This window comes from Pseudoalteromonas sp. Of11M-6, assembly GCF_022347905.1.
Taxonomy (GTDB): Bacteria; Pseudomonadota; Gammaproteobacteria; order Enterobacterales; family Alteromonadaceae; genus Pseudoalteromonas.
The window spans coordinates 1-115,343 of record NZ_JAKRFW010000001.1 but is presented as its reverse complement, the minus strand read 5'-3'; the positions used below and the strand labels follow the sequence as shown (position 1 = coordinate 115,343).

The window sequence follows — 115,343 nt, the reverse complement described above, 5'->3', positions numbered from 1 at the left end:
CGTCACCGTTATATTTAAAATAGGGATTGCCCACCAATTTAGTCCTTTCTTGCATGGGGAGTCTGCTCAGTGCCACCCAAGTTATTTTTATGTGTAATCTTTGTTAATTTGTAATTGTAATCAATAAAAATGTTTCTGCAAGAGGAAATTTAATTAGTAAGATCTGAAAGTGGCGCTCAGAAATACACTTATACTTTTCACTTTATTTTCATCATTTTAATAGAAAAGTTGGTTCGACAAGATTTTTTAGCGAGGCTTTTGTTACTGTAGTGTGAAATGAAACAAGGGTAACAACTGACTGAGGGTGATATGGATTATCTACGTCAATATAACGACTTAAATATTCTCTATGAAGCACTTAAAAAATCGAGTCGCGGAGAGGTTGAGATAGCTGAGACGACCACTAAGTGGTTTTCTCTTGTAGAGAGTACCTTATTTGAGCTTCAGGAGCTGGCGTATATGGAAAAGGCGTATATGCAAAAGTCGCGAACCATGAATAATCTCATCGAACTGGTGTATGCCAGTGTTCCTGCCACTGAGTAGGGTAAATAAAAGAAATAAAATTGTATGTTTTGCAGTGGTAAGAGTGCCAATCTAGCTCAATTAAGTATTGGCACTCTTTTTTAGTGATTTATATGACTTTTAGAGCTCAAATGGCGCGACGCCTTTGGCTTCCATCATATAACCTGTTTGCGCGATGTCGCCCTTCCAAGTAGAAACCTTAATCGTGCCACTGACTGTGATTGCATCATATAGGCTTTCAATCGGAACACCGCCTTTGATTTTGACATGAACGATTTGATTTGGCGGCGGAGGCGGCACGTGGATGCAAGCGCCAAAGTAGGGAACCAACAAAAATTCGGTGATCACTTCACTGTCACCTTCAAGTGGTACAACAAAGCCGGGTAAGCTGACTAGTTGGCCGTCTAACTCTTTGACGACTGGGGCGTCTAAGTCAGGTTGCACCCAATTTTGCTCGGCGCCATCATGGCTTGCTGCGTCTTGATTGCTGATCTGGACATGCCCTTTTGGAATTAAATCTTCCCAGAATATCTCTTTAGGTGGTGCCGCATTTGCAATACCACTGAATACCATCGCAGTGATGAATGCAATGAAGTAAAAAACGTGAGTTCGTGCGGTTAACTGCATCTTGATCCTCTTAGGTTTTAATTTGCATGCCATCGGCAAGCGAGTAAAAATAAGCACGGGCGGCAGGAATGGCGCCGATCAAAGTACCTGCACCTATAATAACGCTTAGTAGCGTGAGTTCATAGGTTGAGAGCGCTGAGATACTTAGGACTACACCAAATTGACTTTGTAGGCCGGATTGGGCAGCAATGAGCAAGGTATAAAAAAGTGCTACACCGAAAGCACATCCTAACACGGTAATAAAAATTGCTTCGCTAATGAGAAGTGTAAAAATATGCCAAGGCCGCGCACCAACGGAGCGTAGGATAGCAAGTTCTCGACGCCTTTGATTCAACGTGGCGAGCAATGAGGTCAACATGCCAAGTAAGCTTATCAACACCACAGCAAGGGTGATAAGCAGCAGGATTTTTTCGACAATATCTAGCATTTCCCACAATTCTCTCAATGTCACCCCCGGCATAATTGCCAGTAAAGGCTCACCTTTATATTGATTAATATTTCTGCGCACTTGTAGGGTATAAAGTGGTGACTCAAAACCAAGTAAAAATGCAGTGATTTGCTTTGTCGAGCCAATTAAATCACCGGGCTTAGAGTCGAGGTTGTGTAGTAAAGCGCTATTGTTTTTACTGTCATGCTCATGCTCATGCTCATGCTCATGCTCATGCTCATGCTCATGCTCGTGGTGCGTTGCATCCTGCTTTCGTGCAACCATTCGAGATGGCTTGCTGTGGCCTGAGCTATGCATGCTCTCGATGGCACTTAATGGCACATGTAGCGTTTTATCTACCGGCGTTCCCGTGGCTGCCAAAATGCCAGAAATAACCAGCGGATTGTCATCATGATGATGGAAACTGGTATTGCCCATGCCATGAGAAATGACGATTTTTTGTCCCAGTTGATAACCCAGCTTTTTTGCGACCATAGCCCCAAGCACCACTTCTTGGCCATTGTGAAATGGTCGACCAGCAGTAAAGGTGAGGTGTTGTTTTTTAGCGTATTGATAATGACTGAAGTAACTTGCATCAGTGCCCAGCACAGCAAAGCCTTTGTGGCTATCGCCTAAACTAATGGGAATGCTCCAAGCAACACCGCGTTGTGCCTTGATGTACTCGTAACTTTGCCATTGTACGGCGTTATTGGCATGACCAATTCTAAATACGCTTGAAAGCAAAAGCTGAATATCACCAGTACGTGCGCCGACAATCAAGTCAGTGCCAGAAATAGTGTTCGCAAAGCTGGATTTTGCGTCTTGACGTACACGCTCAACCGACAGCAGTAACATGACACTAATTGCAATGGTCACTAGAGTTAGGGCAACGCTGGCTTTTCGGTTTAGCGTACTTTTCCACGCAAGTTTGATTAGCATAGCGGTGCTCCTTGTTGTAAATCAGGTAAGCTTATTTGCCTATCAAATAACGGCGCTAAGCTTTTGTCGTGACTGACAAAGAGAATAGATGCACTGTAAACTGCGGCTTGGCTAAAGAGTAATTTAATAAATCCATCACGGCTGTCGGCATCGAGGGCTGAGGTTGGCTCATCGGCAATAATTATTTCGGGCCTGCCAATAAATGCGCGAGCGGCGGCTACGCGCTGCTGTTGGCCAATACTTAACTCCGCGACACTGCGCTGCTGAGTGTGCTCGTCTATACCAAGATCAGAGAGCAGAAGTTTGGCTTCCTGCTCAAGCGATTTATTCTGTGAGGAGATGTTTTGCCTGCGCTTTTTGGAAAATTCACAGCCAAGGGTAACGTTTTCAATAGGCGACAAATAGGGCAACAAATTAAAGTTCTGAAAAATAGTACCTATATGGTCGGCTCTAAACTTATCTCGTTGGCCACGGCTCAGTGCGCTCGCGTTTGTACCTGCAATTTCAATTTCTCCCTGCTGGCAATCCAAGGTGCCGGCAATCAATCCAAGCAAAGTCGATTTACCGCTGCCGCTTGGACCATGTAAAAACACGTGTTCACCTCGGGCGATATGTAGCTTAGGTATGGTTAGCACCGGGGTGCTCGACTTAGGCCATGTAAACTGTAATTGAGATATCGTAAGCATAACGCCTCAACGCTGGCAAATAATGTTGTGATGGTATAACAATAATGACTAAAGCAAAACTAAGTTAAGCTCAACAACAAGCGTGTAAGTTAAATTGTGATTTTTGTTCAGCTCGACTATTATAGCGACCCTAACCCCCTCATTATTTTGTGCCCTTTAGCAAGGCGCATCCTGTCATTGGAGTAACAATGAGTAGCTACAAAGTTTTAGACGTTAATGACGATCTTCCAATTCGCACTAAAGGTGCGGTTCACAGTGGTAAAGTACGTTCAGTTTATTGGTTAACCGACGCCGACAGTGCACGTTTAATTGAAGAAAAAGGCTATCAAGTCCCGGTTGGTACAGAGCTGGCAATTATGGTCATTTCAGACCGTATTTCAGCGTTTGATTGTATTTGGCAAGGTGAAAATGGTCTTAACGGTGTACCGGGTAAGGGCATTGCGCTTAACAGCGTTGCTTCCCATTGGTTTTCACTTTTTGATAAAGCTGGCCTTGCAGGTAATCACATTGTTGATATTCCACATCCTTATGTTTGGATTGTGCGCAAAGCCAGTACGGTAAGAGTTGAAGCGATTGCGCGTCAATATATTACCGGCAGTATGTGGCGCGATTACGCAAAGGGCGTAAGGGAGTTTTGTGGCTTGCAATTACCAGCAGGTTTAGAGGCCAATCAAAAACTAGATGATGTCTTAATCACACCATCAACCAAAGGGATCATCAAAGGTTTAGCAGACGTACCAGAAGTGGATGACGTAAACATCTCTCGTAAAAACATTGAAGATAACCTTGCAGCGTTCAACTTTAAATCTGCGGCAGATGTGGATAAGTACGAGCAGTTGCTAACCGAGGGCTTTACTCTGATCAGTAAAGAGCTTGAGAAGCTTGATCAGATCTTTGTTGATACTAAATTTGAGTTTGGTTACGTTGAAGATAAAGACGGCCAAGAGCGCCTAATTTACATTGATGAAGTCGGTACGCCTGACTCGTCACGTATTTGGGATGGCCCTGCTTATCGCGATGGTAAGATCGTTGAAAACTCAAAAGAAGGTTTCCGCCAGCTATTGATAAACAACGTACCAGATAGCGATGTGCTGCTGAATAAAGATCGCATGCCTGAGCGAGAAGCGCTTGCTCGCGATTATCTTTTGCCAGAAGCTGTGATGATGTCGGTAAGCGAAACTTACGTTGGGATCGCAAGTAAAATCGTTGGCCGTGAACTAACGATCCCTGCGGATCCTCGCCAAGAAGTTATTGATATTCTTGATAAGCAGTACGGTTTAATAGATTAATTATTTTTCAATTGCCCTGATAGACAAGTTTATTAGGGCAATTTCCTCAATCCACTTGCTTTTCATTGCAAGGTCTCTTTTACTTAACCTAATTGTTGCAAAAAATAGAGTCAGATATGCGAACGTCTGTTCTACTCCTACTAAGTTTTTGTTTTTTATTCCTTTTAGATTCAAGCTGCGCAAACGCTGGGCAATTAACAGTGCTAGATGGCAGCGGCAAGCCCTTGCAGCATGCCGTTGTTGAATTGACGGACGAGCCTGTTGAGTCAGCAGCAAAAGCAGTGGCGGTTATGGATCAAATCAATAAACAGTTTGTTCCTTTCATCCTCACTATTCAAAAAGGACAATTGGTTAATTTTCCCAATAGCGATGATATCCGTCATCACGTTTATTCGTTTTCTGCGGTAAAACCTTTTGAGCTAAAGCTATACGCTGGCACGCCAAATCAACCGCTTAAGTTTGAAAACGCTGGTGTAGTGGTGTTAGGTTGTAACATTCACGACTCTATGGTGGGCTATATTTACATTGCAGATGACAAGCAAGTATTGGTATCTGATGCGAATGGACTGGTAACTTTGCCGAATTCTACGAAACAAGTAACGGTATGGCATCCTTATCAAGATAATGACATAGATAGTCGGCAAACCGTGCAAATAGTGAACACTATGGAGCCGATGTCCGTAACAATAAAAACAACTTATCCAGCGCCGCGTAATACCTTTGGCGAGCGCTTTGGACAACATGAATGAATAACAGCTTTAAAAATAAAATAATTAGTCTCTGTATTTTGCTGATCCTTGTCACGGCGGGGATGAGCTTGGCAAGTTTTTGGTGGTCCACAAGTAAATTCAATGAAGCGCAAGTGCAAAGAAAAATTCAAGTGGCACAAAATGTTTATCAACAGTATTTAAAAGCGCGAGAGCAGCTATTGGTTACCGCGGCGACTGTACTGACCGCCGACTTTGGCTTTAAACAGGCAGTCGCGACGAGAGATGCACAAACCATCAGTAGTGTGTTGCTTAATCACTCCCGCCGTATTGATGCCGACTTAATGCTGCTGCTGGATGTGAAAGGCGACCTGATCTCCGCTAACAGGGAAGGACTCGACTTCCCGAGCGACACCAGAACTTGGATGCAAGCGTTGCAAAGCCACACCGACCACTCAGCTTTTGTGGTGCTTAGTGAGCAGTTGTATCAAGTGATTATTTTGCCTGTGCGCGCACCTAGGACGATTGCATACTCAATTATTGGCTTTGAGGTTGGATCTGCTGTGGCGTTAGAGCTCAAAGAGCTGACAGGAATGGAAACGAGCTTTGTTGGTGCCGCTGATAACCTAAAAGCAAGTTCGCTGACTACTCTTGCACTTGGTGGTGATTTATTTACTTTCCTAGCGGCGCAAAAAACGACACGTTGGCTTAGCCAGTATCCGGTATATGAAAGTGCAGAGGTGAGCTTACCTTCTCTTGAGAGTAACCCGGTGAGTTTGGTACTCAGTGCGGATTTAACTACTCAGTATCAAGAATTCGATAAAATGGTGTTGACCATTATTTTACTCTCCCTCGGTACTATCCTTATTGGTTTTATCACCAGTGGTATTGTTGCCAAGAATCTTACGACACCGCTTAGTAAGCTTACTGAGTTGGCAAAACGCTTTGCTAAAGGGGATTACTCAGCCAAACTGGAAGAGGCTCGACCGACCCAAGAAATTTGCCAGCTTGTTGACGCTTTTAATGATATGGGCGAAGACATTCAAGAGCGTGAAGAGCAGATCCGCTTTCAAGCCAGTCATGACCATTTAACGGGATTTTTTAATCGTAATGCGGCTTTGGATAAACTACATAGTATGCTCAGCAGTGGTGCAGAGTATTACTTTATTGCCATAGACATAAAGGGATTACGCCATATCAATGACAAGCTCGGCCCTCGGGTAGGAGATGATTGTATTAAAGCCGTGGCGAAACGGATAGCGGAGATCAATACAGCAGAAGGCGGATTGAATGTTAGGCTTGGTGGTGATGAGTTTTTAGTTGCACATCCAGCGAGTGCGTGTGCCGATCCGCAAAGTGCTGTGCTCGGTATTGTTGAATGCGCTGAGATGCTAAATCAAGGTCTGAGCAAGCCCTACACTGTGCAGGGGTTAGATATTTCGCTTCACTTTAGTATCGGCGTAGTGCATTACCCCAAACAAGCGCATACTCCCGAGGATGTTGTTCGCCGGGCTTTGATAGCAGTTGATACTGCAGCGCACGATGGTCATGATGTTTACTACTACCAATCTGGTGAAGATGAAGCCCACCTAGAGCGCCTGCAAATTATTGATGAACTAAAACACGCTATTGCCAACGACGATGGTCAGCTTTTTATGACCTACCAACCAAAGCTAAATATGAAAACCAATCGTATTGATAAGGTTGAGTCTCTTATTCGTTGGCAACGTAAAAATGGCGAATGGGTGTCGCCCGAACTATTTATCGATCTTGCCGAGCAATCAGGTTTGATTGTTGAGTTAACTCAGTGGGTAGTAAAGACTGTGGTGTCTCAAGTTGCTAATTGGGTACGCCAAGGTGAACGCATCAAGGCGGCTATTAATGTATCGGCACAAGACATTGCAGATAAAAATTTCTTGTCTCATCTTAAGACGCTACTAGACACATATAACGTCAAACCTGAGTTGATCACCATAGAGCTTACTGAGCGAGACATGATTGAGAATGAGGAAAAAGGCATTGCGGTTCTCCAAGCGCTCAAACAGCTTGGCGTGCAGGTCTCTCTTGATGATTATGGTGTGGGTCAAACCTCCCTTGGTCGATTAAAAATGTTACCTATTGATGAGTTGAAACTCGACAAGGTATTTATTTTAAAGCTCGCACAATCGGAAAAAGACCAGTTTATTGTGCGCTCCACTATCACGCTTGGTCACCAACTTGGTTTTAGCGTGGTCGCGGAAGGGGTTGAAGACAAAGCATCGCTTGAGCTACTTGAGTCAATGCAGTGTGATTATGCACAAGGTTACTATCTAAGTAAGCCGCTTAAAGCCGCAGACTTTGACCTGTGGCTGGGGAGATATAATGAAGTGGGCTAATGTTTTTGCCGCATGCTTAATAGTATGCGGACCAACTTACGCCGCAACAGGAAAGTTACTAGCGACTCCCGGGGTGTCACAGGTTGAGGGAAGTGCCGGTGGCGGTATTGTGCCATGGGCGCAGCTTGCCGGATATGCTTCGGAAGATGAATGGTCGGCGAGCGGGTTTTGTAGCCGAGCTAGCCTAAAAGACTACCAGCTCGATGTGTGTGGCGTTCAAGCCAACTTATTCAATCGCGTAGAGTTAAGTTTCGCTCGACAAAACTTCGATGTGGATGCGCTTAATCTTGATATTGAGCAAGATATTGTCGGTGCTAAGGTGCGGCTATATGGCGATATCGTCTACAGTAAATATCCACAATTGAGCTTTGGTATTCAGCATAAGTCCTTGGATGATGCAACGGTTGCCAATTTACTTGGCGCTGAAGAAGACTCAGGAACGGATTATTACTTAGCTGCAAGCAAACTGCATTTGGGTGCTGTAGGCGGTTATAACTGGTTCTGGAATATTACGATGAGACATTCTCGGGCTAATCAACTTGGCATTCTGGGTTATGGTGGGGCTAACGACAGTGCGCCTTGGCAACTAGAAGCCAGCAGCGCAGTATTTTTATCTAGGCATTGGGCTGTCGGTGCAGAATACCGCCAAAAATCCAATAACCTTGGACTTGGTGAATCAGATTGGAAAGATGTATTTGTCGCTTGGATCCCGAATAAGTCAGTAAGTGTTACGGCGGCATGGCTAGACCTTGGAAAAATCGCAGGGCAACCTTCTCAAACGGGTTGGTATCTATCTGTTACGGGGTACTTTTAAATGAAATGGCTATCACTAACGGCAATCTTGCTTTTCCTCGTGGCGTGTAGTGCTTCAACTCCACAAACCTCCCTATATGAGCAAATAGGGGGTAACGCCGGCGCAGAAAAGCTAGTAGACGCGTTTATTAAACAGATTGGCAATGATGACGTTATTTTACCGTATTTTAGAGAGTCCAATGTTAGGCACTTTCGTGAAGGGTTTATCACTCATCTGTGCGATACCTTAGATGGCCCTTGTGATTATGAAGGTGATAGCATGGTGCAGATCCACACCGGCATGGCTATTAGTGAGTCTGACTTTAATCGAGTGGTTGATCTCTTGATCAACGCAATGAATGAGGTTGGGATTGCTCACTCTGTACAAAATCAAGTTTTGGCCCGTCTAGCACCGATGCGAAGTGAAGTGATCAAGCTGTAGGCTCGATAGCAAAAAGCTTGCAGAGAGGTTTGTTTGTATTTTGTTAGTAAACTTGTCCTTGCAGATAAATTGTGTTGTTTATTGGAGTTATTGTTCTTAATCCAAAAGAGTAAAGTATAAGCTGAATTTTGATGCTTAATTCTGTAATCTAATAGCCAAATTGTCGTAAAGTTCGTCACGGTTTTAGCAACAAATAAATGCCATAGTAGGTTACAGCTCAAATCGTGCTGATTAGAAAGAGAGCCAAGTTGAAAAAAGTTATCACATTTGGAACCTTTGATGTATTCCATGTTGGTCATGTCAATATTTTAGAGCGAGCGAAAGCACTGGGTGATTATCTCATTGTGGGGATCTCGTCGGATGAACTTAACTTTTCGAAAAAAGGTAGAAATCCAATATACTCAATAGCAGAACGCCTAAAAATCATTAGTTCATTGCGATTTGTAGATGAGGTGTTTGTGGAGGAATCTCTGGAGCTAAAAGCGCAATATATCAAAGACTTTGATGCGGATGTTCTGGTGATGGGTGATGATTGGAAAGACAAGTTCGATATATATAAAGATATCTGTGATGTGGTTTATTTAGAGCGCACCCCATCAATTTCAACAACAGAAATAATAGAGGTCGTGCGCAGACCCGAAGGAAAGTAATAGCATGAAGCATGTGGTCGATAGGGAATGGCTCTTTGCAAACCTTGGCAAAGTGAAAGTATTGGATGCTGGCATTGTAAAACCGGGTCAGTCAGGCCCTTATAACGCCCCTGCAATCATTCAAGGCGCGCTGCGTTTTGATATTAGTGGTGCGCTAGCTAATCCCTATGCTACATCACCCAATATGTGCTGCAGTCCAGCTCAATTTCAAGCAGAAATGCGACAGCTTGGTATCAACCAACATGATGTGTTAGTCGCTTACGATGATAAGGGCATGTTTAGCGCTGCCAGAGCTTGGTATATGCTCAAAATGATGGGTCATAAACAAGTGTATGTACTGGATGGCGGATTACCTGCTTGGTGTGAAAAACAATACCCTTTGAGTCAAGCATACGCGCAAGTCCAACAAGCAGGAAACTTTGTCGCTGCATATGACGAAACAGCATTTGTCGATAAAGCGGCTGTGCTTAGTAATATTGATGCTGAACTGAGTGATCTATTTGATGCTAGAGGTGCAAAGCGCTTTACTGGTGAAGAGCAAGAACCTCGTGTAGATATGCGCAGCGGTCATGTACCTAAAAGTAAAAACCTACCATATACGAGTTTGCTAAATGCTGATGGCTGTTTTAAACCACTCATCGAGCTTGAAGTGCTGTATAGCGACTTATCAAAGGACAAAACTAAGCCTCTGATATTCTCTTGTGGCTCAGGTGTTACAGCTTGTATTTTAGCGCTGGTGGCTGACGAGCTAGGTTATGAACATTTGACGGTATATGACGGCTCGTGGAGTGAATGGGGCGCTGATCCCGATGTGCCCGTTGAGACGAGTTATACCACTATTTAATGTGAAAAAGGTGCCAATGGCACCTTTTTCATTTGCGAAGCGAGCTATTTTCTCGCTTCAAAATAGATCACTTATGATAAGCAAGGCACGCTTCAACTTCGTGCTTTGAACCTAAGATAACACCAACGCGTTGATGTATTTCTTCAGGTTGAATATCCAAAATGCGTTCACGCCCAGTGTGGGCAATACCGCCTGCTTGTTCGATAAGCATCGCCATTGGATTGGCTTCGTAAAGTAGGCGAAGTTTAAATGGCTTGTTTGGATCTTTGCGATCTTCTGGATAAGTGAATAGTCCGCCACGGCATAATACGCGGTGAACATCGCCAACCATTGCCGCTATCCAGCGCATATTGAAGTTTTTACCACGCGGTCCGGTTTCACCTTCAAGTAAATCGGCAATGTAGTTTTGCATTGCTGGGGTCCAGTGGCGTTGGTTTGAAGCGTTGATGGCAAACTCTTTGGTGTCTTCAGGAATGGCAGCAAAGTCTTGCGTGAGTAGGAAGCTACCGTGTGTTTTGTCTAGGGTAAACAAGCGAGTTCCCTTGCCGGTTGATAGCGCTAACATGGTTGATGGGCCATATAACACATAGCCCGCTGCTACTTGTTTATGACCTGGCTGCATAAAGATTGCAGGATCGCTAGGATCTGAACCTTCAGGGGCTTCCATAATAGAGAAAATAGTACCAACTAGTGAGTTAATGTCGGTATTGGATGAACCATCCAACGGATCGAAAGCGACAATATAGTTCGCTTTTGGATTGCCGGCGACGGTGTAATCTTCTTCTTCAGAAGCGATGGCTTTGACATAGCCAGATTCAAGCAAAATATCTTTCAATAGCTGGTTTGAAAGTACATCGAGCTTCTTTTGCGTTTCACCTTGAATGTTCTCATCTAAGGTTGAACCTAATACACCTGAAAGTGCACCTTGGCCAACACGGAACGATATTTCTTTACATGCCGCGAGAATGGTTCTGATTAGAGAAACCAACTCACGAGAACAACCATCTTCAATTAACACCGGAGGGAGTCTACGCATTTTTTAAATCCTGATCACCTTGTGTTTATGGCAATAAATAGTGTGAGAGGTGCCATAAACAGCGCTGTAATTCGTCTTGAAAGACTGTAAATTGTATACGATTTCATATACAACTGGGGTTAAGCCTCAAAACCATAAATAACAAAGAGCAGCCATGAGAAAAATAACGTGCTTCACTCAAACTGTATCCGCTTTGCTACTGTGTATGATAACCCAAGCACACGCAGCAATTAAGTCTATTGATGAATTTACTGCCAGTTTTAATCATCATCCCGGTTTTTACGCCTTCTATAGCGATGATTCGAGCGGCAAACTGTACTTAGACATCGACAAACTAGACGCCCCTTTCTTGTTACAGCATAGTTTACCTTATGGTGTAGGTTCGAATGATATCGGTTTAGACCGCGGGCAGTTAGGTGGTACGCACTTAGTTCAGTTTGAACGTTTTGGTGATAAGGTCATGCTGCGTGCTATCAACACGTATTATCGCGCAAGTGCGAATAATATGGCCGAAAAGCAAAGCGTTAAAGAGGCTTTTGCTTCAAGCATTCTACACGGGTTCAACGTGGTCGCAGAAGATAAAGACAGTGTTTTGGTTGACTACACGCCTTATCTACTCAGCGATGTGCATGGTGTTTCTCTCACGTTGGCAAATCGTAATCAAGGTAGTTTTAGCTTAGATTCAAGCCGCAGTGCTGTGTTTATGTCGCGTTCAAAGGCATTTGTTAAAAACACAGAACTTGAAGCCGTATTGACTTTCAAAGGGACAAAGCCAGGTGAATATGTACGTCAGGTGAGTGCAGATCCTTATGCGCTTACAGTACATCAGCACCACTCTTTAATTGAGCTGCCTGACGATAACTACCAGCCACGTGCGTTTCATCCGCAATCGGGTTATTGGAGTATCGAGCATAAGGATTACTCAGCACCGCTTGGACAGTCAATGTTTGTGCGTTATATCCCACGCCACCGTTTACAGAAAAAAGACCCAACTGCACAAGTCTCGGAGGCCGTAGAGCCAATTGTTTACTATCTTGATCCTGGCGTACCTGAGCCGGTCAAAACAGCATTACTTGATGGTGCTAAATGGTGGGATCAAGCATTTGAAGCTGCTGGCTACAAAAATGCGTTTCAAGTCAAAGTACTTCCTGATAATGCCGATCCTATGGATATTCGCTATAACGTGATCCAGTGGGTTCATCGTGCTACTCGTGGGTGGTCATACGGCGCGTCGGTGATTGACCCACGTACCGGTGAAATTTTAAAAGGGCACGTGACGCTAGGCTCGCTGCGTGTCCGTCAAGATATTCTTATCGCCGAAGCACTTTCTGCACCATTTGTTGAGGGTAATGAGGTGACTGAGCGACTTCATGCTATGGCGCTAGACCGTATTCGTCAGTTGAGTGCACATGAAATTGGCCACACGTTGGGCATTGCACACAACTTCTCAGCGTCGGTAAAGGATCGCGCGTCAGTCATGGACTATCCTCATCCGCTGGTGGGATTTGAAAATGGCCAACTTGATATTACCAAGGGCTACGCAAAAGGCATGGGCGTGTGGGATACACAAGTGATTAAATATGGTTATAGTGATTTCGCTGGCGCTGATGAAGCCACTGAGCTTGCAGCTATTCTTGCTGAAAATAAGGCGCAAGGGCTTGAGTTTATCTCTGATTCAGACGCCAGAGCACAAGGCGGAGCGCACCCAACGGCACACCTTTGGGATAATGGGGCAGATCCTGCTGCCGAATTACTGCGTGTGTTGGATGTTCGCAAGCAGGCGTTGAATAGCTTTGGTATTCACAGCATTCAAAAAGGAGTTGCTCTGTCGCAGCTAGAGGAGAAACTGGTACCACTGTATCTTTTCCATCGTTATCAAGTTGAAGCTGCAGTAAAATTGATTGGCGGCGTGGATTACGACTATGAAGTTCGCGGTGACGAGGTAATAAAAGGGGCGAAAGTTGTGGCTAAAGAGGCGCAGCAAAATGCGGCCAATGCGCTTTTGAGTACGCTGTCGCCTGCGGCGTTGACTATTCCTGACTCTATTTTGGCGTTAATACCTCCTAAGGCTTACGGTGAGTACAAAACTCGCGAAAGTATTAAAGGGAGAACTGGGCTAACCCTAGATGCGATGGCATTACCAGAAGTCGCCGTACAGCATAGCCTTAACTTGCTGCTTAACCCACAGCGATTAAATCGTCTTGCACAGCAGCACGCACGTGATCCCCAATATTTTGGTACACAGGCACTTTTAGATGCTTTATATCAGCAGGTATTTGCCCAGTCAGGCAGCAAAGGTATGGCTCAAAAGCTACAGCAACGAGTGCAATACCTAAGTGCAACTCAGCTTGTAAAACTGAGTCACAACGATAAAGTCGCACCTGAAGTTCAGGCGCAATTAAAGTTTTATTTAGCAAAAGTTGCGAAAGACTTTAATCAGTCGTCGGTATTTAGCGATGTTGCTTTTGAGCAAGCGTTTAAACATATGCTCGCACAGCAAATCAATCGCTACCTAGATTCAGGAGAGTGGCCTGAAAGCTTTAAAGCGCTTGAAATGCCACCAGGCTCACCGATCTAAACGATCTTGGATTTAAAGAAGGGGTTGGCTACTTTAAGCTTACCTTTACCACTCTATAATAATGGCAAATTAACGCATAAGCGTTCGTTTGCCATGTTAAAAAATAATAAAAATCTTCAGCTACATTTGAACTTATACTAGTTTCTTTCTTAATTTGAAGGAGCAAGTTTGACGCAGCTGGTTTTAAGATTTTATTATTTAAAACAATTGAGTAGAAAGTTTTTCTTATCTGTATGGATGTCGTTACCTTGGTGCTAGCAGGATGCGGTAGCTGTGCTATTGACAAGACTTTCTCGCTTCAAAATAGAGAGCTTAATTAAGCAAGTTGGTATTAAAAACGTACAAAAATCCGTTGATACCTAGTTCCTATTTTGATAACTTTAATTAATGCTATTGAGTCATGTCTTATGAATAATCCACTGCACATTGTATTTTGTAGCAATGGTGACATTATCTTTAGTATTCAATCTAATAAAAATATCAGAATAATTAATTACTAATTCAACAGGAATATTGAAAATGAAACTACATCTAACTAAAAAAAGCATCAAAAACCTATCTCGTGATAATAAAACACTGCCAGTTAAGGCAACTCCGGCAATTGGTGGTGGTTTCGTCACACACAACTGCAACTTGAATTCAATCGACTGTGACAGACCTACGACTTATACATTATCGATTGAAATCTGTAACACTGATAGACCAGAGATGTAATCTCATATTCTTATCTAAAATATAGATAAATTAAAAAGTCACCTAGCTTGAACCGACCCCCAATAGTTGGAGACCAACATTGGGGGTTAATTCAGATGTTAGGTTTTTTTATGTCTTTTTGTAGCACTTTGGAGCATTGCTTTACCCCCCCCCAAAAAACCTAATTAAACGTCCCTATATCATCCAAATACTGTGGATGTGTAGCCCATAGCCGCCTATTTCTAAGAATCCCCATTAGCCCTTCAGCAGATGTGTAATGACAAATAAGGTTTTATTTTTTTGCATTATTTTTCTCAATTTAAATCATAAACTGCAAATTGGTAGCAGACATCCAGATTCCCAGCACCTAACTCCTAGCGCCTAACCCCTTTATCGGCCACTTTTTTGATTCCCTCTAATATGGCTTCTGTTGTCCACTCTACCTCATTAAATGGGATGTCAGGTTGATAAAAATCACCATTGCCACGGGCTCTATTTACATAGACTTTATTAGGAATAATGACCTTGCTCAAGCCTGATGGGGTATCAGCCAACCTTACATCCATATAGGTTGAATCTGAGCTACTTGGGGCGCCAAATAACACTGTATTTGAAAACAACTTAAAAGTATCGACAGCACCCAGACAGGCGCTGCCACATTGCCCCGGCACGATCACTATCGCTTTATTTTTAAAGTCACTTTCAGCTAGCTGCTTTAAAGCATTGTTTGCTTGTGGCTTATGCTCTACATAAAATGGCTTTCCAGCCTCTAAAGATGCACGCATACCTACAGACACTGCTTTCACCATTTCATGCATCTCAGGCTGGTCGCGTAATACAGTTATTAACGACTCTACATACTGAGTATTATCTTTTGATGCTCGCCACCACACCTGTGATTTTTCGTCATGTTTATCTTTTCGATAATTAACGATTTGCTGCCCCCATAATTGCTCGGCGATTTTCAAACTCCAATACGTTGAACCACCTTGATTATGACGAAGGTCTAATACCACAGCTGTAGCTGTGAGAAGTTGTTCGCGTTGCCTAGCTAAGTCAGCAAATAGTTGTTGGTAATTTGATTTTTCTGTTTCGTTAGGTGCAAAGGTGGGCATTGCTATCCAGGCTATATCTTCAACAGGCCAATGTAAACCGACCTCCAACTTATCGCCATTGTAAGCATTTACTAGGTGTTGACTAACGCTATCTGGTCGTTCTACCCACTGTAACTGTAGACTGTAAGCCACGCCATTCGATTGCATAAAGTCGCATGTTTTTAATGGTGGTAAAAATGGATTACCGTCGTCGATTAATAATCGCCACCCTTGATTCCACCAATGACCAGGCTGCTCAACTTGACCATGAAACTTAAACAACGTGTTACGCATCAAAGGCTTAATAGGCGTATCATTACAGCGTATGACCTTGTCGCCCTTAGTCACTTTATCATGCTCGCTGTAATACACTTTTAAACCATCACCACGCCAAACCACCGAGAACCCCGGCCAGCGCCTAGGTTGCTTCACCGCCTTTGGTAAAACCGCCACAGCGCCAGCATGACCATCTTGTAAAACAGTATTAAAACGGGCAATTGTGGCCTCATAGCCAGGGGCATCTTTGATCTTTTCAGCAAGCACTAACGCTTGTTGTTTTGCGTTTTCAAGTAACTGCGCAAAGCCAGGATTGTGGCTATCCAATATACCGGGGTGATTAGTAGCAGATTGCTGATAGGCGTAATGGATATCTTGTTTTGCTACGGCTTGCCATTGCAAAGCTGTGCTTGGCAGGTTGTCTATTGAATCGTTGTCATTTCCAAGCGCATGAGAATTCGTTGCAAGCACAGAAAGGCAACTAGCTAAAGTACCAAGGGAGATGTTAATCGTTTTTTTCATATAAATTCTTTTAATTATTATAATCTGACTCGTGAACCTGAGGTTTGAATAAGGTATTAATGGTCCGAATCTCAGGTTATTTAATAGACCAGTAAACCAAACAAATCGGTAAAATGTAACCTGTTTTTATGTGATTAGGTTTTAATGCAGCACAAACATTCGAGAAGTAGTGATTTCTTTCACAATGACAAGTGAGATATGACAGGATAAATCTCGACCTAAAAAATCATCAAAACTGAAGGCTGGTTGCTCAGCTTAGTAACTCCTTACTACTGCAAAAAAATCACTCGGCAACATGTCGCGTTCACCATCGTGTTCTGCGGCTATGTCTCCAACTTTACCATGCAAACATACCTCAAGACGTAGCTTGTGGTGTACCTAAATTCTTAACGTCGCGGCTGTCATGAGGTCTGATCTAAGCTCGATAATGTGGTTACATAGGAAATTTACGCGACACTTTTAGGGCTGAAGTGATAGATATTAAGGGGGCATTAGCAACCATTGACTACACTTTATGCGATTAACCGCTGACGAAAGAATAAATATTACCGATCTATTCACTGAGCAGGTAGAGGGTGTAGCGCAGATGAAAAATGAAATTTATCGTTCATTTCATGGTGTTTATACCTGTTTGAGAACATTTACCAATAACTTCGGTCTTACTATTATATTGATGTAAATGTAGCCAAATGTCACACTGCGTAAAAGGGTGTGATCTTGCTTTACTTCACATAATGAAGGAGTAAGGTGATGGTAGAGTTTGAAGGAGATCCAAAGATGAAAACACAAATTGCAATACTTGCTTTATTTATGACTCCCTTGTTTGTCAATGCAGGTGAAGTCGCTGTGACTTGGAAGGACTTTAAAGAGTATCGCGATGTTAGGCCAGGTAATGAAACGCGAGGTTCGTTTCATCAACGGGTTGAGAAGCAACTACAGAAACACCTAGAAGAATTAGCGACTAACTTACCCGAGGGTTACAAGCTTGCGATTACTTTTGATGATATAGATCTTGCAGGTGATGTTCATTATGGTACTACTGATATTCGGGTGATTAAACCAATCCATTTCCCCCGTTTTGAAATTAGTTATAAGTTAACTGATAAGTCTGGTAAAACCATCGCAGAGGAAAATGGCGTGACGTTAAAAGATATGTCATTCATGGATAGAATAAAAAGGGGAATGGACGAATCCTTTTATTACGAAAAGCGTCTTTTAACTGACTGGTTTGAAGATGACTTAATGAAGAAAGCTAGTTGAGTTGATCAACAGCTATGGCGATCTTGATGAGAGCGCCGAGACTGGGTGTTCTCATCTTCTTTTAGCTGAATATTAGTAAGTTAGATGAGTCGCTACTACTCGTACTCTATTGTAGTAATTTTTAGTTTTATACCTCAAAATATTTTGCCTACCTCAAATACATGTTACTGTTTCTTGGAGTTGTGAATAGTTCTAATCGTAACTCACTACTTATTTCGTACTTAGGTTGGATGCTTTTATAAGCACCTAAGCTGAACTAAGGTCATAACAATCCAATTGTTACGGTTTTATTATTTTGTTGTGATTTTGTTGACTTTTTTATTTCAGAATGTATATTCTGTTTTTTGAGGAGCCTATGGGAAGAACGCGAGAGTTTAATGTCGATAAAGCATTGGAACAAGCGACAATCCTGTTTTGGAAGCAAGGATATAGGAATACTTCCATGGAACAGTTAGTCACTTGTACTGGTGTCAGTCGGTACGGGTTTTACCAAGAATTTGGTAATAAAAAGGAATTGTTTCAACGCTGTTTGCAGGAGTATTCACTGCGTAAAATTGGGCCTGGGCTTAAGCGTTTAAGTGCAAGCGATGGCAGCTTGGCAGACTTAACTGCATTTTTTAACTTGTATAGTCAAAACATTGCAGAGCATGGTGCTAATGGCTGCTTGATTTGTAATACGGCCACAGAAGTGGGTGAATCCGACTCTGATATGAATTCAGCGGTGCAACAGGTCTACAGTGCGCTGAGTGCGCAGTTTCGAGATTTCATTGAAAAAGCGCAAGCGCAAGGTGAGATTCGCAAAGAGATTGATGCAAACAGCTTGAGCTTTTGTTTACTTGGCGTGCTTCAAGGTGTAGCCGTGATGGCAAAAGGAGATTTCCATCGTGAAACTCTGAGACATTACTTAACTACGATTTTTGACATGATGGCGCAGAAGTAACGAAAGATAATACGTCGTGATAAAGATTTGAATTGAGTGATCAGTAAAGATTACCCAAAGCGTTTGCTTAATTGCTAGAAGTGATCGTGAAGAAAAGCTTTTAGCTATTTTTTTATTTTATATCAGAATGATTGTTCTGTTATTTAAGGAGAGACAATGGGATCATCGCTAGAAGGAGTTGCTAAGCGACTCGGTGAGTTTGTCACTAGATATAAATACTTGTGTTTACTCTTCAGTATCATGTCTTGTATTGCAATTGGTATTGGGGCAAAAGGGTTAACATTTTCTAATGATTATCGGGCATTTTTTAGTGCTTCAAACCCCGAACTACTGGCTTTTGAAGCTTTTCAGGATAAGTACACCAAGAACGATAATATTCTTATTGTTGTACATCAAAAGGCGGGTAACGGTTTATCCAAACAGCACGCAATGGTGGTTGAACAGCTGACAGAGGCTGCGTGGCAAACACCCTATGCTAGTCGAGTCGACTCTGTGACTAACTTTCAGCATAGTTACGCGGAGGGAGATGAGCTGATAGTTGCGGACTTGATGAAAAACGTCCAGTCATTAAGTGAAGAAGACATTTTACAAAAAGCGGAAATTGCACAACAAGAGCCCTTATTAAAACAGCGCTTGATCGCAAATAATGGTAAGACGACAGGTATCAATATTACCGTTCAGTACCCAGGTGAATCACTGACTGAAGTACCGACAGCGGTAAAATATGTTCGCGAAATAGTTGCAAAAGCACAGCAAGAGAATCCTGATTTAGTGTTTGCGCTTTCTGGAATTTCGATGCTAAACAATGCGTTTAGTGAGTCAGGGCAGCAAGATGCCGAAACCCTTACGCCTATCATGTATTTGGTTTTGATCATTGTAATGTACTGTGGATTACGCAGTTTTCCAGGAACTATTGCAGCTGTATCTGTGGTGATTTTCTCAAGTGTTGTGGCTATGGGGGTCAGTGGCTACGCTGGTATTCAATTAACTCCTATTTCGATAACCGCACCAACTATTATTCTAACGCTAGCGATAGCTGACAGCATACACGTTTTGTTGTCTTACTATGCTGCAAGAAAAGCAGGACACGAAAAAAATCACGCGATAGTGGAAAGTTTACGAATTAACTTCGTTCCCGTATCTATAACTAGCTTGACTACAATTGTAGGCTTTTTAACTCTTAACATGTCGGATGCCCCTCCATTTGCAGATTTGGGCAACATTACAGCATTTGGTATTGCTGCTGCTTGGGTATTATCTCTAATTTTACTACCCAGCCTGATCGCCATTTTGCCAGACAAAAAGAGCTATGCAACTCGTACAAGCATGTTATCTCATTACCTAGGTCGTTTTGGTGGTGCTGTAGCGCAGAAGTATCGAGCTATTTTGCTATTTACTGTTGTTGCGATTGCGGCTAGTGCCTACGTGGTCCCCAATATTGATCTCAATGATGAGTTTGTGAAGTACTTCGATCATCGAGTGGAGTTTCGCCGTGATACCGATTTTACCATGGAAAACCTTACTGGTATTTATGTGGTTGAGTTTGATGTTGAAAGTGGCAAAGTAGGCGGGATCAGTGAACCTGAATATCTTACCAATCTGAATCAATTTACACAGTGGCTGAGAATGCAACCAGAGGTGGTTCATGTCTATAGTTACACGGATATTGTTAAGCGTCTCAACAAAAATATGCATCAAGATGATACCGGTATGTATCGTTTACCTGCAGATAGAGAGTTAGCAGCGCAGTATCTTCTGCTTTATGAAATGTCCTTGCCATTTGGGTTAGACCTGACGGACAGGATCAGTATGGATAAATCGGCAACTCGAGTAAGCTTGACTCTAGATAACCTCTCAACTGGCCAGATCCAATCTTTTATCGCTCGCACTGAGGCTTGGTTAGTCGACCATACACCAGATGCTATGCATGCTAAAGCAACCGGTGCGACCGTAATGTTCTCACATATTTTCCAGCGTAACGCAGAAAGCATGCTCAGCGGTAATTTAATTGCCGTTATCGTGATCACCTTGATTATGGTGATGACGCTGAGAAGTATTAAATATGGGATCGCAAGTATTCTACCCAACACAATTCCGATGCTATTCACTTTTGGTATTTGGGCTATATTGGTCGGTCAAGTTGGTGTGGCGGCGGCTACGGTAACTTCAACTTCTTTAGGGATCATTGTTGATAATACCGTGCATTTCCTATCCAAGTATTTACGGGCGAGGCGAGAGCAGGGATTGGACCCCGCAGGTGCGGTGAAGTATGCCTTTGAAACCGTCGGTGAAGCTATTTTACTGACCACATTTATTCTGGCTGGCGGTTTCGCAGTGTTGGCCTATTCAACCTTTATGATCAATGCGCAGATGGGGCTGCTAACTGCACTTGCCATTGTCATGGCACTCATCGTGGACTTTTTATTCTTACCCGCGCTGCTTATGTTACTGGCTAAAAGATCAAAGCAAGCGAGCAAAGCGCCTATTCAAGAAGGAACGAAAAATGAAATCTACAACGTCTAAGTTTTTATCACATTTAGCAATCGGATTGCTGGTTATACCTTTTGCCAGCAACGCAACGCAAGACAATCTAGGCTACAACATAGCAGCTAAAGCAGATCGTTCAGATCGAGGTTTTGAAGTCAGTGCGGTTGATTTAAAAATGCGTTTGATAGACAAGAAAGGCCAAGAAACCGAACGTTTATTGACCATGAAAACCATGGAAGTGGCAGACGAAGACAAAGGTGACAAAAGCCTTATCATTTTTAACTCTCCTGCAGATGTAAAAGAAACCAAGCTGCTTTCACATGCGCAAATTATAGATGCTGATGATCAGTGGTTATATCTCCCAGCGCTTAAGCGTGTTAAACGGATCTCTTCTGCAAACAAATCGGGACCATTTGTTGGCAGCGAGTTTGCGTTTGAAGATTTTACGGCTCAAGAACTCAATAAGTATAGCTATGAATATGTAGCGGAAGAGGCGTGTGGCGAGCTGACATGTGCGGTGATAGATCGGTTTCCAAAATATGAAAACTCGGGATATACCAAACAACGTGCATTAATAGATACCAAGGATTATCAAGTTAGAAAAATAGACTTCTACGATAGAAAAGGCAGTCATTTAAAAACATTGAGCCTAGATAACTACAAGTTATATCAACAGGCGTACTGGCGTCCGCTTACCATGACAATGGAAAATCACCAGTCGGGCAAAAAGACGATATTAGAGTTTTCAGACTACCAATTTGATATTTCCTTGAGTGCTCGCGACTTTATTAAATCGTCGTTGAAATAGGGGGTGGTATGCGACTCAAGGCGATGCTTGCTGTTGTGCTATCTTGCATTCCGTATGCGAAAGCTGAGATGGAATGGCAAAGTAGTACCAGCATTGACCTTAGCACTCGGCAGTATAATGGCTCTCCGATGAGAGCCTCACAACTTGACCGAGAGTTCGATGCTAAATTGATGTGGGAGCTGGATTTTGAAAACCCAAAGACAGGCTTAAGCGGAGGGCTTAAACCTGTATTGAGTGCAGCGAAAAATGAGGGGGTAAGGGCATTCGACATTCAAGAAGCATATATCACTCGTTCTTTCTCTCAAGGGCAGTTGAATGTTGGTGTAAATACTGTTTTTTGGGGAGTTGCAGAGTCTCGTCATTTGGTTGATATCGTCAATCAAAAGCAGCCGACACGAAATTTAGATAACGAGGCTAAGCTTGGAGAATTACTACTCCATTATCAGCATTTTACTGATAATGGTCATTGGTTTGCCATGTCTTTACCTTATTTTCGTGAGCGTGATTTCGGCCTTCCTGATGACCGCTTGTCGTTGCCACTAGCTGTGACCGATGAGCAATTTGTAGGCCGAGATGCTAATTATAGAGGTAGCTACTTATTAGGTTATCGCGGTGTACTTGGTGATTGGGATGTCGGAACCTACTACTTCGACGGCATCGACAGGGAGCCCGTTATACGCCCTAATGATAATCAAGAGTTCGATGCCATTTATCGGCGCCTTCAACAAACAGCATTGGACTTACAGTGGACGTCTGAGTACCTGCTTGGGAAGGTTGAAGCGGTACATCGCCATCACCAAATGGGAGGGAAAAGCTGGGCTTATGTAGTCGGTGCTGAATACTACTTTTACGGCATCGCCAATTCCAACAAAGATCTCAGTTTACTCATGGAGTTACATAGAGATACCGAAGAACAGGTGAATCTAAATCGTCTCTATCAAGATGCGACATTTATTGGCATGCGACTCGCGTGGAATGATGTTGATGATACGAGCATGATTACTGGGGTCTTAATCGATAACGATACTGGGGCTCACACCATTAAAACCGAATTTTCGACTAGGCTCTCCAGTCACTTGAGTCTAGCGCTTGAAGCAAACTTGTTTTTAGAGCAAACCCAGCGTGATGCGACCTACGGGTTTAAAGATGATGATTTTATAGAACTTAGGCTGACTTACTACCTTTAAGGAGAAATTATGGTAAGCCAATACGCAGATGTATTGATTATTGGTGGTTCAATGGCGGGGGCTTGCTTGGCAAGACAACTAAAATTGGCTCATCCAGATATGAAAATTACGGTTATAGAGAGAAAGCAGGCGTTTAATAGTTGGGTTGGAGAGTCGACACTGGAGTCTTTTTGGGACTACATGGCAAACGATTTAAAGCTTGGTTTTTATCTTGAAACAAACCACCTATACAAACATGGGCTGCGTTTTTACTTTGATAGTGATAACCGCGATTTAAGTGTGGAAGAACTGAGTGAGCTTGGGCGTAGTTGGTATCATGGCATCCCTGCGCATCAAATTGACCGCGAAAAGTTTGATAACGATATGGTGCAGTTCAATCGTGAACTAGGTGTCGATGTTGTAATGGGCACTACAGTTAATGAAATTAGTCTCGATGCGCAACAAGGACACACTGTAGTTACCAGCAGTGGTAGCAGTTATACTTGTCGTTATTTAGTTGATGCATCTGGCTTTAATTCACCGTTGGGTAAACAGCTTGGATTAATTGAATCACAAAATGATCGCCACCCTGTGAGTTCATACTGGGGAAGGTTTAAGCATATTGAGCTGATTGATCACCTTGGAAGTGATGAGTGGCGTGCTCGATCGAACTTTACGAGTAGAGCACTGGCTACCAATCACTTTATGTATAAAGGATATTGGATTTGGTTAATTCCATTGAATCAAGACACCTTTAGCATAGGGATTACTGCTAAAAATAATGAAGTGAATTTAAATATTCGTTCAGCTGAAGAATTTGAGCAGTTTTTACGCTCTCATCAAGCACTCAATGAAATTCTAGGACAGCACGCTGAATTATTAGATTACACCTCGATGAAGCGACTATCTAGAAAGGCAAAGCAATCCTTTTCTACAGAACGCTGGTTCTTAACTGGAATGTCATCAGCCTTTTTAGATCCCTTGTTATCACCAGGTTCTGCTTACCTAACCGATGCTAACCGCATGATTGGCGAGCTTATTGAGGCGGATATCGCCGAAGATGCAGAAGTGTTTGCTGGTAAAACAAAGGCATTCAATGCGTACCTTCTTTCTTGGTATGAGAGTTTTATGTTGCACATTACAGGTAACTACCATGGTAGTTATGAAGTACATAAAACGCATTTTGAAGCATTACTAATGCATTGGTTTGGTTTTATTTTACCGTCCTCTATGTCTCGTCGTTATGGTTATTGCCCAAGCCAGCATGGAATGAGTCAAGACGAAGTTAATCAAAAAGCTATCGCGATGATAGAAAATGCTGCGATTGCACGAATTCACGTATTAAAAGATGAGTTTATTCAATTAATCAAAGGGTATGAATACCGCTACAATCGTGGACACTTTTTCGATATTGAACTCACGCGACAACGTATGAAACACGCACATACAAGAGGTGCAATGTTAGACGATGCGGCGATTGCAGAATTAGATCATGCACTTTTGGAAGTCACCTATCAGGGGTTTTTACGTAGCTTATGTGAAATTCAAAAGGTCGACTTTGACGAAGAAAAAATGCCGATGGTAGTTCAAGCTGCTATCGAAGATAAATTATCACTTACCCATGCTATGCAGCTTTTTCACATATAATAATTAGGCAAAGAAAATGGAAAATTTAGCTATTAAACACCGCATCCAGGATTGTCAAATACAGTCGTTAGCAGAAGATATTATTTCACTAATTTTTGAGCAACGCCGTTTGTTACCTATAGAAGATAACGCACCATTCACTGAGCAGATCGCGGGGCATGTGGAGAAAGTTGAGCAATTCATCGCAAATAACGAACCTATTAATATGGTATTGCCAGCTTTCCCTGCAAAGTCACCAAATAGAACGAAAACACTGGGTTTCTTGCCTGATAAAGGGGAGTTTTATGCATTTGAACGCTTAGTCAATCTCTGTAAACAGATTGAATCTATTTATGAACCAGGTGCAAAAGTAACAATTTGTTCTGATGGTCGTGTTTTTGCCGATATCATTCATGTCACGGATTCACATGTCAGTCAGTACGTAAATACACTACGCCAATACGCGGCTCGTCATTACCCTAACTATTTTGAATTCTTTAATTTAGAAGATGTATTTGACAAAGTTGATGACTTTACTGTACTTCGTGAAGAGCTGATGATCCGCTACGGAGAGAGCTTGTCAGACTTACGTCAACGAGTGAAAAATGAAAAAGAAGCGTCCACGATGTATAAAGGCATCACGCGCTTTATGTTGGAGGATTTCTCTGGCATTGAAAAGTTTTCGGATTATAGCCGCACAGCGTTGCAAAAAGTTGCTAAAACAGCTGCCTACCGAGTGATCCAAAGGAGTAATGCATGGAGTCGATTGTTGAAAGATCACTTACCTGAAGCGTTACGCCTATCAATTCACCCTCAATACTTAGTGTCTGAAAAAATTGGTATTTCTTTAGTTTCACAAACTGATGTCTGGACAACGCCATGGCATTCAGTATTGGTGAAAGATAATACAAGTTATCAACTCATGCCGCGTGAACAAGCTGAGAAGTTAGGTTGTGTATTGGTGTTCAACGAAGGCCGTGCAAGCCATTTTGAGCGTATTCATCGAGGAGCGGAGTGATGGATACAGTTAAAGCCTTGGATAGCGTTGGAGTTGTCATTGATGCAACTTCTATGGCTTGTCAACGAGTTGAGCGTCTTAATATTGCGTCATTGATCGATGAAATATTTTCTCAAGGACTGGTTGTGCTCAAAGGATTTGAGCCCCTCAATGATACTGATATGGAGTTAGTAGCTAAAGAGATCGGTCCGCTTTTGCAGTGGGACTTCGGTTATGTACTTGATTTAAAAATACAAGAGCAACCGCAAAATCATATTTTCAGTGAGGGTAAGGTAGAGCTGCACTGGGACGGAGCATTCGCCTCAGAAGAGCCAAGGTTTAACTTCTTTCAATGCTTGCAGAGTAGTTCCAGCTCCGGTGGTGGAGAGACTACATTTTTGAATACAACACGGTTACTAGAAAGTCTACCGAACGATACCATTGAGCAATGGAAGCAAATTCGGATCCGTTATGAAACGGAAAAGAAAGCCCACTATGGAGGGGTGATTGAAGTTCCTTTAATAAGCCGTCACCCTAAGACAGGCAAGCCTCGCATGCGTTATATTGAACCTTTCAATAAAGATAATATGGCAGTGAATCCAGTTGAGGCACAGGTGATAGGTTTTGATACTTATCAAAGTGACGTCTTTTTGAAAGAAATGAACTCGTTACTTTACTCGTCGAACTACTTTTATAAACATAGTTGGAGGAAAGGCGAGTTTGTGTTTGTGGATAATCTAGCTTTATTACATGGACGCAGTCGCTTTGAAGGAAGCGGCTTAAATCGTCATCTAAAACGGGTTCATATTCTATAGTAATGTATTTACTTTCTCATAGCTCACATGGATGTGAGCTTTTTTATCTAAGATTACTAATTGAATAGTGCTAATACTTCCGATAAATCACTGATAATGGCGTCAGGCTCACTTTGTGAAATTGGATTGCCATGATTATAGCCATAGTCAACGGTAACAACTTTACAACCTGCATTTCGTGCAGTTGTCACATCGTTGATGGAGTCACCGACATAAAACCCATCTTGTACTTCGCAATTCATATTATTTACAGAGGTGTATAAAGGCAGTGGATCTGGCTTTTTCTTTTTCAAAGTGTCAGCACACACAATTGTGTCAAACATAGCTTTAATTTCTAAGTGCTCTAATAACTTATGAGTATGTGAAGTATTCTTGTTGGTGACTAAAGCGAGTTTAATTCTTTGCTGATGTAAACTCTGCAGTGTAGCTTTTGCATTAGAGAATAAACTGGATGAGCGTGTAACACAGTCATCGTAAATGGTTTCAAGTAAACGAGTCGCTTCGGCTCTGTCAATATTGGTATTGTTATGGAAGTCTAACGCACGTTCAGTCAGCTTAGTTGTACCATTGCCAATCCAAGTTTTAACAAGGGCAAGTTCAATATCCGGCAAATAGTAATGGTTTAATGTCGTGTTTAAAGCGTAGGCGATATCTTCAGCGGTACTTACTAAAGTACCGTCTAAATCAAAGCCAACCCAAGTCGGGTATGTAAACATGATTTCATTCCTTGTACATTACAGAGGCCCCAAACAACAGAACCTGAATTGATAAATTATTTAAAGGTAGCGAGCAGTTGTAATAGGCTCTGTAGCTTTTTCACAACAAGTGCAAGTTTTTGCTCGTCAATTTCTTCAGTCGTCGATAGACCTTCAACGTCGGCTGCAACATCCAAAACATAAGGTTTAAAGCGCTTGGCTTCAAACGTAAACCCCGCTTCTTCTGTAAATAGTGCTTTAAACTTACCGTGACCTTGCTGCTGCAATTCATCGAGTTTTTTATCCGCATCTAGTGCTTGGCGGTATATGATCTTGAGATTTTCATTGAGTTTTTCGATAACGGCTTGCATGGTCAGTCCTAATCGCCCTATTAAAAGGGCTTATTTTAAGGGTTTCATTTACAAATGTCAGGTGTAAATCTACCCTTTTATAAGTAGTACAAAGGAATTGGAAACTTATCTCGTAATTTATCCTAAAGGTTTAAATTTATACGCCGATAACCAATTTGATCCATCAAAAAGTCAGGTAATCACTTATGAATATTTCCGGAAGTAACCTACCTGCTATGTCTGGAGCGAGCCAAAGTGGTGAAGTGTACAGCGCTGCATTGGCAAAGAAGCAACAGCAAGCAGATGGACAAGCCGCACTTGCTTTAATTGAATCTGCGGGCAGCAGTGCAGCAGCACAAACGCCAGCGAAATCAGTGACAGCAACGCTAGGCAACAACATCAATACATACGCGTAAGCTTATGTCTGATGGCACGTTGTCTTCGGCATGTCCGATAGATATGTGCAAAGCAATCGGTGCTAGGGTCATTAGCACCGATTTTTTGCTATTTTAGTCTAGTAAATTTAAGTCGATCGGCGTTTTACTTGGCTGACCACCAATTTCTCGCACCAATTTAGGCACCAAGAATCCCGGTAGCACTTCTAAAAGCTCAGCCATTATCGCCTTGGCTTCACGCTCTTCTACATCAAAATGACTAGCGCCTTCTACCTTATCGAGTAAATGCAAATAATAAGGCAGTATATCTGCATCGAATAGGGCTTCACTCAATTGGGCCTGAGCCGCAACATCGTTATTAATTCCTTTAAGTAGCACAGCTTGGTTTAGCAAGGTCACATTGGCTTGTTTAAGTTTTTGCATTGCCGCTTTAAAAGTATCATCGATTTCATTTGCATGATTAATGTGATTTACCAAAATCACCTTTAAATGACTGTTTGCTAAACGTTGGCACAATTCCTCGGTTACTCTCGCTGGGATCACTACCGGTAAGCGGCTGTGAATACGTAAACGTTTGATTTGTGGTATAGCCTCTAATTGTTTTAGCACCCAAGCTATCATGTCATCTTTGGCCATCAGCGGATCACCGCCACTTAAGATCACCTCATTGATTTCATGATGGGCGCGCAAATAATCAAATACAGGCTCTAAGGTGCGTTTGTTGACCTGATTATCCTGATAGGGGAAGTGGCGTCGAAAACAGTAGCGGCAGTTGACCGCACAACCGGTTTTGAGCATGAGTAATACCCTAGAACGGTACTTATGTAACAAACCAGGTACAGGTGCGTCTTGTTCTTCGAGTGGATCTTTACTAAATCCCGCTTCAGTTAAATATTCCTGATGTACAGGTAACACTTGTAATAGCAAGGGATCATGACGATCTCCGTGGCGCATTTTAGCGATAAATGGGTGAGGTACTCGCATAGGAAACAAGCGCTTAGCTGCAAAGTCTCGTGCATCAAATTGGTCATGCAACCCCAAGATGTTGAGTAGCTCTTGTGGGTCAGTGACAACATTTGCTAATTCTTTTTGCCAGTTAGTCTGCAAATTTACTTCATTTATTTGTATCATTAGCAGGTTAATTACTCGAATATACGTAGATTAGAGGATACGATGGCGAATTATAGCACCAACGAGTTCAAGGGCGGCCTAAAAATTATGATGGACGGCGAGCCTTGTTCTATCTTAGAAAATGAAATGGTCAAGCCTGGTAAAGGACAAGCGTTTAACCGCGTTAAAATCCGTAAGCTTATCTCAGGTAAAGTACTAGAGAAAACCTTTAAGTCTGGCGACTCAGTGGAAGGCGCAGACGTAATGGATACTGATCTAGCGTATTTATACACTGACGGTGAGTTCTGGCATTTCATGAACAACGAAACATTTGAGCAGATCGCAGCTGATGAAAAAGCAGTGGGTGATAGCGTAAAATGGCTGGTTGAAAATGACGTTTGTACTATCACACTGTGGAATGGTAATCCAATCGCAGTAACACCTCCTAACTTTGTTGAACTTGAGATCACTGAAACCGATCCAGGCCTGAAAGGCGACACTGCGGGTACTGGTGGTAAGCCTGCAACCCTAAGCACAGGTGCTGTTGTTCGTGTTCCTTTGTTCGTTCAAATTGGTGAAGTGATCAAAGTTGATACGCGTAGTGGCGAATACGTAAGCCGCGTAAAATAATAGCGTAAAGCAATTTACGATGTTTTATAAATCCCAGCATGTTGCTGGGATTTTTTTGGAGTAAACAATGACGGTGAACAATTGGCAGCCGAGTGCAACGATAGACACGCTTAGGCAAAGGGCTGCAATTTTAGCGAAGATACGGCACTTTTTTGCGGCTCGTGACGTGATGGAAGTCGACACGCCGAGCCTTTCTCAAGCCTCAGTGACCGATCCTCACTTAGATACTTTCCATACTCGATTTGTTGGCCCAAATCACAGCCAAGGTTTGCCTTTATTTTTACAAACGTCACCTGAGTACGCGATGAAAAGGCTACTAGCCGCCGGCAGTGGTGCGATTTTTCAATTATGTAAGGCTTTTCGTAATGAAGAGTCAGGACGTCATCACAATCCAGAATTTACGATGTTAGAGTGGTATCGTCCGGGCTTTGACGAATTTGACTTAATGGCGGAAATCGATGAGTTGATGCAGATGTTATTGGACTGTCCTGCTAGTGATTCGATGACTTACCAACAAGCCTTTGAGACATACCTTGGATTTGACCCCTTAAGCGTGTCGCTGACGGAATTAAAAGCGCACGCCAACAAATATGGTTATGGTGATATTGCAGCTATCGAGAATAATCCAGATACTTTACTGCAATTGCTATTTTGCATGGAAATTGAGCCTAAAATCGGTCAGCAGCAACCTTGTTTTGTTTATCACTTTCCGGCATCGCAAGCGGCGCTGGCAAAACTTAACCCGAAAGACAATCGCGTTGCAGGGCGTTTTGAGCTCTATTATCGCAACATGGAACTGGCTAACGGATTTAATGAATTGACGGATGCGGTAGAACAAAGAGCGCGTTTTGAGCAAGATAACCAACTCAGAGCTGAGATGGGATTGCATCCTGTGCCGGCCGATGAGCGGTTATTGGCTGCACTTGACGCAGGCATCCCCGATTGTGCTGGCGTTGCACTGGGAGTAGATAGGCTAGTCATGCTGGCGCTAAACAAAGCTAGCATAAGCGAAGTGCTCACATTTGATGTTTCGCGAGCTTAGCGCCGCGAAACAAAACGAGTAAGCTCTTTTTGAGTGGTTTCTGTGAGCTTTTGGGCACTTTGGCATTCAGCTAACGCGCCATCAATTTGTGATTTAGACTGCTGACCCAGTTCGACAATTTGTTGCACTGCTTGGTGGGTATGTTTTTGTGTTTCTTCAAGTTGGTGTACCGCACTAACGATTTCTTCTAATTGTGCTTGATTGCGTTCAAAGTCATCACTCATCGAAATAAAGCCTTGAGAGGTATCACTGATGGCTTTCTCTGCTGAGCTTGAATGAGAAATCAATTGTTCTGATTCTTGATTGGTTTCACCGACAAGCACGTTCATTTGATTGATAAAATCGCTGATCTGGCGGGTGGCCGCATTGACCTTGACCGACAGCGCACGAACTTCATCGGCAACCACTGCAAAGCCACGTCCGGCTTCACCTGCTCGAGCTGCTTCAATTGCCGCATTGAGCGCAAGCAAGTTGGTTTGGTCGGAAAACTCTTCAACCATTTTTAGAATGTTGCGAATATTCTCACTATTTTCTTTCAGGCCTGAAACCGTCGATGAAAAGTTACCTAGTAGCGTGGTGATTTGTTTTACTTCAGCGACAAGCTTAGTTAACGACTGTGATGAACCGCGAACAAAATGCAAGCTTTCGGTATTGGCCTGATAAACTTGATCGGTATTGTGCACAATACTTTGTAAACTGTGGCTGACCTGATCGGAAGCTGCAATAATTGTGTCACCTTGGCTCAGCTGCTGCTGTCCATACTTTGCGGTACTTTGCATGGAATTGGTGATATCGCGGTTGCTTTGTGTTGCCGCAGCGGCACTTTCATATGTTCTTTCCAAAAGGACACTAAGGTGGGTGGTAAAGGCGTTGTACTGCTCGCTTAAATCTCTAAATTCGTCATAAGTGAATTGTGGCAGCTTTGCATCTAGGTTACCGTCTTGGCGGTTAACACGTTCCAGTGACTCTTTCATCGCTTGTACAGGTCGCACGATTAAAAAGCGCATATAAAAGACGGTAAATGCAAATGCAGCAATAATCACAATAGTGATCAGCCAAAACAGCCCCATATTCGCGCCAGATTGGGATAGCTCCGAATACAGCCAAAATAAAATAATTGCTTGAAAGAGAAGTAAAAAACCTAAATTGCCAATAATTTTGCGTGTTAGGGTAAAGAAAAACGTCTCTTCTAAAAAATTATAAATGCGCATATATAAACTCATATTGGGCTCATCATTGTGCCACTTTATTTGTCTCAGTATAGATGAGCTAAATGGAATAACAATGCTAAAGCGATCAAGTAGTTACTCAATTGGGGGGGCGTAAGCGCCAATGCCCTGTAAATACATTTTGGTTTGGCATGGAAAGTTAGTGAAAATACCATCCACCCCGAAATCTAGCATCATATCTATGTCTTGTTGTTTATCGACCGTATAAGCAAATACCTTTAATCCGCGAGATTTTGCGTCCAACACATATTCATGATTAATAAAGTTTTTGTCCATATGAATGCTGTAGGCATGGAGCGATTCGGCAAATTGCGCATAATGAATTGGGATCGAAGCGGTTAACGCGCCAATTCTTACCCAAGGTAATTTTTGCTTTAGCCACAATAGTTGATGATGGTCAAAAGAGGAGATGAGTAGCTGCTCTCTGGTGATCACGCCTTGCTGGATATGATCTTCAATATAGGTAACGAATTTATCTAGGCCAAAGGTATGCTTCAGTTCTAAATTGATATCTGTCTGTTTGCCGATGGTGGCAAACACTTGCTGCAAGGTTGGAATTGATTGTCCTTTACCGGCATCAAGCGTGGCAAGGTAGGCTTGAGTTTGTTCATTAACTCTACCCACGCCATTGGTGGTCCTGTCTAGCCAAGTGTCGTGGATAATGGCGTAATCATCCGCGCAACTTTGCACATCCAACTCAATACCATCAACGCCAATATGGAGAGCTGCTTCTATTGCAGCAAGTGTGTTTTCCGGATAGCTGCCACTGGCTCCACGGTGCGCTAAGACTTGAATCATGCTTTTTTCCTTGTAATAGACCAAGTTTCAAAACAGGCTGCACTAACTACCAACAACCCGCCAAGTAATGTTGTAAGTGTCAACGTCTCGTGTAACAGAATATAAGCTAATAGCGTTCCATACAATGGTTGTAAACAAGAAATTAACCCTGCAGTGGTGGCAGATAAATAACGTAGGCTAGAGGCAAACAAGGCGTGTGGAATTGCTGTAAATATTGCTCCTGCAAGCAAGATTAACCAGAGGTTTTCTGTGGAAACTTGCTGAATTGGCACTTCCACAAATGCTAACAGCATGAGGCATGCAACAAGCGTTTGATAAAGCATCGTGTGTGGGCCGCTATAGTGAGAAAAGAAGCGCTTTTGGAGCAAGTTGCGTAGCGCAAAGAGTGCGCCCGAGAATACGCCCGTAATAATCCCTAAGGTAACTTGGTTGCCAAGGTTCGCTTCTGGTACTAACAGATAGATACCAAATAGCACCGCGCTCGCACTGATAAAATCTTTTAGCTGTACACGGTTGCGAGTGAAGAGCGGCTCTAAAAAAACGGTGATCACGGGGTAGGTGAAAAAGGCAATGATCCCAACTGCAATTCCCGCCATTTGCATGCCTGCAAAGTAAGTCACCCAATGAAGTCCCACGATGACACCGAGAACTAAAGCCGTTAGATAATCTTTTTTGTGTATTAATTTTATCGGCTGCCGTTGTATTTTGAGTAACAGTAGTAGCACAACGAAAGCAACGGCGGTACGGTAAACGGTGATATCCAGTGCTGAGAGTGAAATTAATTTTGAAAATAATGCTGTTCCACCAAATAATAAAACGGCACTATGAAGCGAGAGCAAATCGGATTGTTGTGGGCGCATATCGAATATTAGAACTGTTTTTTAGCAGTCTATCATTTAATCGCTTTGAGATGACAAGATTGTTGACACTTGTCACTCAACATTCTGCGCTTAAACGTAAATAATAATAAAAAGAGTGAATCAGAGAAGCTTGTGTCCATTACCACAGAATTTACCCTAGTTGAGAAACGGCGCTCATTTTGGAATGCCGGACCCCTTATATTTTCAACCTTTTATTTTTTCCCATTGATATTTAGCTGGGCGCAATTGAGTGTAGTTAATATTGCGTTGCAAGTTGTTGTGTACCTTAGTTTTGTCGTGCTCTATTGGCAGAGTATTACAAAAACGGGCAATGCGTTGGTGATGAATTTAGTGCTGATGGCAGGGCTTTGTGTCGCAGGTAGTTGGGTGACGACCGGGACGAGTTCGTTATTTGGCTTTATTGCTTTTTTCTGCGGTTTTAATTTTCTGCCTCGCTATAAAATCATTGCGATGCTGGTCATCATAGCGTTGGTATTGCTAACGGCTAAATTTATCGCGACCCAGCAAACGGTTTATTTCTTGATGCCTGCACTGTGCGTGGCATGTGGACTCTTTATTTTTGGTTGGATGTCACACCGAGAGCGAGTACATCAAGAGTTGCAGAGGCAAAGTGAAGAAGAGATTAAGCGGCTAGGCGCCGTGGCTGAGCGTGAGCGTATTGCACGTGACCTACATGATTTACTTGGTCATTCACTCAGCTCGATAGCATTAAAAGCAGAGCTGGCGAGTAAATTTGCAGCTGCAAATGCATTAGAGCAAGCGCAATCAGAAGCGCAGCAGGTTGCAGACTTAGCGAGAGAAGCACTAAGCGAAGTGCGCCAAGCCGTCACCGGCTACCATCAGCTAGCGCTTGATGCTCAGCTGCACATTTTGGCATCGAGGCTAAAAGATAAGGGCATTGCCGTAACGCTAGAATTGCAGGCGGTCACTTTAGATAAAGTAAGCGAAGCCTGTTTGTGCTTTTTTGCTAAAGAGATATGCACCAACATTATTCGTCACAGCGACGCAGATAAGGTTTGCTTCACACTACGACAAACTGACAATAATGTCTTTGTAGAAATTAAAGATAATGGCTCTATAAAGTCCATAAAAGAAGGAAATGGTTTAATGGGGATCCGTACCCGATTGAAAGAATGTGGTGGCCAATTATTTTATAACACCGAACAGGGCGGATACTTTAAGGCGGTACTAGGGGAAGCAGGATGATCAAAGTTTTTATTGTTGAAGATCAAGCATTAGTAAGAGGAGCTATTGCGGCATTATTGAGCTTAGATAGAGAGATTGAGGTGGTTGGCGAGGCTGAAAACGGTCAAGTTGCAAAGGAAAAGTTAGCAAAGTTAACGCCTGATATCGTGCTAACGGATATTGAAATGCCACAAGTCACTGGGCTTGAGCTTGCTCAGCACTTACAACAAAAAATGCCAGACACAAAAGTAGTTATCATGACGACCTTTTCTAAGGCGGGTTATATTCGTCGCGCGATCACTTTAGGGGTAAATGGCTTTGTATTAAAAGAAGCACCAAGTGAGTACTTGCTATCAACGCTGAAAAAGGTAATGAAAGGATATAAGGTTATTGACCCAGAGCTTGCTCTGTACGCTTTGGAGGATGCTGACCCGCTTACTGATAAGGAGCGAAAAGCGTTGCGTTTGGCCAGTGAAGGACTAAAAACTGCTGAAATTGCAGGACAGCTATTTTTGAGCGAGGGAACGGTAAGGAATTATTTATCCGACGCTATCGCGAAATTACATGCGACAAATCGAGTAGATGCAGCAAGAATTGCTAAGCAAAAAGGATGGCTGTAACTCGGTGTAATAGCATATATCCAGTTAATACTTCAAAATAATGCAGTGCGGTAATATACTGCACCATCCGCCAAGTAATAATAATGTATTAATTTTGAGTGTAATGATGGATCCTAAATTACTTATTCAAGTTACCGCAATAACGACTGTGGTTTGTACAGTTTTTATGGCCGTAAACTGGTTTATTAATAAAGGCCTACCAGGCACTCGAGATTGGCTTGTTTTCATTGCGCTTACCGCAATTGGGTGTGGCCTGTTGGCCGCCTATACACTTCCCATTACGTTCTCAATTTTTATTCCCAATCTTACTATCGCATTTGGACTTTTTTATCTGGCTCGTGGTGTTGATGCGTTTTTTAGTGTGAAAAGCAATTACATGCCTTGGTATGTATTAGCCGCATTGGGTATTCCCAGTTTTACTTACTTTTTGTACGTGGATTTTAATTTTATAGCTCGTGTCGGGATCAACTACCTAGTCTGGGCGATGGCGATGATTTACTGCCTGCGAGCGTTAAATAAAGGCCATAAATTATTATCACAACAGTTTAGTGCGGCACATTGGGCGTTTGGCCTATCGTGCTTGAGCTTATTGGCCGTGTTTACTTTTAGAGTGGTCATGCTTGGCGGCTACTCGGTGACAGATAGCCTGGTTTCGGCAAATTGGGTTAACCAGTTTTTTGCAGTTTCAGTGAGTACGATGCCGCTGCTGTTGTGTTTTTCTTTATGCCTGTTATGTAGCAGCCGTCGTGAAAAAGAACTATGTCTGTTAAAAACTGCTGCTGAGCAGTCAGCGCAAGTAAAAGGACAGTTTTTAACGTTATTAAGTCATGAACTGAGAACACCACTAAACGCCATTGTTGGTCACGCAGAATCACTTAAAAAAGTGCCGCGTGAGCCCAATCGCCATGCTCAATTATGCGATGTTATCGTCCACGCCGCGATGTCGATGTCAGACTTAGCCAATCAAGTATTATTGCAAGCGAAAGGGGAATATGCCGCGCAAAATCGCGTGCCTGTCTCGCTTTATAGTCTTTCGCAAGAGTTAGTTCGCCTTTTACAGCCGCTGGCATTGGCTAAAGGGTTGAGTTTGAGGGTCGAGGTCAAAGGTCTGTATCCACAGGACGTTCATGTCGTCGAGCAAGATACATTGTCTTTGGTACTCAGAAATCTGCTTTCGAACGCGATTAAGTACACAGATAAAGGCATTATTACGCTGATCCTGGAAGGCACAAATCGCGCTGAGGATAAGCAAACTATCCGTTTTGCAATTAAGGATACGGGCAAAGGACTGACTGAAGTACAAATGGAAAAGATCTTCGAGCCCTTTGTCACATTAAATACTGAACAATCCATCTCGCAAAGTTCAGGATTTGGGTTGGCGTTATGCAAGCAACTGCTGCAAGGGCTAGACTCTGAGCTTAACGTCGACAGCAAGCTTGGCAATGGCACTGTGTTTAGCTTTGAGTTAGATTGCCAGTGTAGTGATTCACCGTTACAGAGCACAGAGTTTAATACAGAGAAGCTAGCACTCAATGTGCTTGTTGTTGAAGATAACCTCATGAATATTGATGTGATCAGCACTTATTTAAACGATATGGTGAGCGAGTTTTCTATTGCTAAGTGCCTTGCTGAAGCGGAAGTCGCACTATTAGAACACAATTTCGATATTGTTCTGTTAGACATGCGACTGCCAGATGGTAATGGTCTTGAGTGGTTTAAAGAAGGCTTCAACGAAATTGGCTTTACCTCCAGCGTTAAGGTGATAGCGTTAACGGGTGATGGCGATCCTGAATTGAAAAGACAATGCCTCCGAGCTGGCATGCAGGACTGTTTAACTAAGCCTATCATGCCAAGCCGTTTATATGCGGCATTGGAATGTGCGACTGTAAAAACAACATCTCGCTTGGAATGTAAGACTTTGATTGATCAATCAAGATTTATGGATCTCGCAAACCGTGAAAGTTCAGGCGTGTTGGCAACGAAGTTAATGTATTTAGCAGACAGGTTTGAATATGAGATTGCGCAAATTAAAGGGCTCACAGAGTTGAATGTAACTGACTTAGCCGTTGATAAACTTGCCTACATTGAAAACGAAGCACTGGAGCTCGGCATGGTGAATTTTGCAGAGCTTGTTCAAGCAGCAACAGTACAGCTGAGTTACTCTGAAGAGCAAGTCGATTGGGACGGTCTTGCTATGGTTGCTAGACGCTCAGTTGAGCGTTTATTAGAACTTCATGCCCAAATTGCAACACTGGAGTCGGTATCAAATTCAGTGGTTAATCTATCTGCATAAAAAGATTCATCGATCTTGGCCTAGGTCATTAGGCTATTTTGGGTTAAAATAACAGCATAGCTTATTTAACAAGACAGTAATGCCAAAACAGGATCCCTATCTCGATAGAGAACAGCAAAAATACGACAATCCAGTACCTAGTCGCGAATTTATCTTAGAACACATTAAAAGCGCGGCCAAACCACCTTCTTTCTCTCAATTGTGTAACGATTTAAAAGTGCAAGACGAAGAACGTCAAATTGCGCTTAAACGCCGCTTGCGCGCAATGGAGCGAGACGGTCAACTGCACTTCAATAAATTTAAGTGTTACACCATTCCAAGTGATGATGGTCTAGTCAAAGGCCGCGTTGTTGGACACCGTGACGGCTTTGGCTTTTTAGAAGTCGAAGGCGAACCCAAAGATTGGTTTATCACTAAGTATCAAATGGAGCGCGTGCTACATGGCGATTGGGTGTTAGCAAAGGCTGGCAGCCGAGGCTCAGGTGGTAAGGTGGAAGCGCGTATTGTGCGGGTACTTGAAAAAGAGCGTGCGCCAGTCGTCGGTCGTTATTTTGTTGAGTTTGGCATGGCAGTCGTGGTGCCAGAAGATCCTCGCATTACTCAAGATATCATCATCGTACCTGGCCAAGAAAATGGTGCTCGCCATAATCAAATGGTGCAGGTAGAGATCACTCAAAGCCCTAGCAAACAAATGAATGCAATGGGCAAAGTACTTGAGGTGCTCGGCGATCATATGGCACCGGGTATGGAAATTGAAGTGGCACTTCGCAATCATGACATTCCTCATGAGTGGCCAAGTGAAGTAGAAGCACAAGTTGCAAATCTTGGTGAGTTTGTTGAAGAGTCTGCTAAACAGAGCCGAGTTGACCTGCGCGACTTACCGTTAGTGACCATTGACGGTGAAGACGCACGTGACTTTGATGACGCCGTATATTGCGAGCGTAAAAAGTCGGGAGGTTGGCGTTTATGGGTTGCTATTGCGGATGTGTCTCATTATGTCGGTAAAGGCACTGCGCTTGACAAAGAAGCGATTGAGCGTGGTAACTCAGTGTATTTTCCTGAGCAAGTTGTGCCAATGCTACCTAAGGTGCTATCAAACGGTCTATGTTCATTGAATCCTAAGGTAGACCGCTTGTGTATGGTTGCGGAAATGACCGTGTCCGAAGCGGGTCGTTTGTCTGGCTACCGTTTTTACGAAGCCGTGATGAACTCTCATGCTCGTCTTACTTACACCAAAGTCCATGCGATTTTACAAGGTGACGAAAAGCTCAGAGCGGATTATCAGCCTCTTGTGCCTCATCTAACTGAGCTCCATAACATGTATATGGCGCTGAAGGCTGCAAGGCAGGAGCGTGGCGCGATTGAGTTTGAAACCCTAGAAACGCGCTTTGTATTTAATGCCCATCGAAAAATTGATTCTATCGTGCCTGTGGTTCGTAACGACGCCCACAAGCTGATTGAAGAGTGCATGATCTTGGCTAACGTGTCAGCAGCAAAACTGTTGGAAAAACACGAAGCCCATAGCTTGTACCGTGTTCATGATGAGCCAGACCCTGAAAGATTGAGCCAGTTTAGGCAATTCTTGCAAGACTTGGGTATTGAAAGCCAATTACCTAACGATCCGTCGCCAGAGGAGTTGACCCAAGCGCTTGAGTCATTGGGAGATCGCCCTGAAAAAGAATTGATCCAAACCATGTTACTGCGCTCAATGAAGCAAGCAGTATATCAGCCTGAAAATATTGGCCACTTTGGTTTGGCATTAAAAGCCTATGCACACTTTACCTCACCAATTCGCCGTTATCCGGATCTGGTGGTACACCGCGCAATCAAAGGCATTTTACAGCAGCAACAACAGCCCGTGAGTGGCGCTTACATCTACAATGAAGATGAAGTGAAACAACTGGGTGAGCAGTGCTCGATGACAGAGCGCCGCGCTGATGACGCTACTCGAGAAGTTGCTGATTGGCTTAAATGTGAATTTATGCAAGATCATGTTGGCGATGAATTTACCGGTGTGATCTCATCAGTCACCAACTTTGGATTATTTGTGAGGTTGGACGATCTACAGATTGACGGGATGATCCATGTTAGCAATTTAGGGCATGAGTACTTCCACTTTGATGGTGCAAAGCAATGTTTGATTGGCGAGCATAGTCGCACGGTGTTTAGACTCGGTGATAAACTTACTGTTGTGGTTGCTTCAGTTAGCTTGGACGATCGTCGCATCAACTTAGCTTTGGCTGAAGAAGGTCAGCAAGACAGGTATGCAAGGCGTCGAAAATCGCCAAAAAGCACAGCAAGTAGTGTTCGTGAGCAGCTAAAAACGGGTAAAATCCCGGGAGCTAAGCGCCGTGACGGTGAAACGTCTGGTCGCGATAAAGATAATAAAGGCGATGACAAAGCCAAAAAGCGCAAAAGGACGACCCCTAAGGGTGAGCTCAAACAGGCGAAAAAGGCAGGCACGCTGAAGTCGAAGAAAAAATCGACGAGTAAAAAAGCCAAAGCGGCAAAGGGCAAAGCAAAACGCCCGGGTAAAAACGAAAGAAATCGTAGCAAAAAAGCGCAATAGATTATAAAGCGGGAGCTTTAACGTGAGTAACGAATTAATTTTTGGCTTTCATTCAATCGAAGCCATTTTGAATAACGCGCCGGAGCGCTTTTTAGAAATTTATGCACTAAAGGGACGTGAAGATCAGCGTTTAAATCAAGTCGTAAACGATGCCCGTAAGTTTGGTATTTCAGTGCAGTTTATGCAGCGTAAAGCGCTTGATAACAAAGCGAATGGTGAGCAACATCAGGGCATTATTGCCAATGTTAAAGCGGCGCGCGGATACAATGAAAAAGATCTTGATGAGATCATTCAAAGAGAAACCACACCATTTTTCTTGGTGCTTGATGGGGTAACGGATCCTCATAACTTAGGTGCATGTCTGCGTAGTGCTGATGCAGCAGGTGTACATGGTGTGATCGTACCAAAGGATAAGTCTGCAAAGCTAAACGGCACTGCAAGAAAAGTTGCATGTGGCGCTGCAGAAACGGTTCCGCTTATCCAAGTAACCAATCTTGCTCGCACGTTGCGTGATATTAAAGAAGCCGGTGTGTGGGTTGTGGGTACGGCAGGTGAAACCGATACAGCTGTTTTTGATGCAAACCTGACTGGGCCTATGGCCATTGTAATGGGCGCCGAAGGCGATGGCATGCGCCGTTTAACTCGAGAGCATTGCGATGAGCTGGTTAAGATCCCGATGGTAGGTAGCGTGTCTAGCTTAAATGTATCGGTTGCGACCGGTGTTTGTTTATTTGAAGTGTTAAGACAGCGCTCAGCGCTTTAATCACTTAATAAGCGCCGGCTTTCACGGCGCATCTTCAAAAGCTTTAAGAGCTCGCAAGGTAAACTTGCTCCTACACAGGTCTACTTTTGGTAGGAGCCGATTTTCTCGGCGCATCTTCAAAAGCTTTAAGAGATCGCAAGGTAAACTTGCTCCTACTCAGCTCTACTTTTGGTAGGAGCCGATTTTCTCGGCGCATCTTCAAAAGCTTTAAGAGCTCGCAAGGTAAACTTGCTCCTACACAGGTCTACCTTTGGTAGGAGCCGATTTATTCGGCGAGCTTTTAAAACCCGCAAGGTCAGCTTATTCCCACACAATTGTACAGGGCATTACCCCATTAAAATCGCTTGCAACTCTTTAAGAGATTCTACGGTATAGGTTGGCTTGATATGGTCAGGGCAGACTTTGCCATCATGCTTTAACCAACAGCTATCAATCCCAAAGCGGTTTGCGCCTAGAATGTCACTTGCTGGTGTGTCGCCAACCATTAATACTTTGGATTTGTCGGGGTTCCCTAACAGTGCTAACGTATGCGCAAAAATACTCGGATCTGGCTTAGCTTTACCCACCAACTCAGAGATCACCACTTCAGAAAAACGATCCACAAGGCCGGTATGTTCCAATCTTTTTTGCTGAAGCGCGGCAAATCCATTGGTAATAATAGCCAAAGTACATTGGCCTTTCAGGCTATCGAGCAAGGCTTTAGCTCCCGGTAACGGTTGGCAAATTTCTGCCATCGCGGCCAAGAATCCCGCATTGAGTACTTCAGGTGCGATATCGAGTTTTTCAGCCCAGCGACTAAAGCGCGTTACCTGAAGTGTTTTTGCGTCAATCTCACCATTTTGATACTGCACCCAAAGTGGCGCATTTAAGCTGTTATATTCTTCGTAGTCCTCGTCAGTGAACACAACGTCATATTGAGTAAACAGCGTTTGTAATCCAAATTTGGCATTAAAGCTAAATAAGGTTTCGTCAGCATCAAATAAAATATGTGTATAGTTCGGCATTATAAATACATCTCGGGGTGATTAAAGGGTGCCATTGCGAGTAATAAGGCTTGCGTGTAGCTACTCTCTCTGGTGGCAAGATGGTTGGTTAGCAAACCGATAGCACCGCCTTGTTGCTTGATATTAGTGGTATTGAACAAGTCGTCCATTACATGTCCTAGCTCTTCACCTTGTTCAAGACGCGCGTAGACCGATGCCGGTAGCGGCAAATTACAACTACGGCCGACACTCGTACGACGGTTATTCGCAATGACGACATAAGCGAAAGTAGCTGCACCGTATTCAAATTTGGCAGCGCCTCCTTCCATGGCACAATAAAAATCGGCTTGATGATGTTGCTGTAAGTAAGTAACACGATTCTCTGCGCCTTCGCGGGTGGCTTGTTCACCTAAAGGCTGATCCGCAACGAGACTCGGCGCTGAGATACCCTGACAGTCAATTTTTGCATTGGGAAAGTACTGCGCAAAGATGGTTTTTGCAGCATTGATTTTTACTGGGTTTTTAGACCCCACTAAAATGGTAAGCACGTCCATATAACAACTACTCGTGATGCTCTAAAAGGCGTCAGTGTAAAGTGTGATATGGAGCGATGCAAGGAAGCTATTATTCCTAATCAAAACATAAGCTGGGTTAAATCGGTAAATCGACTGGCGCCATATTCTCAAGGGCGCGTTTCTTTACTAATAATTCCTTGATAAGTGGAGTCAGTACCAACTCCATCGCCAGCCCCATTTTCCCGCCCGGCACAACTAACGTGTTTACACGAGACATAAAGCTGCCCTCAATCATTTGTAAGTAGTAAGGGAAATTAACATCTTCGATGCCACGAAAGCGAATAACCACAAAGCTTTCGTCTAATGAGGGTATGTCTTTAGCACTGAATGGGTTAGAGGTATCCACGGTGGGCACGCGTTGAAAGTTAATATGCGTGCGAGAAAACTGGGGAGTGATGTGATTAATGTAGTCATCCATTGAGCGCACAATTGACGTCATAACCGCTTCTTTGGAATGGCCGCGCTCATTGGTATCGCGAATGAGCTTTTGGATCCACTCAAGGTTGATGATAGGCACCATGCCAATCAATAGATCAACGTTGCTGGCCACATCATATTCGGGGGTCACGACACCGCCGTGCAGTCCCTCATAAAACAGCATATCGGTGTTTTGTTCTAGTTCTTGATAAGGAGTAAAAGTGCCCGGTAGCTGATTAAATGGCACGGCATCGTCAAACGTGTGAAGGTAGCGACGGACTTTGCCATTGCCGGTTTCGCCATAGCTTTTGAACAGACTTTCTAATGCGCCGAAGTCATTGGCTTCTTCACCAAAGTAGCTAATGTGCTTACCTTCTTGCAGCGCTTCGCGACGCAATTTATCCATTTCAGGGCGAGTGTAGCGATGAAAGCTATCGCCTTCGACATAGGCGGCTTTGGTATTAAGACTGCGGAATATGTGTTTTATCGCGCTTGTCGTTGTTGTAGTACCTGCGCCTGAGCTACCAGTAATGGCGATAATAGGGTGTTTGTCTGACATAAATCTGCCTTAGCTTTCATCATCCGTTAATTCGATGTTACGCGAAGCAAAGTTTTTGGCAAGCTTTGCTTGAGGGCGAGTGTTGGGTATCATAGCAGGGTGATATAACTACAATGAAAAATCAAAGGAACGTCCATGCCCATTTCAATGCGTGTGAAGCTCGCAGTTTGTCTATTCGCTTTCGCGTCTTGTTTACCAGCTTATTCAGCCATGCCCAAAAGCCAAATTTGGCTAGCTGAATTAGGTGAACATTTCAGTGCTAAACCAATTACCGAAAACACCGCATATTTTAATCAACCGCTAGTGACTGATTCTGGGGTTTACTATACCGCGGAAGTAAGCGCTAATGGCAATAGCCAAACGGATCTGTTTTTTTACGACTTTCAAAGCCAAAACACAACCAACCTCACGCAATCCCCTGTCTCCGAGTATTCACCCACACTGCATCCGAATGGGAAAGGGTTAACGACGATTGTGGTTGAGGGATCCGGTAAGCAAAAGCTGTGGTTTTATCCGTTTGATCAGGCTACAAAACCAAGTCGTGTTTTTGAGCATATTGAACCTGTGGGGTATCATGCTTGGGGGAGCAACCAAGATCTGATTATGTTTATTTTAGGTGCGACTGAGAGTGCTCCGCATACCTTACAGTACACAGATATTAATGGTCATTTACCACAAATTCTTGCCGAAGATATTGGCCGAACTTTGTCTTACAACCGTGCGCGTGATGTGTTTGCTTTTACATATCAAGTCAATGGCTTAATGTGGTTCGCAACTTACCACAGAGAGAGCGATCATATTCAGCGATTTTTTGCTCTTCCCAGTCAAGTGCAAGATTATACCTGGTTGGATGATAATAAAGTGGCATATGCACTAGATAATAAAATTTATTATCGGGATTTAAATGCGCCTAAAAAAGTCCACTTATTAAGAAACTTAAGAAGTTACTGTCAGACTTCAATTTCTCGCTTGAGCTTTTTTGATAACAAGCTGGCATTTGTATGCTACCGCCAAGACTGACAATAACAAATTGAGTAGAATGCTCGATGCGATGCGTAGACAACAACCATAGGAAGAGATATGACGATTCTTGTAACTGGTGGTGCAGGCTATATTGGCTCTCACACTGTATTAGAGCTGCTACAGCAAGGCAAAAAGGTAGTGGTCGTAGATAATCTAAGCAACTCTCAGCAGACTTCATTACATAGAGTCGCTGAGATAGTAGGAAAGGAAGCGGCATTCCATCAGGGGGATATTCTTGATAAGGCATTTCTTGATAGTGTATTCGCGCAATATGATATTGAAGAAGTGATCCACTTCGCAGGCTTAAAAGCCGTAGGAGAGTCGGTTCAAAAGCCAATCGAGTATTATCAAAACAACGTTCAGGGTACGTTGACGCTGCTTGATGCAATGCGTGACGCCAATGTATTTAAGCTAGTTTTTAGCTCGTCAGCGACGGTCTATGGAGATCCTGCCAGCCTTCCTATTCGTGAAGATTTCCCTGTTGGTGGCACAACCAATCCTTATGGTACGTCAAAGCTGATGGTTGAAATGGTACTACAGGATGTCGCTAAATCAGACCCGCGTTGGGCCTTTGCTATTTTGCGTTACTTTAACCCGGTTGGCGCACACGAGTCGGGGTTAATTGGTGAAGACCCAAATGGTATTCCCAACAACTTACTGCCCTACATCTCACAGGTTGCTGTTGGTAAACTGGCGAGTTTAGGCGTCTTTGGCGACGACTATGACACCAAAGACGGCACGGGCGTGAGAGATTACATTCACGTGGTTGATCTCGCTATTGGCCATTTAAAAGCACTTGAGAAAATCGCAGTAGTAGCAGGTACACATATCTATAACTTAGGTACCGGCAATGGCTACTCAGTACTTGAGATGGTTACTGCGTTTGAAAAGGCAGCGGGCAAAGCCATACCGTATGACATTAAACCGCGTCGCGATGGCGACATTGCCGCCTGTTACGCAGCGCCTGAAAAAGCCAAATCTGAATTAGGCTGGCATGCAGAGCGTGGATTGGATGCCATGATGCAAGATACATGGCGCTGGCAAAGCAATAATCCAAACGGGTATCGTTAACTACTAAGTTAGTTATTGATGTATATCGAAAAGATAACAGCCTTATTTCTGTCTACATTTAGTGCATGGGGCTTTCTTTTTGCTTTGCTTTACAACCTAGCCATTTATTCTGGGAATAGGCAAGAGCGTCTTGAACAACAGCCTATATTTTATAGTGCAGTTATGTTTATTTCGTTTCTGATTACTATTCCCATTGTAGCCCTTTTTTTGCTTCCCTCTGACAGTGCAGTTAATACTTGGGAAATTCTTAGGTATAACGGCGCTTTAATCGTGATGGACTTATTGACTATGTTCACGCTGACACTCATTCCAAGAGGGAGTGCTAGGGTAGGTAATGTTTGTTATAGCTACTTACAACTATGCATGTCTTTTTCAATCGTGATGTTTCTCGCAGCAGCCTGTTTTGGAGTCTATTATCAATACCTTCCTTCTTGGCTTCGGCAGTTTTTTTTAATTTTTTACCCTCTTGGCTCCAATGCAAATGACTTAGTCATGGTTTCAGTACTCGTTATTAGGCGTGACTTCCTAGGGTTACATCGACTCTATCGACGGCTATTAAACTCAAGTTAACGCAGCTAGCGCTAAAACTGGCTGCTAGAAAAGCATTAATTATCCGAAGCTCAGGTTAACTATGTTGTTATAATTATTATTTTCATAAATCTGTCACGTTGTCGTCATCTAAACTCGGTTAAATATTTTGGTATAGACCAGTTTAGAGGCAGTTATGAACAACGATTATTTACTCCTGACGCCAGGCCCGCTCAGTACATCTCACACCGTGAAAGAAGCCATGTTGAAAGACTGGTGCACCTGGGATGATGAATATAACCAAGGTGTGGTGCAAGTTATTCGCAATCAGCTTTGTGAAATTGCGGTTGCAGATCCGCAGTATCGCAGTGACTACAGTGCAACCTTAATGCAGGGCAGTGGTACAGCAAGTGTAGAGGCGGCTATTGGGACTTTTATTCCTAAGTCTGGCACTTTACTGGTTATCAATAATGGTGCCTATGGTGCGCGTATTATTGAGATAGCCAATTATCTAAATATTAATGTGATAGCGCTCAACTTTGTTGAAACCGAATTGCCGCAACTTGAGCAGATCTCACAAACGCTTGAGCAACACCCTGAGATCACCCACGTAGCAATGGTACACTGCGAAACCACAACGGGGATGCTGAATCCGGCTAAACGCGTAGCGGAGCTTGCGAAACATCACAATAAAGTAATGATCCTTGATGCCATGAGCAGTTTTGGCGGCATTGAGATGGATATGCACGAGTGGCAAATTGATATCCTCATTAGCTCAGCAAATAAGTGTATTCAAGGTGTTCCAGGTTTTGGCTTTGTGATTACAAAAACAGCGCTCTTGATTGCCTCTGAAGGACAAGCACGCTCACTTTCTTTGGATCTACACGCTCAGTGGAAAACCATGGAAAATCATCATGGTAAATGGCGTTTTACCTCGCCAACGCATGTTGTCAGGGCTTTTGCCAAAGCACTAGAAGAATTGGCGCAAGAGGGAGGCGCTTCTGCACGATTCAAGCGTTACAGCGAAAATCAAAAACAGCTCGTTAGCGGCATGAAAGCCCTTGGTTTTGAAGCCTTGTTACCAGAAGCCATGCACTCACCTATTATCACTTCTTTTTATTCACCAAGTGACGAAAGCTATGAGTTTAAGCGCTTTTATGAAGCATTGAAGCAAAAAGGATATGTAATTTACCCCGGCAAAGTATCAAACGCAGATTGCTTTAGGATCGGTAATATTGGCGAAGTATATGCCGCAGATATTAGCGGACTACTCGAAGCTATCGCACAAGCAAAATACTGGTAAACCGTTAGGGCAGGAGGCGCTTTACGCGGCGATGGGTTAAGGGGGTAATCTCCCCCGCTTTAAACAGCAGGTTATAGTAAAGTTTACGCGGCATCTAGTAATTTTCTGGGTGAATTACGATTGTCTAGGCTAGCTTCAACATACATTTTTTTGAGCTTAAGGTTCTCTTATTCAAACTCTTTAAGTCTCTTAAGGTTAGAAGCTTCTATACCAGCAAACTTCTAGTTGTAAAACGTGATTTTTTCATAGTTAGTCTCCTCTTTAATGATTGTAGAGAACTCCAATTGAACATGCCTTATTTTATGGGAAGGTGGCAGAATGACTTAAAAATTCGGCAAGCTCATATATAAACATCACCACAAAAGGCTCTATTATCTCGTAACTTTCTATCATAAAAACGGATACAGACAATTCATGACATTTGTTGCTATCGAACTCTTTATTGATAAATTTCGCATTGCCATCACAAAACACATCGCTATCAATTTGGGGTAAACGACGATGCTTCGAGATGTTCACCAAGTTATCAAGCTGTTTATAGACAGACCCTTCTCGCAGTTTTTCGATATCATTTATCAGTGTGTAGGCTTCAAGGTCATTAAGAGATTTTTTAGCAGTTTGCCAACTAAGTCTTCTACTCTCTACCTCTTCTTTACCTACCATGATATTGATAATGTAAGGTACTGACTCGATTAGAGAATGCAAAGCACGAAAGAACGCAAATGCATGAGATTCAAACACACAGCGATAGTATTCTGGGTTTTTCATCTCTGTTTCGCTAGTTAACTTATCAAACATCGCTAAACGATGAGCCTTTATAGCTTTGTTAAATTCTTCATAATGAAACCGACAGTAAAGTTGATGACGACCTATACTGTCTAAAGCTAGCTTTAATTTTGCTTTTTTATCTGCATCGTGTATCAACGCCAAAACATTTTCTTTGTTGAACTTTGCTTTTATCAGTTTTTCACATTCTTTACCTGTCACTAATGCCTCGCAACTTGAATTCTTGAATACACGCTATTTATCGCATCCGTTAGCTGTAATAAATTACCGTTGTATTTATCTGTGATCACTTGCCTAGAAGCATAGCCGAAAAGCTCTACGACAACATCATGATCAGTTTATTTCAGGTATGTGGCTATATGGTTTATTCGCAAGATAGAAATAGGGTTTGGAATTAATGATTGTGTCTATCATGCGACGATATATGCGAAAAGGTTGTCGTGCTAAAGCACGACCTACGGGGGTTACACGCCTTCAACAATCATTTCTATGGCGTCATGGAGCCAATATTCAATATTGTAATCCACCAATGCTTGCTCGGCGTCATAGCGGGCGCGCAGTACCTTTAAGCAAGGTGCGCCGCTGTTCTTTTCTAATTTTTCGGCAACGTCATCGGGTAGTACGGTGACGCTTATTACACACTGTTCAAAGCTGACGTCAACTTGGTAGTGGGTCGACATCACTTCCGTGATAGAGCCATCCAGCGGTTGGCTGTGTAAGTCGGCAAAACGTTCGGCTGCACAATAGATCTGTTCCATCATCATTGCCCGACCATCTAACGCGCGTACTCGGGTTAATTCATATACAGGCTGGCCGTTAAAATGAGAGTGGCTAAACTCAGGCTCTGTGGAAGGGGCATTAATTGCCACTACTTGAGTTGTTGGTGTAAAGCCTTGTTCAATGGCAAGGTGGTTAAAGTTTACTTTTTTAGCTGGATGCCATTTGAGCTTTTCGGGGGTGACAAACCAGCCGCGACGCTTTTGGCTAAAGATAAGTCCTTCGGCTTCTAGTCGTGCTAGGGCTTCACGGACGGTGATCCGTGTTGAGCTAAATGTTTCTTGCAGCGCACGCTCTGAAGGCAACTTGGCACCGGGCGTCATGCTGCCAGCGGCTAGCAGCGCTTGGATATGGTTTCGAATACGTTGATAAAGCAGCATAATTGAGTCGATAAAACCTTTTGTGACAAGCTTACTATCGTTTTATGACAGGATAAATAGACTTGTAAACTCAGATTGGCCTAATTCGCCAAGTAGGCTTCTATTTGGCTAAACCAATAGCTACTCGGCAAAACGGCTAAACTCGGATCTTTCCCTAAATCATCAAAACGACGCAGCGCGATAATAGCGTCCAATTCAGGCAGCTTGGAGAATGCCACAAGTTCTTCGGGGCTCATCTTTCCGCCTTGTCTTGTTAGTGTTAATTGGCTGGCAGGAGAGAGCGTTTGGTGATACTTCTCATCAATACTGACCAGATAGCGTTTCGCATCTACGTGTTTGCGCACCAGTATTGTCACCGCGCGGTCAAAGCCAAGCTGAGTTAAATGATCTGCCCCTAAATCGCCATGATTGCTATATCCTTGTGGGGTAAAGTCCGGGTTATTCTGAGATTGAGCAACAAAATGGCCAATATCATGTAAAAATGCAGCGATTTGGGTCGCTTGATCATAACCACTTTCTTTCGCGAGGGTGGCGCATTGTTCGGCATGGTAAATTTGGCTACATGCCTCGTCATAGGTGGCGTGACCATATTGCTCGAATAGCTGTTTTATTTGTGCAATGGCATTCACTTTATATACTCCTGCTTCACGTTCGGATCTAATTTTGCTGCGCTGCCACTAAGCTTGCTTAGCCAAACATCGAGTTTATGCGGCGGCGTGTTGTTATCCTCAGCGCTTTCTTTACGGCGAATGGCATTTCTCACCATTAAGGCCCCCGCGGTGCGAAATGGCTCGACGGGAAACTGTTTAAGCGTTTGGTTGACTAAAGCGCAGTGACGCCAGTCGTTATGTTGATTAAGCAGTAGACTCGCTAAGATTTGTCCACCTAAATAGGATTGCACCACGCCGTTGCCTGAGTAACCACTGCCATAAAACACATTAGCTTGACCATTTAAGTGACCAAAGAAAGGCATGCCAGAGACACTTCGGTCTGAGGGGCCGGTCCAAGTTCTGTCTATCTCGAGCTGGTGATGTGCAAAGAAATGGCTAAATGAGCGTTCAAGAATAGCTTGATAACGGCTAGCACGGTGAAAGGTATCTCTCACTTGGTTATTGAAACTAAAATAATTTCCACCTTTGCCAAGCATTAATCGACCGCTTGAGGTGGTGCGGTAGTAATTCACAAAAATGCGTGCATCAATCACCGGAGCACCGTGGTTCAGCCTCATTGCTGCAAGCTTTTCAGGCGCTGGTGTGGTGATCGCCATATCGCTCGAAACCAACACCACGCTGCGAGAAAACTGTGGTAATAAGCTTGGCAACCAAGCGTTAACGGCAAATACCAGCTGATTGGCTCTGATCTCGCCTTTGTCTGTGGTAATGGTTAGCGTGTCTTGGCCTTGGTGCTTTAGGTAGCGGGTGTGTTCAAATACCTTGACCCCAAGGGCTTTTGCCACCTTCATCAGTCCACGTACAAGCTTGGCGGGTTGAACGCTACCGGCATGGGGAGAGTAAATTCCAGCAAGGTTGGCATTAGAGCCGGTAGCTTGCAACTGCGATTTATCCAGTGTTTGCCACGCATTAAGCTGGTGTTGCTCAAGTAGGGCGGTAATGGGGCCAAAGGCATTGCGCTGGCTGTGATTTGAAGCCGTATAGTAAGTACCATCAACGCGGCAATCACATTCAATCCCGTGTTTACTGGTAAAAGCTTTAATGTCATGAACGGCCTGCTCCGACTGGCGCACTAAAAAGCAGGCTTGTTCTAAGCCAAACTCTTTAATTAAGCTGGCAAACTTAGTCGACCATGTCAGCATAGCTCCGCCATTACGACCCGAAGCACCTTGTCCACAGAGGTCCTTTTCAATGATGGCGATATTTAGCTCAGGTTTTTGCTTTTTCAGCGTTATGGCTGTCCAAAGGCCAGTAAAGCCGCCACCTATGATACAAACTTGGGTATCCAACGCGCCATGGGGCGGCGCGCTTGCTGCGGCTTTAATATCGGCTTGAGTGATTGCTTCATCAAACCAAAAAGGCTGAAAACGCATTACGGGCGCTCTCCACGGGCAATACGAGCAGAAATATCCACCAAGATCATTTCGATGTCGGCTAGTGAATCAATCACATAATGCGCACCGGCCTCGCCAAGTTGCTGATAAGCATTAAGGGAACGTGCACTTTGCTCTTCATCACTCAGCGCCGTCCACTCTTCTTCGCTAAGTCCCACCGCATTACCCGTTAAAGCAAGTCCAACGGTCCACATACCAGCATTTAACCCCTCGCTTATTCCCGGCGCGGAGTCATCGACTTTTACGCATCCTGATACGCGATTAATCCCAAGTCTTTGCACGTTTTCTAACGCCATCCAAGGGCCTGGGCGAGAGCCAGCTGCACATTCATCACTGGCAACTACACAATCTGGCTGATAACCATAGTCGGCAGCGGCAGGCACTAGTACGTCCATCACAGGCTTGGGATACCCAGAACAACTGCCAATCTTAACGCCTTGTTGTTGTAATCGTTTGATCACCGCAAGCACGCCCGGAATGGGGGCTGCTCGGTCGGCGACTTTTGCCTGTTGGAGCGGCATAAAGGTTTGATAAATATGGTCAACATCTGCCGTACTCGGTGCCTGACCAAATTGCGTTATCCAGCGGGTGCGGACGCTGTCCATTTGTAGCAAGGTATTAATGTGATCCCACTTGCCCATTCCCATCGGACCGCGTGCTTCAGCCAAGGAAATATCAAATTGATACGCTTGCTTAAATGCTTCAACAAAAATACTGGTAGGGGCAATCGAACCATAGTCGACCACAGTACCAGCCCAATCCAAAATTAATGCTTCAATGTGTTTCATGTTGCTAAGACTCCTAGCTAGGAAATATGTGATGAAAGTGCCGTGGCGCGTAGTTGCGTTGACGCCTTACGTGGTCGCTTTAATTTCACGGCAAAATAAATAATTGAGCTCACTACGAGGGCGCTTGCGATAAACGCTACCCAGTAGCAGGCCATGGTAAAAAAGTGCAGCCAGCTGAGCTCAGGTGTGGCAAAGGTTTTATAGAGCAAGATGCCCACTGAGCCTATGTAGCCCGCCGAATCCGCCAGATAAATTAAAAACCCGGCGTTCGCAGTCGAGCCAACTGCTGAGATCATGCGGTCAAACAAAAAGCAGTTATAGGGGATATAACTGATATAAAGACCAGCCCCCAGCAGTACCATCCAAGTTTTAGGATCGAGACTTTCGGTTTGGTATAAATACGTACTGCCAGCCAGTAGTAAAGCCCCGAGTAAGACAAAGCCATGATTGGCAAAAAATGCGATGCGGTTATTTTTAATTAACACCAATGCGGCAAGCGCAATGAGCACGATAAAGGCGATGCGGATCCCGGCATAAGCAAAAATCGCGGGTTCTTGCCCATAACCTAAGGCTTGCCAAATCTCGGCTGAGAAGTTATCTCTAAAGTCACGAAAGCCAGTAAAGAGTAAAAAGCTAAGCACCAGCACGGTTATTCCAAACCAATACTGTTTAAAAAACGCCAGCCGGGCTTTGCCATCCATTGGCGCGCGCTTTTGTCGTAATTGTTCATCTTCTTGTGTAGGTTCTGGAATACTATTAAGACAAGCAACGCTAAGTACAAGCTGCGGCAGAAAAATCGCTCCGGTTGCCGCTGGCATCCACAGTTCAGGCACATTGAGTTCACTCACCAGCCATTTGCCCACAGTTCTGACCAGTCCAGAGGCAAGAATAAAAGTCACGCTGAGTACCGCACCTAAGATTTCGGTGGTTTTACGACCTTCTAAAAAGCTAAAAACCAAACCCCAGATCATGCCAAGGGAGAGGCCATTGGCAAACAGCCAAACCAGATTCCAGCCCGTAGGAGTGATGGCAAATAGCACCAGTGCAAGCTCGGCGGCTAAAATCATGGCCAAAATCGCACGACCGCGATAATGATGCTGCATTTCAGCAATCACTTTAACGCCGATAAATTTCGCGCATAGGTAGCCAAACACTTGCGAAAGGATCAGGGCAATTTTAAAGCTAACAACCCAGCTCGGGTCATCAAAGGCTTCATAGGTATTGACCGAAAATGGCTTACGAAAGGCGTACATACAAAAGTAAGTCATAAACGCACTGGTCGCGGTAAATAGCACAAAGCCGATACCTTGGGCGTCTTTTAGCCAGCGCGGGCGGGCGTTAAATAGGGTGATCTGCAACATCATAGGATCCTCGGTAATTCGAGGGCAATCCTTTGTGGATTGCCCGTCAACCGGTGTATACCAATCGGTTTAATCAAGTGAATTGGTATTAAAATTGGTAGTTAATGCCGACCATGCCGCGGATACCATAGTATTCCACCTGTAATGGACGGCCCTGCTCACCTTGGTAGTACTGCAATGCTTCATTGGTGAGGTTACTCAGCTCTAGGTAAACTAACGTTTGTTCGTTAAGTTGGTATGACGTTGTAAAGTCGACGCTGGTATTGGCACCATAGTAGCTATCCGATTGGCTATCGCCGCCGTGCTCTTCGATATAAGCACCTTTATGATTAAGTGCTATTCGAGCGGCAAAACGGGTGTCGTCGTAATACAGCGTAAAGTTGTAAAGCTCATTGGCCTGACGTGGAATGGCTACTTTTTCTGTGCGCTCTGGGATCTGCATTTCAGAGTCCATAAAGGTCGCATTGGTCATTACCCCAAAGTTGCTCAAACTGTCAGAAATAAAACCAAGGTCGCGGTTAAATGCCAGCTCAATGCCCGCAAGCCAAGCGCTATCGCCGTTTTCAGGACGGATGATGGTCACGCCTTGCTTGTTGTTGTAATTGCCAACGCTGGTGGCTTGGAAGATAGGGTCTTGGATATCTTTGTAGAATACCCCCGCAGAGACCAAGCCAACGCGGTCAAAATAATGTTCCACCATCAAGTCGAGATTATTTGAGTACGTAGGGTCGAGCGCTGGATTTCCTGAGTTAAGCTGATTGTCTTGCTCAAGGTAAGTTGCCCCTGGTGTTAATGAGCCAAAGTCAGGACGGGCAAAGGTGCGAGTTAGTGCAAGGCGATAATTGGTATCGTCATTGGCGCGATAGGTAACATGTAGTGCGGGTAATATTGACCAATAATCATTGCTGTTGGTGGTATCAACAACTTTGTCTTCGTCGGCTAAATAAGTGTAACCAGACACTTCGGTATCGGTGCGGGTAACGCGTAAGCCGCCTAATACTTCCCAGTTGTCGTTAGCTTGGTAAGTTGCCATACCGTAGAGCGAGGTGTGGGTTTCTTCAACATCGAAGTTTCTGCCCAGCGCTCCACCGTTGCTGATGAGTGCTGATTCACCCACATCTAGCTTGAACTTATTGCGATTTTGCGTCCAAAACTGGGCAAGAGCATCGGTGGAAGCCACCTGCGACAACTGCGTGCGATAATCAAACTTGGCTTCGCTTAAGTAATCGCTGCGACCGGGTTGATCGCTTAAGGCAAAGTCTGCAAGCGTTGGCGCTGCGCCATATTGTTCGCTGTCCCACGCGTAAAACTCGTCGGCAAAGTCAGCTTTACGGACTTTGTCACGGTATTTTGCCCCAAATTTAACGGCTAGCTGGTTATTGTATTGCCAGTCAAAGTCGGCATTGGCTACCAGTCTGTCTTTTTCGTTGACGTAGACTTTGTATAGCTCAACCCAAGACAAACCCATTTTGCTTGGATCGAGTGTAAAGCCCGAGGGGAAGTGGTTGCTAATGGCGTTCCAAGGATCGCTGCCGCCGTCTACTTGGTTGTAAGCATAATTTTTACCGGTATCGCGGTCTTCAAGTCCAACATATCCCACCTCTTTTTGATCAAAACGGGCGACAAAATAGCTATTGTCTTCACTGTTGGGTTTGTCGCCATAGCGAAACTCATTTTCGTACGTGGCTAGTTGCCAAGAGAGCGTTTTATCAAAGCCAAAGTCATGTTCACCTGCAATTTCAAAGCCTTGCATTTCGGTGATGAGTTCGTTGCGAATATGCTGCAGCTCAGCACGGTCTTTATCAAAACGCAGCCTGTGCTTATAGTGGGTTTCATCATCAATCAGTGTGCCATATAGCGCGCTGGCGCTGAGCGTGCCGCTTTCAAGTTGATATTCCAGCGAGCCATTTAAGCCGTAAGTTTCACGGGTTCCGGTATAATCACGCAGCTCTAAGCGGTAAATGCCTAAGCCATCGTTACCCCGGCGCGGCTCATAGTTATCGGTTGCCCAATCACGCTGCCAAGCAGTGGCGTTAATGATAAAACCTAGCTTGTCGTCGAGTAGACGGTCGCCATACACCACATTGGCAGAATAATTTGTACCATCGGCCAGTTCGTTTTGGCCCACAGCAAAGTTGGTTTTGAGGATAAAATCATCAGCGCCTTTTTTGGTCACGAAATTAACATTACCGCCAATCGCATCACCTTCCATGTCAGGGGTGATAGCCTTAGACACTTCCACAAATTCAATCAATTCGCTTGGAAAAAAGTCGAACGCAGTGGCGCGGCTGGTGGTTTCCTCTTCTGCGGTTGGAAGGCGGTTACCGTTGATGCTGGCCGAACTCCATTGTGACGGTAAACCACGCACTGCAACAAAACGGCCTTCACCTTGGTCACGCTCTATCGACACACCTGGAATACGTTGTACGGCTTCAGCGGCATTTCTATCTGGTAACTTACCAATCCCATCGGCAGAAATGATACTTTTGATATTACTGGCATTTTTTTGGTTATTTGCAGCGGCCATTGCGCCACGGAAGATTTGCCCAACCGTGACTACTTCTTCCATCGCTTGTTGATGGTTTAATAAGATTGGAGACAACGTAGTGACTTTGCCATCAGTAACCTCAACCTGTAGTTCAGTTTCCTGATAACCCATATATTTCACGACTAAGGTGTAGCGACCGGCATCCAGTTTTGGTAGTTCAAAGCGACCACGATAATCAGATACTGTGGATACATCTTGGCCTTTTACTGAGATAACAGCGCCAGAAAGATTACTTTGTGGGTCTTTTACAACACCAACGAGTTTACCTGTCGCAGCATATAAGCTGGGACTGGTGGCGAGTAACACGGCAGCAGCGATTTGGGTTAGTTTTTTCATTGCTCTTTTCTCAAAAGTTTGGGTTAAGTTTTCTGGTCTAGTCCAGCTTGTTGCAGATAGAGTAATGACGGTTTTTTACATTCCGATGACACAAAGGTGAAAAATTAACTAGCGCCTACTGCTCTTTGTTGTTTGATTCGCTTTAAAGGAGGTAGGAGGATGTTGTTAGATGTTTGGCTTAACTGAATAAGATTTGTCATACTCGCGTTATCAGCGACAGGTTTTCAGTAAAGGAATGGCAACGTGATTTATGCTTTGATTGCGGCGATTGGACTTTCTCTTTTTATTTATAGCATTACAGCTCGACAACTAGATAGGGCGGAGCTCACCGCACCTATGTGGTTTGTGCTAACGGGCGGGGCGATAGGCTTTGTGCTTGGTAATATTGAAGGAGGGCAACAAGCTTTAGCGGTAGATATTAATGGCCTACAAACTTGGTTGCCGATTATTGAGTTGACGCTTGCGATTTATTTATTTTCCGATGCTGCAAAAACGCGATTACGGGTGTTATCTCACAGCTTCCAGTTACCGGTTAAATTATTACTCGGGCTGCCATTAACCATGGTATTTGGCGCGTGGGTGGCCCATGAGCTGTTCCAGTTATCTTGGTTGGCTTGCTTTTTAATTGCGGTGATCATCACCCCAACCGATGCCACTTTATGCAAAACCTTCATTCAGGATAAGTCTGTGCCCACCAGATTACGTGAGGCAATTAATGTGGAAAGTGGCTTGAATGATGGCCTATGTATTCCGGTATTTCTGTTTTTACTGGGCGTATTAGCTGAGCGAATGCAAGCGACGACCGAATCATTTGCTTGGATTTTTATACGCGAAGTGGGGATTGCACTCGTTGTCGCGGGGTTACTGACTGGGGTGATCATTTGGTTACTTAAACGCGCCTATCAACATCATTACTTTGCGTCTAAAACCAGCCCTTTTCTCTTTGTTGGCATCGCTTTTTTAGTTTTCTCGGTAACTCAAGCTTTGCATGGCAGTGGCTTTATTGCTGCATTTGTCAGCGGTTTGCTGTTTGATAAATATTATCGTGATGAGTTTAAAGATCAGCTTATCGAAGAAGGTGAGCACCTCGCCGAATTTGCGGCTTTTATGATCTGGATTGTGTTTGGTTTGTCGGCCAGTGTAGTGCTGCTAAACGTTACCCAATGGCAGGTTTGGGTGTACGCAGTGTTAGCAACTGCCATGTTTAGATTGATCCCGGTATTCCTCTGTTTGTTAGGTGGTGCACTGACAACCAAAGAGCGCTTTACGTTAGCTTGGTTTGGCCCCAAGGGATTGGCTTCGGTGGTGCTAACCTTAATGCTACTCAGCGAAGAGTTGCCAAATGGTTTGCAAATTACTCAAGTGGCAATGGCAACGGTGCTGTTGAGCATTTTTGTGTTTGGATTATCTAGTCGACCCATTTCTAAATTATTTACCAGTGCTTCTGGTCGAGAGTGATTACTCTAAATAACAATTGGTATAGCGTATGATTTCGTATCTGAATTGTACTGTTATATTGTAACTTGTTGTGAAATAAAATATTTTTTGTCACTTTGCTGAAATAAAAAAGTCATGTAACGCGCCTAGACTGTGCCCGCCTTACAGACAAATATTACGTTTCAGGAACAGTACAATGAATAAAAAGTTACTTACAGTTGCTATCTCTGCAATTCTACTTACCGCGTGTGATGACGATACAAAAACCGTTGAGGTGATCAAAGAAGTTGAAGTCATCAAAGAAGTACCAGTGCAAGAAGTGACACAAGTAAAAAATGTGATCCTTATGATCGGTGACGGTATGGGACCACAGCAAGTTGGCTTACTTGAAGAGTATGCTCAGCGCGCGCCAAACTCAACTTATAAAAACAAAGGCAATCAAACAGCGCTGTCTAAACTTGCTGCGGGTGGTCATTTAGGCCTTTCCATGAACGCACCACATGGCGCGACTGGCAGTCTAGTAACTGACTCTGCTTGTTCGGCAACTCAATTAGCAACCGGCCTTGCAGCAGGCTCAGAAATGATAGGCCTTGATGCCGATGGCAATAAAGTAGCGACTATCTTAGAAAAAGCCAAAGCCGCGGGTAAAGCGACGGGTCTTGTTTCAGATACGCGTATTACGCACGCGACGCCAGCGGCATTTGCTGCCCATATGCCGCATCGTTCATACGAAGCTGAAATCGCTGAGCAATTAGTTCGCTCTGGCAGCGTTGATGTGATGTTATCTGGTGGTGCTCGCGTATTTGTACCAAAGAGCACGCCTGACAATGCTGAAGTACAAGCACAACTCGACGCGCTTGGCATGCCTAGTAGCGTATATAAAAGCTCAAAGCGTGGAGATGAAACTAACCTAGTTGTTGAAGCAAAAGAGCAACATGGTTATGGCCTTGCTTTTGATAAAGCACAATTAAGCAGTTTTGAAGGCGAAAAAGTACTAGGTCTATTCGCAAACTCTGGTATGAGTGACGCAATTGCTTACAAAGCTTGTCAACAAAGCAACAGCTGTACTCAGCCTTCATTAAAAGAAATGACGGTGAAAGCGCTTGATATCTTGTCTAAAGATGAAGATGGCTTTTTCTTGATGATTGAAGGTGGTCAAATTGACTGGGCGGGTCATGCAAACGATGCAGGTTGGATGCTAAATGAGCTGCTTAAATTTGATGAAGCCGTTGAAGCTGTGCATGAATGGGTAAAAGACCGTAACGATACGCTAGTCGTTGTGACTGCAGACCATGAAACGGGTAGTTTTGGCTTTAGTTATTCAAAGCATGAGCGTCCTGAAGCACAAACGCTGTCTGGCGATGGTATGTATGTAAATGGTGTTGCTAAAGAATATCATCCTAAATTTAACTTTGGTCCACTTGCGCAACTAGACAAGCTTTACGCGCAAACAGGCACTTTCTTCGATATCCTTGCAGAAGCTGCGCCTGATGAAGCCTATGAAAATGTATCGGGTCCAACTTGGAAAGCGACCATTGAAGATATGACGGCTTACACGGTGACGCTAGATAATGCCGCAAAAGTCGGTCAGAGTGTATACGATGAAAATAGCGCAGATATGATCCCAGCGTTTGAAGACTTTAGTGACTTCTATGTATACGCCAAAGAGGATTACACCGGAAAAATCGCTCGCGCGATCGCCTCAGAGCAAAGTGTAGTGTGGGGTACTGGTACACATACGGCAGCGCCAGTACCGGTTTATACTTTTGGTCCTGCGGGCGTAACTAAGCAGTTCTCAACCATGCAGCACCATGTGGACGTTGCAAACAAAATGATGACTGCGTTTGGTTTAACTGAATAAGCCAAGCACCTAGATTTTAAATAACTTCAGTTAAGCCACAGCAATGTGGCTTTTTTCTGTCATTAAGGTCAGAAATTCGCGTTGTGGTAGCGGCTTTGAATAGTAATAACCCTGACCAAAATCACATCCAGCCTGTTTTAATAGCTGATGCTGAGTCGCGGTCTCAACGCCTTCAGCGATGACTTTTAAGCCTAGGCGGTGAGCCATCAAAATAATGGTTTCACATAGGGTTAAATCGTCTGCATTGGTTGCAATGCCATCGACGAAGCGTTTATCAATTTTCACAAAGTGACAATCTAATTGTTTTAGATACGCGAGTGATGAGTAACCCGTGCCAAAGTCATCTAACGCAAATTGAAAACCTTGCTGCTTTAAGCGTTCAACTCGTTGTTTAGTGCGGCTATCATTGTGCATCATCATTCCCTCCGTAACTTCTAAAACCACGTGCTCAGGGGGGATCGCAAGCGTTGTGAGTTTGTCACTCCAGCTTGCTAAGGTGCAATTTTTAGCGGCAAATTGGACCGGTGACACATTGATGCTAATTTGTGTTGTATGGCCTAAGTGCTGTAGTTGTGTCAACGTGTCAATAGACTGCGAAAATGCTAAATCGCCAATATGATGAATGAGCTGGGTTTCTTCGGCTAACGGAATAAACTCAGCGGGACTCACCATACCTTGCTCTGGGTGTCGCCAGCGGATCAAGGCCTCGGCTTTGGCGACGCGATTATCGTCAAGTGATACGATAGGCTGGTAGTGCATTTCAAATTGATTGTTATGCAGTGCAGTACGAATACCTTTGAGCATGTGCATTCTAGATTCTGCGACTTTGCGTAAAGTGTCATCAAAAATCACATAGCCGTTACGACCTTGCTGCTTTGCTCGATACATTGCTTGATCGGCAGCCTTTAATAGGGCTTCTGCACCATTACCATCTGTTGGTGCAGTGGCAATCCCCATACTTGCAGTGATATGGCATTGCTCATCTTGGATCTCAAAAGGCTGTTTGAATGCGGACTGGATCTGAGCTGCTAGTGCTTTGCACTTTGCTTTATGTTCGTCATCCTCCAACACAAAGACAAACTCATCACCTCCAATGCGGGATAAAAACGCATGCGGAGCCATACTCTTTAAACGTTGTGCGACTAACTTCAAGAGTAAGTCGCCGTAATAATGGCCTAATGTGTCGTTAATATCTTTAAAATTGTCGAGATCGAGTAATAACACGGCGGTTTGTTGTTGTCCGCTGGCAACCTGTTTTTTTAAGTGTTTTTTAAGTCCCACACGATTATGAAGATCGGTTAATTCGTCAAAATGTGCTTGTTTCCAGATCAGCGCATCTTTACGCTTTACTTCGGTAATATCGGTGAAGATCGCGACGCGGCGGTAGATCTCACGGTTGCTATCGTAAACGCTATCAATAGTCAGCCATTCGGTGTAAAGCTCGCCATTTTTCTTACGGTTGACAATCTCACCTTGCCAACGGCCGTGTTCGTTGAGCTGCTGCCACATCAATTCGTAAAAGCTACGGTCATGTTGACCCGATCCTAACATGGCAGTGGACTTACCCAGCACCTCTGAGCGTGAGTAACCAGTTACACGCGTAAAGGCAAGGTTGACGTCCAAGATAAAGCCATTGGCATCCGTGATGATCATACATTCGCTGCTATTGTTGTACACCAATGCTGCAAGGTTTAGTGCTTCTTCTTGATGCTTACGTTGGCTAATATCACGGAAAATCAACAACGCCTGTGGATGTGACTCAATGGCACATAGGCGACATTCAACCACTTGATTACTGGTTGGTGAAAACTCAAGTTGCACATAGGTTTTGTCATTCAACAGCGCAAGCTCTGCGCGGATCCGTTTATAGATATGTTCTGGGAGCAATTCCCTAAGCGTTTGTGCTTTGTCTGTGTAATCGCCATAACGAGATAAGATCTGAGCCTGTTGATCTAAGCGCACATAGCTATCGGGGAGTGCATTAATCAGGGCTTTTACAACGGCAAGTCTATGATTTGCATTGTCTTCAGCGGCTAAGCGTGTTTGCGCCATATGAGCAAAACGCTCGGCGATATGCTCAAATTCACTGGGCACTTTGGTTGCGTTAAAACGGCGATCTTGCTTGCCCGATTCAAGTTGTGCAATAGCATGCTTGAGTGCGCCAAGCGGTTTTAAAAGTTGTTGCTTTAATTGCCAATGTGTTTGCCAAAACAAAATAGACACAAGCGCCAAAAATATTCCTAGAAAGAGTGCAAAACGCTTATCTATGCTGCTCAACTGGGACTCAAAATCGAAACTAAAGTAGATTTGTAACGCTCGGTTGCTGTTATTGAGTGATTGCTTTACATACACCAAGCGATTGCCTTCTGGGGTGTTTAGTAGCGTCGCCTGTGTGCCTAAATTGCTTGGCCAAGAACTGCTAACAGCACGGCCAAGTTCTGCATTTGCTGCTGGATATTGCGCAATGATTTGCGCTTTAGCGTCGGCAATCATTACCCGAGTACCAACAGGAAGAGGCAGTTTTGCAAGGGTCTGGCTCCAATGCGTTAAGCCTTTGACCGCGACAAGCATAAATAAAAATTGCTGTTTATCATCGTAAATTGGTAGCGCGAAGTTGACTGTTGCACGCTGCATGCTGCGGTCAATTTGATACTCACCAATACTAAACTGGGCAGTGCGCATTGCGGTTTTAAAGTAACCACGATCGGCGATATTGATCTCGCGTTGATCTGCTTGATGCGTAGTACAAAGTACGTTCCCTTGTGCGTCAACTATGCCAAGGTTAGCTAGGTTGGGGCTGAGCAGCATCGCGTGATAAAGCAGCGGCGGGCATTTGCCGTGCTCTACGGTAAGATGATCAATACGGGTCGACAGTTGCTGTAAGACTTGTTCTGTATCTGCGAGCTCTACCTGCTGGATCGCCGCAACTTGTTTGGCGTAATGCAGCGCCTGTTGTGACTGTTGTGTTAATGCCTGCTGACGTTGCTCACATAATAGAAATAAAATAATGATCAGACATGGCAAGCACAGTAGAACGAGTAAGCGATAAAATCGAAACTGTATTGAAGATTTCAGAATAATCCCACCTATGGAGCTGATCAGAGAGCGCGAATGATACCGAATCAAGTTAGGACAACCAAGCAAATTTGCATAAATAATTCAGCTGCAAAAGCATCACTGAGCAAGGGCTAACAGATAGAATTTTTAATTTCTAAATTGAAAGTATGATGTGATTATCCGGTCAAAAAAAATGGCATTTTTTCATCTCTCCACTTTTTTCCACAAAATTCATGATCTTCCACAAATCCCGCGATTTTTCTGGCTTTCAAAGGTGTTAAAGGTACCGACTGAGCTTGACAAAAGTGCTTGTCAAGCCCTAGACTGTTCTTCTGTGGTAAAAAGTGGGTTTTAGTGGATCAAACTGGATCAACTAACTTAGAAATAGGATCACGCATGTTTCGAGGTGCAAGTTCGCTAGCTTTGGATGACAAAGGGCGTTTTGCGGTGCCGACTAAGTACCGTCAACCGCTGCTGTCTGAAGATCAGGGAACCGTTATTTGTACTATTGCGATCAACGAACCGTGCTTATGGCTCTACCCACTCTCCGAATGGCTAGAAATTGAGACCAAACTAAGTCGCATCTCTAACACCAATCCCAGAGTAAGACGCTGGCAACGGATGTTGCTAGGTCATGCTACAGAATACCAACTAGACAAAAATGGCCGGATTTTACTGGCGCCTTCATTGCGGTCCCATGCGCAATTAGGCAAAAAGATTATGCTAGTTGGGCTACTCAATAAATTTGAAATTTGGGACGAAGAACGCTGGTATCAGCAAATGCAGGCAGATACCGAAATTGAACACTCAGGAAACTTTGAGGAAAGCCCTGAACTGGAAAACTTTTCCTTGTAGGGGTAAACAAATTAATGAGCGAAGAGTTTAAGCATATTTCGGTATTAATGACCGAAACCCTAGATGCCCTAGCAATTAACCCTGAAGGTATATATATCGATGGGACGTTTGGTCGTGGTGGGCATTCAGGTGAAATCCTCAAAAGGTTGTCGACTGGGCGTTTACAAGCCATAGATCAAGACCCTCAAGCGATTAAAGCGGCTGAAAAGTTTGCTGATGATACACGTTTCTCTATAGCGCGAAGCCGCTTCTCGCAAATTAAATCTGTCGCGGAACAAGCCGGTATCTTAGGTCAGGTTGATGGCATCTTGTTGGACATTGGTGTGTCTTCACCTCAGCTTGATGATGCAGACCGTGGCTTTAGCTTTATGAAAGACGGGCCACTGGATATGCGTATGGATCCCGACTCAGGTCGCAGCGCTGCACAGTGGCTAGCTGAAGCAGAGCTTGAAGAAATGGTGTTTGTGATCAAAAAGTATGGCGAAGAAAAGTTTGCCACTCGTATTGCTCGTAAAGTCATTGAAGTACGTGAGCACACCGCGATTACAACGACGGCGCAATTAGCGCAACTGATAGATGAAGCTGTGCCTGTCAAGGACAAACATAAGCATCCTGCAACTCGTACTTTCCAAGCTATTCGTATTTATATTAACAGCGAGTTAGAAGAAATTCAGACTGCATTGCAAGCGTCACTTGAGGTGTTAAAACCTGGTGGTCGGTTAGTGGTGATCTCGTTTCATTCTCTAGAAGATCGCATTGTAAAGCAGTTTATCAAGAAGCAGAGTAAGGGAGAGGCGATACCCAGAGGTCTGCCTTTAACGGATGAACAACTTAAACAAAATCTCACCTTAAAGGCAGTGGGTAAAGCCATTAAGCCTAGCGATGCAGAGATTGCACAAAATCCACGCTCGCGAAGCTCAGTATTAAGAGTGGCGGAGAAGCTCTAATGAATGCAAGTAAGCAACGTCAACCGAATCTATTTGTAGAAATAGGCTATTACATCATTGCTAATAAGTTGACGGCATTCTTGCTACTTACGATTTTGATTTCTGCACTCGCGGTAGTGCAAATTACCCATTTAACTCGCCAGCAATTGATACAGCAGGATGAGCTATTACAACAGCGCGATGAGTTAGACCTACAATGGCGTTACCTCGTTGTGGAAGAAGAGTTTTACTCTCAGCATGCAAGGATAGAAGAGATAGCCAAGATGCAGTTAGAGATGAAACGCCCAACCAGTAAAGATGAACAGGTGATTGTGCTGCCATGAATAAACAAAAGCAAAAAACTCAATCTATTATCACCTGGCGCTTTGCTCTAGTTTGCGGCGTGATGCTCACCGTTTTTATGACGCTTGTTGCACGCGCTGCATTTTTGCAAGTAATTGAGCCTGATAAGGCAATTGAAGAAAATGATAAGCGCACCGTACGGGTTGAGAAACTCAATGTCCAACGAGGCATGATCTTCGACCGCAATGGCAAAGAGCTGGCAGTGAGTGTGCCGGTTGTGAGCGTTTATGCAGATCCCCTTGCCATTGATAAGGCACTTGCCAAAAAAGTGTTACGTAAAGCCCGTAAAGAAGGTGAAGATTATAAAGCGTTAGAGCAAAATGATGCTGAGCTGAAAATACGGAAACAAGCTTGGTACGATGATGAGCTCAGGTGGAAAGAGCTTGCAGATGTACTCAGACTCAAACCAGAAAATGTCGATGAACGGCTTAGGGGAGACCCAAGCCGTCGTTTTGTCTATTTGAAGCGTCAAGTGACGGCGGTTGTTGCCAACTATATTCGTCAAATGCGCCTGCCGGGCGTGCACTTGCTTGACGAGTCCAAACGTTTTTACCCAAGCGGCGAAGTAACAGCGCACATGATTGGTGTAACCGATATTGATGGCAAAGGTATTGAAGGCGTCGAGCGTATGTTCGACTCTGCATTAACCGGTACGGCTGGTAAACGCACCATTCGAAAAGATGCGCAAGGTCGTGAAGTACAAGTACTTTCAGAAGAACAGCGTGTCGAGCCAGAAGATGTTTACCTGAGTATTGATTTACGGATCCAAGCCATTGCCTACCGCGCGTTAAAGTCGGCGGTACTGAGCTATAAAGCTACCTCTGGTTCGGCGATAGTTGTTGATGTACACACTGGCGAAATTTTAGCTTTGGTGAATAGCCCAAGCTTTAATCCTAACGATCTAAGTACTGCCGCACCTTATAAACGTCGCAATCGTGCTATGACTGACCTATTTGAACCCGGTTCAACCTTAAAGCCTTTAGCGGTATTGGCTGGTTTAAATTATGGTGCAGTTAAGGCAACAGACACGATAGATACCTATCCGGGCTGGATGAACTTAAGTGGTGGCTTAGTGAAAGACACTCGTAACAATGGTGAGCTGAGCTTAAGAGAGATCCTTAAAATCTCCAGTAACATGGGAGTTGCGAAGATCTCGCAGATGCTGCCAAAAGAGTATTTTATCAATCTATACCAACAAGTGGGTTTTGGTGAGCCAACGGGCTCAAACATGATTGGTGAAAGCGCAGGTCTATTTTATCCAAACCGCCGTTGGTCTAACTTTGAAATTGCAACACTCTCTTATGGTTACGCAGTATCTGTAAGCACTGCACAAATGGCGAGACTTTACGCCATGTTTGGAGCCGGCGGTATCTTGCGACCACTCACTATTGTGAAGCAAGATGAAATTCCTGAAGGTAAGCGTATTTTTAGCGAGCAAGATACACATGCCGTGGTAGAGATGATGGAGTCAGTATTTGAACGTGGTGGTACTGCCCACAACGTAAAAGTTGATGGATACCGTGCCGCTGGTAAAACAGGTACTTCAGAAAAAGCCGTGGCGGGTGGCTATGGTGATGAGTACGTTGGTTACTTTGCGGGCGTTGCACCGGTAAGTGACCCAAGGCTTGCGGTTGTGGTGATGGTTAATGAACCGGCGGGAGATGTTTACTATGGCGGTCAAACCGCAGGGCCTGCTTTTGCTGAAATAATGTCTAATGCACTGAGAATTTTAAATGTAGCGCCTGATAAAGAGCGCGTGGCTTATATTTCTGGAGCAGATAACGATGCGTGATCTGGCTCAGGTACTCAGTGATTACGGTGTCAATATTGCCCCTGTTAAGGTTGAGCATCTGCGCATAGACAGTCGAGCGATTGAACCAGGTGATTGTTTTGTTGCACTGCAAGGTCATGCCCAAGACGGTGCTAAATATGCCGCCAGTGCCGTTGCGCAAGGCGCTAAATGTGTGCTTGCAGAAACGGGAAGCGAGCTTAATGTTGCACCAGAGCAAGCGATTTTTATCGATAATCTTGCCGATAAGTTGGCGGCAATTGCAGCGCAGTTTTATGCATACCCGAGTAAAAAGCTCAAACTCACAGGCGTTACTGGCACCAACGGTAAATCTACCACGACAGCGATGATTGCCAATTTAGCCAGCCTAATCGGTAGTGCTGGTGCTGTGATAGGTACGCTTGGTTATGGTCAACCAGACAGCCTTATTCCGCTGGCAAACACCACGCCGTCAAACGTAGATTTACAACGTATTTTGGCGTTTTTACAGCAACAGTATGATCAAGTCGCGATGGAGGTCTCTTCCCATGGCTTGGTGCAAGGTCGAGTTGACGAATGCGACTTTGATGTGGCTGTTTTCACCAACTTGACGCGCGATCACTTAGATTATCACGGTGATATGCAAAGCTATGCAGAAGCTAAGAAACTGCTATTCACTCGCTGTGCGCCAAATCACAAAGTCATCAATATTGACGATGAAGTGGGTGCAAGTTGGGCCGCTGAGTTTAATGACGATACAGTGGTTGTTTACGGTCGCTGGAGTGAAAAAAATAGCTACCAACAATATGTATTCTTTGATGCCGTGTCGGCACACCCAAATGGTTTGACGGCGACATTAAAAACCTGCTGGGGTGAATGTGAAGTCAGTGTGCCACTGTATGGTGAGTTTAATCTTTATAATTTAGCTGCTGCGATTGCGACTTTACTATTGCAAGGCGCAAGTCTTGAAGCATTAAGCGAAGCTTGCAGCCAGCTCGCGCCAGTTGCAGGCCGCATGCAGCCATTTAGTGCCCCTGAAAAGCCTACGTGTATTGTTGATTATGCCCATACCCCAGACGCTTTGGCACTTGCACTACAAGCCTTGCGAGCACATGTTCCGGGCAATCTTATCTGTGTGTTTGGTTGCGGTGGTGATAGAGATAAAGGTAAGCGTCCTGAAATGGCGCGAGCTGCAGAGAAATATGCAGATAAACTGGTGATCACCAGTGATAATCCACGAAGCGAAGATCCCAATTTAATCATTGACGACGTTAAGGCAGGACTCATCCACCCTGAGTATGCTGTCTGCCAGCCAGATAGAGGGCTAGCCATTCAACACGCGATAGACCTAGCTGATGAAAACAGCGTGGTGCTGATTGCGGGGAAAGGGCACGAGGATTATCAAATTATAGGTACTGAGCGCATTGATTTTTGTGATAGGCAATGCGTTGCAGCGATTTTACGAGGGGAAAAGGCATGATCAAGATGGATTTTTCTTGGCTTGCAGCAGTCTTAAAAACCCCTTACGACGGGGAGAATTTGGCAGTCGCCAATATTAATACTGATACCAGAACAATACAGTCTGGAGAGGTATTTCTAGCACTTAAAGGGCCTAACTTTGACGGCCACCGTTTCTTGGGTGTGGCCAAAGCACACGGTGCTATCGCAGCTATTGTTTCTGAGCACGATGAAGATATCGATTTACCACAGTTTGTTGTTACAGATACGCGCATTGCTTTAGGCCAAATTGGCCGAGCAGTGATTGAAACTGTCGCCCCTAAAACCATTGCAATTACCGGCAGTGTCGGTAAAACCACAGTGAAAGAAATGTGTGCGGCGATTTTGGCGCAAAAAGGCAAAGTCCTTGCGACGAAAGGTAATTTTAATAACGACATCGGGGTACCGTTGACGCTATTGCGCTTAAGTGAAGATGATGAATATGCGGTGATAGAACTCGGCGCTAACCACTTGGGTGAAATTGCTTATACCACTGCATTAGTAAGTCCAGACGTGGCGACAGTATGTAACGTCGCACCAGCCCACATCGAAGGGTTTGGTTCAATTGATGGCGTAGGAAAAGCGAAAGGTGAGATTTTCTCAGGCCTAAAAGCTGACGGTGTCGCAGTCATCAATGCGGATAGCGATTATGCTCAGATGTGGCAGGAAAGCTTAGCTGTTTCTAAAGTGAAACGTTATAGCTTAAATGCTCAGCTTGATATTTGGGTGGAAGCAATTGAGTTGGATGAGCTAGCTCGCCCTACCTTCACGCTATGTCTGGGAGAAGAGCGTACCACCATTAGTTTACCGCTTAGTGGCCAGCACAACGTTGGCAATGCGTTGATTGCGGCTGCATTGACAACCGAGCTTGGCGCAAGCTTAAGTGAGGTGGCAACGGGTCTTGGAAAAATGGCTGAAGTAAAGGGCCGTGTCAACATGATCCAAGTCTCGGACACGTTGCGTGTCGTCGATGACACCTACAATGCAAACGTGAAATCTGTCAACGCGGCGATTGATTTACTGGCGTCTATGTCTGGCTATAAAGTATTGGCGTTGGGTGATATGGCAGAACTGGGTGAAGATGCTCGCGAATATCACCGTGAAGTCGGCGAGTATGCTAAGCAGCAAGGCATTGATGAATTGTTTTCATTGGGGGTGCTGAGTAGCAGCGCTAGCAATGTATTTGAAAAGCCAAATCGTCATTTCTCGACTCGCGAGAACTTAATGAAGGCGTTACGGGTTGTATTGGCCGAGCAATCAGGACAATGCACCGTTATCGTTAAAGGATCACGTAGTGCGCGGATGGAACTGCTCGTTGAAGAATTAGTAAACGCTGGCCAGTCGGATAGCGAGACAGGAGAAGTATCATGTTAGTTTGGCTAGCCGAGTATCTTACCCAATATTATTCTGGGTTTAACGTATTTTCTTACCTTACGTTGAGGGCGATTTTAGGCATTTTAACGGCCTTAATGATTTCGTTGTATTTTGGCCCTAAACTCATCGCTGCATTACAGCGCATGCAGATTGGTCAGACCGTACGTGATGATGGCCCTGAATCGCACTTGTCCAAGTCGGGTACCCCAACTATGGGTGGACTGTTAATTCTTGCTGCGATCTTTACCAGTACGCTACTGTGGGGCGACCTTAGCAACAAATATGTATGGGTGACGTTATTTGTCATTGGCAGCTTAGGTATTGTTGGGTTCGTGGACGATTACCGCAAGGTGATCAGAAAAGACAGTAAAGGCCTAATCGCACGTTGGAAATACTTTTGGCAGTCGGTTATTGCGATCTCTACGGCGGCATTTTTGTACTTTACGTCTACCAGCGCTGCGGAAACCACGCTAGTCGTGCCATTTTTGAAAGATGTATTACCACAACTTGGTTTGTTCTATTTGGTCATGAGTTACTTTGTGATTGTGGGTACGTCAAACGCAGTTAACCTGACTGATGGTTTGGATGGACTCGCCATTGTTCCGACCATTTTGGTTGCCTCAGCACTCGCGATTATTGCTTACGTTACTGGTAACGCGAATTTCTCAAGCTACCTTCATATTCCTCATTTGCCACTCACAAGTGAATTGGTTGTGGTATGTACGGCGATTGTTGGCGCAGGTCTTGGTTTCTTATGGTTTAACACCTATCCGGCACAAGTTTTTATGGGCGATGTGGGTTCATTGGCGCTGGGTGGTGCACTCGGGATCATCGCTATTTTAGTACGCCAAGAGTTAGTGCTGATCATTATGGGCGGTGTATTTGTGATGGAGGCATTATCCGTGATTTTACAGGTAGGGTCTTACAAACTCAGAGGTCAGCGGATCTTTAGAATGGCCCCTATTCACCATCATTACGAATTAAAAGGATGGCCTGAACCTCGCGTGATAGTCCGTTTTTGGATCATCTCGATTATCTTGGTTTTGGCCGGTCTTGCGACGTTGAAGATTAGATAATGACGTATATTGAGCAATTACAGAAAAAGCATGTCACGGTACTGGGGCTTGGAGTCACAGGACAGGGGATTGTGCGTTTTCTGCTGTCGCACGGTATTAATCCAAAAGTGGTTGATAGTCGTCCAGTGCCTCCGGGCTCGGACTGGCTAAGTCACAACGCGCCTGAATGTGAAGCGGTATTTGGCAATCTTGCTGATGCCGCTTTGGCGCAAACGGATCTGATTATCATCAGCCCAGGGATCCCGTTATTTGAACAAAGCGTTGCCGCAGCCATTGCCGAAGGCGTTGAAGTCATCGGCGATATCGAGCTATTTGCACGCCTTAATACCCGCCCTGTGATTGCCGTTACGGGCTCTAACGGTAAGTCCACCGTTGTTACGCTCGCGACAGAAGTATTGAAAGCCGCAGGCTTAAAAGTTGGGCTTGGCGGCAATATTGGCACGTCTGTGCTGTCGTTGTTAGAGCAGCCGCATGATGTTTATGTACTTGAGCTGTCTAGTTTTCAGCTTGAAACCACTCATAGCTTGGCTTGTTTGTCGGCAATGATCCTCAATATTACTGAAGATCACATGGATCGCTATCCTGATTTTCAAGCTTATATTGAAGCGAAGCAACGTATTTACCAGCATGTTGAACATATTGTCTTTAATGCTGAAGATCATTATACCTTTGCGCAGCATGGGCAAGGCAGCAGTGTATCTCTCACTGAGGGGGATTATCACTTAATGACCTTTGACGGTGAGGCGTATTTCGCACACAAACAAACACCACTGCTAGCGGTAAAAACGTTGGCGATGGTGGGGCGACATAATCAATTTAACGCCTTGGCGGTATTAGCATTATTAGCGCCGATGCAATTGCCTATGCAGGTATTTGCCAGCGCGTTTGCGAGTTTCACGGGGTTACCTCATCGTTGTCAGTTGGTTGCCGATGTTGCTGGGGTTCGTTACTTCAACGATTCGAAGGCAACGAATGTTGGCTCGACGGTCGCCGCTATTGATTCTTTAGCTTCAGGTCGCAAAAATATTATTTTGATCGTGGGTGGTGATGCGAAAGGGGCAGATCTTTCTCCACTCAAGACGCCACTCACTACGCATTGCAAAGCGCTATTTTGTTTCGGGCAAGACGGTGCACAGTTTATGCCACTGCTGCGCAATAGCCATCAAGTCAACAATTTGGAAGAAGCCGTGTTGGCGGCAAAAACGATAGCGACTAATGGTGATATTGTATTATTAGCACCAGCCTGCGCCAGCATAGACATGTATCCAAACTATATGGCGCGTGGGGATGAGTTCGTCCGTTTAGTGGGGGAACATGCTTGATTAACGTCGCTGATATCAAAGAGGCGCTAACGCCTCGCCAGTCCGAGAGCTTATTTGACGTACCTTTGATGTACTGCATGCTCATGCTTATTGGAGTGGGATTTGTGATGGTGACAAGTGCTTCTATGCCGGTTGCCGAGCGACTATTTGATAACCCTTTTCACTTTACCATTCGCCACGTTATCTTTTTAGTGGGCTCGTTTATTCTCTTTTGGTTCGCGACAAGTGTGCCAATGACTTGGTGGAAACGCAGTAATCCATATTTGCTGCTTTTTGGCTTGGTACTGTTAGTGGCGGTACTCATTATTGGTCGCGAAGTAAATGGTGCAAGACGCTGGATCCCGCTTGGACCTTTTGGTTTGCAAGTAGCGGAGGCATCTAAGCTATTTTTCTTCAGCTATATTGCCGGCTACTTGGTACGTAAACGCGATGAAGTACAAGAAAACATCAAAGGCTTCGCCAAGCCAATGATTGTGTTTGCGGTGTATGCGTTTTTAATTCTGATGCAACCAGATTTAGGTACTGTGGTGGTCATGTTTGTGACGACCGTTGGCTTGTTGTTTTTAGCCGGTGCAAGGCTTTGGCAGTTTTTTACCTTAATGCTTACCGGTGTCTCTTTGGTGGTACTGCTTATCATCATTGAGCCATATCGTATGAAGCGTGTCGTGGGCTTTTTAAACCCTTGGGAAGATCCATTTGGCGCCGGTTATCAATTGGTACAATCCCTAATGGCATACGGCCAAGGTGGCTGGTTTGGTCAAGGCTTGGGTAATAGCATACAAAAGCTACAGTATTTGCCGGAAGCACATAATGACTTTATTTTTGCTGTAATAGCGGAAGAACTGGGCTTTATTGGGGTATTTAGCATTATTATTGTACTCGGCGTATTGGTTACTCGAGCGCTTTTTATCGGGCAAAAGGCCCTTAAAGCAGGTAAAGAATACGAAGGGTATTTTTCCTTGGGCATTGGTATTTGGTTTGCCTTTCAGGCAGTCGTTAATATTGGTGCGAGCGCTGGCATTTTACCCACTAAAGGTTTAACACTGCCATTTGTTTCTTACGGTGGCTCTAGCCTTTGGGTGATGACAATTGCGGCAGGCATTCTACAACGTATAGATTTTGAGACAAAAATGTCGACAAGGCAGGCAACATCCCGTGGAGGTAGGCGATGATAAAACGTCTTCTAGTGGTCGCGGGCGGTACAGGTGGACATATTTTTCCAGGTATTGCAGTGGCACAATTTTTACAGGCGCAGGCTTGGCAAGTGAGCTGGGTTGGCACTGCGGACCGAATGGAAGCCGATGTGGTGCCGCGTTACGGTTTTGAAATTGATTTTATTGCCATGAAAGGCGTCCGTGGTAACGGGGTCAAACGATTACTAACCGCACCATTTATGGTTTTAAAAGCGATACTTGCAGCAAAGCGTATTTTACAACAGCGCAAACCTGATGTGGTGTTAGCCATGGGCGGTTATGTAACTGGCCCTGTAGGTGTTGCTGCGAAACTGCTTGGGATCCCTTTGGTGATCCATGAGCAAAATGCGGTTGCGGGTATGAGCAATAAGTTGCTGGCGAAAATTGCGAGTCGCGTATTAGCGGGTTTTCCCGGCGCATTCAATGAAAAGCTCGCTCAGGTTGTGGGGAATCCGGTACGTGCAAGTGTTGCTGAGATTAGCGATAAACCCGTTTCAGTGCCGTTAAATCTATTAATTGTCGGTGGTTCATTGGGAGCAAAAGCACTGAATGAAACCGTGCCAGAAGGACTCAAGTTACTAAAGCTACAGGTGGCCAGTATCGGATTAAATATTCGCCATCAAAGCGGTAAACATAACCAAGACGATACACAACAACGATATGAAAGTGCAGGCATTAATGCTGAGGTCAGCGAGTTCATTCATGATATGGATGCCGCATACGCTTGGGCTGACTTGGTTATTTGCCGTGCCGGTGCGCTTACCGTGAGTGAAATAGCCGCAGCTGGGAAAACGGCGATTTTTGTGCCTTTCCCACATGCCGTTGACGATCACCAGACGGCTAACGCGCAATTTTTAGTGTCGGCTGGGGCTGCTTATATATTACAGCAAACTGCACTGACGCCAGAAACGCTAGCAACGACACTGCAGCCACTTGTTATTGAGCCGCAAAAAATTGCGACCATGGCAGCAAAAGCGAGACAATGCGGTAAGTCGGAGGCAACAGCGAAAGTTGCCCAAATTTGTACAGAATTATCGAACTAGGATATTAAATGGAAGCTTCAAGCAGAAGAGCAATGCGACGTATCAACACCATCCACTTTATCGGGATTGGTGGTGCTGGTATGGGTGGGATTGCAGAAGTGCTGGCCTTTGAAGGTTACCGAATTACAGGCTCAGATATCGCCAAAAGTACGATGACAGAGCGATTAACAAATATGGGCGCCGAGATCTTTATCGGCCACCAAGCTGAAAATGTAAAAATGGCCGATGTGGTTGTGGTATCGAGTGCCATCAACGACCAAAACCCAGAGATCCAAGCGGCGAAGGCAAACCGTACGCCAATCGTTCGTCGCGCCGAAATGCTCGCCGAGTTGATGCGCTTTCGTCACGGGATTGCGGTAGCTGGAACACATGGTAAGACCACAACGACGAGCCTGATTGCGAGTATTTTTGCGCGGGCTGAGCTGGATCCAACCTTTATTATCGGTGGCTTGCTCAATAGTGCTGGTAGTAATGCCAAAGTGGGCAGCAGTGAATACCTTATCGCAGAAGCGGATGAGAGTGATGCATCGTTTTTGCATTTGCAGCCGATGGTGTCGGTGGTAACAAATATCGAAGAAGACCACATGGATACTTACGAGGGTGACTTCGAAAAAATGAAAGACACCTACATCGAGTTTATCCATAACTTACCATTTTATGGTCTGGCGGTGGTGTGTATCGATTCGCCAGTCGTGAGAGAATTATTGCCACGCTTTGCAAGGCCGACAATCACGTATGGTGAGGCTAACGATGCGGATTATCAGTTATTGGACTTCAAGCAAACACAAAGTGAATCACACTTTAAAGTCAGAACCAAAGACGGTGAGTTACTTGAAGTGAAGCTAAATATGCCAGGTAAGCACAACGCATTGAATGCGCTGGCATCTATTGCGGTTGCAAAAGATCACAATATTGAAAACGAAGCGATTTATCAGGCGCTAGCCAATTTTGAAGGTGTAGGACGTCGCTTCCAGCATTACGGCTCATTCAATAATGAAGTGGGTGAGGTGATGCTGGTTGATGATTATGGTCACCATCCGTCTGAAGTTGCGATGACGATAAAAGCCGCTAAGTCTGGTTGGCCTGATAAGCGTTTGGTTATGATTTATCAGCCACATCGCTATAGTCGAACACGCGATTTATATGAAGATTTCGTAAAAGTGCTTTGCGATGTTGATAAACTACTGCTGTTAGATGTATATAGTGCCGGTGAAGCGCCTATCGTTGGTGCGGATAGTAAAAGTTTGTGCCGTAGTCTCCGTCAACGTGGCGTTGAGCCGATCCATATCAGTGACCATGGTGAATTGGCGAAAGTGTTGGCAAGCACCATGGAAGATGGTGATTTAGTGTTGACGCAAGGGGCCGGCAATATAGGTCAAATCGTGAAGCAGTTAGCCGCCACCGGGCTATCGATAGCGCAGTTAAAACAGAGTGAATTATGAGTAGTCAGTTTGGAAAAGTAGCCGTATTACTTGGCGGTAGTTCAGCAGAGCGAGAGGTGTCGCTAAAGTCTGGTAATGCAGTGCTAAATGCCTTCGTTAATCAAGGTATAGATGCGATTGCTTTTGATCCAGCAGAACGTAATTTATGGCAACTTAAAGACCTAGGTGTGGATCGCGTATTCATTGCACTGCATGGCCGTGGCGGTGAAGATGGTACTATTCAAGGTGCGCTTGAGTTTATGGGAATACCATATACAGGAAGCGGTGTACTTGGTAGTGCGCTTGCGATGGATAAAGTCCGCTGTAAGCATCTATTTCAGTCTGCCAAGTTAAGTACGGCACCTTATACTGTCGTAAGCAAAGAGACGGGTTTTGACGCTAAGGCGCTAATCGCTGAGTTTGGCAAAGTCATGGTAAAGCCAAGTCACGAAGGCTCGAGCATAGGTATGGCTCAGGCAGACAGCGAAGAAACCCTGACTGCGGCATTAAATAATGCCTTTAAGTTTGACGATCAAGTTCTCGTTGAACAATGGATCACTGGACGTGAGTTTACCGTGTCTATGCTCGCTAAAGAGGCATTGCCTGTTATTGAAATGCGTACGCCTCGTGGTTTTTACGATTATGAAGCGAAATACCAAGTCAACAGTACCGAATATTATTGTCCGGCGGATATTAGCGCTGCACACACTGAGCAATTACAAGTGATGGCAAAGCACGCTTTTGAATTGGTTGGTGCCACTGGTTGGGGACGTGTTGACGCCATGCAAGATGAGCAAGGTCATTTCTATCTACTCGAGGTAAATACTGTACCTGGTATGACTGAAAAGTCGTTGGTGCCGATGGCAGCAAAAGCAACGGGTGTAAGTTTTGAACAATTAGTTGTTCGCATTTTGGAGCAAACGCTTTAATATGCGAGCATTTTTGGCAGGGTTGAAGCTGATCGGTTCAAGAGTGAACTGGCCCCTTTTTTGGGGACTTAGCTTCTTCTTTGTGGTGATTTTTACATTGGTAAGAGGAACATACTGGGTAAGTGATTGGTTAGTTGCACATCATGATGCGCAAATAAAAACACTCAAAGTGCTCGGTAAACCGCATTATACCAATGAAGATGACATTGTGGCGGCAATTAAAACCGCAGATTTAAATAGTTTTTTTGAGCTTGATGTAAAAGCAGTCCACAAGGCGGTAAAGTCTTTGCCTTGGATTGCGACAGTGTCAGTCAGAAAACAATGGCCGGATACGCTGCAAGTCTATGTAGTGGAACATCAGCCGGTTGCGCATTGGAATAGCGATTCATTACTCAATGATGATGGCGAAGTATTCCAAGCGAGTAGTAACAAATTGCCGCAAGGGCTGCCTGAATTATATGGCCCTGAAGGAAGTGCTGAAGAAGCATGGCAAACATTTAAGCAGTTTAAAGCCTTGTTGGCGGTAAATCAGTTTACGTTGGAAAGTTTAGCGCTTTCAGAACGATTTGCTTGGCAGCTATGGCTGGACAATGGGATCCGCTTAAATTTAGGGCGTGAAGATAAAGCCAAACGAGTACAACGTTTTATCGACGTGTATCCACGTATGGAACGCCCTGAAGGTAAAGTAATCGATGTCATTGATTTACGCTACGACACGGGACTGGCAGTGAGTTGGAAAGAACCTACTGAGCAGCAAGAACAACAAAATAACAAGAGTGAAGCATGACAAAGTCGGCAGAAAGAAACTTAGTGATTGGATTAGATGTTGGCACATCAAAGGTCGTCGCCACAGTTGGGGAGATCACTGTGGACAATCAACTTAGTATTGTCGGTGTCGGACGCCAAGAGTCTCACGGCATGGATAAGGGCGGGGTAAACGATTTAGACCTCGTTTCTGAGTCTATTAAACGCGCTGTAGATGAAGCAGAGCTAATGGCCGATTGCAGAATAAGCTCGGTTTATTTGGGGATCTCAGGCAAACATATTCAGTGTCAAAACGAAAGTGGCGTGGTGGCAATAAACAATGCTGAAGTCACAGACGATGATATTGCCAATGTTATTCACATTGCACGTTCTGTGCCTATGTCTGCCGAACGCAAAATGCTGCACTCATTGCCGCAAGAATATAGCATCGACATGCAAGAGGGGATCAAAAACCCGCTAGGTATGAGTGGCGTAAGGATGGAAGCGAAAGCACATATCATTACGTGTTCGAATGACATGGCAAAGAATATTGAAAAGTGTGTTGAACGCTGTGGTTTACAGGTAGACCAATTAACGTTTAACGCCTTGGCGTCATGTTACTCAGTGTTGACTGAAGATGAAAAAGAGCTAGGTGTTGCGGTATTAGATATCGGTGGTGGCACCATGGATATTGCGATTTATGTGAATGGAGCGTTGCGTCATACTGCCGTGATCCCAGTTGCGGGCAATCAGGTCACGGGCGATATAGCAAAAATATTTAGAACACCTATTTCGCATGCCGAGTCTCTGAAAGTACAATATGCCTTCGCGTCGAGCCAAATGGCATCAAGCGAAGAAACTATCGAAGTACCAAGTGTTGGTGGGCGTCCTGCGCGGGTAATGTCTCGTCATACTTTGTCTGAAGTGGTAGAGCCAAGATTTAGAGAACTGTTTGAGCTTGCACAAGAAGAATTACGTCGCTCAGGTTTTGAAGATCAAATTGCGGCAGGTCTTGTTATCACAGGCGGTAGCGCCAAGATGCAAGGTGCACAAGAAGTCGCAGAAGATATATTCCAAATGCCAGTAAGAATAGGGAAGCCAATTGGCATTAAGGGATTAACAGATTATGTGGATGACCCTGCATATGCAACGGCGGTAGGTTTGTTACAATACGGCCGTTCACTACAATCGATGAATGCACAGAAGTCGAAAGTAGATGCAGAGGGGAGTTGGTGGAACCGTGTTACAAAATGGTTCCAAGGCGAGTTTTAATACTCAAGTCGGAGAGTGAAGATGTTTGATATTATGGAACAGCACAGCGAAGAAGCTGTCATTAAAGTCATCGGTGTCGGTGGCGGCGGCGGTAACGCCGTAGAGCACATGGTAAACCAAGAAATTGAAGGCGTACGTTTTATCGTAGCGAATACTGACGCACAAGCGTTACGTCGTTCTTCAGCGGATATTACTGTACAGCTGGGTACTCAAATTACTTCAGGTCTTGGAGCCGGTGCAAACCCAGAAGTGGGCCGCAGCGCAGCAGAAGAAGATCTAGAAACCATCAAGAGCAGCCTTGAAGGTGCAGACATGGTATTTATCGCAGCCGGTATGGGTGGCGGTACAGGTACCGGTGCCGCACCTGTTGTTGCACGCGCAGCAAAAGAACTAGGTATTTTGACTGTGGCTGTAGTAACGCGTCCTTTCGATCTCGAGGGTAAAAAGCGCATGGCTGCGGCTGAGCAAGGTATTGCTGAGTTGTCAGAAATTGTAGATTCACTTATTACAATTCCAAACAACAAATTGCTTAAAGTTCTTGGTAAAGGGACTACACTGCTAGATGCCTTCGCTAAAGCAAATGATGTGCTTTATGGCGCGGTACAAGGTATTGCAGAGCTGATCACACGCTCAGGTCTAATCAACGTTGACTTTGCGGATGTGAGAACCGTGATGTCAGCAATGGGTACTGCAATGATGGGGACGGCTTCGGCAACAGGTCCTGATCGTGCACAAGAAGCAGCGGAAGCTGCGATTTCTAGCCCGCTTTTAGAAGATGTTGATCTAACTGGCGCGAAAGGCATTTTGGTGAATATCACTGCTGGCATGGACATTACTATCGAAGAATTTGAGGTCGTTGGTAACCATGTTAAAGCGTTAGCGTCTGAGAACGCGACTGTGGTAGTGGGTGCTGTTATTGACCCTGAAATGAGCGAAGAGCTTAGAGTGACCGTGGTTGCTACAGGCTTAGGTGGTGACCGTCGTCCGCAATTTGGTATTGTAGACAATAGCTTTAGACAAGCCTCAGGCTCAGATGCGGTAGGTGGCACACAAACTAGCTCACAAACGAGCATGTATGTGCCAAGCTTTACACAGCCACAAACGTCAGCGGCAGAACCGGAGCAACCAACTGAAGCGCCAGCACCACAAGTGCAAGAACAGAAGCCACAACAAGCTTCTAGTTCAGCAAGCGCAAAAGGCAACGACAGTAAAGAAAAAGGTGACTACTTCGATATTCCGGCTTTTTTACGTAAGCAGTCAGACTAAGGTTTGTATAAAAAATAAACAAAGATTGGCAGTTTGGTGGAACTATGTTATACTCCGCCGCCTATCTAGAATTTAAGTGGGCGAATATATGATTAAACAACGTACGATTGCACAAGTCGTTAAAGCCACAGGTGTAGGTTTACACAAAGGTGAAAAGGTCACGATCACTCTCCGACCAGCTGGTGTGAATACAGGTGTTGTATTTCGCCGCGTTGATCTAGACCCTGTTGTTAATTTTGAAACAACACCGGAAGCTGTGGGCGACACGCAACTGTGTACGTGTTTAACAAATAAAGACGGCGTTCGCTTGTCTACTACCGAGCATTTGATTGCTGCGGTAGCTGCGCTTGGGATTGATAACCTCATCGTAGAGTTAGACAGCGCCGAAGTGCCTATTATGGATGGCAGTGCATTGCCATTCATCTACTTAATTCAAAAAGGCGGTATTGAAGAGCAAAACGCTGCCAAGCGCTTTATTCGCATCAAAGAAAAAGTGCGTGTTGAAGATGGCGACAAGTGGGCTGAAATTGAGCCTTACGATGGTTTCCACATCGACTTTGAAATCGACTTCAATCACCCTGCGATCAATGCTAGCCGCCAACGTATTGGATTAGACATTACCGCTCAAAGCTTTACGGAAGAGATCAGTCGTGCTCGTACTTTTGGTTTTATGCGTGATATCGAATACATGCATGCAAACAACCTAGCCTTAGGTGGCAGCATGGATAATGCGGTTGTTTTAGACCAGTTTAAAGTATTAAATCCTGATGGCCTACGCTATGCGGATGAGTTTGTTAAACACAAGATCTTAGACTGTGTGGGTGATATGTTTATGGCAGGTCACAACATTTTAGGTAAGATCTCATGCTATAAATCAGGTCACGGCCTAAACAATATGTTGCTTCGTGAAATCATGGCAACTGAGTCAGCATGGGAGTGGGCAACATTCGAAGAGCCAGTCAGTATGCCAGCGCCAGGAATGGAAGCGGGTATCAATACCGCAACGGCATAAGGCTTTTAAGCCAATAGTTTGATAAAAAAATGACGCTAAGGCGTCATTTTTTTTGCGTTGTGTTTGCGTGTTTAGCGAGTCTTTCCAGTTTCGCCTTAAGCGATGGTGGAGCGGACTGCGCCAGCGCTAGCAAATGCTCGCCAGTGGCTTGGCTCATACTGCGATTGGCTTGATAGGTCGAAGATTGGGATTCCACCTTGTTGGTGAGACGCTGCTGAGCTTCTGGATTGGTGGTAATTTTAACCAATGCACAGTCATGTAATCCAACTTTTCTAAATGCACTGAGAATATCCATTTTCAAAAAGTTTAACCGAGTAGCAAGCGTTGCTGAAGCAGCTTCTATTGTTAGTGTCCCTTCTTTGTAGTGAGCGACACGGCATTTCTTACTCAGGATAGGGCCTAGAGTCTCTTCCAAGCAGCTCTGTAACTGTGCCGCTTGGGCGCTTTTTTGGCCATATTGATTGAGTTTATCTGACCACCCACCCATCACTTCATCAAGCGGTTTTGGATTGTAGCGATTTTTAGCCAATGACTTACTTCCCATAGGTTGAAAAATAAAAAATAACCGCCATATCGGGATAATACGGAGTCAATTTACTCCGTACTGGTGGTTTCTCAGTCTTCTAAGTATATCAGAGACAAATTTTTGAGAAATCCAAAAGTACCAACATTTGTTGTCGAAAGCGCTTAGCTCTGTGCTCGAATAACTGAGTCGAGTTAGATGCTAACTAAACTTTATCACTTGCAACGGTACGCTTACGCCCAACAGTAAAGATTTCTTGCAATTGAACTTGGTATTATTTACCCAATAAGGTTTGCAGAAACAAAGAGTCTGGTATGATAGGGCATAATTTTAACTCGGCAAGATACAAAATGCTCACTCCTAAATTGGCAAAATGAAAACCGGAATTTAGGAACGCTTTTGTCGCCAACAGGACAAGCGCGACCCAGCCTTAACCACATTGGCTTAGAGAAATGGGTCAGCCAATACACAGAGTGAAACGGTTTAAACATGTTAGCAAATATTTTTACCAAAATTTTTGGTAGTCGTAATGATCGCACCATCAAAAACCTAAGAAAAACAGTCGCTTTAATCAATGCGTTAGAAGAGCAATATGGCAAATTAAGCGATGATGAACTAAAAGCAAAAACGGCTGAATTTAAACAGCGTATTGAGCAAGGTTCAAGTCTAGATGATTTATTACCAGAGGCGTTCGCTACGGTGCGTGAAGCATCTAAGCGCGTATTTGGAATGCGTCATTTCGATGTGCAGATGATTGGTGGTATGGTGCTTCACCAAGGTCGTATTTCAGAAATGAGAACGGGTGAAGGTAAAACACTAACAGCAACATTACCTGCGTATTTAAATGCGGTTTCAGGTAAGGGTGTTCACGTTATTACCGTCAACGACTACTTAGCTAAGCGTGATGCCGAGACCAACCGTCCACTCTTTGAATTCCTAGGCCTTACTGTAGGTTGTAACGTACCAGGCATGATGCCACAGCAGAAAAAGCAAGCCTATGCTGCGGATATCACTTACGGCACCAATAACGAGTTCGGCTTTGATTACTTGCGCGATAACATGGCGTTTAGTATTGAAGAACGTGTACAACGTCCACTTAACTATGCGGTTGTGGATGAAGTGGATTCAATCCTAATCGATGAAGCGCGTACACCACTGATCATTTCTGGTCCTGCTGAAGATAGCTCTGAGCTTTATGCCGAAATCAATAAAATTGTGCCTGATCTTGTACAGCAAGAAAAAGAAGACGAAGAAGGCGTGGAAGGCGATGGCGATTTCACCATTGATGAAAAAGGTAAACAAGTTCACCTTACCGAGCGTGGTCAAATCAAAGTTGAAGAGTTACTGACTGAGCGTGGTTTGATTGAAGAAGGTGACTCGCTTTACTCAGCAGGTAATATTTCATTACTTAGCCATGTTTACGCAGCACTTCGTGCTCACAAGTTATATCAAAAAGACGTTGATTACGTTGTAAAAGATAACGAAGTTATCATCGTTGACGAGCACACTGGCCGTACGATGGAAGGTCGTCGTTGGTCTGAGGGTCTTCACCAAGCCGTTGAAGCGAAAGAAGGGGTTCGTATTCAGAACGAAAACCAAACCTTGGCTTCAATCACATTCCAGAATTACTTCCGTTTATATAACAAGCTTGCAGGTATGACAGGTACAGCGGACACTGAAGCGTTCGAGTTCCAGTCAATATATGGCCTAGATACGGTAGTTATCCCAACCAATAAACCTATGGTTCGTGATGACCGTGCAGATCTTGTATATTTAACGCAAGAAGAGAAATTTGAAGCCATTCTTGAAGACATTCGTTCTTGCCAAGAACGTGGTCAGCCAGTGTTGGTGGGTACGGTGTCTATCGAAAGTTCTGAGTATCTTTCTCACTTCCTTCGCAAAGAAAAAATTGAACATAATGTACTGAATGCGAAATTCCACGCGCAAGAAGCGGATATTATCGCGGACGCGGGTCTACCGGGCAAGGTAACGATTGCGACGAATATGGCTGGTCGTGGTACGGATATCGTACTGGGTGGCAGCTGGCAGTCGGATGTTGAAAAATTAGAAAATCCGTCGGAAGAGCAAATAGCAGAAATTAAAGCCGCTTGGAAAGCGCGCCATGATGCAGTACTGGCTTCAGGTGGTTTACATATTATTGGTACTGAGCGTCACGAATCTCGCCGTATCGACAACCAGTTGCGTGGTCGTGCAGGTCGTCAAGGTGATGCTGGTTCAAGCCGCTTCTACCTATCGATGGATGACGCATTGATGCGTATCTTCGCAGGTGAGCGTATGACTAACATGATGCGCAAACTAGGTATGCAACGTGGTGAAGCTATTGAGCACCCATGGGTTAACCGTGCCATTGAAAATGCACAGCGTAAAGTAGAAGCGCGTAACTTTGATATTCGTAAACAATTACTTGAGTACGACGATGTTGCTAACGACCAGCGTAAAGTGGTTTACGAACAGCGTAACGAACTACTTGAAGAAGGCGATATCTCAGAGACTATCACCGCTATTCGTGAAGATGTATTGAATGCGACTATTGATCAGTATATTCCACCGCAAAGTCTGGCGGAAATGTGGGACATCCCAGCACTTGAAGAGCGCTTGAAAAATGACTTCCATGTTGAACTTCCGATTGCAAAATGGCTTGAAGAAGACAGTAAACTATATGAAGAAGTGCTACGCGATCGTATCGTAGAAGACGTTGATAAGGCGTACAAACAAAAAGAAGAGATGGTAGGCCCAGATGTATTACGCCACTTTGAAAAGGCAGTTATGCTACAAAGCCTAGATCAGCATTGGAAAGATCACTTAGCGGCAATGGATCATCTTCGTCAAGGTATTCATCTACGTGGTTATGCACAGAAGAATCCGAAGCAAGAATATAAGCGTGAGTCGTTTGAGTTATTCTCACAAATGCTTGAAAACTTAAAGATTGACGTTGTTAGCGTACTAAGTAAAGTTCAGGTTCGTGCTGAGGAAGATGTTGAGAAAGTTGAAGAGCAACATCGTAAGAGTGAGCAAGCACCACGTGAATATCAACACGAAGAGGTTGAGCGCGTAGGTGGTGATGCACCAGAAGGCGTGTCTGTTGCTCATAGAAATGAGCCAAAAGTAGGTCGTAATGATCCTTGTCCTTGCCAATCAGGCAAGAAGTTTAAGCAGTGTTGCGGAAAACTAAAATAACAGGCCCTAAATCTAAATTTGTATAAAAAGCGACGCTAAGTCGCTTTTTTTATGGAGTAAATGATGCAAAAAAAACGTGTTGAAGTCGCCGTTGGTGTGATTGAAAAAAATCAGCAAATCTTTGTATGCTTGAGAGGTGAAGATCAACATCAAGGTGGGCTTTGGGAATTCCCAGGCGGGAAAATGGAAGCCGGTGAAGATGTCTTTTCGGCATTGAAACGTGAGCTGCAAGAAGAGGTAGGCATTGAGATCTATAACTCATCTGAGCTAATGCGTATTGAGCATGACTATGCTGATAAAGCCGTATGCTTATACATTCATCATGTTGAGGACTTTTCTGGTGAAGCTCATGGCGCAGAAGGGCAGCCTTCTCAATGGGTTGCAGTTGAACAGTTGCATGAGCTCACGTTTCCTGAGGCCAATAAGGCGATTGTTGAATTATTACAAACGCGCAAAAATTAGTGACAAACTTTGTTACTAAATTAAGCACTCAGAGTCATAGTCATTCACTATGTGCATCGGTAGACTAGTGAATGACCGCTTACGTGTAAATAAACATCAGCTAACGACTTTCGTTGCTCTGAAGTTTGAGAGGACACACAGTTAGAAGGAATTCTTTTCAAGCCATCAGGTTATGTCTATATTCAATTCATTTGTATGTAATTTGAGCATTATTTTATCTAGATGAATGGGATACGACGTTTACAAGCGAAACTCTATCAGGGGAATAAAAATGAAAAAACTATCATTGACCGCTGCAAGTGTTGCACTTGCATTGGGATTGATTGGTTGTAGCGAACAACCGCAAACACAACAACAAAAACCAGCGGAACAAGCCGAAGCACAAAAGGCGGTTTTGAATTCTGGTATCGAATTGGAAAATATTGATAAATCAGTGCGTGCACAAGATGATTTTTACTTTCACGTTAATGGTCATTGGTTAGAGAAAACCAAAATCCCAGCAGACAAATCAAATTATGGTTCTTTCTCTCAGCTTTATGATGAGTCACAAAAAGCGCTGCGTAAAGTGCTTGAGAATGCTGCTAGCAACGGCTCAGCTAAAGTAGGTAGCGATGAGCAAAAGTTGGGTGCGTTTTATCAAAGTTATATGGACGAGGGCGCGAGAAACGAGCTGGGCTTAAACCCTGTTAAGCCTTATCTGAAAGAAATTCTAGACTTGAAGAGTAAATCGGAGCTACCAGCTATCTTTGCTAAAATGCGTTTAACCGGTGCTAGCACTCCATTCGGTTGGTATGTTAATAATGACGCTAAAAACTCAAGTGAAAATGCACTCTACATGTTCCAGTCAGGGCTTGGTTTACCTGATCGCGACTACTACCTGAAAGATGACGAAAAGTTTAGTAAAATTCGCGAGCAGTATCAGCGCTATATCGAACAATTGTTAGCTAAGGCTGGTCATAAAAATCCGGGCCAAGCTGCACTAAATATTATTGAGTTAGAAAAGCAAATTGCCGAGGCGCAATGGACACGTGTTGAAAGCCGCGACGCGACTAAAACCTATAACAAGCTAAGCAATGATGCGTTTAATCAATTAATGCCTGACTTTGATACATCAGCATTTTTAAGCGCACTTGGTATTAAAACGGATTCTCTTATTGTAAGCCAACCAAGTTTCTTTGAAGCGCTGTCTAAAATCATTGCAGATTCAAAGCTAGAAGCATGGCAAGACTACTTAACATTCCACTTTACCAATGACTACGCTGAGTTACTAAGTAAAGATGTAGTTGACCTTAAGTTTGGTTTCTTTGGTAAAACATTGACGGGTGTAGAAGAACAAGCGCCAACATGGAAAAAGGCGGTGGATGCAAGTAATTCTGTACTGGGTGAAATGCTAGGCAAGATATACGTTAAGTCGTATTTCCCACCAGAAGCTAAGGCTAGAATGGAAGAATTAGTCGCAAACCTTATTAAAGGGTTTGATCAAGCGATTGATGGCCTTGAGTGGATGAGTGCTGAAACTAAGATAGCTGCAAAAGATAAGCTCAATAAGTTTACGCCAAAGATTGGTTATCCTGACAAATGGAAAGATTATTCCGCACTTGAGATCAATCCTGATGATCTAGTCGGTAACTACGTACGTTATAGTCAATTTGCGAATCAGGAGATGATCGATAAATTAGGCAAGCCTGTGGACCGTAGCGAGTGGTTGATGACACCACAAACGGTGAACGCGTACTATAACCCAGTGAATAACGAGATTGTATTCCCTGCTGCGATTTTACAGCCGCCATTCTTTAACCTAGAAGCGGATGATGCAGTAAATTACGGTGCAATCGGTGCGGTTATCGGTCACGAGTTAGGTCACGGCTTTGACGACCAAGGTGCGAAGTACGACGGTGATGGTAACCTACGTAATTGGTGGAGTGACTCTGACCTTTCACAATTCGAAGCACGTAGCCAAAAGCTGGTTGAGCAGTTTAATGGTTTTAAACCGTTTGAAGATGCGGGTGTAAACGGTGAACTGACACTGGGTGAAAATATTGGTGATTTAGGCGGGTTAACTGTCGCTTATAAAGCGTACCAAATTTCACTAGGTGATCAAAAAGCGCCTGTTATTGACGGTTACACTGGGGAGCAGCGCTTCTTTATGGGCTGGTCACAAATTTGGCGTCGCAAATACCGCGATGAAGAGCTGCGTAATCGTCTAATGACAGATCCGCATTCACCAAGTCATTATCGAGTGATTGGTGTGCTGCCGAATATGCCAGAGTTTTATAAGGCATTTGATGTGAAAGAAGGCGATAAGATGTATCTTAAACCAGAAGACAGAGTGAAAATCTGGTAATTTCACATTTTGAATTCGTGGCGGTTTTATTGTGTTCCTGCAGTAAATCCGCCGCTTTTACGACATCCAATTACAATCCTCTGAAGTTCTCACTAAATATCACATCCATTTCAGCACTTTCTGCAAGCACTCGCTATTTCTAAGGTCAAGTTCATCGCTATTTGATGGTATTTACAGCCAAATCAGAGTAGCTTCATTTTGTCTAACACAAGGATATGAAAAAATAATGATAGCGCTGTCATTTTAACTTTTATATGATGTTTAGGAACAATAAGTGATTAAATGATGTTCATTTTGAATTGAACATGAAGACTGGGAGCAAAAGATGAGAATAAAAACGACTTTGCTTGGGGCGATAATTGCTGGGTGCTCGTTCTATACACAGGCATCATTTACGCAGCAGCAGTTGGCGCAATTTGCAAGTGACACGCATTTTGAATTTGCGGTAGAAAATAACTTCAGTAATGGTGCTGGAGGTTTTAGCGGTGCTATTACACTGACTAACAATTCAAAAGTTGATCTACCAAAAGGACAAAGCGATTGGCAAATCTATTTGCACTCAGTTCGTCATATTTCAACGGAAACCGCTGAAGGTCTGCGCTTTGAGCATATTAATGGCGACCTTCATCGTATAACCCCTACCGATTCGTTCGCTGGCTTAAAAGCCGGTGAAAAGCTCAAGTTAGCTTTTGATGGTTCGGCTTGGGTTGCTGCATACAGCGATTTTATGCCGCGTGCCTTTATTGTGTCAGGTAAAAATAAGCCGGTCATTTTTGCAAATACTGATACAGAAGACATGACACAGTTCGTCGCGCCATTTGAGCGTGAGAACCAACTGAAAAGATACAATACACCTACCGATTACACGCAGATAGCGAATGCAGCGCTGCGCTTTGAACGTAATCAAAGCAATATTTCGGTCTCAAAAGAAGATGCGCTAAGACGTATCATTCCAAAGCCTGAGCACATCGACTTTAATCGTGGCGAAATCACCCTTAACAAAAACTGGCAGATCCGCTTTGCCGGACGCTTGAAGTCAGAAGTCGCCGTTTTTCAAGAAGACTTGTCAGAGTATGGACTGGATTTAAAAGCGGAAGCTAATCACGTGCCAGAAGGAAATATCCCGACGATCCGCCTTAAAGTTGCGAAAAGTTTAGGGCGCGATTATGACTACAACCAAGCTGGGTCATATACATTAGATATTGATGATGACGTGATTGAAATCACGGGTATTGATAACGCAGGTGTGTTTTACGGTATTCAAAGTTTGCTTGCGCTATTTCCTGCCGATAGTAAAAATGAAATTACCTTGTCTCACGTAGAGATCAAAGACTCTCCGCGTTTTAGCTGGCGTGGTATGCATTACGACAATGCCCGTAACTATCATGGTAAAGATGCGTTATTTAAATTAATTGAACAGATGGCGCGTTATAAGTTAAATAAGTTCCATTGGCACTTCTCAGATGATGAAGGTTGGCGACTAGAGATCCCAGGGCTCCCTGAGTTAACAGAAGTCGGCGCATTCCGTTGTTTTGATTTACAAGAGCGTGAGTGCTTACTGACTCAACTGGGCACAGGTCCTTTCAAAACGGGAAGTGGAAATGGTTTCCTTTCTCGCGAGGACTTTGTCGAGTTACTTAAATTTGCCACCGCGCGTCATATCGAGATAATTCCAGAAATAGAAAGCCCTGGGCATGCTCGTGCTGCGATTAAGTCGATGGAAGCGCGTTATCACAAATTGATGGAAGCAGGTAAAGCGCAAGAGGCCAAAGCCTATCTTCTGAACGATATTGATGACACTTCAGAGTATCTAACCGTGCAACTCTACACAGATAACTCTATTAATGTTTGCTTGGACTCAAGCTATGCCTTTATGGAGAAAGTGGTATATGAGCTGCAGGAAATGTATCGCGATGCTGGCACTATGCTAACCACAGTCCATTTTGGTGGCGATGAGGTTGGAAAGGGATCATGGACTGAATCACCAGCATGTAATGATCTATTTGCGGTCGCCGACAACGGAGTGGCTGGACCTAATGATTTAAAACCATACTTTACTCAAAAAGTTGCAAAGTTGCTTGCTAAGCGTGGGATCACCCCTGCCGCTTGGGAAGATGGCTTAATGTATAACACCACAACGACCTTTAAACGTGATGAATTCCCAAATCCACAGTTTTTGGTAAATACTTGGGATAACATTTGGGAGTGGGGGGTTGCAGACAGGGCTCACCGTTTTGCAAACAACAATTACCAAGTTATTTTGTCTCACGGTACACATTTGTACTTTGATCACCCTTACGAAGCGCACCCTGAAGAGCGCGGCTATTATTGGGCAACTCGTTATACAGATACGAAAAAAGCATTTTCGTATATGCCAGATAATATTTATGCGAATGCGGACTTCACGCGAAACCGTGAGCCTATCGTGAACCTAGAAGCCTTAGTTGGTCGAGAGTTGCCCGCGCTTAAAAAACCGCAAAATATCCTTGGTATGCAAGGGCAAATATGGAGTGAGACCATTCGCTCGGAAGACCAAGTGTTACGATTGATTTTCCCTCGTTTGCTTTCGCTTGCGGAGCGTGCTTGGCATAAAGCGGATTGGGAAGGGCGTCGTATTAACCAAAAAGAGTTAAATAAGGACTTCTCAACCTTTGCCGCAGCCTTGTCTTTAAAAGAAATTGCAAAGTTGCAAAACGATGGCATTAAGCCAAACCTTCCGGTTCCTGGTGCCAAGGTGGTGTTGGGTAAACTTGAAGCGAATAGTGCTTTCCCTTATCTTGCAATTGAAGTGAGCTTAGACAATGGCGAATCTTGGCAGCCTTATACTGATCAGATGAGTATCTCAGATGAAAGTAAGGTATTGTTGAGAACGCGAGCCGGAGAAAAAAATACGAGCCGTGTCACAGGGTTGAAATAAACCCTCGTATTCAGTTTATCGCAAAAAAGGGCACTGGCCCTTTTTTGGTGATAATTTTGCTCAAATTCTAACTGGTAATGAAATAGATTTTAACGTAAAGTTAAATGTCAGCGCTGTCATTTTTGTAAAGAAAGCAGTGAGCAAAGCAAAAAATAACAAGGCAAAAAGCCATACAAACAATAAACGATGAGTAATGTTTATGGAAGCTACCGTGTCGAATACAACAAAACGAAGTAACGCGATCCCTATGGCAATTGTCGCCGCCATGTTTTTTATTCTTGGCTTTGTGACTTGGCTTAATGGGTCGCTAATGCCATATTTGGAGCAAGTATTAAAACTAACTCCTCTCCAATCTTCATTTATTCTTTTCTCTTTTTATATTGCGGTGACATTTACCGCGGTTCCTTCTGCCCTAGTTATCCGCAAGGTGGGTTATAAAAATGGTATGGCCATCGCAATTGCGATGATGATGTGTGCAGCGTTGCTATATATTCCAGCGGCTAAAACACAAATGTTTGCATTGTTCTTGTTTGCTCAATTTACTATGGGTATTGGGCAAACATTGTTACAAACTGCTGTAAATCCTTATGTGGTGCGTATTGGACCTGAAGAGTCAGCAGCTGTGCGCGTAAGTATTATGGGTATACTGAATAAAGGTGCTGGTATTGTTGCGCCGCTTGTATTTACTGCGTTGGTGCTGAGTAACTTTACTGATATGGCAGGTAAAGAGCTGACTCAAGCTGATATCGATGCAATGGCAAACGGTCTTATCGGGCCATATTTAGGCTTGGCTGCATTTATTGGTATTTTTGCCTTGGGTATTAAGTTTGCACCACTACCTGAAATAGAAAAAGATGATGAAGAAGAACATGGCTCAGTGAGAGAAGCGCTATCTCATCCTAATCTAAAGCTTGGTGTGATCGCACTGTTTTTGTATGTTGCGGTTGAAGTGATTGCTGGTGATACGATTGGTTCATTTGCGTTAGCGCTGGGTGTTGAAAAATATAGTGTGATGACCTCTTATACTATGGCTTGTATGGTTACGGGCTATATTTTGGGTATTATATTGATCCCGAGAGTAATATCGCAGGAGAGGGCGTTAACAGCATCTGCCGTGCTTGGTGTGCTTCTCACGCTAGCAATTTCATTTGGCAGCCCAGACTCATTTGTCATTTCAAATCTATTTGGATTATCAGCGTTGCCTGATATTCTATTGATGGTCGCTATTTTAGGTTTAGCAAATGCCATTATGTGGCCTGCTATTTGGCCGCTCGCATTATCTGGACTTGGCAAGCTAACCAGTGTAGGCTCTGGTTTATTGGTTATGGGTATTGCCGGTGGTGCATTCGGTCCAGTATTCTTAGGTTTAGCTAAGGGCACATCTGGCACAGTGGAATCACAGCAAATTGCACACCTTGTAATGTTACCTTGTTATCTATTTATAATCTTCTACGCTGTGAAAGGTCATAAGATCAAAAAGAAAGCGTAGCAAGAAAATGTAAAGCATTTCTATGTATGTAGAAATAATCCCGTGTGTGATGCCACCTGAATAAGGTGGCATTTTTTATGCCTAAATCACTCCCTTACCTGCAAAACCGGTTTAATGCTGAGATCTTTTTCGCGATATAAAATCGCTGCTACGCTGATGTCTGGTGCTTATTGTTTGGTGTTTGCCGTGTAGGAGCTACTTTATATAGCGAAGGTTTTATTCTTAAGTCGCGATATAAAATCGCTGCTACGCTGGTGTTTAGTGCTTGTTGTTGGCCGTGTAGGAGCTACTTTATGTAGCGAGGGTTTTATTCTTAAGTCGCGATATAAAATCGCTGCTACGCAGATGTTTAGTGCGTGTTGTTTGGTGTTGGTCGTGTAGGAGCTACTTTATATAGCGAGGGTTTTATTCTCAGTCGCGATATAAAATCGCTGCTACGCTGGTGTTTAGGAGTGGTGTGAGTGTAAAAATATAAAATGGGAATGAATTTATAAAAAGAGTGGGGCGACTGATGGGACTTGAACCCACGACAACCGGAATCACAATCCAGGGCTCTACCAACTGAGCTACAGCCGCCACAAAAGACTTGAACACCTTGTCTGGTGTGGCGCGCATAATACATAAGTTTTTCCCAAATGCAAAGGGAAATATCGAAAAAACTTAATAAAAGTTTTTTTTCGGAGATTATTTCCGCATACAGCAAATATTCATATATCCTATGTATGATCCAGCCGATCTAATGATAAATAACTGCTTAATATAAAAAGGGGGATGAGTATGGAAGCTGTTTGGAAATGGGTTAATGAGAACTCAGATTTAATCTTACACTATGTGCTTCAAGGCGTTATAGCACTAATAATTTTCTTCGTTGGCTTAAAACTAGCTAAGCTCAGTGCTGATCTCACTGAAAAAGCATTTGGTAAACGCAAAGTAGATAAAGCGGTAGGCTCATTCGTTGCCAATATTGCTTATGCGATTGTTTTTGCCGCGACGCTGCTTATGGCATTATCTCAGGTAGGTATCGAAACCACCTCATTCATTGCTATTTTAGGTGCCGCAGGCTTGGCTGTTGGTCTTGCCCTGCAAGGCTCACTTTCTAATTTTGCATCTGGCGTACTTATTATTATGCTGCGTCCGTTCAAGTCAGGAGACTATATTGAAGCTGGCGGCAAAGCCGGTAGTGTACAAAAGATAGAAATCTTCTCTACAGAGCTTCGTACTCCTGATAACAAAGTAATTGTAATGCCAAACTCTGCCATTATGTCCGGTGCGATCGTTAACTACTCACGCGAAAAAACACGTCGTATTGACCTTGTAATTGGTGTTGGCTACGACGCCGATCTACGAGAAGCAAAAGCGGTATTAAAGTCTGTACTAGACAATGAATCACGTATTTTGAAAGAGCCAGCTTATACGGTAGCAGTGCTGGAGCTTGCCGACTCAAGTGTTAACTTTGTTGTTCGTCCTTGGGTTAAAACAGAAGAGTACTGGCCAACGTATTTCACGCTTGTGGAAAATATTAAGATTGCGCTAGACGAAGCTAATATTACCATTCCATTCCCGCAAATGGATGTTCACCTACACAAAGATCAGTAAAAGGTTAGTTAGAAATGAAATTGAAGGTTTTAACCTGTTGTATTCTTATGGCTGCCAGCGCTAATGCAGCAGCAGAAGGTAAAGCTAAGAAACCACAGAAAGTTTGGGATGTAACCAGTGAAGTTGGTGCGATAATCACCAGTGGTAACACTGAGACAACAACGCTTAAAGGCGGGATCAAAGCTAAACACAATCTAACTAACTGGAACAACGAGTACAAGTTAGATGGCTTCTATAAAGAAGACACGCGTGAAAACGATGCTGGTGTAGACATTACATCTCGTACCAATGAAAAATACTCAGCGTCAGTTCAAGGCAACTATAAGTTAAACGAAGATAATAGCCACCTATTTGTGTTTGGTTCTTATGTTTCAGATTATTTTGGTGCTTACCGTAGCGAAGCAGTTATTTCAGTGGGTTACGGTCAACGTTTATTCGAAAATGACGATATGTATCTTAACGCTGAAATCGGTCCTGGTGTAAAGCGCTTCGAGCACCAAGACGATAGCACTGAACTTGATGATGATGGTGAATTGTTAGCTGGTACTTCTGAAAGCGAGTTCATTGGTGTTGGTAAACTAGATTACCAGTGGCAAATTTCAGAAAATGCGCGTTTTACACAGCTTATCGCGATTGAATACGGTGATACAAATACTAAGACAACCTCTGAAACGGCGCTGTTAACCAAAATAAATGGTTCGCTTCAAATGAAAGTGGCATATAACATTATCCACAACTCTGACGTAGCGGATGGCAAAGAAAATACTGATACAGAAACTTCACTTACTTTGGTTTACAGTTTCTAACAAGTATCTTCCCAAAGGGCACTCATGTGCCCTTTTAATTCTTCCAAACTTCGGTAGAATGCTCAAAGTTTAACAAAAGTCTATAATGGAAGAGATTTCAGTGAAGTTCTTCAGAATAATATTGCTCTCAGTTTTTATTCTTATATCGCACCAATCAGTTGCGATGACACCAAGCAAACAGCAAATAGAACAGTTCAAAAAGCTCCCTAAAGCTCAGCAGGAAGCCCTTGCGAAGCGCTATGGCATCGATCTAAGTACTTTAGATAGCAAAACATTAGGCAATAAAGAGAAAGAAGAAAAAGATACTTCGATTCAACCTCGAAACAAAAATGGATTGCTGGAAGAGGAAGAAGAGGAAGATAAGTTTAAGCCGAAGCAGGAAGAGCTAAAGCCTTTTGGTTATGAGCTTTTTGCAGGTGAGCCTTTAACATTTATGCCTTCTGAGTTGGCTGCAATTCCTGATACTTATTTGTTGGGTATTGGCGATCTGGTGAAGATCAATTTGTATGGTAAAACCAACGAAGAACATGAAGTTCAAATTGACAGAGAAGGGCGTCTTGCAATTCCAAACCTGAGCCCGGTTCACGTTATTGGTTTGTCATTTAAAGAGCTAAAAGCACTGATCACAAAAAAAATATCAGAAGAAATGATCGGAGTTCAAGCTTTTGTCTCTATGGGTGAGCTAAACCCTATGCGCATTATGGTAGTGGGTGAAGCATACAAGCCTGGTAGTTATACGGTTTCACCGCTTGCGACAGTGACCCATGCGCTATTTGTTTCTGGCGGTGTAAGTGATAGTGGTTCGCTTAGAAAAATTCAAGTAAAGCGAGCGGGTAAGCTAGTTACCACATTTGATTTATACGACTTATTGCTGTTTGGTGATAGCTCTGATGATGTAGTCCTAAAGCCTGGCGATGTTGTATTTATCCCGCCTGCAGCTAAGAAGATTAAAGTAAAAGGTGAAGTTAACCGCCAAGCCATCTTTGAGCTTAAAGAGTCAGACACGCTTGAGAGTGTAATGGCCATGTCTGGTGGTTTCAAAGCGAACGCAAACAAGTCAAAAGTAGTCGTATCACGTTACAACGGTGATGGAAGGCGCATTACCCTGAACTACAACTTTACTGAAAATACGAGTTATAAGCCGCAGAACGGTGATGAAATATCCGTAAATGCCGCATCAACTCGTTTTCAAAACACTGTAACTGTGGTTGGTGCAGTAACTAGCCCAGGGCATTATGAATGGCACCAAGGTAAGACGCTAAAGGATGTATTTAGTGCGCCAAGGGAAGATTTGTTATCTATCGCCGACTTCGGGTACTCACTGATTATCCGTGAAGTAAACTTTGAAGGTGATATTGAGATCATTCAATTCTCTTTGCAAGATATCTTTAACGGTAAATCTGGAGATATTGAGCTGGTTTCTAACGACAGTATTGTTGTATTTAGCCGCTATCAACTGAAAGAAGAAGAAGAGCAGTTGCTGGAAGACCTTGCTTATAATAAAGAGCAGCTGAAATTGCGTGAAAACGTAAAACTGTGGGAGCAGTTTGAGCGCGATGAATTTTTAAAATATATCGGCTTAAAAGAAGATGAGCTGTTCGAACTTGAGGAAGAAGTTGAGCTGATCACAAGTATCGATGCGCTGTTCCAAGAGCCAAAAGAAGTAGAAGACGAAGAGTATGCGGTTTTTAGTCGTCAAAAGCTATTAGCACCTATTCTAGCCAAGCTGCAAAGACAGGCAACACCAACAGAGCCAGCGCAATTATTTGCTGTAAATGGCCAAGTTAAGTTTCCTGGCGTGTATCCTTTATCAAAAAATGCTAATTTTCAAAAAGCGGTACAGGCTGGCGGAGGATTTCTTGAAGCGGCTTATCTTGAGCAAGTGGAGTTGACCCGTGTTGTATACGATGATGGTAAACAGGTTGAACATATCCAATTTAATGGTGTAAATGAACTGGCGAATCCAACACAGGCGCTAACCAGCAAAGATACTGTAAACATCTTCCCTAGACCTAATTGGCAGGAAAGGCTTCAAGTTAAAGTTGTGGGTGAAGTTAAATTTCCAGGTACGTATACTATCAAACGCGGTGAGACGCTTGATAGCCTGCTTGAAAGAGTGGGTGGCTTTAACCAATTTGCACACAAAGAAGCGGCTATTTTTACTCGTGAGTCCATTAAGCGTAAAGAAACTTCACAAATCCAACGTTTAACGCAAGAGCTAAGACGCGATATTATTACCAATACTTTCCAGAAGAGCGCGACTGCGAATACCTCAATGCCATATGAAGATATGGACAAGATTTTGAGAGATTTATCTAAAGTTGAAGCGTTAGGACGTCTTGTTATTGATTTAGACAAACGCTCTACACAAGCATTACAGCTAGAAGATGGAGATGCGCTATATATTCCTGCGGTACAAGACTCTGTCAGTGTTATTGGTGAGGTCAACTTGGCAGCAACGCACTTATTTGATTCGTCTAAATCAGTTGATGACTATATTAAAGCAAGTGGTGGTCTAAAACAAAAAGCGGATGATGAACGGATCTATATTATCAAAGCTAATGGTTCAGTAGAGCTCCCAGGCTCAGGGACTTGGTTTGCTGTGAGTAGTCATGCTAACCAACTAGCTCCTGGTGATACGATTGTTGTACCGCTTGATGCTCAACATATCGATAGCTTGACGCTTTGGAGTACTGCAACACAGATTATTTATCAATTAGGTCTAGCTGCTGCTTCAATTGCAACACTTAACAAGTAAAAAGTAACAACTAAATAATTGTCTTTAAGTCAAAGAACCTATTAACAATTATTTACGGAAAAACTGACTTTACTCATACAGGTGTTGACAACCTCTGATGGTTGAGTAAAGTGGTGTGCGCTCAAGTGAACGCTGGCTTAATTAAAGGTTGTAAGCGCTTAAAGTTCACAAAACGAACAGTTTGTGGTTGATTGCAATTTATTGTGAGAAATTATTAACTTTGTAGAAATTTTAATTTATGATGGGGCTTGAATTAAATGTTAGTTCTTATCATAATGGTAGAGCCTAGATTTGATGCTACATGTTTGTGCAGTATCGGTCGGGCCCTTTAACTTATTTAACGTTTTGCTATACTCTGGTGTCCAGAGTGTGTAAATATTAACTGAAAACATAAAGTGTCCACCGGATACATGGAGATAAAAATGAAGCGTTTTAATAAAGTCGCTTTAGTTCCTGCTGCAGTTGCTGCTGTATTAGCAGGTAACGCTTACGCAGGTACAGAAGCTTGTTTCGAAATTTACGACACAACTGATGCTGCAGCTGTAGACCACATCAAAGCATTTGAAACACGTTATACTGGCGCAACTTGTATTGCTGAAGGCTCACGTACAGGTGCATCTGCTACTAACCTTGAGCAAACAAAAGAGTCAAAGGTAGCTTACGAGCTAACTGGTGATTTAGCGCTAGACTTTGATAATGTTAACCTATCAGCTGCTCCTGCTACTGAAAGAGACATTCAAATTGTTTACGTACCAACAACAAACATCCCTTCAAGTTCTAGATTAGTATTTAAACTAGATGGTGCGATTTTCCACGGTAATGCGAACAAAATCCACCTAGTTAAAGATAAAGACGGTGAAGCTGATGCTACTGGTGCTGATGACGGTTTCGAAGCGGTAGCGGATGCGGATGGCGTTTTTGACGGTTCTAACACGCTTACTTTCCTAACTAAAGACATCGAAATTCGCGCAGGAACCCGTTTAGTACTTTCTAGATCAGAAAATGCTGATACTACAACTGCAGCTACTCTAAAGCCTATCAGCATTAAGATTGAAAATGATGTATGTACATCAACAACTTCAACTAAATCTGTTACGCTTAAAGTAACTAGCGCAACTACTGATGGCGGTGGTTCAATCACTGGTGCAACGTCTGTTGCTCATAAGCTAGTTGATATTTCACCTCAGTTCTATGCACTACAAGATAGTGAGTCAACTGAAGTTAAAGTTAACGCTGAAAGTGAAGACTACGCAAACCAAGCTATCGTAGCTCGTACAGAGTTTGTTTACGAAAATGGTACTTCAACAGTAAACAAGACACAGGCAATCTACCCAGCTGGTTTCTATGACCGCGCAACTCTACTTGACCGTGCAATCACTCTTTCAGCAGATGATCACCTAGAAACTAGCTTTGTTTCAAGTGGTGCTCCTGGCGAAAGCGTACAGTATGGTATCTACGACACGCGTACTGTAGCTGCAAATGCAGTTACATCAACAGCTGATGCAATCGCTGTAGAAACAGGCACTGCAAAAGGTGTTATCACTGTAGGTGATGCAACTAAGAAAGTGTATGATACTGAAGCTACAGACTTGTTTGTTAACGGTGCAGAAGCTAACCCTGCTGCTGCTACGGACCCACGTTTTGGCGCTCAATACAACCAAGCGTTCTACACAGTTGAAACTAAAGACTCAACTAAGATCATGAACTTCAACTATGAAGTTACTACTAACTACAAGCTTAACTTTGCTGATGACAAGTATCTTGATCACTGTGATATGAAGCCTGTTACTCACAAAGTTGGTGTAAATGGTGCGGTTCTTAAAGTTCCTTACACTGTTAACGCAGAAGGTAACTTTGTACGTGTAACTAACGAGCACGACAAATCAGCTGAAGTTACTGTTGACGTATTTGGTGAGTCTGCTGACGGTACTGAAGGTAAGCGCAGAGTACTAGCAGTTGACCTAGGTATGGTTCCTGCTCAGTCTTCAGTTGTTTACTTCGTTCCAGACGTAATCGCTCAAGCGGAAACGCAAAAAGGTTACACTGGTGCTGACGGTGGTTACGCTGCTAAGTCTCTAGGTGACAATGCATCTAACGCTGTATCAAGCAACGCTCGTCACACGCTAACATTCACTGTTACAGCTCCTAGAGATTCTGTACACGGTGTATCTGTACAGCGTATCACTGGCGGTGTTGACCGTGTAATGCCAGTTCTTGACCAAAACGAGTGGTCACAATAATTTAAACTAATTTAGTTTACTAAAAACCCTCGCGAATGCGGGGGTTTTTTTTTAAGGTTGAAGTAATGAAGAAGTTAATTTTACCAGCATTTTTTATGGCTCTGGCAGGCTGCCAACCAGCGGATAATAGCGCTGAGCTGAGGCAAGAAATTGAAAAGCTAAAATCAAATCAGCAACAAATTGCTGTGCGTATTGGTATGGCCGAATTGGTTAAGCCTGACACTTTAGTTGTAGCAGAAGATGCAAAATGGATTGGTAATAAAGACGCAAATATTGTGGTAATGGAGTATACCGACTTACACTGTCCTTTCTGTAAAAAGTATCAACAGAATGTATGGCCTGAATTTAAAGAAACATTTGTAGATAGTGGTAAAGTGGCCTACGTTGCGCGGGAATTCCCATTAGCACAGATCCACCCTAACGCTCCATTTGCTGCTGTGGCACTCAAATGTGCAGATAAGCAAGGTCAATATGAAGAAGTAAAGAACTACTTATTCGAACTAGGCAATGACCTATCTAACGATACAACTGCAGAAATGGCAGAAAAGTTTGGTTTAGATAAAGAAAAGCTGGACGCATGCGTAGTTGATAAAGAAGTACATGCAGCAATTGATACTTCTTTACAAGAAGCTGCATTGTTAGGTTTAAAATCAACACCAACCTTTGTTATTGGTAAACAAGTAGACGGTAAAATTGAAGATTATCGAATTGTGGTTGGTGCTGGCGAAATTACAAAATTAAGCAGTGTGATCGACACTTTAAGCTCAGCAAAGCTGGACTAAAAAAATCACTATGGTAGATTGTGCGGGGGCTAATTGCCCCTGTTGTTATTTCTGGAGAATGCAAAGTGACTAATAAAAGTAAGGCCATTAAAGGCTTCACCCTAGTTGAATTGTTAATTGTAATGGTTATCCTCGGATTGCTGGCCTCAGTGATCGCGCCAAGGATGTTTAGTAAAGTAGATTCAGCTCGTGAGGCAAGTGCCAGAGCGCAGATGCAAGTATTATCCACCGCATTGGACGCATATAGACTCGATCTTGGCTACTATCCAAATAGTTTGGACGATCTCGTTCAAAGTGATTTACCTCAGTGGGACGGCCCTTACTTCTCTAAAGCTATTCCCAAAGATCCATGGAATAATGCCTATTTATACGAACGCAAAGCAAATGAGCAAGGCAGAGAAGATTTTCAGCTAAAAAGCTTAGGTCGTGATGGCAAGTTGGGCGGTGAAGGTGAAGATGCAGACGTGGAACTCTAAGGTTAAGTCTTGGGTAGAAAATAATGTTATCTTAGAGCCTGGAAGACTAGAACAGGCTGAACGATTTTTAATCGACACCGATGATAAGCTAGATACATTGTTGATTAACTCTGGATGGCTAGATGAAGAAAAAATTCCAAACCTTTATGCATCTTTGCTAGGTTGTAAAGTGTGGCAGGGGATCCCTGAGTACTCAGATGATGCACTAGCGGCATTAGAATCAATCAATGTTGAGTTTTTGTTGAATAATGACTTTATACCTTTAAATGCAAGTCAAAAATGTATAGAGGTTGGCTTTAGCAATCCACATTGTCCGCATGTCATCGACTATTTAAGATTACTAAATGCCGAAGTGGTTTTTTATGTGCTATCGAGCAAAGAGATTGAACTGCTCAAAGAGCATTGTAAAACGTTTATCTTTAAGCATGAAGTGACACCAGTAAATGCTGAAAACCTTAATGCGCTTAAAGAGCTTGCATTAGGCGCTCCTACTGTCAACTTGGTAAACAGTCTAATCAATAAAGGCGTTAGGCTTGGTGCATCGGATTTACATATTGAACCTGTCGATGGTCGATATCGAGCACGTTACAGAATTGACGGTATTTTAAAAGAAGCAGAACCGATCCCTAATAGCTTACAGCTTGCAGTTGTATCTAGGATAAAGATATTGTCGGGTATGGATATTGCTGAGAAGCGAAGACCACAAGACGGAAAGATTGCAATGAAGGCGGGGGCGACAGATTTAGATATCCGCTGTTCAACACTTCCTCTAGGGGAAGGCGAAAGTATAGTAATGCGGTTTTTGATTAAAAGTGCTGTACGCTTCAATTTGTCAAATCTAGGATATTCTGAAGATTTGATTGAAAAGATCAATGCTGATATCAAGAAGACGTCAGGAGTGATACTTATGACCGGTCCTACCGGTTCTGGTAAAACAACTTCTCTATACTCATTCCTAAGTCAGATAAATAGTCCTGATGTTAAAATTGTCACATTAGAGGATCCAATCGAATATCAGCTTCCCGGTGTTAATCAAGTTCAAGTCAATGCAGAGATTGGCTATGACTTCTCGACGGGTCTACGTAGTATTGTTCGTCAAGATCCAGACGTTATCATGGTTGGTGAAATACGGGACAATGAAACAGCAAAAATTGCGCTACAATCAGCTCTGACTGGTCACTTAGTATTTAGTACTGTGCATACCAACGACGCTCCGTCAGCCTACACGCGGTTGCTAGATTTAGGGATCCAAGAATATCTTTTAAATGCAGGCCTTGTTTCTATTATGGCGCAGCGTTTAGCGAGAAAGCTTTGCGAGCATTGTAAAGAACCTCTGTCTGCGCAAGAGTCTGAGTTTTTAGTATCAAAATATGGCTTAGATAAGTTAGCCGAGAAATCCATTTCTTTATTTAAACCGTCGGCTTGCTCCCATTGCGAGCAAACAGGTTATCAAGGGCGAGTAGCCTTTTTGGAGTATTTACCCTGCGATAGTGACGTAAAGAGAATGGCAAAAGATGAAAAGCTTTTAGACAACTTATATGAACTGATGAAACAAAAACATCTAAGAACGTTAAAGGAAGACGGCTTTCTCAAAGCAATCCAAGGGATCACGACAATTGATGAAGTGTTAAGGGTGGCTGGGTGAGTAAGTCCTTCAAATATAAAGTTGTTAATGAGTCAGGTATGGTGGAACAGGGTGAAGTCCATGCCACCAGTTTAGCTTCGGCGCAAGCTAAACTGGAAGAAGACTTTAAACTTGTGTTATCAGTAAAAGAAAATAGTACGCTTTTTGAACGTAACCGAGTCAGCTTGAAAGAACTTGAAGAAGCGACTAGTCAGCTTGCGACACTGTTACATAATGGCCTACGAATTGATAAAGCGATAGCCGTACTTGCTCAAGCAAGCAGTAGCTCAGCGATAGGGGGAGTTTGGCGTCAGGTATTATCTGATTTGAAGCATGGCGGTTCTCTTAGTGATTCGCTAGCAGATAAGCCTAATGTTTTTCCTAAGCTATTCGTTGAAATGACAAAGATTGGTGAAAGTACTGGAACACTACCCTTAGTATTTGAAAGATTGAGCCAGAATTTACGCTTTCAATATGAACTTAAAAGCAAGGTAATGCAGGCTGCTACCTATCCAATTTTTATTTTGATTGTTTGTATTTTAGCTATTTGGGGCATTTTTACTTTTGTAGTACCAAGTATGTCAGCAATGTTTGAAGGGGTGGATCAAGTTCCTGAGTACACTCAATTGCTGTTAAATATGTCGAGCTGGGTTATTCAATATCAAGGCGTTATATTTGTTGCACTCATTGGTATTCCAATCGGAGTTGCATTAGCCCTGCAAAAACATCAACTGAGAACTAAGCTACTAAACTTCTTAAGTGGTTTCCCGATAGCTAAAAGTCTAATTACGTTTTCAGATCGAATTAGATTTTCTACTGCCTTGCAGCTTACGTTGGAAAGTGGCGTTAGCCTTTCGTCCAGCCTTGAATTAGCAAGTGAGACAGTTATCAACCCTCAATTGAGCGATAAGTTGAAGAAAACAAAAGTCGAGGTTTCCAGTGGTGAAAGTATTTCTGGAGCGGTAGCTAAGCTGAAGCTTTTCGATGAAATTTCGCTTTCTCTGATCACTGTTGGTGAGGAGAGCGGCAATTTAGAAATGTCGTTTTCAGAAATATCACGGAGAAGTCGACAGTCTTTCGAGCAATGGTTAATGAAATTTACAGCGCTATTGGAGCCGCTTTTAATATTGATAATGGGTGGCATTGTTGGCTCAGTCGTTATCGTTATGTTATTAAGTATTGTGTCTATGAACGATGTCTCTTTCTAATAAAAAGGGTTTTACCTTGGTGGAGCTTTTGATTGTGCTTGCGCTTGTAGGGCTTGCAAGCTCCATTGTGTTGCCAAATTTATGGGGACAGTTAGATAAAATAAGATACTTGGCAGAGAAACGGCAAGTAACGGCTTTGCTTGAGTATGCGAGACTATACGCCTTTTACAACAACCAGCGTCTGTTGATTTCAAGCCAAGAGACTTCGTTAACCATTACCTTGCCTAAGCTTGAAACATCAGAGGTGAGCTCGGGTGAAGATGACAAGCCATCTAGCCTCGAGGACGATATTGACTCTGAAGTACCAAGTAGTCAGAGTGTTCGAATTGTAAAACAGGTGCACTTCAAACATGTAAAACTCAATGAAAAGGACTTTGAAATATCTCCTCTTTCCTATATTGCATTTAGCCATAGCAGCTTGGAACTAATAAAAGGGTCAAATGGTGAAATCTAATAAAGGTATGACTCTAATTGAAGTTCTGATTGCGTCCATTTTACTATTCATCGCTATTACGAGCTTAACCTATGTTATGCGATCGTATTTCCTTTTTGAAAGTCGTCTGGATAGGAATCTTGTTCGCGCCAAAGTGGTTGAGCTAGCTTTGGACGAAATACAATACCAATATCAATATTTAAGCAAAAACAAAGGGGAGCTTGTTGTTGATGGTATGGTTTTCAACTGGGGAGTTGAAGTTTTAGAAAAGAAGAAAGCGCAGCGTGTGATTTCAGATGAGAATGGGCAGTCCTCCGAAGTGGGTGAAATCGTCCTGTATGAGGCCACGGTTTATGATGCTCTAGATGAATATGAGGTTGCGAAGTTTAAAGATGTATTTTGGCAATTTTAAACCAAAGCAAACAGCTTTCACGTTAGTTGAAGTACTTGTTGCGATGACTATTTTTAGTATTGTCATTGCTATATCCGTTTCTTCTTATCGGTTTGCGCTACAACAAATGGGTAAGAAGGTCGACAAGGCAGAGGTTCGAGCTTTAGCTTCTTTAAAAGTGTTGAGGCAGCAAATGAAAGGAGTGAAACCTTACTTCGTTAGTGTTTATGACAAGCCTAGCGATATGCCGTTTTTTGTGGGCAGTCAAAAAGAAATTACTTTTATTACCGAAGCTTCATTGCTCACAAAGTCCCCTCTTTCCATCGTTAGTTTGTTCTCTACGGATCAAGGGATAAGCTATTGCGAGTTGCCATTCGGCAGCGTAGGACTGCCGGATTATAGGCAAGGTAATGATCGGTGCGAAAACCCTACTGTACTCTTTGAAGGGGAGAATGTACGTTTTCGCTATTTTGGTTGGAAAGACCAGTTTGAGTTTTATAACTACTTTTCTGAATATTTTGCACCTCCAACAAAACCTAAGCCAACATGGTATAGCAATTATGATGGAAGGGAGCGAGGGATAACTCCGATTTTTATTGAAATATTGTTTGATACAAACAACGGTGAAAGTGAGTCTTTTAAAGTACGACTACCAGAGTTTAACTACCTAGAGCGGAATACTCAAAATGCATTTGAAGGCTAAAAATGACGGTGCGGCACTGCTAATCGTTCTTATGATTTCAGCCTGCCTAGCAGCTATTATGATGTTTTTTTCTACTCAAGGGCAGTTAACCAATAATTATACTGAGATTTTGAAAAATAGAAGCAATGTTGAACTTGAGGTACACTCCATCCAGTCCGAGTTAGTATTTGAATTAATTACAACACCACTGAGTGTACTTGGGCCAACGAGTAGTTCGGGTGAGCAATTTACTGATAGTACATTTTTCGACAATATCAACGGTAAACCCTTTAAATATCAAGATTATGACATTGTAGTACAGGATCTGTTCGGTGTAGTTTCATTAATGCCATTTGATGAAAAGCGATTTCGGCAACTTATTTTACGTGAAACAACGCCTGAAAATTTGCAAACTATTATGGACAGGCTTGACGATTGGCAGGATAAGGATGATTTAGTGAGGTTAGAGGGAGCTGAAAAGGGTGACTATGAGCAACCATTTCTGCCAGCAAACAAAACAATTCAAAGCAAGCAAGAATTACGTTATATCTTAGGTGATGATTCGCTTTTTGAAAAAGTTGCAGGCAATCTTGTGATGTATGGTTCGCCGTACCTTGTTCGACAATTTGCACCAAGCAATTTATACTCCGTGCTTGGCTTTTCCAACAATAGCGACACCTCAGGCAGCGCAGAAAGTGGAAATGAGAGGGTATACCCTAGTGGTCGTTTTAAGATAAAAATTTTGTCTAGAACCAATTCAAATTATGCCAAGCAATTTGTTTTTTACAGAGGGGTTGGCTCGATACGCCCTTACTTTATTAGTAATGAGAAGTTAGTTTTTTAAATATGCATGAGAATCTGAAAAAGCTAGGCTCAGTCAACGCGTTACTGTGGTTGAAGTACACCATCAATGCGGCTGGAGAGTTGGAATCTACAGAACGAAAAAAGCCCTCGTTTGCGTTAGGGACAGCATGTGTTGTTGCTCGGCAGCAGCTTTGGGTAATTGAAAGAACATATGCGCTTAAGCTGCTTCCGGAATTAAAGAACCTTATCAACGCAGAGAAAGCGACTAAATTACCGCTGAAAGGTGAGGTATTTTGGCAATTTCGTCTGCTTAGTGACGCCAAAAAATTCAAGCTCACTTTTTTTGTCTTGCCGTCAGCGGCCAAAGAGCAAATTCCTGATGACTGTTTATATATTATACCTGAGCATGATCGGGTGGAAGATGAGTCGCCATTTGCACTCTTAAGTACTGAAGGAAGCACTCAAGCTGAATTATTAAAGACTGCGGACACCCTATCTTATACTGACCTATTCAGTTTACGAACAAAAACTCAGGTCAGTAAAGCAACACAAAAAATGAGTAATAAAACGTTGGGGATTGCGCTGTCAGCGCTCGCAGGGGCCGCTCTGTTGTCTACTTCTCTCTATACTGAATACAAATTATCGACACTACAAGCACTGAAGTTAGCGAATGAACCAGTGGTTGATGAGGCACTATTAAAACGAAAGACCTTGGATGGTCGAGGGGCGCAAATTGAAGGATTAACAGTGTTTTTTGCAGAAAACCCGAATGTATTGAATAAGTTAGCTTTAATTGATACTGGGGATATAGAGGTGATGTACGATCAAGTTGTTATTATTCCAACAGGCGCACAGCTCCGAGGAAGGACTGCGAATGCCACTGCTTTGCTACAAAAGTATAGTGAAGCGGAACATGTATCAGAAGCAAAGTTTACTAGGGCGTTAATCAAACATAACTCAGGTAAAGAAATATTCTCAATACAGGTAGATTGGAAATGAGTGCGCAGTTAACACCAAAAGCAAAGTTAGGCTTAGTAGCGATCATAGGGATCCTTGTGTTGGAATTTTTTGTCTTTCCTTGGTGGGATTGGGTAGCTGATAAAAGAAGAGAAATTGATAGCCTTAATCAATTAATAAGCAAACAACAGAAGGTAATAACGTCCGTTGATCTATTAGACGAGAAACAAAAGCGCTTTGAAGCTGAACTGCAAACATTTGCCAACCTTCCCCGTTTGAAAAAAGACGATAATGTGAGCTTGATTTGGTTAAAAGCAATTGATGATGCAACTGCGGAACTCGAAATAGAAGTTAATAATAAATCTCCAAAACGAGCGGTAAAAATAAATGATGGTTACTCAGCTTTTACAGGAAATTTGCACGTAGAAGGGCCGCTTAATCAGATCATTGCGCTGCTAGATAGTTTAGAAGACATAGAAAAAGGAAAAAAGGTGAGACAGGTATCTTTTTTCCAAGAAATTGCTAATCAAGGATTTGCAACGGCAAACATTGAATTTGTGCAGGTGTATTCAACATTATGAGAAACTTAGCCATTTTTTTTACGGCGTTAATTTTTGCCTGTTATTTGTTTATATCGTACATCATAAGCCTTCAAAGCTCGTATGAAGAGGTTAATTTAAACAACGAACTTGACCAAAACCAGAAAGCAAAAGTGACGTTTGAGAAGTTTGAACCAAAACGTTTCGCAGATTTTTTTAATATTGAATACAAAAAAATCGAAAAAGTACAAAGTAATGAAAAGAAAGTCACAGAGGTAAAGGTTTCACCTATCGCAATATATGTAACCGGTGGAAAATCTCAGGCGCTGCTTAGGGTCACGGGTGACAATATTAATGAGATAAAACCAGTCTCAATTGGTGAATCATTTTTCCATTATACAGTTAATGATATTATTGCAGGTTCAGTTATTATATCTGATGGTAATAATATCAGCATTGAAATGTATAAAAGTGTTCTATTAGAGGTTGAAGTATCCCCACAAGCTGGAGACGTTTAAAGTGGTATTTTCAAAAATAAATCATAACGCCTTATTTTTTAGCGTGTTGTTGGTTTCCGGCTGTGCAGCCAACAACCCAAAGTTAAACAAGGAATTAAAAGTTACCCCTTCAATTATTAGCAGTGAGCGCGCTGCAATTGAAAGTGAAAATCTTGAAGAAAGCGGGAGTAAATCCGAACGCGTTTACAGTGAAACTGACATTAGTGACTGGGGCGGTGTATCGGCAGTAAATCAAGATTCTATTGATGTGCCTGCGTTAGAAGGGCCAAGTGTATCATTTGCCGCGGATGAACTGCCAATAAAAGAGTTTTCTAATCGTGCATTTCAAGAAATTTTGGGTATCAATTATGTACTATCTGCTGAATTAGCTGCATCTAGTAAAAAGCTGACATTAAATTTCTCTGAAGAAATTCCACGTCCTGAGTTTTACCAGGCTGTTATTAAAACAATGCAAGAAAGTGGAATTAGCGCGTACTACAAAGATAAAATTATCTACCTTACTTTAGCGCAGGGTAGGGACAAGAAAAACACAATTTCTGTTGGTATAGGTAAAGCTGTAGAAGATGTTCCTGATGTTGGAGGAGCTATCACTCAAATAGTTCCATTTGTATATAGCAGCAGTAGAAATTTAACTAGCATTTTAGATAAGTTATCGACAGCGACGGTAACCGTTTATGGAGCTCAAAAGTTACTTATATTAGAGGGCGAGAAGAGTGAAATAATTAGAGCGGTTAACCTGATTAATATGCTTGATGTCCCAAGAGCATACGGAAGAGAAATCAGATTATTTGAGTTTGCCCACATTGCACCTGACGATGGTGTTAAGAAAATTAGAGAGCTGTTAACTGAAGATGGATTAGCTATGGGCTCTAGCGGCGATGTATCCTTTGTTACCATTCCACGTATCAACTCTGTTGTTGTTTATGCCAGCAGTGCGGAAATTGTGGATAGAATGAGCTTCTGGGCACAAAAAATAGATGTGCCAATAGCTGGAGATGAGCGCCAATATTTTGTGTTTAAGCCGCTATATGCAAAAGCAGAAGATATGAAAACGGCATTAGCCCCATTATTGCAGAATTTCCAATCAGATAAAAACGGTGAGAGCAGCTCAGCTCAAGGCGGATCAACCCCTGATGGAAAGCTAAGCTTCTCTTTGAATAAACAACAAAACTCATTGATATTCTATGCGACAAAAGACGAGTACCGCTTGGTCGAATCTCTACTTGAAAAGATGGATTCTTTACCGGGCCAGGTAATCCTTGATGTCACTATTTTAGAAGTCACATTGACAGACTCAGCAGCCACTGGAGTTGAATGGGCGTATAACAGCAAGGGGATGAAGAAACCTGGAAGTAGTTTTACCCTGAGTAGTGCTGAAGGTGCTATTGCTGGTACGGTAATATCAGGCAACTGGAAAGCTGAACCTCAATGGAAAGATAAGAGCGAAGATATTCGAGTATTATCGAGACCATATTTTATTGTCAGAGATGGCGAATCTGCAACAATCAACTCTGGGCTGCAGGTACCAATTATTACCCAAACGGTAGAAGATATAGGTAATAATAACTCGGTATCAAATTCCGTACAGTATCGTTCTACAGGGATTAGTGTAAGCATATCGCCAACGATTAACTCACAAGGAGTTATCTCGTTATCCGTTTCTATGTCAAATAGTAACGCAGAATCGAATGAGTTAGGTGGTTCAAATTCACCGGTGATTACAAACCGTTCAATTAGCACCGAAATATTATCGAGTGATGGGCAGACGGTTGCATTAGGGGGTCTTATCCAAGAGTCGAAAAATGATCAGGACAATAGCGTCCCCTTACTTTCAGAATTGCCATTACTAGGTAATCTATTTAAAAGTAAGTCTGACTCTGTAACCAAAACAGAGTTAATCATGTTGATAACAACCAAGATTGTAAAAGAGTCTACCGAAGTGGATGACTTCACAAATGCACTGTCAGAGCTTTACAGTACACCTATAACGATTAATTAGGTCGGGTTGAAGCGCTGCTCACTAAAGGTGAACAGCGCTTTTGAGTTGGTTAAGAGTTTTGTAACAGCCTAGTACTAATTGGCTCATCCTGAAACTAATTTGATTTATTGAATTACTTGAAGATCTAAACGATCTTACTATCCTCAAATTTCTGCTTTTTGAATCACACAAGCAAAAAAATTGCAATTCAAGTGTAAAAAATGAAACCAAAATCAACCATGCACACTCCACAAAAGCACCTGTTTTAAATCAAGCTGATTGATATTGTTTCACCGCGTTATGGGCTAGTGAAGCAGGTAAAACTCATTGATTGGTAGTGCTTTCTAAGTCGAGCAGATTCAGTTGCTAGGTGAGGTTTAGGCGACGCTTACAGCTTTTTTATGTTTAGCTATTAAAAGTGCAAAGCACTGTGCAATGGCAGTGACAGAAGTGCTGTTGACAAAGATAATGCTCAGTTTGGATTGATTTAGTGCAGCCAGTCTGAGCATCAAAACGCCAATATTCAGAATCGACAGTCGACTTCCTGTGGTAAAAATACGCCATAGCTTATGCCGTGTTACGATATACATCGTCAGCAGTTAATGTTTCATTTTATGGAGGAGATTATGTGCTTTTGATATGGTCCTTACCCAGATAATCAAGATAAACCATCAGTGCGGCGACAAACGCAGACCAAAGCGCAGAGCGGTAGGCATCTAAGGGAGTGCCTGTAAAAGCATAAAGAATAGCTGCGGTAACAGACAAGTGAGCTGATACGGACAGTTTAAGGTGTGTAAAACCTAAAGTAGCAATATGCCTTCTTGAAGTAAAACATACCTTTAATGAATAAAAATAAAAAATAATCAATACAGATGTAATAGCAATAAGACCAAATAGACCATATCTAAATAAGTAATCTAAATAGGTATTCTCTATGATCACTCCGTCATAGGCGAGAGGGGAACCTGAATACCAGTATTCAAGACCTTGGCTCAAAGCGGTAATTGTTTGGGCTTTTCTAGTTGACGTTGAGCCATCCAATTCACCTGAACTCATCAACTCAATAAATTGGACAATATACTGTAAATTGATATCTAGCTGGAGGATGGCAAGTATAGCTAGGCCTATAAAACAGCCTTTTAAAATAAGCAGTTTTTTTGCTATTCCTAAATTCAATGCAACGGATAAAGCTGAGAAGTAAATGGCAATTATTGCGGTGGCTAGATATCCCGTCTTAGATTGGGAAAGAAAAATGGCTAAGAAGATAAAAGTAATGCTAATGCCAGCTGTTACTTTCTTTTTTCCTAGGAAAAACTCCATAATGCAGTAGACAAGAAAAAAACTGAGGACATAGCAGGTGATGTATACCCATTCAAAGGTTCCTGGAGCTCTAAATCCGAAGCCAGCATAAACTTGCCTTGAGTTGATGATTTTTAATGCTGGTATATCACCTAAAATGATCTGCAATGCGATAAAAACTAGCTGCAGAATCATCATTCCAAGCAGCACTTTAGTAAGTTTTGGTAAGTCTTGTAGTTGAAAGTGTGTGCGTAACAAAGAAAAGAATGCTGCAGTATAAAAAAACAGAAAAAATGGCTTAATTAATACGCCAAAGTGGAAGCTTGAAAAGTGTTGCCACTGAAATGGAAATGTAATCAGCATTGCTACTGTAGGTAATAAGTAGACATATGCCAAGCTAGGTAAAGCGAACTTTGTCCTCGTTGCTAAAATGCTGATAGTCAACATTCCAAGCATTACAATAAAGTAAGACTTTTGCATAACCGTTGGCGCAATTGACGGTATGAAGTACGTAGGCCAATAGAAAAGAAGAAATATCGCCGCAAAAGTTACAAATTGAGGAAAGCTAGCTCGTTGCATTGACTACTTCTTTTTTAGCATGTGATATAGGTAGCTAACAATAAACTTCGGATATTGGCGGATAACGCGATCCCGAACATGTTTGTGTTTAACCATACGTTGTAGCCACCGTAGTCCTAATTTCTTTATTATAGGGTGGTAATAATCTGGTTTTATTGAAGTCTGTGTTAGAAATCCACCACAAGTAATGAACAGCATAGGTAAGTGAATTTTGTTTTTAGCGGTTACGCAGAATTGCTCTTGATATGGAGTACCCATACCAACTAATACTACATTTACGTTGCGTTCTTCCAACTCTTTCAACACGGGGGCTGTATCATCAATATACCCGTCTCGAGCATAAACAATATGAATATTTGGATATTGTTGCTTGAGGACCTTTACTGCTTTTTCATTTTCGTCTGCAGTTGCACCAATAACAGCTAAATTTAAATGTTCGTCACTAATATGCTGAAGAAACGGTGCTGCAATTGAGCTATAGTCAAAACTTGCACGCGTTATTTTAGGTAGAAACAAGTTATTTAGCTTACAAAGTAGCGCACCATCTGAAAAAAAGTAATCAATATTTTCGACCAGCTCAGGCCGTTTTTGTACTTCATGGTAAGAAAATGGGTTAACGAATGAAATCGCAACAGGCTTGTCTGCCTTTAAGGCATTTGCTCGTATTGCATCAAACTGGTCGCCTGAGTAAATTTTTTTATTGAGAAGGTCTTTCATAAAAAGTGAATTTTATTACCGTAGATTAGTTTATTGGCTTTTTAATAGCCTTTTTGTATTCAGCTCACAAATAACAAGATTTCTATCAAAAAGAGTAAATTACCAAAGTTGTAATTTGTATTCGTTGGTAACAACACTTTGATGTATTACCAACGTCTATGTGTTTATCTATTTCTTTGTGAGTAAAAGCGGACGAGATAGATAAAAGTTGCAAATAAACCACCTAAAATCGTTAAGATGATTACGATAAAAGCGCGCTTTGGTGCATACTTCTCTTCTTCGAAGCTTGGTGGATCAATTGTGGTAAAGATATATTCGTCTTCAATTTCAGTGAGCATTTTTTGCTTCGTTTGCTCTTCAATCAAACGATAAAAGACCACTTGCATATCTGCAATAGTTGTTTGTTCTAACTTTCTATTTAAATACTCAATACTTTTTTCAGCTTGCTTGATGTCGTAAGTTTGCATTGTTTGATTAATTTCGCTTATCAATGTGTCCAATATCTTCTGGGCAAAGTACGGCGAAAGGTGTTCAAACGAAATGGTAAACATCCCATTTCTTTGCTCTTCTACACTAAGCATTTTGGAAAAAGCTTTGTAGGTTTCCCACAGTTGTGCTCGTTCATCCAACTCAAGGAACTGAGTCGTCTTAGGGTCTATTATTGCCTCGTCAAGAGTGAGCGTATTAGTTTCAACATCCCATGATTTGGATGCGATGAGTGGAATGATTAAGTTCTGTTCATCAAATAATCGGTATAAAAATTCTTTGCTTTGAAGTTTTGCCAGTGCGACTTCAGTTTTAAATCCACCGTTTTGGGCTGGTGAAATTCCAGCTAATGCAGCAAGTCCTCCTAAAGAACTACCTAAGTCAGCTGATGCATTTTTCAAGCTTTGTGTTGGTGCTAACACTACGCTCGAACGATATGTGTTTGGTAAGCTGAGCGCTAACATCACTCCGGCGATAGCAAATATAAAACTGATGCCTAATATCATTAGTTTTGCTGACCATAAAAACTTAGCTAATTCTGAAAATTCAGGTGGTTCATTCCGCGTGATTAGTGTCGACTCGGACATTAGGCAATTATTCCATGATGCTTAAAAAAAGATGCATTATACAGGATTTGAAAGATCAATAAACAGGTTGCTATGTAATCTTAATAGGCATGTAAAGTATGGCTAAGCTTGGATATTTTTACTGATAAAACATGTGATTATCATTAGTATGGACAGCGGGGCTGCTTTTGTTTACGACAAGAGCAAATCACGGGTTAACGTTAAATAACAAAAGATCACAACAAGAACGTTTTTATTCGTTTCAAATTTATGTAAAACATCTATTGAAGCGGTTGTTTGGGTAGTGCATTGGTGGTATCAATCGGCTATAATGCTCCAGTTTTAAAGAACACACCTGCATGCGCTCACTGAAGAGGTTGTAAACGACAAAGAGGTCATAGAGTGGTTTTATATTTTTACATTCACAGATTTTGTACTTCAAACTCGACTATTCAGGTGAATTCATTAATGGAGAATCTATAGTGGAGCTCATGTTAGCCTTATTGTTTTCGTTCGCAATGTCTTTAGCCGCAATTGGTGTCGTGCGGCCCATGGCGATCCGTTTTAATTTGGTTGATAAGCCGAACGAGAGAAAGAAGCATGAAGGACATATACCCCTAATCGGTGGAATTGCCGTTTTTAGTAGTATTTTCATTACATCTAGCCTCTTTTTTCCTTTTAGTATCGAATTAGGTTGTTACCTTTTAGCATCAGGCCTCATGGTGCTGATAGGAGTGATGGATGACAAGCACGATTTGAGTGTGCGCTTTAGAATATTTTTTCAAATTGTTGTTGCTTCCCTAATGATATTCTCGATAGATAGTTATATTCAAAATCTAGGGGATCTTTTCTCATTTGGAGACATTAATCTCGGCTGGTTTGGCGTGTTATTTACCTACGTCGCAGTGATCGGGATCATCAATGCTTTTAACATGGTTGACGGTATTGATGGACTTTTGGGGACTATGGCTATCATTACGCTGAGCGCGATATCTATTCTGTTGTTTTTGAGTGGGCAAGAAAATTTACTGTCAGTTTTGTTGGTAGTCGCTCTAGTTCCTTATTTGATTTTCAACTTGGGTGCTTTTGGAACTCAGTATAAGAAAATTTTTATGGGCGATGCTGGCAGTATGTTCATTGGTTTTACCGTGGTGTGGTTACTTGCCATCAACACTCAAGGTGCGACAAGTTCTTTTAGGCCCGTAACAGCACTTTGGATAGTTGCTGTTCCTTTGATGGACATGGCGGCTATTATTATTCGTCGTATACGAAAAGGGAAATCACCATTTAGCCCTGATCGGGACCACCTGCATCACATATTTTTACGCGCCGGCTTTAACTCACGACAAGCCTTATTAGTAATCTCCCTGATTGGTGCTTTATTTGCGTCGATAGGCGTTGCGGGAGAGCTATTTGAGATTCCAGAATCTGTGATGTTTGTCGCTTTTATCGGAATTTTCTTAGTTTATAACTACGCAATTTTGCATGTATGGCGAATCCTAAAATGGTACAGAAAGCACCGCGCATAGGGTTCTCTTTGCTGAACAGTTAGCGCAGATCTGAGCAAGCTTAGGGTTGCGCTAATTCTTCAATCTAGATGATTAGTAGTTCAAAAATACAAGTAAATAGTGTGAATGCACTTAAAGTTCTTCATGTTTCAAAAACCATTCTCGGTCAGTGTTATCAAGTTTCAAAATCCTGCTAAAATTTCGCTATATAATCGGAACTCGGGATAAGAAGTTAGTTAAGCTATTAAAATACCTAAGTTCAAAAGCGCAATATCACGCTAGCCAGAAGTTATTGTCACCTTCCCATAAAATGAGACATGCATAATTGGAGTTTTCTGCAATCATTAAAGCAGGAGACTAACTATGAAAAAATCACGTTTTACCGAATC

96 protein-coding genes and 1 tRNA gene (1 of these 97 running past the window's edge) are annotated in these 115,343 nt (G+C 43.2%); 69 read left to right on the top strand and 28 right to left on the bottom strand.

Annotated elements, in window-relative coordinates:
• Positions 1-55, bottom strand: the 5' portion of a protein-coding gene (locus MHN32_RS00485) for a helix-turn-helix transcriptional regulator (protein WP_235366773.1). Its footprint begins 263 nt before the window's first position; the window shows 55 of its 318 coding nt (coding positions 1-55); its start codon is at positions 53-55; its stop codon lies beyond the left edge, outside the window.
• A gap of 254 nt (positions 56-309) precedes the next feature.
• Between MHN32_RS00485 and MHN32_RS00480 the strand changes: the two genes are divergently transcribed.
• Positions 310-543 (top strand): hypothetical protein, encoded by a 234-nt coding sequence (locus MHN32_RS00480; protein ID WP_010374281.1) that lies wholly within the window; start codon positions 310-312, stop codon positions 541-543.
• A 99-nt stretch (positions 544-642) separates the two neighbouring features.
• Here the strand turns inward: MHN32_RS00480 and MHN32_RS00475 are convergent, their stop codons facing one another.
• Genes MHN32_RS00475 through MHN32_RS00465 form a run of 3 tightly spaced genes read right to left on the bottom strand, consistent with a single transcriptional unit; the run spans position 643 to position 3,201 of the window.
• Entirely contained in the window at positions 643-1,149 is a 507-nt protein-coding gene (locus MHN32_RS00475; RefSeq protein WP_010605860.1) for a DUF3299 domain-containing protein, read from the bottom strand.
• 10 nt (positions 1,150-1,159) lie between these two features.
• A complete protein-coding gene (locus MHN32_RS00470; protein ID WP_239420577.1) occupies positions 1,160-2,515 on the bottom strand; it encodes an ABC transporter permease in 1,356 nt (451 codons plus the stop codon).
• Positions 2,509-3,201: an ABC transporter ATP-binding protein gene (locus tag MHN32_RS00465; protein ID WP_010605858.1), complete on the bottom strand. Its 693-nt coding sequence runs from the start codon at positions 3,199-3,201 to the stop codon at positions 2,509-2,511. Before MHN32_RS00465 ends, MHN32_RS00470 begins: the two co-directional genes overlap by 7 nt.
• 188 nt (positions 3,202-3,389) lie before the next feature.
• On the opposite strand from MHN32_RS00465, the gene MHN32_RS00460 reads away from it, so the two are divergent.
• From MHN32_RS00460 to MHN32_RS00430, 7 genes are all read left to right on the top strand, one after another.
• A complete protein-coding gene (locus MHN32_RS00460) occupies positions 3,390-4,490 on the top strand; it encodes a phosphoribosylaminoimidazolesuccinocarboxamide synthase (protein WP_010605857.1) in 1,101 nt (366 codons plus the stop codon).
• 116 nt (positions 4,491-4,606) lie between these two features.
• The gene (locus tag MHN32_RS00455; protein ID WP_174170468.1) at positions 4,607-5,239 is read left to right on the top strand and encodes a methylamine utilization protein; all 633 of its coding nucleotides are present in this window, start codon (positions 4,607-4,609) and stop codon (positions 5,237-5,239) included.
• Positions 5,236-7,572, top strand: coding sequence for an EAL domain-containing protein (locus tag MHN32_RS00450; protein ID WP_237116438.1), 2,337 nt, complete (start codon positions 5,236-5,238; stop codon positions 7,570-7,572). Before MHN32_RS00455 ends, MHN32_RS00450 begins: the two co-directional genes overlap by 4 nt.
• Positions 7,559-8,386, top strand: a complete 828-nt coding sequence (locus tag MHN32_RS00445; protein ID WP_102056042.1) for a DUF3034 family protein — start codon at positions 7,559-7,561, stop codon at positions 8,384-8,386. Before MHN32_RS00450 ends, MHN32_RS00445 begins: the two co-directional genes overlap by 14 nt.
• The gene (locus MHN32_RS00440; RefSeq protein WP_102056043.1) at positions 8,387-8,806 is read left to right on the top strand and encodes a group 1 truncated hemoglobin; all 420 of its coding nucleotides are present in this window, start codon (positions 8,387-8,389) and stop codon (positions 8,804-8,806) included.
• A 248-nt stretch (positions 8,807-9,054) separates the two neighbouring features.
• Positions 9,055-9,456 (top strand): adenylyltransferase/cytidyltransferase family protein, encoded by a 402-nt coding sequence (locus MHN32_RS00435; RefSeq protein WP_222241558.1) that lies wholly within the window; start codon positions 9,055-9,057, stop codon positions 9,454-9,456.
• A gap of 4 nt (positions 9,457-9,460) precedes the next feature.
• Positions 9,461-10,300, top strand: a complete 840-nt coding sequence (locus MHN32_RS00430) for a sulfurtransferase (protein ID WP_239420570.1) — start codon at positions 9,461-9,463, stop codon at positions 10,298-10,300.
• A gap of 67 nt (positions 10,301-10,367) precedes the next feature.
• Here the strand turns inward: MHN32_RS00430 and MHN32_RS00425 are convergent, their stop codons facing one another.
• Positions 10,368-11,336 carry a class 1 fructose-bisphosphatase gene (locus MHN32_RS00425; RefSeq protein ID WP_010374260.1) on the bottom strand — a complete coding sequence of 323 codons (969 nt, stop codon included), beginning with the start codon at positions 11,334-11,336 and terminating at the stop codon, positions 10,368-10,370.
• Between the two features lie 154 nt (positions 11,337-11,490).
• Between MHN32_RS00425 and MHN32_RS00420 the strand changes: the two genes are divergently transcribed.
• Both MHN32_RS00420 and MHN32_RS00415 read left to right on the top strand, forming a co-directional pair.
• On the top strand, positions 11,491-13,914 hold the full coding sequence (locus MHN32_RS00420) for a zinc-dependent metalloprotease (protein WP_239420568.1): 2,424 nt from the start codon (positions 11,491-11,493) through the stop codon (positions 13,912-13,914).
• Between the two features lie 519 nt (positions 13,915-14,433).
• Complete coding sequence (locus tag MHN32_RS00415; RefSeq protein WP_010605848.1) at positions 14,434-14,628, top strand: hypothetical protein; 195 nt, start codon at positions 14,434-14,436, stop codon at positions 14,626-14,628.
• A 353-nt stretch (positions 14,629-14,981) separates the two neighbouring features.
• Here the strand turns inward: MHN32_RS00415 and MHN32_RS00410 are convergent, their stop codons facing one another.
• Positions 14,982-16,499: a S41 family peptidase gene (locus tag MHN32_RS00410; protein WP_237116441.1), complete on the bottom strand. Its 1,518-nt coding sequence runs from the start codon at positions 16,497-16,499 to the stop codon at positions 14,982-14,984.
• 750 nt (positions 16,500-17,249) lie between these two features.
• Here MHN32_RS00410 and MHN32_RS00405 point away from each other — a divergent pair.
• The 8 genes from MHN32_RS00405 (at position 17,250) to MHN32_RS00370 (ending at position 26,598) form a co-directional block, all read left to right on the top strand.
• Positions 17,250-17,759, top strand: coding sequence for a DUF3016 domain-containing protein (locus MHN32_RS00405; RefSeq protein ID WP_010605846.1), 510 nt, complete (start codon positions 17,250-17,252; stop codon positions 17,757-17,759).
• A 328-nt stretch (positions 17,760-18,087) separates the two neighbouring features.
• Positions 18,088-18,699: a TetR/AcrR family transcriptional regulator gene (locus MHN32_RS00400; RefSeq protein WP_081489958.1), complete on the top strand. Its 612-nt coding sequence runs from the start codon at positions 18,088-18,090 to the stop codon at positions 18,697-18,699.
• A 156-nt stretch (positions 18,700-18,855) separates the two neighbouring features.
• Positions 18,856-21,222, top strand: coding sequence for an MMPL family transporter (locus tag MHN32_RS00395; protein ID WP_206471827.1), 2,367 nt, complete (start codon positions 18,856-18,858; stop codon positions 21,220-21,222).
• Complete coding sequence (locus MHN32_RS00390) at positions 21,203-21,994, top strand: outer membrane lipoprotein-sorting protein (RefSeq protein WP_010605843.1); 792 nt, start codon at positions 21,203-21,205, stop codon at positions 21,992-21,994. The genes MHN32_RS00395 and MHN32_RS00390 overlap by 20 nt, the downstream gene beginning before the upstream one ends.
• An 8-nt stretch (positions 21,995-22,002) precedes the next feature.
• Positions 22,003-23,181 (top strand): hypothetical protein, encoded by a 1,179-nt coding sequence (locus tag MHN32_RS00385; protein ID WP_235366781.1) that lies wholly within the window; start codon positions 22,003-22,005, stop codon positions 23,179-23,181.
• A gap of 9 nt (positions 23,182-23,190) precedes the next feature.
• Entirely contained in the window at positions 23,191-24,807 is a 1,617-nt protein-coding gene (locus MHN32_RS00380) for an NAD(P)/FAD-dependent oxidoreductase (protein ID WP_239420566.1), read from the top strand.
• A 16-nt stretch (positions 24,808-24,823) separates the two neighbouring features.
• Positions 24,824-25,804: an isocyanide synthase family protein gene (locus MHN32_RS00375; RefSeq protein ID WP_239420564.1), complete on the top strand. Its 981-nt coding sequence runs from the start codon at positions 24,824-24,826 to the stop codon at positions 25,802-25,804.
• A complete protein-coding gene (locus MHN32_RS00370) occupies positions 25,804-26,598 on the top strand; it encodes a TauD/TfdA family dioxygenase (RefSeq protein WP_239420562.1) in 795 nt (264 codons plus the stop codon). Before MHN32_RS00375 ends, MHN32_RS00370 begins: the two co-directional genes overlap by 1 nt.
• 56 nt (positions 26,599-26,654) lie before the next feature.
• Here MHN32_RS00370 and gph read toward each other — a convergent pair whose 3' ends face one another.
• Positions 26,655-27,314 carry a phosphoglycolate phosphatase gene (gene gph / locus MHN32_RS00365; protein WP_174170460.1) on the bottom strand — a complete coding sequence of 220 codons (660 nt, stop codon included), beginning with the start codon at positions 27,312-27,314 and terminating at the stop codon, positions 26,655-26,657.
• A 56-nt stretch (positions 27,315-27,370) separates the two neighbouring features.
• Positions 27,371-27,664, bottom strand: coding sequence for a hypothetical protein (locus MHN32_RS00360; protein ID WP_010605837.1), 294 nt, complete (start codon positions 27,662-27,664; stop codon positions 27,371-27,373).
• A gap of 185 nt (positions 27,665-27,849) precedes the next feature.
• Here MHN32_RS00360 and MHN32_RS00355 point away from each other — a divergent pair, with 185 nt between their 5' ends.
• Positions 27,850-28,059, top strand: a complete 210-nt coding sequence (locus MHN32_RS00355; protein WP_010605836.1) for a hypothetical protein — start codon at positions 27,850-27,852, stop codon at positions 28,057-28,059.
• A 93-nt stretch (positions 28,060-28,152) separates the two neighbouring features.
• On the opposite strand, the gene epmB is transcribed toward MHN32_RS00355, so the two are convergent.
• The gene (epmB, locus tag MHN32_RS00350; RefSeq protein ID WP_239420560.1) at positions 28,153-29,169 is read right to left on the bottom strand and encodes an EF-P beta-lysylation protein EpmB; all 1,017 of its coding nucleotides are present in this window, start codon (positions 29,167-29,169) and stop codon (positions 28,153-28,155) included.
• A gap of 42 nt (positions 29,170-29,211) precedes the next feature.
• Between epmB and efp the strand changes: the two genes are divergently transcribed.
• Both efp and epmA read left to right on the top strand, forming a co-directional pair.
• Complete coding sequence (gene efp / locus MHN32_RS00345; RefSeq protein WP_010605834.1) at positions 29,212-29,778, top strand: elongation factor P; 567 nt, start codon at positions 29,212-29,214, stop codon at positions 29,776-29,778.
• 67 nt (positions 29,779-29,845) lie between these two features.
• Entirely contained in the window at positions 29,846-30,820 is a 975-nt protein-coding gene (gene epmA, locus MHN32_RS00340; protein ID WP_174170458.1) for an elongation factor P--(R)-beta-lysine ligase, read from the top strand.
• Here epmA and MHN32_RS00335 read toward each other — a convergent pair.
• From MHN32_RS00335 to MHN32_RS00325, 3 genes are all read right to left on the bottom strand, one after another.
• The gene (locus tag MHN32_RS00335) at positions 30,817-32,031 is read right to left on the bottom strand and encodes a methyl-accepting chemotaxis protein (RefSeq protein ID WP_239420554.1); all 1,215 of its coding nucleotides are present in this window, start codon (positions 32,029-32,031) and stop codon (positions 30,817-30,819) included. The genes epmA and MHN32_RS00335 overlap by 4 nt on opposite strands.
• A 93-nt stretch (positions 32,032-32,124) precedes the next feature.
• The gene (locus MHN32_RS00330) at positions 32,125-32,847 is read right to left on the bottom strand and encodes a glycerophosphodiester phosphodiesterase family protein (protein ID WP_010605831.1); all 723 of its coding nucleotides are present in this window, start codon (positions 32,845-32,847) and stop codon (positions 32,125-32,127) included.
• Positions 32,844-33,707 (bottom strand): DMT family transporter, encoded by an 864-nt coding sequence (locus MHN32_RS00325; protein ID WP_239420549.1) that lies wholly within the window; start codon positions 33,705-33,707, stop codon positions 32,844-32,846. The genes MHN32_RS00330 and MHN32_RS00325 overlap by 4 nt, the downstream gene beginning before the upstream one ends.
• A 246-nt stretch (positions 33,708-33,953) precedes the next feature.
• Between MHN32_RS00325 and MHN32_RS00320 the strand changes: the two genes are divergently transcribed.
• From MHN32_RS00320 to rlmB, 5 genes are all read left to right on the top strand, one after another.
• A complete protein-coding gene (locus MHN32_RS00320; RefSeq protein ID WP_239420548.1) occupies positions 33,954-34,934 on the top strand; it encodes a sensor histidine kinase in 981 nt (326 codons plus the stop codon).
• The gene (locus tag MHN32_RS00315) at positions 34,931-35,533 is read left to right on the top strand and encodes a response regulator transcription factor (protein WP_239420546.1); all 603 of its coding nucleotides are present in this window, start codon (positions 34,931-34,933) and stop codon (positions 35,531-35,533) included. The genes MHN32_RS00320 and MHN32_RS00315 overlap by 4 nt, the downstream gene beginning before the upstream one ends.
• A gap of 103 nt (positions 35,534-35,636) precedes the next feature.
• On the top strand, positions 35,637-37,826 hold the full coding sequence (locus MHN32_RS00310) for an ATP-binding protein (protein ID WP_239420545.1): 2,190 nt from the start codon (positions 35,637-35,639) through the stop codon (positions 37,824-37,826).
• A 79-nt stretch (positions 37,827-37,905) separates the two neighbouring features.
• Positions 37,906-40,395, top strand: a complete 2,490-nt coding sequence (rnr, locus tag MHN32_RS00305) for a ribonuclease R (protein ID WP_239420537.1) — start codon at positions 37,906-37,908, stop codon at positions 40,393-40,395.
• Between the two features lie 22 nt (positions 40,396-40,417).
• Positions 40,418-41,158 (top strand): 23S rRNA (guanosine(2251)-2'-O)-methyltransferase RlmB, encoded by a 741-nt coding sequence (rlmB, locus tag MHN32_RS00300; protein ID WP_102056057.1) that lies wholly within the window; start codon positions 40,418-40,420, stop codon positions 41,156-41,158.
• 326 nt (positions 41,159-41,484) lie between these two features.
• Here the strand turns inward: rlmB and yjjG are convergent, their stop codons facing one another.
• The 3 genes from yjjG to MHN32_RS00285 all read right to left on the bottom strand — a co-directional run bounded on the left by yjjG (position 41,485) and on the right by MHN32_RS00285 (position 43,692).
• Entirely contained in the window at positions 41,485-42,162 is a 678-nt protein-coding gene (gene yjjG / locus MHN32_RS00295; RefSeq protein WP_102056058.1) for a pyrimidine 5'-nucleotidase, read from the bottom strand.
• Complete coding sequence (yjjX, locus tag MHN32_RS00290; RefSeq protein ID WP_102056059.1) at positions 42,162-42,695, bottom strand: inosine/xanthosine triphosphatase; 534 nt, start codon at positions 42,693-42,695, stop codon at positions 42,162-42,164. The genes yjjG and yjjX overlap by 1 nt, the downstream gene beginning before the upstream one ends.
• Before the next feature lie 97 nt (positions 42,696-42,792).
• Positions 42,793-43,692, bottom strand: coding sequence for a phosphoribulokinase (locus tag MHN32_RS00285; protein WP_010368692.1), 900 nt, complete (start codon positions 43,690-43,692; stop codon positions 42,793-42,795).
• A gap of 135 nt (positions 43,693-43,827) precedes the next feature.
• On the opposite strand from MHN32_RS00285, the gene MHN32_RS00280 reads away from it, so the two are divergent.
• The 3 genes from MHN32_RS00280 to phnW all read left to right on the top strand — a co-directional run bounded on the left by MHN32_RS00280 (position 43,828) and on the right by phnW (position 47,617).
• Positions 43,828-44,712: a hypothetical protein gene (locus MHN32_RS00280; RefSeq protein WP_239420522.1), complete on the top strand. Its 885-nt coding sequence runs from the start codon at positions 43,828-43,830 to the stop codon at positions 44,710-44,712.
• A 60-nt stretch (positions 44,713-44,772) separates the two neighbouring features.
• Positions 44,773-45,786, top strand: a complete 1,014-nt coding sequence (galE, locus tag MHN32_RS00275) for a UDP-glucose 4-epimerase GalE (protein ID WP_239420520.1) — start codon at positions 44,773-44,775, stop codon at positions 45,784-45,786.
• Positions 45,787-46,510: 724 nt separating this feature from the next.
• A complete protein-coding gene (gene phnW, locus MHN32_RS00270) occupies positions 46,511-47,617 on the top strand; it encodes a 2-aminoethylphosphonate--pyruvate transaminase (protein ID WP_239420518.1) in 1,107 nt (368 codons plus the stop codon).
• Positions 47,618-47,917: 300 nt separating this feature from the next.
• Here the strand turns inward: phnW and MHN32_RS00265 are convergent, their stop codons facing one another.
• The 7 genes from MHN32_RS00265 to MHN32_RS00235 all read right to left on the bottom strand — a co-directional run bounded on the left by MHN32_RS00265 (position 47,918) and on the right by MHN32_RS00235 (position 56,658).
• Positions 47,918-48,604 (bottom strand): hypothetical protein, encoded by a 687-nt coding sequence (locus MHN32_RS00265; RefSeq protein ID WP_239420516.1) that lies wholly within the window; start codon positions 48,602-48,604, stop codon positions 47,918-47,920.
• A 263-nt stretch (positions 48,605-48,867) separates the two neighbouring features.
• The gene (locus tag MHN32_RS00260; protein ID WP_239420514.1) at positions 48,868-49,560 is read right to left on the bottom strand and encodes a UTRA domain-containing protein; all 693 of its coding nucleotides are present in this window, start codon (positions 49,558-49,560) and stop codon (positions 48,868-48,870) included.
• Between the two features lie 80 nt (positions 49,561-49,640).
• A complete protein-coding gene (locus tag MHN32_RS00255; protein WP_239420512.1) occupies positions 49,641-50,189 on the bottom strand; it encodes an HD domain-containing protein in 549 nt (182 codons plus the stop codon).
• Positions 50,186-51,604 (bottom strand): FAD-dependent oxidoreductase, encoded by a 1,419-nt coding sequence (locus MHN32_RS00250; RefSeq protein WP_239420501.1) that lies wholly within the window; start codon positions 51,602-51,604, stop codon positions 50,186-50,188. The genes MHN32_RS00255 and MHN32_RS00250 overlap by 4 nt, the downstream gene beginning before the upstream one ends.
• Entirely contained in the window at positions 51,604-52,413 is an 810-nt protein-coding gene (phnX, locus tag MHN32_RS00245; RefSeq protein ID WP_239420496.1) for a phosphonoacetaldehyde hydrolase, read from the bottom strand. Before phnX ends, MHN32_RS00250 begins: the two co-directional genes overlap by 1 nt.
• A 17-nt stretch (positions 52,414-52,430) precedes the next feature.
• Entirely contained in the window at positions 52,431-53,777 is a 1,347-nt protein-coding gene (locus tag MHN32_RS00240; protein WP_239420494.1) for a DUF5690 family protein, read from the bottom strand.
• A gap of 85 nt (positions 53,778-53,862) precedes the next feature.
• A complete protein-coding gene (locus MHN32_RS00235; protein WP_102056071.1) occupies positions 53,863-56,658 on the bottom strand; it encodes a TonB-dependent receptor in 2,796 nt (931 codons plus the stop codon).
• Between the two features lie 243 nt (positions 56,659-56,901).
• On the opposite strand from MHN32_RS00235, the gene MHN32_RS00230 reads away from it, so the two are divergent.
• Both MHN32_RS00230 and MHN32_RS00225 read left to right on the top strand, forming a co-directional pair.
• Positions 56,902-58,116: a cation:proton antiporter gene (locus MHN32_RS00230; protein ID WP_010605810.1), complete on the top strand. Its 1,215-nt coding sequence runs from the start codon at positions 56,902-56,904 to the stop codon at positions 58,114-58,116.
• Positions 58,117-58,291: 175 nt separating this feature from the next.
• Positions 58,292-59,956: an alkaline phosphatase gene (locus MHN32_RS00225; RefSeq protein ID WP_239420490.1), complete on the top strand. Its 1,665-nt coding sequence runs from the start codon at positions 58,292-58,294 to the stop codon at positions 59,954-59,956.
• A 30-nt stretch (positions 59,957-59,986) separates the two neighbouring features.
• On the opposite strand, the gene MHN32_RS00220 is transcribed toward MHN32_RS00225, so the two are convergent.
• Positions 59,987-63,082: an EAL domain-containing protein gene (locus MHN32_RS00220; protein WP_239420489.1), complete on the bottom strand. Its 3,096-nt coding sequence runs from the start codon at positions 63,080-63,082 to the stop codon at positions 59,987-59,989.
• Between the two features lie 327 nt (positions 63,083-63,409).
• Here MHN32_RS00220 and mraZ point away from each other — a divergent pair, with 327 nt between their 5' ends.
• The 16 genes from mraZ (at position 63,410) to lpxC (ending at position 81,074) form a co-directional block, all read left to right on the top strand.
• On the top strand, positions 63,410-63,868 hold the full coding sequence (mraZ, locus tag MHN32_RS00215) for a division/cell wall cluster transcriptional repressor MraZ (protein ID WP_010368661.1): 459 nt from the start codon (positions 63,410-63,412) through the stop codon (positions 63,866-63,868).
• A gap of 14 nt (positions 63,869-63,882) precedes the next feature.
• Complete coding sequence (gene rsmH / locus MHN32_RS00210; protein WP_039494187.1) at positions 63,883-64,815, top strand: 16S rRNA (cytosine(1402)-N(4))-methyltransferase RsmH; 933 nt, start codon at positions 63,883-63,885, stop codon at positions 64,813-64,815.
• Positions 64,815-65,138: a cell division protein FtsL gene (gene ftsL / locus MHN32_RS00205; protein ID WP_010368658.1), complete on the top strand. Its 324-nt coding sequence runs from the start codon at positions 64,815-64,817 to the stop codon at positions 65,136-65,138. Before rsmH ends, ftsL begins: the two co-directional genes overlap by 1 nt.
• Positions 65,135-66,949 (top strand): peptidoglycan glycosyltransferase FtsI, encoded by a 1,815-nt coding sequence (locus MHN32_RS00200; protein WP_010605806.1) that lies wholly within the window; start codon positions 65,135-65,137, stop codon positions 66,947-66,949. The genes ftsL and MHN32_RS00200 overlap by 4 nt, the downstream gene beginning before the upstream one ends.
• Positions 66,942-68,405 carry a UDP-N-acetylmuramoyl-L-alanyl-D-glutamate--2,6-diaminopimelate ligase gene (gene murE, locus MHN32_RS00195; RefSeq protein ID WP_239420488.1) on the top strand — a complete coding sequence of 488 codons (1,464 nt, stop codon included), beginning with the start codon at positions 66,942-66,944 and terminating at the stop codon, positions 68,403-68,405. The genes MHN32_RS00200 and murE overlap by 8 nt, the downstream gene beginning before the upstream one ends.
• Positions 68,402-69,796, top strand: coding sequence for a UDP-N-acetylmuramoyl-tripeptide--D-alanyl-D-alanine ligase (murF, locus tag MHN32_RS00190; RefSeq protein WP_102056076.1), 1,395 nt, complete (start codon positions 68,402-68,404; stop codon positions 69,794-69,796). The genes murE and murF overlap by 4 nt, the downstream gene beginning before the upstream one ends.
• Positions 69,790-70,872: a phospho-N-acetylmuramoyl-pentapeptide-transferase gene (gene mraY / locus MHN32_RS00185; protein WP_010368649.1), complete on the top strand. Its 1,083-nt coding sequence runs from the start codon at positions 69,790-69,792 to the stop codon at positions 70,870-70,872. Before murF ends, mraY begins: the two co-directional genes overlap by 7 nt.
• The gene (gene murD / locus MHN32_RS00180) at positions 70,872-72,194 is read left to right on the top strand and encodes a UDP-N-acetylmuramoyl-L-alanine--D-glutamate ligase (protein WP_102056077.1); all 1,323 of its coding nucleotides are present in this window, start codon (positions 70,872-70,874) and stop codon (positions 72,192-72,194) included. The genes mraY and murD overlap by 1 nt, the downstream gene beginning before the upstream one ends.
• Positions 72,191-73,366 (top strand): cell division protein FtsW, encoded by a 1,176-nt coding sequence (gene ftsW / locus MHN32_RS00175; RefSeq protein WP_239420487.1) that lies wholly within the window; start codon positions 72,191-72,193, stop codon positions 73,364-73,366. Before murD ends, ftsW begins: the two co-directional genes overlap by 4 nt.
• The gene (gene murG / locus MHN32_RS00170) at positions 73,363-74,430 is read left to right on the top strand and encodes an undecaprenyldiphospho-muramoylpentapeptide beta-N-acetylglucosaminyltransferase (protein WP_239420486.1); all 1,068 of its coding nucleotides are present in this window, start codon (positions 73,363-73,365) and stop codon (positions 74,428-74,430) included. Before ftsW ends, murG begins: the two co-directional genes overlap by 4 nt.
• Positions 74,431-74,438: 8 nt before the next feature.
• Positions 74,439-75,872: a UDP-N-acetylmuramate--L-alanine ligase gene (gene murC / locus MHN32_RS00165; RefSeq protein WP_235366800.1), complete on the top strand. Its 1,434-nt coding sequence runs from the start codon at positions 74,439-74,441 to the stop codon at positions 75,870-75,872.
• Positions 75,869-76,780 carry a D-alanine--D-alanine ligase gene (locus MHN32_RS00160; RefSeq protein WP_239420485.1) on the top strand — a complete coding sequence of 304 codons (912 nt, stop codon included), beginning with the start codon at positions 75,869-75,871 and terminating at the stop codon, positions 76,778-76,780. Before murC ends, MHN32_RS00160 begins: the two co-directional genes overlap by 4 nt.
• 1 nt (position 76,781) lies before the next feature.
• Positions 76,782-77,567, top strand: coding sequence for a cell division protein FtsQ/DivIB (locus tag MHN32_RS00155; protein WP_010368642.1), 786 nt, complete (start codon positions 76,782-76,784; stop codon positions 77,565-77,567).
• The gene (gene ftsA, locus MHN32_RS00150; protein ID WP_010605798.1) at positions 77,564-78,796 is read left to right on the top strand and encodes a cell division protein FtsA; all 1,233 of its coding nucleotides are present in this window, start codon (positions 77,564-77,566) and stop codon (positions 78,794-78,796) included. The genes MHN32_RS00155 and ftsA overlap by 4 nt, the downstream gene beginning before the upstream one ends.
• A gap of 21 nt (positions 78,797-78,817) precedes the next feature.
• The gene (gene ftsZ, locus MHN32_RS00145; RefSeq protein ID WP_010605797.1) at positions 78,818-80,062 is read left to right on the top strand and encodes a cell division protein FtsZ; all 1,245 of its coding nucleotides are present in this window, start codon (positions 78,818-78,820) and stop codon (positions 80,060-80,062) included.
• A gap of 88 nt (positions 80,063-80,150) precedes the next feature.
• Entirely contained in the window at positions 80,151-81,074 is a 924-nt protein-coding gene (gene lpxC, locus MHN32_RS00140; RefSeq protein WP_239420484.1) for a UDP-3-O-acyl-N-acetylglucosamine deacetylase, read from the top strand.
• A 43-nt stretch (positions 81,075-81,117) separates the two neighbouring features.
• Here lpxC and MHN32_RS00135 read toward each other — a convergent pair whose 3' ends face one another.
• Positions 81,118-81,603 carry a DciA family protein gene (locus tag MHN32_RS00135; protein ID WP_227387496.1) on the bottom strand — a complete coding sequence of 162 codons (486 nt, stop codon included), beginning with the start codon at positions 81,601-81,603 and terminating at the stop codon, positions 81,118-81,120.
• A 483-nt stretch (positions 81,604-82,086) separates the two neighbouring features.
• On the opposite strand from MHN32_RS00135, the gene secA reads away from it, so the two are divergent.
• The 5 genes from secA (at position 82,087) to MHN32_RS00110 (ending at position 92,007) form a co-directional block, all read left to right on the top strand.
• Positions 82,087-84,795, top strand: coding sequence for a preprotein translocase subunit SecA (secA, locus tag MHN32_RS00130; protein WP_239420483.1), 2,709 nt, complete (start codon positions 82,087-82,089; stop codon positions 84,793-84,795).
• A gap of 63 nt (positions 84,796-84,858) precedes the next feature.
• Positions 84,859-85,257 (top strand): 8-oxo-dGTP diphosphatase MutT, encoded by a 399-nt coding sequence (mutT, locus tag MHN32_RS00125; RefSeq protein ID WP_227387653.1) that lies wholly within the window; start codon positions 84,859-84,861, stop codon positions 85,255-85,257.
• Positions 85,258-85,528: 271 nt separating this feature from the next.
• Positions 85,529-87,601: a M13 family metallopeptidase gene (locus MHN32_RS00120; protein ID WP_239420482.1), complete on the top strand. Its 2,073-nt coding sequence runs from the start codon at positions 85,529-85,531 to the stop codon at positions 87,599-87,601.
• A gap of 325 nt (positions 87,602-87,926) precedes the next feature.
• Positions 87,927-90,518, top strand: coding sequence for a family 20 glycosylhydrolase (locus tag MHN32_RS00115; RefSeq protein WP_239420481.1), 2,592 nt, complete (start codon positions 87,927-87,929; stop codon positions 90,516-90,518).
• Positions 90,519-90,765: 247 nt separating this feature from the next.
• A complete protein-coding gene (locus tag MHN32_RS00110; RefSeq protein ID WP_171039497.1) occupies positions 90,766-92,007 on the top strand; it encodes a sugar MFS transporter in 1,242 nt (413 codons plus the stop codon).
• A gap of 500 nt (positions 92,008-92,507) precedes the next feature.
• Here MHN32_RS00110 and MHN32_RS00105 read toward each other — a convergent pair.
• Positions 92,508-92,583, bottom strand: a tRNA-His gene (locus tag MHN32_RS00105).
• A 201-nt stretch (positions 92,584-92,784) separates the two neighbouring features.
• On the opposite strand from MHN32_RS00105, the gene MHN32_RS00100 reads away from it, so the two are divergent.
• The 16 genes from MHN32_RS00100 to MHN32_RS23815 all read left to right on the top strand — a co-directional run bounded on the left by MHN32_RS00100 (position 92,785) and on the right by MHN32_RS23815 (position 109,820).
• Positions 92,785-93,603, top strand: coding sequence for a mechanosensitive ion channel domain-containing protein (locus tag MHN32_RS00100; RefSeq protein WP_010605790.1), 819 nt, complete (start codon positions 92,785-92,787; stop codon positions 93,601-93,603).
• 14 nt (positions 93,604-93,617) lie between these two features.
• Positions 93,618-94,409, top strand: a complete 792-nt coding sequence (locus MHN32_RS00095; protein ID WP_010605789.1) for a DUF481 domain-containing protein — start codon at positions 93,618-93,620, stop codon at positions 94,407-94,409.
• A gap of 163 nt (positions 94,410-94,572) precedes the next feature.
• Entirely contained in the window at positions 94,573-97,167 is a 2,595-nt protein-coding gene (locus tag MHN32_RS00090; protein WP_235366803.1) for an SLBB domain-containing protein, read from the top strand.
• Positions 97,168-97,589: 422 nt separating this feature from the next.
• Entirely contained in the window at positions 97,590-99,407 is a 1,818-nt protein-coding gene (locus MHN32_RS00085) for a hypothetical protein (RefSeq protein ID WP_239420480.1), read from the top strand.
• Between the two features lie 65 nt (positions 99,408-99,472).
• Complete coding sequence (locus MHN32_RS00080) at positions 99,473-100,189, top strand: thioredoxin domain-containing protein (RefSeq protein ID WP_239420479.1); 717 nt, start codon at positions 99,473-99,475, stop codon at positions 100,187-100,189.
• 65 nt (positions 100,190-100,254) lie between these two features.
• Positions 100,255-100,665, top strand: a complete 411-nt coding sequence (gene gspG / locus MHN32_RS00075) for a type II secretion system major pseudopilin GspG (RefSeq protein WP_010605785.1) — start codon at positions 100,255-100,257, stop codon at positions 100,663-100,665.
• Positions 100,646-102,310 (top strand): GspE/PulE family protein, encoded by a 1,665-nt coding sequence (locus MHN32_RS00070; protein ID WP_235366810.1) that lies wholly within the window; start codon positions 100,646-100,648, stop codon positions 102,308-102,310. Before gspG ends, MHN32_RS00070 begins: the two co-directional genes overlap by 20 nt.
• Positions 102,307-103,497 carry a type II secretion system F family protein gene (locus MHN32_RS00065; protein ID WP_010605783.1) on the top strand — a complete coding sequence of 397 codons (1,191 nt, stop codon included), beginning with the start codon at positions 102,307-102,309 and terminating at the stop codon, positions 103,495-103,497. The genes MHN32_RS00070 and MHN32_RS00065 overlap by 4 nt, the downstream gene beginning before the upstream one ends.
• A complete protein-coding gene (locus MHN32_RS00060) occupies positions 103,484-103,951 on the top strand; it encodes a type II secretion system protein (protein ID WP_239420478.1) in 468 nt (155 codons plus the stop codon). The genes MHN32_RS00065 and MHN32_RS00060 overlap by 14 nt, the downstream gene beginning before the upstream one ends.
• Complete coding sequence (locus tag MHN32_RS00055) at positions 103,938-104,342, top strand: prepilin-type N-terminal cleavage/methylation domain-containing protein (RefSeq protein WP_010605781.1); 405 nt, start codon at positions 103,938-103,940, stop codon at positions 104,340-104,342. The genes MHN32_RS00060 and MHN32_RS00055 overlap by 14 nt, the downstream gene beginning before the upstream one ends.
• A complete protein-coding gene (locus MHN32_RS00050) occupies positions 104,323-105,024 on the top strand; it encodes a type II secretion system protein (protein WP_010605780.1) in 702 nt (233 codons plus the stop codon). The genes MHN32_RS00055 and MHN32_RS00050 overlap by 20 nt, the downstream gene beginning before the upstream one ends.
• Positions 105,008-105,847, top strand: coding sequence for a type II secretion system protein GspK (locus tag MHN32_RS00045; protein ID WP_239420477.1), 840 nt, complete (start codon positions 105,008-105,010; stop codon positions 105,845-105,847). Before MHN32_RS00050 ends, MHN32_RS00045 begins: the two co-directional genes overlap by 17 nt.
• 2 nt (positions 105,848-105,849) lie before the next feature.
• The gene (locus tag MHN32_RS00040; protein WP_239420476.1) at positions 105,850-106,806 is read left to right on the top strand and encodes a hypothetical protein; all 957 of its coding nucleotides are present in this window, start codon (positions 105,850-105,852) and stop codon (positions 106,804-106,806) included.
• A gap of 59 nt (positions 106,807-106,865) precedes the next feature.
• Positions 106,866-107,345: a hypothetical protein gene (locus MHN32_RS00035; protein ID WP_157782793.1), complete on the top strand. Its 480-nt coding sequence runs from the start codon at positions 106,866-106,868 to the stop codon at positions 107,343-107,345.
• Positions 107,342-107,821: a hypothetical protein gene (locus MHN32_RS00030; protein WP_235366817.1), complete on the top strand. Its 480-nt coding sequence runs from the start codon at positions 107,342-107,344 to the stop codon at positions 107,819-107,821. The genes MHN32_RS00035 and MHN32_RS00030 overlap by 4 nt, the downstream gene beginning before the upstream one ends.
• Before the next feature lies 1 nt (position 107,822).
• Complete coding sequence (locus MHN32_RS23815; protein WP_010605775.1) at positions 107,823-109,820, top strand: secretin N-terminal domain-containing protein; 1,998 nt, start codon at positions 107,823-107,825, stop codon at positions 109,818-109,820.
• Positions 109,821-110,423: 603 nt separating this feature from the next.
• On the opposite strand, the gene MHN32_RS00020 is transcribed toward MHN32_RS23815, so the two are convergent.
• The 3 genes from MHN32_RS00020 to MHN32_RS00010 form a co-directional block, all read right to left on the bottom strand.
• The gene (locus MHN32_RS00020) at positions 110,424-111,677 is read right to left on the bottom strand and encodes a hypothetical protein (protein ID WP_239420475.1); all 1,254 of its coding nucleotides are present in this window, start codon (positions 111,675-111,677) and stop codon (positions 110,424-110,426) included.
• Between the two features lie 3 nt (positions 111,678-111,680).
• Positions 111,681-112,394: a WecB/TagA/CpsF family glycosyltransferase gene (locus MHN32_RS00015; RefSeq protein WP_239420474.1), complete on the bottom strand. Its 714-nt coding sequence runs from the start codon at positions 112,392-112,394 to the stop codon at positions 111,681-111,683.
• Between the two features lie 164 nt (positions 112,395-112,558).
• Positions 112,559-113,467, bottom strand: coding sequence for a Wzz/FepE/Etk N-terminal domain-containing protein (locus MHN32_RS00010; protein ID WP_010605771.1), 909 nt, complete (start codon positions 113,465-113,467; stop codon positions 112,559-112,561).
• A 470-nt stretch (positions 113,468-113,937) separates the two neighbouring features.
• On the opposite strand from MHN32_RS00010, the gene wecA reads away from it, so the two are divergent.
• The gene (wecA, locus tag MHN32_RS00005) at positions 113,938-114,975 is read left to right on the top strand and encodes a UDP-N-acetylglucosamine--undecaprenyl-phosphate N-acetylglucosaminephosphotransferase (RefSeq protein ID WP_039841210.1); all 1,038 of its coding nucleotides are present in this window, start codon (positions 113,938-113,940) and stop codon (positions 114,973-114,975) included.
• The last annotated feature ends 368 nt before the right edge of the window (positions 114,976-115,343 follow it).

Coding starts and splice junctions, on each gene's coding strand:
- MHN32_RS00480 (WP_010374281.1), top strand. CDS start 310: ATGGATTATCTACGTCAATATAACGACTTAAATATTCTCTATGAAGCA.
- MHN32_RS00475 (WP_010605860.1), bottom strand. CDS start 1,149: ATGCAGTTAACCGCACGAACTCACGTTTTTTACTTCATTGCATTCATC.
- MHN32_RS00470 (WP_239420577.1), bottom strand. CDS start 2,515: ATGCTAATCAAACTTGCGTGGAAAAGTACGCTAAACCGAAAAGCCAGC.
- MHN32_RS00465 (WP_010605858.1), bottom strand. CDS start 3,201: ATGCTTACGATATCTCAATTACAGTTTACATGGCCTAAGTCGAGCACC.
- MHN32_RS00460 (WP_010605857.1), top strand. CDS start 3,390: ATGAGTAGCTACAAAGTTTTAGACGTTAATGACGATCTTCCAATTCGC.
- MHN32_RS00455 (WP_174170468.1), top strand. CDS start 4,607: ATGCGAACGTCTGTTCTACTCCTACTAAGTTTTTGTTTTTTATTCCTT.
- MHN32_RS00450 (WP_237116438.1), top strand. CDS start 5,236: ATGAATAACAGCTTTAAAAATAAAATAATTAGTCTCTGTATTTTGCTG.
- MHN32_RS00445 (WP_102056042.1), top strand. CDS start 7,559: ATGAAGTGGGCTAATGTTTTTGCCGCATGCTTAATAGTATGCGGACCA.
- MHN32_RS00440 (WP_102056043.1), top strand. CDS start 8,387: ATGAAATGGCTATCACTAACGGCAATCTTGCTTTTCCTCGTGGCGTGT.
- MHN32_RS00430 (WP_239420570.1), top strand. CDS start 9,461: ATGAAGCATGTGGTCGATAGGGAATGGCTCTTTGCAAACCTTGGCAAA.
- MHN32_RS00425 (WP_010374260.1), bottom strand. CDS start 11,336: ATGCGTAGACTCCCTCCGGTGTTAATTGAAGATGGTTGTTCTCGTGAG.
- MHN32_RS00420 (WP_239420568.1), top strand. CDS start 11,491: ATGAGAAAAATAACGTGCTTCACTCAAACTGTATCCGCTTTGCTACTG.
- MHN32_RS00415 (WP_010605848.1), top strand. CDS start 14,434: ATGAAACTACATCTAACTAAAAAAAGCATCAAAAACCTATCTCGTGAT.
- MHN32_RS00410 (WP_237116441.1), bottom strand. CDS start 16,499: ATGAAAAAAACGATTAACATCTCCCTTGGTACTTTAGCTAGTTGCCTT.
- MHN32_RS00405 (WP_010605846.1), top strand. CDS start 17,250: ATGGTAGAGTTTGAAGGAGATCCAAAGATGAAAACACAAATTGCAATA.
- MHN32_RS00400 (WP_081489958.1), top strand. CDS start 18,088: ATGTATATTCTGTTTTTTGAGGAGCCTATGGGAAGAACGCGAGAGTTT.
- MHN32_RS00395 (WP_206471827.1), top strand. CDS start 18,856: ATGGGATCATCGCTAGAAGGAGTTGCTAAGCGACTCGGTGAGTTTGTC.
- MHN32_RS00390 (WP_010605843.1), top strand. CDS start 21,203: ATGAAATCTACAACGTCTAAGTTTTTATCACATTTAGCAATCGGATTG.
- MHN32_RS00385 (WP_235366781.1), top strand. CDS start 22,003: ATGCGACTCAAGGCGATGCTTGCTGTTGTGCTATCTTGCATTCCGTAT.
- MHN32_RS00380 (WP_239420566.1), top strand. CDS start 23,191: ATGGTAAGCCAATACGCAGATGTATTGATTATTGGTGGTTCAATGGCG.
- MHN32_RS00375 (WP_239420564.1), top strand. CDS start 24,824: ATGGAAAATTTAGCTATTAAACACCGCATCCAGGATTGTCAAATACAG.
- MHN32_RS00370 (WP_239420562.1), top strand. CDS start 25,804: ATGGATACAGTTAAAGCCTTGGATAGCGTTGGAGTTGTCATTGATGCA.
- gph (WP_174170460.1), bottom strand. CDS start 27,314: ATGTTTACATACCCGACTTGGGTTGGCTTTGATTTAGACGGTACTTTA.
- MHN32_RS00360 (WP_010605837.1), bottom strand. CDS start 27,664: ATGCAAGCCGTTATCGAAAAACTCAATGAAAATCTCAAGATCATATAC.
- MHN32_RS00355 (WP_010605836.1), top strand. CDS start 27,850: ATGAATATTTCCGGAAGTAACCTACCTGCTATGTCTGGAGCGAGCCAA.
- epmB (WP_239420560.1), bottom strand. CDS start 29,169: ATGATACAAATAAATGAAGTAAATTTGCAGACTAACTGGCAAAAAGAA.
- efp (WP_010605834.1), top strand. CDS start 29,212: ATGGCGAATTATAGCACCAACGAGTTCAAGGGCGGCCTAAAAATTATG.
- epmA (WP_174170458.1), top strand. CDS start 29,846: ATGACGGTGAACAATTGGCAGCCGAGTGCAACGATAGACACGCTTAGG.
- MHN32_RS00335 (WP_239420554.1), bottom strand. CDS start 32,031: ATGCGCATTTATAATTTTTTAGAAGAGACGTTTTTCTTTACCCTAACA.
- MHN32_RS00330 (WP_010605831.1), bottom strand. CDS start 32,847: ATGATTCAAGTCTTAGCGCACCGTGGAGCCAGTGGCAGCTATCCGGAA.
- MHN32_RS00325 (WP_239420549.1), bottom strand. CDS start 33,707: ATGCGCCCACAACAATCCGATTTGCTCTCGCTTCATAGTGCCGTTTTA.
- MHN32_RS00315 (WP_239420546.1), top strand. CDS start 34,931: ATGATCAAAGTTTTTATTGTTGAAGATCAAGCATTAGTAAGAGGAGCT.
- MHN32_RS00310 (WP_239420545.1), top strand. CDS start 35,637: ATGATGGATCCTAAATTACTTATTCAAGTTACCGCAATAACGACTGTG.
- rnr (WP_239420537.1), top strand. CDS start 37,906: ATGCCAAAACAGGATCCCTATCTCGATAGAGAACAGCAAAAATACGAC.
- yjjG (WP_102056058.1), bottom strand. CDS start 42,162: ATGCCGAACTATACACATATTTTATTTGATGCTGACGAAACCTTATTT.
- yjjX (WP_102056059.1), bottom strand. CDS start 42,695: ATGGACGTGCTTACCATTTTAGTGGGGTCTAAAAACCCAGTAAAAATC.
- MHN32_RS00285 (WP_010368692.1), bottom strand. CDS start 43,692: ATGTCAGACAAACACCCTATTATCGCCATTACTGGTAGCTCAGGCGCA.
- MHN32_RS00280 (WP_239420522.1), top strand. CDS start 43,828: ATGCCCATTTCAATGCGTGTGAAGCTCGCAGTTTGTCTATTCGCTTTC.
- galE (WP_239420520.1), top strand. CDS start 44,773: ATGACGATTCTTGTAACTGGTGGTGCAGGCTATATTGGCTCTCACACT.
- phnW (WP_239420518.1), top strand. CDS start 46,511: ATGAACAACGATTATTTACTCCTGACGCCAGGCCCGCTCAGTACATCT.
- MHN32_RS00260 (WP_239420514.1), bottom strand. CDS start 49,560: ATGCTGCTTTATCAACGTATTCGAAACCATATCCAAGCGCTGCTAGCC.
- MHN32_RS00250 (WP_239420501.1), bottom strand. CDS start 51,604: ATGCGTTTTCAGCCTTTTTGGTTTGATGAAGCAATCACTCAAGCCGAT.
- phnX (WP_239420496.1), bottom strand. CDS start 52,413: ATGAAACACATTGAAGCATTAATTTTGGATTGGGCTGGTACTGTGGTC.
- MHN32_RS00240 (WP_239420494.1), bottom strand. CDS start 53,777: ATGATGTTGCAGATCACCCTATTTAACGCCCGCCCGCGCTGGCTAAAA.
- MHN32_RS00235 (WP_102056071.1), bottom strand. CDS start 56,658: ATGAAAAAACTAACCCAAATCGCTGCTGCCGTGTTACTCGCCACCAGT.
- MHN32_RS00225 (WP_239420490.1), top strand. CDS start 58,292: ATGAATAAAAAGTTACTTACAGTTGCTATCTCTGCAATTCTACTTACC.
- mraZ (WP_010368661.1), top strand. CDS start 63,410: ATGTTTCGAGGTGCAAGTTCGCTAGCTTTGGATGACAAAGGGCGTTTT.
- rsmH (WP_039494187.1), top strand. CDS start 63,883: ATGAGCGAAGAGTTTAAGCATATTTCGGTATTAATGACCGAAACCCTA.
- ftsL (WP_010368658.1), top strand. CDS start 64,815: ATGAATGCAAGTAAGCAACGTCAACCGAATCTATTTGTAGAAATAGGC.
- MHN32_RS00200 (WP_010605806.1), top strand. CDS start 65,135: ATGAATAAACAAAAGCAAAAAACTCAATCTATTATCACCTGGCGCTTT.
- murE (WP_239420488.1), top strand. CDS start 66,942: ATGCGTGATCTGGCTCAGGTACTCAGTGATTACGGTGTCAATATTGCC.
- murF (WP_102056076.1), top strand. CDS start 68,402: ATGATCAAGATGGATTTTTCTTGGCTTGCAGCAGTCTTAAAAACCCCT.
- mraY (WP_010368649.1), top strand. CDS start 69,790: ATGTTAGTTTGGCTAGCCGAGTATCTTACCCAATATTATTCTGGGTTT.
- murD (WP_102056077.1), top strand. CDS start 70,872: ATGACGTATATTGAGCAATTACAGAAAAAGCATGTCACGGTACTGGGG.
- murG (WP_239420486.1), top strand. CDS start 73,363: ATGATAAAACGTCTTCTAGTGGTCGCGGGCGGTACAGGTGGACATATT.
- murC (WP_235366800.1), top strand. CDS start 74,439: ATGGAAGCTTCAAGCAGAAGAGCAATGCGACGTATCAACACCATCCAC.
- MHN32_RS00160 (WP_239420485.1), top strand. CDS start 75,869: ATGAGTAGTCAGTTTGGAAAAGTAGCCGTATTACTTGGCGGTAGTTCA.
- MHN32_RS00155 (WP_010368642.1), top strand. CDS start 76,782: ATGCGAGCATTTTTGGCAGGGTTGAAGCTGATCGGTTCAAGAGTGAAC.
- ftsA (WP_010605798.1), top strand. CDS start 77,564: ATGACAAAGTCGGCAGAAAGAAACTTAGTGATTGGATTAGATGTTGGC.
- ftsZ (WP_010605797.1), top strand. CDS start 78,818: ATGTTTGATATTATGGAACAGCACAGCGAAGAAGCTGTCATTAAAGTC.
- lpxC (WP_239420484.1), top strand. CDS start 80,151: ATGATTAAACAACGTACGATTGCACAAGTCGTTAAAGCCACAGGTGTA.
- secA (WP_239420483.1), top strand. CDS start 82,087: ATGTTAGCAAATATTTTTACCAAAATTTTTGGTAGTCGTAATGATCGC.
- mutT (WP_227387653.1), top strand. CDS start 84,859: ATGCAAAAAAAACGTGTTGAAGTCGCCGTTGGTGTGATTGAAAAAAAT.
- MHN32_RS00120 (WP_239420482.1), top strand. CDS start 85,529: ATGAAAAAACTATCATTGACCGCTGCAAGTGTTGCACTTGCATTGGGA.
- MHN32_RS00115 (WP_239420481.1), top strand. CDS start 87,927: ATGAGAATAAAAACGACTTTGCTTGGGGCGATAATTGCTGGGTGCTCG.
- MHN32_RS00110 (WP_171039497.1), top strand. CDS start 90,766: ATGGCAATTGTCGCCGCCATGTTTTTTATTCTTGGCTTTGTGACTTGG.
- MHN32_RS00100 (WP_010605790.1), top strand. CDS start 92,785: ATGGAAGCTGTTTGGAAATGGGTTAATGAGAACTCAGATTTAATCTTA.
- MHN32_RS00095 (WP_010605789.1), top strand. CDS start 93,618: ATGAAATTGAAGGTTTTAACCTGTTGTATTCTTATGGCTGCCAGCGCT.
- MHN32_RS00090 (WP_235366803.1), top strand. CDS start 94,573: ATGACACCAAGCAAACAGCAAATAGAACAGTTCAAAAAGCTCCCTAAA.
- MHN32_RS00085 (WP_239420480.1), top strand. CDS start 97,590: ATGAAGCGTTTTAATAAAGTCGCTTTAGTTCCTGCTGCAGTTGCTGCT.
- MHN32_RS00080 (WP_239420479.1), top strand. CDS start 99,473: ATGAAGAAGTTAATTTTACCAGCATTTTTTATGGCTCTGGCAGGCTGC.
- MHN32_RS00070 (WP_235366810.1), top strand. CDS start 100,646: ATGCAGACGTGGAACTCTAAGGTTAAGTCTTGGGTAGAAAATAATGTT.
- MHN32_RS00060 (WP_239420478.1), top strand. CDS start 103,484: ATGTCTCTTTCTAATAAAAAGGGTTTTACCTTGGTGGAGCTTTTGATT.
- MHN32_RS00055 (WP_010605781.1), top strand. CDS start 103,938: ATGGTGAAATCTAATAAAGGTATGACTCTAATTGAAGTTCTGATTGCG.
- MHN32_RS00050 (WP_010605780.1), top strand. CDS start 104,323: ATGTATTTTGGCAATTTTAAACCAAAGCAAACAGCTTTCACGTTAGTT.
- MHN32_RS00045 (WP_239420477.1), top strand. CDS start 105,008: ATGCATTTGAAGGCTAAAAATGACGGTGCGGCACTGCTAATCGTTCTT.
- MHN32_RS00040 (WP_239420476.1), top strand. CDS start 105,850: ATGCATGAGAATCTGAAAAAGCTAGGCTCAGTCAACGCGTTACTGTGG.
- MHN32_RS00030 (WP_235366817.1), top strand. CDS start 107,342: ATGAGAAACTTAGCCATTTTTTTTACGGCGTTAATTTTTGCCTGTTAT.
- MHN32_RS00020 (WP_239420475.1), bottom strand. CDS start 111,677: ATGCAACGAGCTAGCTTTCCTCAATTTGTAACTTTTGCGGCGATATTT.
- MHN32_RS00015 (WP_239420474.1), bottom strand. CDS start 112,394: ATGAAAGACCTTCTCAATAAAAAAATTTACTCAGGCGACCAGTTTGAT.
- MHN32_RS00010 (WP_010605771.1), bottom strand. CDS start 113,467: ATGTCCGAGTCGACACTAATCACGCGGAATGAACCACCTGAATTTTCA.
- wecA (WP_039841210.1), top strand. CDS start 113,938: ATGTTAGCCTTATTGTTTTCGTTCGCAATGTCTTTAGCCGCAATTGGT.